This window comes from Devosia epidermidihirudinis, from assembly GCF_000971295.1.
Taxonomy (GTDB): domain Bacteria; phylum Pseudomonadota; class Alphaproteobacteria; order Rhizobiales; family Devosiaceae; genus Devosia; species Devosia epidermidihirudinis.
Map to the genome: position 1 here is coordinate 57,672 of NZ_LANJ01000044.1, position 113,139 is coordinate 170,810.

114 protein-coding genes, 2 tRNA genes, 1 pseudogene and 1 riboswitch (2 of these 118 running past the window's edge) are annotated in these 113,139 nt (G+C 61.2%); of the genes and pseudogenes, 46 read left to right on the forward strand and 71 right to left on the reverse strand.

Translation table 11 applies throughout. The annotated features are described in order from the left end of the window. Positions 1-286, forward strand: partial view of an HNH endonuclease gene (locus WH87_RS14685; RefSeq protein ID WP_046140822.1) — the 3' portion only. 272 nt of this gene lie to the left of the window's left edge; the window shows 286 of its 558 coding nt (coding positions 273-558); its start codon lies off the left edge, out of view; the stop codon is at positions 284-286. On the opposite strand, the gene WH87_RS14690 is transcribed toward WH87_RS14685, so the two are convergent. The 9 genes from WH87_RS14690 to WH87_RS14730 all read right to left on the reverse strand — a co-directional run bounded on the left by WH87_RS14690 (position 283) and on the right by WH87_RS14730 (position 6,494). Continuing rightward, the gene (locus WH87_RS14690; RefSeq protein WP_046140821.1) at positions 283-801 is read right to left on the reverse strand and encodes a disulfide bond formation protein B; all 519 of its coding nucleotides are present in this window, start codon (positions 799-801) and stop codon (positions 283-285) included. The genes WH87_RS14685 and WH87_RS14690 overlap by 4 nt on opposite strands. 79 nt (positions 802-880) lie before the next feature. Next, the gene (locus WH87_RS14695; protein ID WP_046140820.1) at positions 881-1,714 is read right to left on the reverse strand and encodes a DUF72 domain-containing protein; all 834 of its coding nucleotides are present in this window, start codon (positions 1,712-1,714) and stop codon (positions 881-883) included. Positions 1,715-1,779: 65 nt separating this feature from the next. Continuing rightward, complete coding sequence (locus tag WH87_RS14700; RefSeq protein ID WP_052726668.1) at positions 1,780-2,460, reverse strand: outer membrane protein; 681 nt, start codon at positions 2,458-2,460, stop codon at positions 1,780-1,782. Between the two features lie 138 nt (positions 2,461-2,598). Further along, positions 2,599-4,194, reverse strand: a complete 1,596-nt coding sequence (locus tag WH87_RS14705) for a copper resistance CopC/CopD family protein (protein WP_046140819.1) — start codon at positions 4,192-4,194, stop codon at positions 2,599-2,601. A 56-nt stretch (positions 4,195-4,250) separates the two neighbouring features. Beyond that, positions 4,251-4,775 carry a YcnI family copper-binding membrane protein gene (locus tag WH87_RS14710; protein WP_046140818.1) on the reverse strand — a complete coding sequence of 175 codons (525 nt, stop codon included), beginning with the start codon at positions 4,773-4,775 and terminating at the stop codon, positions 4,251-4,253. 49 nt (positions 4,776-4,824) lie between these two features. Beyond that, positions 4,825-5,208, reverse strand: coding sequence for a hypothetical protein (locus WH87_RS14715; protein ID WP_156458249.1), 384 nt, complete (start codon positions 5,206-5,208; stop codon positions 4,825-4,827). 124 nt (positions 5,209-5,332) lie between these two features. After that, positions 5,333-5,416: transfer RNA gene (locus WH87_RS14720), tRNA-Leu, on the reverse strand. Between the two features lie 57 nt (positions 5,417-5,473). After that, complete coding sequence (locus WH87_RS14725) at positions 5,474-5,782, reverse strand: AzlD family protein (RefSeq protein WP_046140880.1); 309 nt, start codon at positions 5,780-5,782, stop codon at positions 5,474-5,476. Then, positions 5,772-6,494: an AzlC family ABC transporter permease gene (locus WH87_RS14730; protein WP_046140879.1), complete on the reverse strand. Its 723-nt coding sequence runs from the start codon at positions 6,492-6,494 to the stop codon at positions 5,772-5,774. The genes WH87_RS14725 and WH87_RS14730 overlap by 11 nt, the downstream gene beginning before the upstream one ends. 304 nt (positions 6,495-6,798) lie before the next feature. On the opposite strand from WH87_RS14730, the gene WH87_RS14735 reads away from it, so the two are divergent. Beyond that, positions 6,799-8,157: an MATE family efflux transporter gene (locus tag WH87_RS14735; RefSeq protein WP_046140816.1), complete on the forward strand. Its 1,359-nt coding sequence runs from the start codon at positions 6,799-6,801 to the stop codon at positions 8,155-8,157. 48 nt (positions 8,158-8,205) lie between these two features. Here the strand turns inward: WH87_RS14735 and WH87_RS14740 are convergent, their stop codons facing one another. Next, a complete protein-coding gene (locus WH87_RS14740; RefSeq protein ID WP_046140815.1) occupies positions 8,206-9,150 on the reverse strand; it encodes an NAD-dependent epimerase/dehydratase family protein in 945 nt (314 codons plus the stop codon). Between the two features lie 87 nt (positions 9,151-9,237). On the opposite strand from WH87_RS14740, the gene WH87_RS14745 reads away from it, so the two are divergent. The 3 genes from WH87_RS14745 to WH87_RS14755 are packed head-to-tail and all read left to right on the forward strand — an operon-like array spanning position 9,238 to position 10,987. After that, positions 9,238-10,128, forward strand: a complete 891-nt coding sequence (locus WH87_RS14745) for a LysR family transcriptional regulator (RefSeq protein ID WP_046140878.1) — start codon at positions 9,238-9,240, stop codon at positions 10,126-10,128. 20 nt (positions 10,129-10,148) lie between these two features. Continuing rightward, a complete protein-coding gene (locus WH87_RS14750) occupies positions 10,149-10,349 on the forward strand; it encodes a twin transmembrane helix small protein (RefSeq protein WP_046140814.1) in 201 nt (66 codons plus the stop codon). Positions 10,350-10,393: 44 nt separating this feature from the next. After that, complete coding sequence (locus WH87_RS14755; RefSeq protein WP_046140813.1) at positions 10,394-10,987, forward strand: cob(I)yrinic acid a,c-diamide adenosyltransferase; 594 nt, start codon at positions 10,394-10,396, stop codon at positions 10,985-10,987. Between the two features lie 10 nt (positions 10,988-10,997). Here WH87_RS14755 and WH87_RS14760 read toward each other — a convergent pair whose 3' ends face one another. Further along, a complete protein-coding gene (locus WH87_RS14760; RefSeq protein ID WP_046140812.1) occupies positions 10,998-12,146 on the reverse strand; it encodes a GGDEF domain-containing protein in 1,149 nt (382 codons plus the stop codon). Positions 12,147-12,368: 222 nt separating this feature from the next. Between WH87_RS14760 and WH87_RS14770 the strand changes: the two genes are divergently transcribed. Together WH87_RS14770 and WH87_RS14775 are read left to right on the forward strand one after the other, a co-directional pair. Next, positions 12,369-12,551 carry a putative motility protein gene (locus WH87_RS14770; protein WP_046140810.1) on the forward strand — a complete coding sequence of 61 codons (183 nt, stop codon included), beginning with the start codon at positions 12,369-12,371 and terminating at the stop codon, positions 12,549-12,551. Positions 12,552-12,555: 4 nt separating this feature from the next. Then, complete coding sequence (locus WH87_RS14775) at positions 12,556-12,777, forward strand: hypothetical protein (RefSeq protein ID WP_046140809.1); 222 nt, start codon at positions 12,556-12,558, stop codon at positions 12,775-12,777. On the opposite strand, the gene WH87_RS14780 is transcribed toward WH87_RS14775, so the two are convergent. Next, positions 12,774-13,436, reverse strand: a complete 663-nt coding sequence (locus WH87_RS14780) for a TlpA family protein disulfide reductase (protein ID WP_046140808.1) — start codon at positions 13,434-13,436, stop codon at positions 12,774-12,776. The genes WH87_RS14775 and WH87_RS14780 overlap by 4 nt on opposite strands. 23 nt (positions 13,437-13,459) lie before the next feature. On the opposite strand from WH87_RS14780, the gene argH reads away from it, so the two are divergent. From argH to lysA, 3 genes are all read left to right on the forward strand, one after another. Further along, complete coding sequence (argH, locus tag WH87_RS14785; protein WP_046140807.1) at positions 13,460-14,908, forward strand: argininosuccinate lyase; 1,449 nt, start codon at positions 13,460-13,462, stop codon at positions 14,906-14,908. Positions 14,909-15,064: 156 nt separating this feature from the next. Then, entirely contained in the window at positions 15,065-15,784 is a 720-nt protein-coding gene (locus WH87_RS14790; protein ID WP_046140806.1) for a gamma-glutamylcyclotransferase, read from the forward strand. 191 nt (positions 15,785-15,975) lie between these two features. Next, on the forward strand, positions 15,976-17,235 hold the full coding sequence (lysA, locus tag WH87_RS14795) for a diaminopimelate decarboxylase (RefSeq protein ID WP_046140805.1): 1,260 nt from the start codon (positions 15,976-15,978) through the stop codon (positions 17,233-17,235). A 25-nt stretch (positions 17,236-17,260) separates the two neighbouring features. On the opposite strand, the gene WH87_RS14800 is transcribed toward lysA, so the two are convergent. Beyond that, positions 17,261-17,671, reverse strand: coding sequence for a response regulator (locus WH87_RS14800; protein ID WP_046140804.1), 411 nt, complete (start codon positions 17,669-17,671; stop codon positions 17,261-17,263). Then, the gene (locus WH87_RS14805; RefSeq protein WP_046140803.1) at positions 17,671-18,543 is read right to left on the reverse strand and encodes a zinc-ribbon domain-containing protein; all 873 of its coding nucleotides are present in this window, start codon (positions 18,541-18,543) and stop codon (positions 17,671-17,673) included. The genes WH87_RS14800 and WH87_RS14805 overlap by 1 nt, the downstream gene beginning before the upstream one ends. A gap of 233 nt (positions 18,544-18,776) precedes the next feature. On the opposite strand from WH87_RS14805, the gene ftsE reads away from it, so the two are divergent. From ftsE to WH87_RS14825, 4 genes are all read left to right on the forward strand, one after another. Beyond that, positions 18,777-19,439 carry a cell division ATP-binding protein FtsE gene (gene ftsE, locus WH87_RS14810; RefSeq protein WP_046140802.1) on the forward strand — a complete coding sequence of 221 codons (663 nt, stop codon included), beginning with the start codon at positions 18,777-18,779 and terminating at the stop codon, positions 19,437-19,439. Continuing rightward, on the forward strand, positions 19,432-20,361 hold the full coding sequence (locus WH87_RS14815) for a cell division protein FtsX (RefSeq protein ID WP_046140801.1): 930 nt from the start codon (positions 19,432-19,434) through the stop codon (positions 20,359-20,361). The genes ftsE and WH87_RS14815 overlap by 8 nt, the downstream gene beginning before the upstream one ends. Positions 20,362-20,437: 76 nt before the next feature. Continuing rightward, positions 20,438-21,250, forward strand: coding sequence for a lysophospholipid acyltransferase family protein (locus tag WH87_RS14820; protein WP_046140800.1), 813 nt, complete (start codon positions 20,438-20,440; stop codon positions 21,248-21,250). 125 nt (positions 21,251-21,375) lie between these two features. Continuing rightward, positions 21,376-21,708 (forward strand): hypothetical protein, encoded by a 333-nt coding sequence (locus tag WH87_RS14825; protein ID WP_046140799.1) that lies wholly within the window; start codon positions 21,376-21,378, stop codon positions 21,706-21,708. Here the strand turns inward: WH87_RS14825 and WH87_RS14830 are convergent. Further along, positions 21,705-22,265 (reverse strand): gamma-glutamylcyclotransferase, encoded by a 561-nt coding sequence (locus WH87_RS14830; RefSeq protein ID WP_046140798.1) that lies wholly within the window; start codon positions 22,263-22,265, stop codon positions 21,705-21,707. The two genes, WH87_RS14825 and WH87_RS14830, sit on opposite strands and share 4 nt — an antisense overlap. Before the next feature lie 140 nt (positions 22,266-22,405). Between WH87_RS14830 and WH87_RS14835 the strand changes: the two genes are divergently transcribed. Continuing rightward, positions 22,406-23,377: a DUF2125 domain-containing protein gene (locus WH87_RS14835; RefSeq protein ID WP_046140797.1), complete on the forward strand. Its 972-nt coding sequence runs from the start codon at positions 22,406-22,408 to the stop codon at positions 23,375-23,377. A gap of 66 nt (positions 23,378-23,443) precedes the next feature. On the opposite strand, the gene WH87_RS14840 is transcribed toward WH87_RS14835, so the two are convergent. The 3 genes from WH87_RS14840 to WH87_RS14850 all read right to left on the reverse strand — a co-directional run bounded on the left by WH87_RS14840 (position 23,444) and on the right by WH87_RS14850 (position 26,308). After that, positions 23,444-24,415, reverse strand: a complete 972-nt coding sequence (locus WH87_RS14840) for a prephenate/arogenate dehydrogenase family protein (RefSeq protein WP_046140796.1) — start codon at positions 24,413-24,415, stop codon at positions 23,444-23,446. Beyond that, positions 24,412-25,506, reverse strand: coding sequence for a histidinol-phosphate transaminase (gene hisC, locus WH87_RS14845; RefSeq protein ID WP_046140795.1), 1,095 nt, complete (start codon positions 25,504-25,506; stop codon positions 24,412-24,414). Before hisC ends, WH87_RS14840 begins: the two co-directional genes overlap by 4 nt. Positions 25,507-25,576: 70 nt before the next feature. Beyond that, the gene (locus WH87_RS14850; protein ID WP_046140794.1) at positions 25,577-26,308 is read right to left on the reverse strand and encodes a class I SAM-dependent methyltransferase; all 732 of its coding nucleotides are present in this window, start codon (positions 26,306-26,308) and stop codon (positions 25,577-25,579) included. A gap of 105 nt (positions 26,309-26,413) precedes the next feature. Between WH87_RS14850 and gloB the strand changes: the two genes are divergently transcribed. After that, positions 26,414-27,181 carry a hydroxyacylglutathione hydrolase gene (gene gloB, locus WH87_RS14855; protein ID WP_046140793.1) on the forward strand — a complete coding sequence of 256 codons (768 nt, stop codon included), beginning with the start codon at positions 26,414-26,416 and terminating at the stop codon, positions 27,179-27,181. Positions 27,182-27,332: 151 nt separating this feature from the next. Beyond that, positions 27,333-27,584, forward strand: coding sequence for a hypothetical protein (locus tag WH87_RS14860; protein ID WP_046140792.1), 252 nt, complete (start codon positions 27,333-27,335; stop codon positions 27,582-27,584). A gap of 65 nt (positions 27,585-27,649) precedes the next feature. On the opposite strand, the gene fumC is transcribed toward WH87_RS14860, so the two are convergent. The 3 genes from fumC to WH87_RS14875 form a co-directional block, all read right to left on the reverse strand. Further along, positions 27,650-29,050 (reverse strand): class II fumarate hydratase, encoded by a 1,401-nt coding sequence (gene fumC, locus WH87_RS14865; protein WP_046140791.1) that lies wholly within the window; start codon positions 29,048-29,050, stop codon positions 27,650-27,652. Positions 29,051-29,169: 119 nt separating this feature from the next. Next, a complete protein-coding gene (gene rpmF, locus WH87_RS14870) occupies positions 29,170-29,349 on the reverse strand; it encodes a 50S ribosomal protein L32 (RefSeq protein ID WP_046140877.1) in 180 nt (59 codons plus the stop codon). 158 nt (positions 29,350-29,507) lie between these two features. Then, positions 29,508-30,224 (reverse strand): transglycosylase domain-containing protein, encoded by a 717-nt coding sequence (locus tag WH87_RS14875; RefSeq protein ID WP_046140790.1) that lies wholly within the window; start codon positions 30,222-30,224, stop codon positions 29,508-29,510. Between the two features lie 419 nt (positions 30,225-30,643). Between WH87_RS14875 and WH87_RS14880 the strand changes: the two genes are divergently transcribed. The 4 genes from WH87_RS14880 to WH87_RS14895 are packed head-to-tail and all read left to right on the forward strand — an operon-like array spanning position 30,644 to position 33,066. Next, entirely contained in the window at positions 30,644-31,546 is a 903-nt protein-coding gene (locus tag WH87_RS14880) for a polyprenyl synthetase family protein (protein ID WP_046140789.1), read from the forward strand. Between the two features lies 1 nt (position 31,547). Next, positions 31,548-32,183, forward strand: coding sequence for an MOSC domain-containing protein (locus WH87_RS14885; protein ID WP_046140788.1), 636 nt, complete (start codon positions 31,548-31,550; stop codon positions 32,181-32,183). A 10-nt stretch (positions 32,184-32,193) separates the two neighbouring features. Further along, complete coding sequence (locus WH87_RS14890) at positions 32,194-32,676, forward strand: YbaK/EbsC family protein (RefSeq protein WP_046140787.1); 483 nt, start codon at positions 32,194-32,196, stop codon at positions 32,674-32,676. A gap of 30 nt (positions 32,677-32,706) precedes the next feature. Further along, positions 32,707-33,066, forward strand: coding sequence for a hypothetical protein (locus WH87_RS14895; protein ID WP_046140786.1), 360 nt, complete (start codon positions 32,707-32,709; stop codon positions 33,064-33,066). A gap of 4 nt (positions 33,067-33,070) precedes the next feature. Here WH87_RS14895 and WH87_RS14900 read toward each other — a convergent pair whose 3' ends face one another. After that, on the reverse strand, positions 33,071-34,138 hold the full coding sequence (locus WH87_RS14900; RefSeq protein ID WP_046140785.1) for a DUF4037 domain-containing protein: 1,068 nt from the start codon (positions 34,136-34,138) through the stop codon (positions 33,071-33,073). 7 nt (positions 34,139-34,145) lie between these two features. Next, positions 34,146-35,387, reverse strand: coding sequence for a flavodoxin-dependent (E)-4-hydroxy-3-methylbut-2-enyl-diphosphate synthase (gene ispG / locus WH87_RS14905; RefSeq protein ID WP_046140784.1), 1,242 nt, complete (start codon positions 35,385-35,387; stop codon positions 34,146-34,148). Positions 35,388-35,526: 139 nt separating this feature from the next. Between ispG and WH87_RS14910 the strand changes: the two genes are divergently transcribed. The 3 genes from WH87_RS14910 to WH87_RS14920 all read left to right on the forward strand — a co-directional run bounded on the left by WH87_RS14910 (position 35,527) and on the right by WH87_RS14920 (position 37,515). Beyond that, complete coding sequence (locus WH87_RS14910) at positions 35,527-35,739, forward strand: DUF4287 domain-containing protein (protein WP_046140876.1); 213 nt, start codon at positions 35,527-35,529, stop codon at positions 35,737-35,739. A gap of 176 nt (positions 35,740-35,915) precedes the next feature. Beyond that, the gene (locus tag WH87_RS14915) at positions 35,916-36,218 is read left to right on the forward strand and encodes a YkvA family protein (protein WP_046140783.1); all 303 of its coding nucleotides are present in this window, start codon (positions 35,916-35,918) and stop codon (positions 36,216-36,218) included. A gap of 85 nt (positions 36,219-36,303) precedes the next feature. Then, on the forward strand, positions 36,304-37,515 hold the full coding sequence (locus WH87_RS14920; protein ID WP_046140782.1) for a GGDEF domain-containing protein: 1,212 nt from the start codon (positions 36,304-36,306) through the stop codon (positions 37,513-37,515). A 6-nt stretch (positions 37,516-37,521) separates the two neighbouring features. Here WH87_RS14920 and pyc read toward each other — a convergent pair whose 3' ends face one another. From pyc to WH87_RS14935, 3 genes are all read right to left on the reverse strand, one after another. Then, on the reverse strand, positions 37,522-40,962 hold the full coding sequence (gene pyc / locus WH87_RS14925; protein ID WP_046140781.1) for a pyruvate carboxylase: 3,441 nt from the start codon (positions 40,960-40,962) through the stop codon (positions 37,522-37,524). 102 nt (positions 40,963-41,064) lie between these two features. Next, complete coding sequence (locus WH87_RS14930; protein WP_046140780.1) at positions 41,065-41,481, reverse strand: TIGR01244 family sulfur transferase; 417 nt, start codon at positions 41,479-41,481, stop codon at positions 41,065-41,067. A 99-nt stretch (positions 41,482-41,580) separates the two neighbouring features. Then, positions 41,581-42,618 (reverse strand): glycine betaine ABC transporter substrate-binding protein, encoded by a 1,038-nt coding sequence (locus tag WH87_RS14935; RefSeq protein WP_046140779.1) that lies wholly within the window; start codon positions 42,616-42,618, stop codon positions 41,581-41,583. Positions 42,619-42,844: 226 nt separating this feature from the next. Between WH87_RS14935 and WH87_RS14940 the strand changes: the two genes are divergently transcribed. Further along, a complete protein-coding gene (locus WH87_RS14940; RefSeq protein ID WP_046140778.1) occupies positions 42,845-44,053 on the forward strand; it encodes an ABC transporter substrate-binding protein in 1,209 nt (402 codons plus the stop codon). A 303-nt stretch (positions 44,054-44,356) separates the two neighbouring features. Here the strand turns inward: WH87_RS14940 and WH87_RS14945 are convergent, their stop codons facing one another. The 13 genes from WH87_RS14945 to WH87_RS15005 all read right to left on the reverse strand — a co-directional run bounded on the left by WH87_RS14945 (position 44,357) and on the right by WH87_RS15005 (position 59,533). After that, positions 44,357-45,682 carry a branched-chain amino acid ABC transporter permease gene (locus WH87_RS14945; RefSeq protein ID WP_046140777.1) on the reverse strand — a complete coding sequence of 442 codons (1,326 nt, stop codon included), beginning with the start codon at positions 45,680-45,682 and terminating at the stop codon, positions 44,357-44,359. Next, positions 45,679-46,677: a branched-chain amino acid ABC transporter permease gene (locus WH87_RS14950; protein ID WP_046140776.1), complete on the reverse strand. Its 999-nt coding sequence runs from the start codon at positions 46,675-46,677 to the stop codon at positions 45,679-45,681. Before WH87_RS14950 ends, WH87_RS14945 begins: the two co-directional genes overlap by 4 nt. 2 nt (positions 46,678-46,679) lie before the next feature. Continuing rightward, complete coding sequence (locus WH87_RS14955) at positions 46,680-47,384, reverse strand: ABC transporter ATP-binding protein (protein WP_046140775.1); 705 nt, start codon at positions 47,382-47,384, stop codon at positions 46,680-46,682. Then, positions 47,384-48,166, reverse strand: a complete 783-nt coding sequence (locus tag WH87_RS14960) for an ABC transporter ATP-binding protein (protein WP_046140875.1) — start codon at positions 48,164-48,166, stop codon at positions 47,384-47,386. Before WH87_RS14960 ends, WH87_RS14955 begins: the two co-directional genes overlap by 1 nt. A 105-nt stretch (positions 48,167-48,271) precedes the next feature. After that, positions 48,272-48,634 carry a methylglyoxal synthase gene (locus tag WH87_RS14965; RefSeq protein ID WP_046140774.1) on the reverse strand — a complete coding sequence of 121 codons (363 nt, stop codon included), beginning with the start codon at positions 48,632-48,634 and terminating at the stop codon, positions 48,272-48,274. A gap of 58 nt (positions 48,635-48,692) precedes the next feature. Then, positions 48,693-50,288: a methyl-accepting chemotaxis protein gene (locus WH87_RS14970; protein WP_046140773.1), complete on the reverse strand. Its 1,596-nt coding sequence runs from the start codon at positions 50,286-50,288 to the stop codon at positions 48,693-48,695. A gap of 171 nt (positions 50,289-50,459) precedes the next feature. After that, positions 50,460-52,235 (reverse strand): methyl-accepting chemotaxis protein, encoded by a 1,776-nt coding sequence (locus WH87_RS14975; protein ID WP_156458250.1) that lies wholly within the window; start codon positions 52,233-52,235, stop codon positions 50,460-50,462. Positions 52,236-52,611: 376 nt separating this feature from the next. Next, entirely contained in the window at positions 52,612-54,684 is a 2,073-nt protein-coding gene (locus WH87_RS14980) for a methyl-accepting chemotaxis protein (protein ID WP_082092721.1), read from the reverse strand. A gap of 191 nt (positions 54,685-54,875) precedes the next feature. After that, positions 54,876-55,265: a response regulator gene (locus WH87_RS14985; RefSeq protein ID WP_046140872.1), complete on the reverse strand. Its 390-nt coding sequence runs from the start codon at positions 55,263-55,265 to the stop codon at positions 54,876-54,878. 116 nt (positions 55,266-55,381) lie between these two features. Next, the gene (locus WH87_RS14990; protein WP_046140772.1) at positions 55,382-56,431 is read right to left on the reverse strand and encodes a protein-glutamate methylesterase/protein-glutamine glutaminase; all 1,050 of its coding nucleotides are present in this window, start codon (positions 56,429-56,431) and stop codon (positions 55,382-55,384) included. Continuing rightward, positions 56,428-57,273 carry a CheR family methyltransferase gene (locus tag WH87_RS14995; RefSeq protein ID WP_046140771.1) on the reverse strand — a complete coding sequence of 282 codons (846 nt, stop codon included), beginning with the start codon at positions 57,271-57,273 and terminating at the stop codon, positions 56,428-56,430. Before WH87_RS14995 ends, WH87_RS14990 begins: the two co-directional genes overlap by 4 nt. A gap of 44 nt (positions 57,274-57,317) precedes the next feature. Next, a complete protein-coding gene (locus WH87_RS15000) occupies positions 57,318-58,835 on the reverse strand; it encodes a methyl-accepting chemotaxis protein (protein WP_046140770.1) in 1,518 nt (505 codons plus the stop codon). Positions 58,836-58,990: 155 nt separating this feature from the next. Beyond that, positions 58,991-59,533 (reverse strand): hypothetical protein, encoded by a 543-nt coding sequence (locus tag WH87_RS15005; protein WP_052726661.1) that lies wholly within the window; start codon positions 59,531-59,533, stop codon positions 58,991-58,993. 207 nt (positions 59,534-59,740) lie between these two features. Between WH87_RS15005 and WH87_RS15010 the strand changes: the two genes are divergently transcribed. Then, on the forward strand, positions 59,741-60,094 hold the full coding sequence (locus WH87_RS15010; RefSeq protein ID WP_046140768.1) for a hypothetical protein: 354 nt from the start codon (positions 59,741-59,743) through the stop codon (positions 60,092-60,094). Positions 60,095-60,097: 3 nt separating this feature from the next. On the opposite strand, the gene WH87_RS15015 is transcribed toward WH87_RS15010, so the two are convergent. From WH87_RS15015 to WH87_RS15035, 5 genes are all read right to left on the reverse strand, one after another. Further along, positions 60,098-60,679 (reverse strand): TetR/AcrR family transcriptional regulator, encoded by a 582-nt coding sequence (locus tag WH87_RS15015; protein WP_046140767.1) that lies wholly within the window; start codon positions 60,677-60,679, stop codon positions 60,098-60,100. Between the two features lie 212 nt (positions 60,680-60,891). Next, complete coding sequence (locus WH87_RS15020; protein WP_052726660.1) at positions 60,892-61,380, reverse strand: chemotaxis protein CheW; 489 nt, start codon at positions 61,378-61,380, stop codon at positions 60,892-60,894. Positions 61,381-61,462: 82 nt separating this feature from the next. Next, a complete protein-coding gene (locus WH87_RS15025) occupies positions 61,463-63,784 on the reverse strand; it encodes a chemotaxis protein CheA (protein WP_046140765.1) in 2,322 nt (773 codons plus the stop codon). 36 nt (positions 63,785-63,820) lie between these two features. Further along, positions 63,821-64,189, reverse strand: a complete 369-nt coding sequence (locus WH87_RS15030; RefSeq protein WP_046140764.1) for a response regulator — start codon at positions 64,187-64,189, stop codon at positions 63,821-63,823. Continuing rightward, the gene (locus WH87_RS15035; protein WP_046173275.1) at positions 64,186-64,476 is read right to left on the reverse strand and encodes an STAS domain-containing protein; all 291 of its coding nucleotides are present in this window, start codon (positions 64,474-64,476) and stop codon (positions 64,186-64,188) included. Before WH87_RS15035 ends, WH87_RS15030 begins: the two co-directional genes overlap by 4 nt. Before the next feature lie 194 nt (positions 64,477-64,670). Between WH87_RS15035 and WH87_RS15040 the strand changes: the two genes are divergently transcribed. The 3 genes from WH87_RS15040 to WH87_RS15050 are packed head-to-tail and all read left to right on the forward strand — an operon-like array spanning position 64,671 to position 67,807. Beyond that, positions 64,671-65,990: an NAD(P)H-dependent oxidoreductase gene (locus WH87_RS15040; RefSeq protein ID WP_046140762.1), complete on the forward strand. Its 1,320-nt coding sequence runs from the start codon at positions 64,671-64,673 to the stop codon at positions 65,988-65,990. 58 nt (positions 65,991-66,048) lie between these two features. Next, on the forward strand, positions 66,049-66,948 hold the full coding sequence (locus WH87_RS15045) for a hypothetical protein (RefSeq protein WP_046140761.1): 900 nt from the start codon (positions 66,049-66,051) through the stop codon (positions 66,946-66,948). Positions 66,949-67,000: 52 nt separating this feature from the next. Next, positions 67,001-67,807 (forward strand): siderophore-interacting protein, encoded by an 807-nt coding sequence (locus WH87_RS15050; protein WP_046140760.1) that lies wholly within the window; start codon positions 67,001-67,003, stop codon positions 67,805-67,807. A 57-nt stretch (positions 67,808-67,864) separates the two neighbouring features. On the opposite strand, the gene WH87_RS15055 is transcribed toward WH87_RS15050, so the two are convergent. Next, on the reverse strand, positions 67,865-68,833 hold the full coding sequence (locus tag WH87_RS15055; protein WP_046140759.1) for a zinc-binding dehydrogenase: 969 nt from the start codon (positions 68,831-68,833) through the stop codon (positions 67,865-67,867). 106 nt (positions 68,834-68,939) lie between these two features. On the opposite strand from WH87_RS15055, the gene WH87_RS15060 reads away from it, so the two are divergent. The 3 genes from WH87_RS15060 to WH87_RS15070 all read left to right on the forward strand — a co-directional run bounded on the left by WH87_RS15060 (position 68,940) and on the right by WH87_RS15070 (position 71,138). Further along, complete coding sequence (locus WH87_RS15060; protein ID WP_046140758.1) at positions 68,940-69,944, forward strand: Gfo/Idh/MocA family protein; 1,005 nt, start codon at positions 68,940-68,942, stop codon at positions 69,942-69,944. 32 nt (positions 69,945-69,976) lie between these two features. Then, a complete protein-coding gene (locus WH87_RS15065) occupies positions 69,977-70,993 on the forward strand; it encodes an SDR family oxidoreductase (protein WP_046140757.1) in 1,017 nt (338 codons plus the stop codon). A 69-nt stretch (positions 70,994-71,062) separates the two neighbouring features. Next, positions 71,063-71,138: transfer RNA gene (locus WH87_RS15070), tRNA-Ala, on the forward strand. An 18-nt stretch (positions 71,139-71,156) separates the two neighbouring features. On the opposite strand, the gene WH87_RS15075 is transcribed toward WH87_RS15070, so the two are convergent. After that, entirely contained in the window at positions 71,157-71,933 is a 777-nt protein-coding gene (locus WH87_RS15075; RefSeq protein ID WP_046140756.1) for a FadR/GntR family transcriptional regulator, read from the reverse strand. A gap of 131 nt (positions 71,934-72,064) precedes the next feature. Here WH87_RS15075 and WH87_RS15080 point away from each other — a divergent pair, with 131 nt between their 5' ends. Further along, positions 72,065-73,471 carry a M20/M25/M40 family metallo-hydrolase gene (locus WH87_RS15080; protein ID WP_046140755.1) on the forward strand — a complete coding sequence of 469 codons (1,407 nt, stop codon included), beginning with the start codon at positions 72,065-72,067 and terminating at the stop codon, positions 73,469-73,471. Between the two features lie 40 nt (positions 73,472-73,511). Here WH87_RS15080 and WH87_RS15085 read toward each other — a convergent pair whose 3' ends face one another. The 3 genes from WH87_RS15085 to WH87_RS15095 form a co-directional block, all read right to left on the reverse strand. Then, positions 73,512-73,868 carry a DUF1304 domain-containing protein gene (locus tag WH87_RS15085; protein WP_197410828.1) on the reverse strand — a complete coding sequence of 119 codons (357 nt, stop codon included), beginning with the start codon at positions 73,866-73,868 and terminating at the stop codon, positions 73,512-73,514. Positions 73,869-74,014: 146 nt separating this feature from the next. Next, positions 74,015-74,896 carry a carbohydrate kinase family protein gene (locus WH87_RS15090; protein WP_046140753.1) on the reverse strand — a complete coding sequence of 294 codons (882 nt, stop codon included), beginning with the start codon at positions 74,894-74,896 and terminating at the stop codon, positions 74,015-74,017. After that, the gene (locus WH87_RS15095) at positions 74,893-75,843 is read right to left on the reverse strand and encodes a pseudouridine-5'-phosphate glycosidase (RefSeq protein WP_046140752.1); all 951 of its coding nucleotides are present in this window, start codon (positions 75,841-75,843) and stop codon (positions 74,893-74,895) included. The genes WH87_RS15090 and WH87_RS15095 overlap by 4 nt, the downstream gene beginning before the upstream one ends. A gap of 442 nt (positions 75,844-76,285) precedes the next feature. Between WH87_RS15095 and WH87_RS15100 the strand changes: the two genes are divergently transcribed. From WH87_RS15100 to purU, 5 genes are all read left to right on the forward strand, one after another. Next, positions 76,286-77,377: a polyamine ABC transporter substrate-binding protein gene (locus WH87_RS15100; RefSeq protein ID WP_046140751.1), complete on the forward strand. Its 1,092-nt coding sequence runs from the start codon at positions 76,286-76,288 to the stop codon at positions 77,375-77,377. Between the two features lie 129 nt (positions 77,378-77,506). Then, entirely contained in the window at positions 77,507-78,655 is a 1,149-nt protein-coding gene (locus WH87_RS15105) for an ABC transporter ATP-binding protein (RefSeq protein ID WP_046140750.1), read from the forward strand. A gap of 50 nt (positions 78,656-78,705) precedes the next feature. Next, complete coding sequence (locus tag WH87_RS15110; RefSeq protein WP_046173276.1) at positions 78,706-79,614, forward strand: ABC transporter permease subunit; 909 nt, start codon at positions 78,706-78,708, stop codon at positions 79,612-79,614. Beyond that, entirely contained in the window at positions 79,615-80,427 is an 813-nt protein-coding gene (locus WH87_RS15115) for an ABC transporter permease subunit (protein ID WP_046140748.1), read from the forward strand. It begins immediately after the preceding gene. A gap of 305 nt (positions 80,428-80,732) precedes the next feature. Continuing rightward, positions 80,733-81,587, forward strand: a complete 855-nt coding sequence (gene purU, locus WH87_RS15120; protein WP_046140747.1) for a formyltetrahydrofolate deformylase — start codon at positions 80,733-80,735, stop codon at positions 81,585-81,587. On the opposite strand, the gene WH87_RS15125 is transcribed toward purU, so the two are convergent. The 6 genes and pseudogenes from WH87_RS15125 to WH87_RS15150 form a co-directional block, all read right to left on the reverse strand. Next, positions 81,584-81,970 (reverse strand): GFA family protein, encoded by a 387-nt coding sequence (locus WH87_RS15125; protein WP_046140746.1) that lies wholly within the window; start codon positions 81,968-81,970, stop codon positions 81,584-81,586. The genes purU and WH87_RS15125 overlap by 4 nt on opposite strands. Continuing rightward, a complete protein-coding gene (locus WH87_RS15130; protein ID WP_046140745.1) occupies positions 81,967-82,395 on the reverse strand; it encodes an RrF2 family transcriptional regulator in 429 nt (142 codons plus the stop codon). The genes WH87_RS15125 and WH87_RS15130 overlap by 4 nt, the downstream gene beginning before the upstream one ends. A gap of 721 nt (positions 82,396-83,116) precedes the next feature. Further along, positions 83,117-84,904: pseudogene (locus WH87_RS15135) on the reverse strand (cation:proton antiporter domain-containing protein); the annotation flags it as partial. 204 nt (positions 84,905-85,108) lie between these two features. Further along, complete coding sequence (locus tag WH87_RS15140; RefSeq protein WP_245622431.1) at positions 85,109-86,161, reverse strand: ATP-dependent DNA helicase; 1,053 nt, start codon at positions 86,159-86,161, stop codon at positions 85,109-85,111. A 35-nt stretch (positions 86,162-86,196) separates the two neighbouring features. Beyond that, the gene (locus tag WH87_RS15145) at positions 86,197-86,880 is read right to left on the reverse strand and encodes a fumarylacetoacetate hydrolase family protein (RefSeq protein WP_046140743.1); all 684 of its coding nucleotides are present in this window, start codon (positions 86,878-86,880) and stop codon (positions 86,197-86,199) included. Continuing rightward, positions 86,873-87,934, reverse strand: coding sequence for an aldo/keto reductase (locus WH87_RS15150; protein WP_046140742.1), 1,062 nt, complete (start codon positions 87,932-87,934; stop codon positions 86,873-86,875). The genes WH87_RS15145 and WH87_RS15150 overlap by 8 nt, the downstream gene beginning before the upstream one ends. Positions 87,935-88,044: 110 nt before the next feature. On the opposite strand from WH87_RS15150, the gene WH87_RS15155 reads away from it, so the two are divergent. The 3 genes from WH87_RS15155 (at position 88,045) to WH87_RS15165 (ending at position 89,857) form a co-directional block, all read left to right on the forward strand. Further along, positions 88,045-88,926: an EamA family transporter gene (locus WH87_RS15155; protein ID WP_245622432.1), complete on the forward strand. Its 882-nt coding sequence runs from the start codon at positions 88,045-88,047 to the stop codon at positions 88,924-88,926. Positions 88,927-88,999: 73 nt separating this feature from the next. Continuing rightward, complete coding sequence (locus tag WH87_RS15160; RefSeq protein ID WP_046140740.1) at positions 89,000-89,374, forward strand: YciI family protein; 375 nt, start codon at positions 89,000-89,002, stop codon at positions 89,372-89,374. 84 nt (positions 89,375-89,458) lie between these two features. Continuing rightward, entirely contained in the window at positions 89,459-89,857 is a 399-nt protein-coding gene (locus tag WH87_RS15165; protein ID WP_046140739.1) for a VOC family protein, read from the forward strand. Positions 89,858-90,007: 150 nt separating this feature from the next. Here WH87_RS15165 and WH87_RS15170 read toward each other — a convergent pair whose 3' ends face one another. The 4 genes from WH87_RS15170 to WH87_RS15185 are packed head-to-tail and all read right to left on the reverse strand — an operon-like array spanning position 90,008 to position 93,414. Further along, a complete protein-coding gene (locus tag WH87_RS15170; protein ID WP_046140738.1) occupies positions 90,008-90,757 on the reverse strand; it encodes an ABC transporter ATP-binding protein in 750 nt (249 codons plus the stop codon). Further along, positions 90,747-91,763 carry a FecCD family ABC transporter permease gene (locus WH87_RS15175; RefSeq protein ID WP_046140737.1) on the reverse strand — a complete coding sequence of 339 codons (1,017 nt, stop codon included), beginning with the start codon at positions 91,761-91,763 and terminating at the stop codon, positions 90,747-90,749. Before WH87_RS15175 ends, WH87_RS15170 begins: the two co-directional genes overlap by 11 nt. Before the next feature lie 2 nt (positions 91,764-91,765). Next, positions 91,766-92,704, reverse strand: coding sequence for an ABC transporter substrate-binding protein (locus WH87_RS15180; RefSeq protein WP_046140736.1), 939 nt, complete (start codon positions 92,702-92,704; stop codon positions 91,766-91,768). Further along, positions 92,701-93,414: a (2Fe-2S) ferredoxin domain-containing protein gene (locus WH87_RS15185; RefSeq protein WP_046140735.1), complete on the reverse strand. Its 714-nt coding sequence runs from the start codon at positions 93,412-93,414 to the stop codon at positions 92,701-92,703. The genes WH87_RS15180 and WH87_RS15185 overlap by 4 nt, the downstream gene beginning before the upstream one ends. 97 nt (positions 93,415-93,511) lie before the next feature. Further along, a riboswitch (cobalamin riboswitch) is annotated at positions 93,512-93,723 on the reverse strand. A gap of 577 nt (positions 93,724-94,300) precedes the next feature. Here WH87_RS15185 and WH87_RS15190 point away from each other — a divergent pair. From WH87_RS15190 to WH87_RS15205, 4 genes are all read left to right on the forward strand, one after another. Further along, positions 94,301-94,843, forward strand: a complete 543-nt coding sequence (locus WH87_RS15190) for a c-type cytochrome (RefSeq protein WP_156458251.1) — start codon at positions 94,301-94,303, stop codon at positions 94,841-94,843. 87 nt (positions 94,844-94,930) lie between these two features. Next, positions 94,931-96,691 (forward strand): pyrroloquinoline quinone-dependent dehydrogenase, encoded by a 1,761-nt coding sequence (locus tag WH87_RS15195; RefSeq protein ID WP_046140734.1) that lies wholly within the window; start codon positions 94,931-94,933, stop codon positions 96,689-96,691. Positions 96,692-96,784: 93 nt separating this feature from the next. After that, the gene (locus WH87_RS15200) at positions 96,785-97,630 is read left to right on the forward strand and encodes a substrate-binding periplasmic protein (RefSeq protein ID WP_046140733.1); all 846 of its coding nucleotides are present in this window, start codon (positions 96,785-96,787) and stop codon (positions 97,628-97,630) included. Continuing rightward, entirely contained in the window at positions 97,627-98,238 is a 612-nt protein-coding gene (locus WH87_RS15205; protein ID WP_046140732.1) for a site-2 protease family protein, read from the forward strand. Before WH87_RS15200 ends, WH87_RS15205 begins: the two co-directional genes overlap by 4 nt. Positions 98,239-98,241: 3 nt before the next feature. Here the strand turns inward: WH87_RS15205 and WH87_RS15210 are convergent, their stop codons facing one another. From WH87_RS15210 to WH87_RS15260, 11 genes are all read right to left on the reverse strand, one after another. Then, positions 98,242-99,114, reverse strand: a complete 873-nt coding sequence (locus WH87_RS15210; protein WP_046140731.1) for a substrate-binding periplasmic protein — start codon at positions 99,112-99,114, stop codon at positions 98,242-98,244. 3 nt (positions 99,115-99,117) lie between these two features. Beyond that, positions 99,118-99,918 carry an ABC transporter permease gene (locus WH87_RS15215; protein WP_046140730.1) on the reverse strand — a complete coding sequence of 267 codons (801 nt, stop codon included), beginning with the start codon at positions 99,916-99,918 and terminating at the stop codon, positions 99,118-99,120. 22 nt (positions 99,919-99,940) lie between these two features. Then, positions 99,941-100,807, reverse strand: a complete 867-nt coding sequence (locus tag WH87_RS15220) for an ABC transporter ATP-binding protein (protein ID WP_082092724.1) — start codon at positions 100,805-100,807, stop codon at positions 99,941-99,943. Beyond that, on the reverse strand, positions 100,804-101,817 hold the full coding sequence (locus WH87_RS15225) for an ABC transporter substrate-binding protein (RefSeq protein WP_046140729.1): 1,014 nt from the start codon (positions 101,815-101,817) through the stop codon (positions 100,804-100,806). Before WH87_RS15225 ends, WH87_RS15220 begins: the two co-directional genes overlap by 4 nt. Before the next feature lie 36 nt (positions 101,818-101,853). Then, positions 101,854-102,606, reverse strand: coding sequence for an ABC transporter permease (locus WH87_RS15230; protein ID WP_046140728.1), 753 nt, complete (start codon positions 102,604-102,606; stop codon positions 101,854-101,856). Beyond that, positions 102,603-103,598: an ATP-binding cassette domain-containing protein gene (locus WH87_RS15235; RefSeq protein ID WP_046140727.1), complete on the reverse strand. Its 996-nt coding sequence runs from the start codon at positions 103,596-103,598 to the stop codon at positions 102,603-102,605. Before WH87_RS15235 ends, WH87_RS15230 begins: the two co-directional genes overlap by 4 nt. Next, complete coding sequence (locus WH87_RS15240; protein WP_052726658.1) at positions 103,595-104,419, reverse strand: DUF58 domain-containing protein; 825 nt, start codon at positions 104,417-104,419, stop codon at positions 103,595-103,597. The genes WH87_RS15235 and WH87_RS15240 overlap by 4 nt, the downstream gene beginning before the upstream one ends. 47 nt (positions 104,420-104,466) lie before the next feature. Next, on the reverse strand, positions 104,467-105,483 hold the full coding sequence (locus WH87_RS15245; protein WP_046140725.1) for an AAA family ATPase: 1,017 nt from the start codon (positions 105,481-105,483) through the stop codon (positions 104,467-104,469). Between the two features lie 20 nt (positions 105,484-105,503). Continuing rightward, a complete protein-coding gene (locus WH87_RS15250; protein WP_082092725.1) occupies positions 105,504-109,763 on the reverse strand; it encodes a VWA domain-containing protein in 4,260 nt (1,419 codons plus the stop codon). Continuing rightward, the gene (locus WH87_RS15255) at positions 109,760-111,175 is read right to left on the reverse strand and encodes a hypothetical protein (RefSeq protein ID WP_046140723.1); all 1,416 of its coding nucleotides are present in this window, start codon (positions 111,173-111,175) and stop codon (positions 109,760-109,762) included. The genes WH87_RS15250 and WH87_RS15255 overlap by 4 nt, the downstream gene beginning before the upstream one ends. A gap of 87 nt (positions 111,176-111,262) precedes the next feature. Next, positions 111,263-111,706, reverse strand: a complete 444-nt coding sequence (locus WH87_RS15260) for a pseudoazurin (RefSeq protein WP_046140868.1) — start codon at positions 111,704-111,706, stop codon at positions 111,263-111,265. Between the two features lie 401 nt (positions 111,707-112,107). Between WH87_RS15260 and WH87_RS15265 the strand changes: the two genes are divergently transcribed. Further along, complete coding sequence (locus WH87_RS15265; protein ID WP_052726657.1) at positions 112,108-113,034, forward strand: SMP-30/gluconolactonase/LRE family protein; 927 nt, start codon at positions 112,108-112,110, stop codon at positions 113,032-113,034. A gap of 38 nt (positions 113,035-113,072) precedes the next feature. Here the strand turns inward: WH87_RS15265 and WH87_RS15270 are convergent, their stop codons facing one another. Beyond that, positions 113,073-113,139, reverse strand: the end of a protein-coding gene (locus WH87_RS15270; protein ID WP_046140722.1) for a DUF779 domain-containing protein. 308 nt of this gene lie beyond the right edge of the window; only the last 67 of its 375 coding nucleotides appear in the window; its start codon lies off the right edge, out of view; it ends in the stop codon at positions 113,073-113,075.

The window sequence follows — 113,139 nt, forward strand, 5'->3', positions numbered from 1 at the left end:
TTTCCAGTGCCAGTATTGCGGATCCACGGACGATCTGACCTTCGATCACGTTATTCCGCGCTCAAAGGGTGGGCAGACCACCTGGGAAAATGTGGTGGCAGCCTGCGCGCCCTGCAATCTGCGCAAGGCCAATCGCATGCCCAGCGAAATCCGAATGTTCCCGCACCAGGCGCCATACCACCCGACGGTGCATGATCTGCACAATAATGGTCGGGCGTTTCCGCCCAACCATTTGCACCAAAGCTGGCTGGATTATCTCTACTGGGATATCGAGCTTGAGCCTTAGGCGGCGACAGGCTTCCGATTGTGGCGCAGTTGCGCCGCAATCGAGATGATCAGCAGCGCGACAATGGCAAGGCCTGCCAGAGCGTTGTAGCCAGCAAGAGAGATGCCGAACAGGCGGAACTGCACCACGTCACAACCGATGACGGGCCGCATGCTGTTAAGCTGAGAGAAGTCCATCGAATCGCCAACGCCGGTGCAGGCGGTCGGCCCAGGCCAGAAGCCCCATTCAACGCCCGCATGGAACGCGCCCATATAGGTGCCCCAGACGAAGATTGCGGCCACGATGATCATGGCCACATACCAGACATTGAGCGGCAGGCGGTTCCACAGGATCAACACCAGCGCCAGAAGCGGCAGGCCGTAATAATAGGCGAGGCGCTGCTCAAGGCAGAGCTCGCATGGCACAAGGCCACCGAACACCTGCGAGCTCAAAGCACCCAGAATGGCGACGAGGCCGATAAGGAATGCCAGACCAGCCGATTTCTTGTCGAGCGGATGAAAAATCGAGGATGCCATTAGAGGGTCTTTCGTGACGCTGTGATGCGGGTTGGTTAGTGGCCAATTGCGGATTTTTCCAGCCCACACGCCAATTTGATCAATCGCCCGGGAGCGCAATGCCCAGCGACTTGCGCAGCGCAATGGCATTGTCGGGTGCGTGCAATTTGTCCTCATGGACGAAATAGGCGAACACGTCGCGCCCTGCCCCGCTCCAACCTTTTGCTGTGCCGGCCCAGTCGGCGATGTCGGCGGGCTCATAACCAGCTGCATCCGGACGCGCTGGTCCCTGCAGGCGGCAATAGGCGAAATCGGCGGTCAGCGCGCGCGAGGGATTGTCGACCGTGTCAGCGATAACCTGCGCCACATTGTGTTCGGCCAATAGGTCGCGGACTTGGGGAACATCGAAGCTGGCATTGCGCGTTTCGATGGCGTGACGAATGGGGCCAACGCCGCTCGCGTCAAGGAAGGGCGTCGATTTCAGACGTTCGTCGGCCTTGCTCGCCAACGCCACATAGGCCTCTGCAGTCCGCGGCAGCAAGCCAAGGAAGGTCTTAAGAACATCTCGATCGTATGAAATATTGGGCGGCAATTGCCAGACAAACGGACCGAGCTTGGTGCCCAGCGCCAGGGGGCCGGAGGCGAAAAAATTGGCGAGTTCGATCTCGCAGTTTTTGAGCCGCTTGATGTGGGTCACCAATTGAGGACCCTTGATCGAAAACACAAAGCCGTCGCGCGCCTCGCCAGCCCATTTGGCAAAGCTTTCGGGCTTCTGGTTGGCGCGGAATGTGGCGTTGATTTCGATGGTGCCGAGACGCGAGCTGGCATACGCCAGCTCTTTTTTCTGCACCAGTCCCTCGGGAAAGAACGTACCGCGCCAGGGCTCATAAACCCAGCCAGCGGTTCCGGTGCGCACGGTGCCAATATCAGTCATAGCAAACTCCCACGCCGCAGCATTGCCCGCTGCGGCATGGGTTGGCAATGTTCTAGATCAGAAGACTAGAACTTGTAGTTCACGCCAGCGCGGATGACGCTGAAGCGCTGAGTGACGTCGCCGCCAGCAAGCGCGTAGTTCTGGGTGCCGAGGTCGACATACATGTATTCCGCCTTAACGGTGATGTTGTCGGTCGCCTTGGCTTCGATGCCCAGGCCAGCGGTCCAGCCGAGATGGGTCTGAGCCTCAGAGGTCTTGGAGCTGACGTTGTTGACGGTGGTCGAGTTGGTAACCGAACCACGGCCAGCAGCAAAACCTGCGGTCACGTAGGGCATAACCTGGCCGAAGGTCGCACCAGCACGGCCGCGGATGGTACCATAGAGGTCAATACCGGTCTTGCTCGTGCCGTTGGCGATGTCGTGTTCCACGCCAACATTTGCCCACTGCAGATCGGCTTCACCGCCGATTACGAGGCCGCCGAGATCAACGTTGTAACCAGCCTGACCGCCAACCTGCCAGCCATTGCTGTTGGTCTCGGTGCGTGGTGCCGCATTAGGCTGATTGGTCTGGGTTCCCCAGGCGTAGCCACCGTTCACACCGGCATAGAAGCCGGTCCAGTCGGTTGCGGGCGTGGACGAGTAAATGGTGCTCGCACCATTGCCACCGCTGTTCCAGTTCAGATCAGCAGCAAAAGCCGGAGTTGCAGACAGCACCGCGGCGGAAATCAGCAAAGCGAAACGCTTCATGGTAAACCTCTTCAGTCGAATTGACCGCAAAATGCGACTGAATGAATTAATAGGTCGGAAAGGAACAAGGTTAACGCCATGTCCTTTTGCATGGCAGCTGATCACGATTTTGGGGGCTCGCTGAATCTACCTGTAGATTCAAGGAATGAGCTCCTCGCCGCGCAATTTTTTGAGTAAAAACCGACTGACGCGAACGTCCATATCGATCAGCCAGGCACCCGCAAGAGGGATGGTGATGGCGTCGATCAGCCATCCGTCGTCCGTCTGAACGGCCTCGCGTTTGAAGGGCTCAATGCCGAGATCGGGCGCGGAGAGCGTCACAGTCATCGATTGCGCAGCAACCTCCTCGCCGTCAAAATCGGTCAGGGTTATGTCGAGCCGCACCGGGCCCGCACTGCCCGGCGAGATGGTGACCATGGCCATCATGGTGTCGTCCATCAGATGGGTCATGATGGGTTCTGCGGTGACAACAGGCTCGGAAATCTCTGCCAATGCGCGCGGCGGCGGGGTGAAACGCCACCCTGCGACCAGCCCGAGAATGACGAGCACTATCAAGGCCTCGGTGGCAATCGACCGGCGCAGTCCAAGCCGGGCGCGTGTCTCGCCCGCCAGTGCAGGCCTGGTGAGCCAGAGGCGATTTGCCAAGGCGAGCGCGAAGGGCGCGATCAACAGAGTGAGTTTGGCACCAAGGATGAAACCGTAGGGCGAAAGCCATTGCGGCCCCGGCGCGCCCATCTGGATGCCAGCGAGAACCAGACCTGACAGCATCAGCGGCGCGACGGCAAAAGGGATGACGCGCGAGAAACTGGCCAATGCCCGATCTGAAATATCGCTCTTCTCTCGCAGCAATATCCAGAGCGGCAACAATGCGCCGATCCAGATCAGAATGCCGGTGATGTGCAGGAACACGGCCGGTCGCGTTAACCATTGTGGCTCTGCCGCACTGGCGTGACCACTTAACGAAAGGGACAGCGCAGCGAGTGCGCCAGCTGCGAGACCTACGATACTGACATTCCGCCCCGAGCGGAGCAGCAAGGCTGGAAGCGACACGGCGAAGGCCAGTCCCGCGACAAAGGCCGTCGCGCCATAGCTCGTCGACCATCCGGCGCGCCACACATTAGAATCAAAGAGCGAGCTGAGTGTCAGCCCCAAGGCGTCGAGCCCCTGGAGGCCAAGGGTCGCCGGAACAAGCAGAACGCCCACAATGGAGAGGCCCACCGATACCCGCCGAGCCTGTCGCGGCACGTCAGCTATAGAGCGGAACACCGCGCCACCGACACCGACCAACAGAGCGACAAAGAACAGCGCCTTACTGGCCCAGAGCAGCCAGATAACCGTCGGATCGCTTGCCGGGATCAGGTCGGCCGAACCGGTTGCGTGCCCGATGGAAAAAACCAGCGAGCCACCGATGGGGTGACCGTCTGTCGAGACGACCCGCCAGCTGAGGACCTGCGTGCCCTCGCCGATTGTCTCAGGCAATGAGACGACGACACTCGCACCGCCCGAAGTCTGATCGAGCACGTCCAACGCCGTGCCATCAGCACCAATGAGTTTGACAGCGAGCGGCGTGACGGGCTCGTTGAACTCCAGCGACACGACGTTTGGCGCGCCATCGAGGACTGCGCCTTCAACAGGCGATGTGGCGAACAACTGGGCATGGGCCCACGCCTGTTGAGGCGCGCAGGCAAGCAGCAGCGTGCAGAGCAGGAGCCGCAAAAGGGCGAGCGGGTACATCCCGTTCTCCTTGACATGAGTGGAAGGGACGCAGCGCGCTGCGTCCCCAATCGCCATTAGTGGCCAGCGGCATCCGCCGGAAGCAGCTCAACGCTTGGCGCGGGCATTTCGGCATTGGCGTCGCCGGAGATGTCGATCCACGCCTCTTCGCCGCTGGCGCATTCCTGTACCACGGGGAAATAGAACGCGCCCGGCTGCAGGATGCCGGCAAAAGTGCCACGGAAAACGAACTCGTCGTAGAATTCGTTCGGCAGATTGCCGCCCGACCAGATGATTTCCTGAACGCCATCGGTGACGGTCGTGCCGTGATTGTCATAGCTGCCGCTATAGGCCCCGGTGACAGTTTCCAGCATCCAGCCCGCGTGAGGCATGGGCTTTACGTTGTAGAAACCCTCAGGGATCTGCACCCGCACCACATTGGTGGCTTCAGTGCCGCAGCCATGGGGCACGCGGACAACAGCCTTATAGGTCGAACCGATCTTGGCCGAGGCCGTCTCGAGAGTAACGTGCGCGAAGGACGGGGAAGCAAAGGCGAGCAGAGCGAGGGCAGCAAGAGCGCCGCGCGAAAACAGGGTGTTCATTGTCTATTCCAGTCATTGAGGTCTGAGATGCGGCTAGGCCGCATAAAGGTCAGACCAGAACTGGGGGCGCGCGTGGTTGCCCCGATAATTGATAGAGCGTCGAGCGCTCAATGATCGGCGCATCGGAATAGTGGACAGTCGCCGCGACGAGAACCACGGCAGCATCGAGAGCCACCGGTTCAAGCGGCGCCATCTCGTTTTTGCCAATGCCCGCGACGGCGCATTTGACGACGTCCGGCTTGCCGGCGTCATCGCTTTGAGCGATCTGCGCGCAGATGGACCAGTTGTCGAGGGCAGCAAAACCGAGCTCATTGAGGCTGCGTTGCAGACCGGCTGCCTGATGCAAAGGCGCGAGCAGAACCAGGACATAAATGCCCAGCACCGCAATTGCGGTGACTAATTCTCTGGCGATGTTCCGTCTGCGGAACGGCATACCGGCCCCCTTGTACGCGCGCCACATATAGCGGGACGTTGGTTACGCCGACAAGGTCGCCAATGTCACAGGCCAATGGCTCCGGGTCGCCCCAAAGCCGATCAGCTACAGATGTTTGGAAAAGTGGTGCCCCCCGCCGGACTCGAACCGGCACGCCTCGCAGCGGAGGATTTTGAGTCCTCTGCGTCTACCATTCCGCCAGAGGGGCACGGGAAAAGTCTCTAGCGCAGGTCGCGTTGCTCCGCAACACCACCGTAGCGCCAGATCACACCCCGAGTGCCATTCGTGCCAAGAAAACCGTCAACACACCCGCGGCCATGGCGGCGAGGAGGTTCCGGGTGGCGAAAAACACCACGCCGGTCACTGCCGCAGCAATGGCTTCGGCCGCGCTACCGGTGACCAGAGCGGGCGCCACCAGCGAGGCCATGACAGCACCGGGAATATGACGCAGCCAGGACGCCGCAAAGCCTTCGCGCGGCAGGCGATTGGCCAGCAAGAGGCCGCCAGCCTTGACCGCGAAAGTCACCAGCGCCATGCCCAAAATGGCAATGAGGGCTTCTGGACTAGTCAGCATGGCGCAGCCTTTCTGCAACGGCGCCTGCAAGACTGCCGACAATGCCGCCGATCAGAATGTACCAGCTGCCCGGAATGAGTTTGGCGGAGATGACGGCGACAACCGCCGCCACAAGCCACGGAATGAGATCGCTCTTGCCCTTCCACAGGCCCAGCAACAGCGCCAGGAACGTGGCGGTGAAGGCAAAGTCGAGACCATAACGGGTCGGATCATCAATGAACGATCCCAGCAAATGCCCCGCGACCGTCGTCGCCATCCAGCAGGTATAGGCAAGGACACCGCCGCCCAGCAGAAACGCCACCGTGCCGCGTCCCTTAGCCATTTCCGCGACAGTCATGGCCCAGGTTTCGTCCGAGACAATGCCCATGATCAAAGCGCCCTTGGCCTGCTCGTGCGGCCCAAACAAAGGTCGCAGTGTCGCCGTCAGCAGTAGATAGCGCAGGTTGACGATGAGCGCGGCCAGAATCAGGGGACCGATCGGCAGGGCCGAAGGAATCGGGCTCCAGAGATCCAGCGCCACAAACTGTGCAGACCCGGCGAACACCAGCCCACTCATCAAAATGACTTCGAGCACGCTGAGGCCAGCGCCACGCGCCAACACGCCCCAGACCACCCCATAGGCGGCAACAGAAATGATGACGGGAATGCAGGCGCGGGCACCAGCATAAAACTGATCTGAAAAGGTGGTGATGGGGGCGTTCGCGATACTCATGCCAGAATCAATAGCCGGGGAATGATTGGGGCGCATGAGGAATCGTCAGCTCTGTGATGGAAAGTATTGATGCCAACTATTCTGGCGCGTGATGGGCAACCAAAGTGGCGTTGACGCTTTTGTGAGGCAGGCGTAGACATTTCGCTGTGTCAGTTCCCTACCTCCAGCGCTCGTCCATGCAGCACCCGGTCTTAGGGTGTTTCGAGGCCCCCGCACTTTCCTGAACTATTGCTCGGAAGGCTGCGTTTGGAGCCCGAAATGTGATGTGCATTCCTTGGGTCAAGTCTTTCTGGAGCGTTCTCTTATGAACCCCCAATCTTCACCGCTCTGGCAGCGGTTCATGATCTTCCTCGTGCCGTTGATGGCCTCCAACATCCTTCAGGCGCTCTCGGGCACCGTGAACTCGGTCTATATTGGCCAGTTGATCGGCGTTGAGGCGCTAGCCGCTACCGCCACCTTCTTCCCCATCATGTTCTTCCTGATGAGCTTTATCATCGGGCTTTCGGCGGGCTCGACCGTGCTGATCGGGCAGGCCTGGGGCGCGCGCAATGTGGTCAAGGTCAAGCAGGTGGCAGGCACCACGCTGATCACCACCATTGTGCTGGGCGTGATCGTTGCCATTATCGGCGGCACCTTCACCGAACAATTGCTGGCCGTGCTCGGCGCACCGGATAATATTCGCGAGCTTTCCGTCGGCTATGCCCGCATCGTTTTGATCGGCATGCCCGGCTTTTTCGTGTTCCTCGTGGTGACCTCGGTCCTGCGCGGCGTGGGCGACACGGTAACCCCGCTGTTTTCGCTGATCCTGTCGCTCTGCGTGTCCATGCTGGTGACTCCTGCCCTGATCCTGGGCTGGTTCGGCCTGCCCCAGCTCGGCGTCAATGCTGCCGCCTGGGCGTTCATTGCGGGCTTTGTGTCGGTGCTGATCTTCCTCTTCGTCTACATGCGCGCTCGCAAGATGCCGCTGGCCCCCGACGCTGTCTTGCTTGGCGCGATGATGAAGCCGGATTTCAAGCTTCTGGGCCTGATCCTCAAGCTGGGCGTCCCGGCGGGACTTCAAATGGTCATTTCGTCCATCTCTGGCATCGTGATCATCGGCCTGGTCAATCGCTTCGGTTCCGACGCGACGGCCGCCTATGGCGCGCTGGGGCAGGTGATGAGCTATGTGCAGTTCCCCGCCATGTCGATCGGCATTGCCGCTTCGATCTTCGGGGCGCAGGCCATTGGTGCCGGTCAGGCCGGCAATCTGGGCGCGATTACCCGCACAGCGCTGATTCTCAACGGCATTATCACCGGTGGTCTCGTGCTGCTGGCCTATCTCTTCAGTGAGCATTTGGTGGCGCTGTTCATCACCGATCCGTCGGTCATTGCGCTCACCGAAACGCTGCTGCACGTGGTGTTGTGGTCGATCATCTGCTTTGGCTGGAGCGTCGTGTTCTCGGGCATCATGCGCTCGAGCGGTACAGTCTATGCGCCAATGGTGCTGTCGCTGGCCTGCATCCTGCTGATCGAACTGCCCGGCGCCGTGGTGTTGAGCCAGACCAGCCTTGGCCTCACCGGCATCTGGGTCGCCTACGCCGCCAGCTTCACCATGATGCTGGTGTTGCAGGGGTGCTGGTACCAGTTCGTCTGGAAAAAGAAGAAGATCGTCGCGCTGGTCTAACCAGTCCAATCCGTGTCATCCCCATCAGGGGATGACACCGCCTCTGGGCTACGCGCCTTTCTGCACCAGATAAGGTCGCACCGTTTCGGCCACCGCATCAGCAAACGGCGTGGCGAAGTCTGGACCCAACAGGTCGTCGAGGCGCGGATCGACCAGTTCCATCGGATTGTTCCAAAGATAGCGCATCTTGACGATCTCGCGAATGACGCCGTTGGCCAGACCCATAGCCTGCAGGAAAATCCATGGCAGCGCTGCTGCCTTGAGCGGACGGGGCGAGACCGCCTGGATCGCCGCCATCAGTGCGCCCTGCGTCTCATAGTGGCCTGCGAAGTGGAATGTCTCGAACGCCCCCAGAGCCCGACGCTGTTCGGCCACGGCGGCAAAGGCCCGTCCAAGATCGGGCAAATAAGCCCAGGCATGGCCCACGTCGAGGTTGGCCATATGATAAATCTTGTTCTTAGCGACCTCACTCATGATGGCGAGCGCATACCAGTCCCCGCCATTGTGCGGCGCATAGAAGTCACCCGCCCGGATGATGATGGTCTGGAAGCGCCCTGCCTTTGAAGCAGCGGCCAGCATTTCCTCCTGCCGCACGCGAATGGCGCCGCGCGGCGTCTGTGGACGCTGTGGGGTTTGGGGCGTGATGAAGCGGTCGGTCGCGGCGTAGTTGTAGATATTGCCGGGGAACATCAGCGTCTTGCCACTGTCGCCCATGGCCGCAATCACGGTCGCCAAGAGGGCCTCGGCGCGGCCCTTATCCCAGGCGTCATAGGGTAGGTTCAACGCGTTGACGACAATATCGGCATCGGCAATGGCGGCCTTGATATCGTCGAGACTGAGCGCATCGCCGGCAACGAAACTGACGCCGGGAAGTTTGTAGCGGTCGGTGCGGCCAAAGCCTTTGACCGTGAAACCGGCGGCGACGAATGCCGCTGCGGCATGTCGCCCGATATTGCCGTTAATGCCTAGAACTGTGACCTTACCCTTGCTCATCGACCCTCTCCATTCGCTGATGGACACACAGTCATCCATTCATTATCGTAATGACATCGGCCAAACATGCAGGGTGTCCATTCGATTATGAATAGAGAGCCAGATTGGGCCTTGTGGCGAAGCTTTTCTGCCGTGGTGGCCAATGGCTCGCTTTCGGCCGCAGCGCGCGAGCTGGGCATCAGCCAGCCGACTGTAGGCAGACATATCGAAACGCTGGAAGCCGATCTCGGGCTGACGCTGTTCGAGCGCACGCTCAGCGGGCTTAAGCCCAATGTGTCGGCCCTGCGCATTTACGAGCCGGTCGCCCAGGCACAGGCGTCGCTGGCCGAGGCCGCCATTCTCGCCGAGGGCGCACAGCTCGACTTTGGCGGCACAGTGCGGATCACGGCCAGCGCCGTCACCTCCAACTATGTGCTTCCACGGCTCCTCTTGCCGATCCGTGAACGATACCCTGCCATTGCGCTGGAGATCGTCCCAACCGATTCCTCGGAAAATCTGCTGCTGCGCGAGGCCGATATTGCCATCCGCATGTTTCGCCCCACCCAGCTCGAACTGGTCACCCGCCATCTTGGTGACATCCCCATCCTGCCCACCGCCCATGAACGCTATTTGGCGCGGCGCGGCACACCGCAGACTGTAGCAGACCTCGCCGGGCACGATCTGATCGGGCTTGATCGTTCCGACCTGATCATCGCCCACGCCCAATCGATGGGTTTCCCATTGCGTCGTGAAGATTTCATCCTGCGCACGGACGATCAGACCCATATGTGGGAATTGCTCAAGGCCGGGCTGGGCATTGGTTTTGGTCAAGCCAGCCTGATCGCGGAAACCCCCGGCATGGTGGCCTTGCCGCTCGATCTGGCTATTCCACCACTGCCTGTGTGGCTGACCACGCACAGGGAATTGTTCACCTCGCACCGGATACGTGCCATCTATGACGCACTGGCAGACGGTCTCGTTTCCTATATCAAGGGCTAGTTCGTTTTCGGTAGGTTATCATGCAGACCCTTCTCAACATCGCCATCGCACTCACGCTGCTTTTCGTCGTCGTCGTTCTGGGCATGGGGCTCTGGAACATGCTGCGCGCTGGTCCGGGCAACAAAAGCCAGCAGTTGATGCGCTTGCGTGTTATCGGCCAGGCCGTGGCGTTGGTGCTGTTGCTGGCTGCACTGTTCCTTTTTGGCGGCAATCGCGGCTAAACTGACGCACCGTCTCGGCCGGTTTGCAGAGGGAGATGCCAGCAATGGTCAAGCTCAACGTCATCTATACCAAAACCGGTGATGACGGCACGACCGGGCTGGTGCGTGGCCCGCGCCGGCCAAAGTTCGATCTGCGCATCGAGGCCTATGGCACGGTGGACGAAGCCAACGCCCAGATCGGCGTTGCGCGACTGCACACCGACACCCTGCCCGCAATCGATGCGCTGCTGGCACGCGTGCAAAACGATCTGTTCGATGTGGGGTCAGATCTGGCAACGCCCGGCGCCGATGATCCCGCTGCGCAATACCCAAGCCTGCGGGTGCGCCCGATCCAGACGCAATATCTCGAAGACCAGATCGATCTGTTCAACGCCGATCTTGCTCCCCTGCGCAGTTTCGTCCTGCCCGGCGGCTCGGCCCTTGCGGCAAACCTGCATGTTGCCCGCACCGTGACCCGGCGCGCCGAACGTATCGTGGTAGAACTGGCCAGCGCCGAGCCCGACACCAATCCCGAGGCGGTGCGCTATCTCAACCGCCTGTCTGACTTGCTATTCGTGCTGTCGCGCACGGCCAATGGCAATGGCGCAGCCGACGTCCTCTGGGTCCCGGGCAATCATGGCGATGTGAAAAAAGGCTAAGGAGAACGCCTCAGATGGCAGATTTGGGGACGCGCGCAACCACTGCTGCAAGCGCCGCCGCCTCGTCCTTGGGTTGCATCAGTGAGGCTCCCGAAAACACCACGCGATTGCGCCCGCCACGCTTGGCGGCATAGAGCGCGGAATCGGCCTGCTCGAACAGATCATCCGAGGACAGGTTCCCACTCGCCACAGCAACGCCGATGCTGATGGTGATCTTGATGATGTGGCCTTCCCACTCGATATCGAGGGCCTCGATCGAGCGCCGCAGGCGATTGGCGATCTGGCGCGCGCGGACATAGCCGGTGTCGGGCAGGAGGACGGCTAGTTCCTCACCACCGAGCCGCGACAGCAGATCGCGCCCACGCACATTGTGGCGCAGGGCTTCCGATATTTCCTGCAGCACGTGATCCCCTGCCGCGTGTCCATGGGTATCGTTGACCACCTTGAAATGATCGAGATCTGCAATCAGCAGGGCCGCCTCCGCATCGGGCTTTCGCAACCCCTGCATCCCACGCTCAAAGGCGCGCCGATTGGGCAGACCCGTCAATGGATCGGTGAGCGCGCGGGTTTTCCAGTGCTCTTCACGCGCGATCTGGTTGAGCTCGCGTTCAACGAACAGGCCTAACAATACCGACGAACCAACCGAGGCCATCACCATATAAGGCCCCACGGTGTTCAACAGCGTCATGGTGGTGGAATAGCCCATGGCCAGCGCCACCAGCAGGTAACACGACACGACCAGTCCTAGCACAACCAGATGCTGCGCGCGAACCCGGGTCTTCGGTCGCAGCCAGTACCGCCAGGCCAGCCCAAGGAGCGCCGCCGCCACAATGCCTGCCGCGCCGGGGACTGCACCGGCGCCGCCGAGAAACATGCGGTAGGTGGCGCCGATCACCACGGCCACCAGTGCCGCCGGCCAGCCGCCAAACGCCGCAGCAAAACCAACGATCAGCGCCCGCGCATCGACCAGAACCCCATCGCTCAGATGAGCCGGCGACATCATGGCGAGCACGGCACCCACGCCAAATACTGCCCCCTGCACGAGCGAACGGGCCATACGCGACCAATGCTGCCGCTCGATGGCACCAAAGGAAATTGCCAACAGAGCCAGCAAGCCGACGCCATTGACCAGAGCAAGGATGGGTTGTTGTAGCAGCATTCACCAGACCAGCGCCCAGAATGGGCCGCCAGCACATCTGGCGAAATAAACGTAAGATATTCATGAAGTTGGGTTTTTACGGCGCTTCAATTGCGGCTTTGTCGTTAATTCCAACTTACCAGAATGGGATCACGACAAATGTCAGAAAATTGCGCCGACATCCCAAGTTTTTGTTTACCGGCACGGCCTATTTTCAGGCGATGAACAGTCAAGGAGGCTGAAATGAACGCAGACCTCTCGATGCAGATGCTGGCGATGAGCTCGGCCAAGACGCAGTCCAGCGTCGAGATCGCCGTGTTCAAAAAGATGCACGACTTGCAGACCGCAACGCTTGAAACCCTGATGGAGACGGCCTTGTCGGCGCCGCCTCCCGGCCAAGGCCTCAAGATCGACAAGCTGGCATAGCGCCATGAGCAATGGCCTTGGTGTCAGCCCCGCTGTGATGATCAATCGACTGGTCGACCGCGCCGCGACACCGGCTGCCGCGCAGCTTGCGAAAGTGGCAGAGCTGACGATGAGCCTGCAGACTGCCGCCCAGAACGAACAGGCGAAAGCCGCGCTGCTCAGCCCGACGGGTCAGGCAGACGCGACCATTATCGATTCCGGCGCCGTCGTCGACCGGTTGATTTAGGTCCCGAGACCAATCAGGGCTTCGACAACGGCGTGCCCATCGGGTGTATCCCAATGGGCAGGCCCCTGCAACACACCCAATTCGCACCCGTTCTTGTCGAGCACCAGCGTTGCGGGCAGCCCCACTGCGACGGCCTGCTGCTTGAGGCGTTCAAACGCGGCAAAGGTATTGTCGGCATAGAGCGGCAGATCGGCGAAGTTGTTTTCGTCAAGGAACGCCTGCGCCTTGCCCAGCCCGTTCTGGCCGATATCGAGATTGATCGGCAGGACCTTGAACGTGTCCGAATTGTACTTGGTGGCCAAAGCATCCAGCGCCGGCATTTCCTCGCGGCACGGGACGCACCAACTGGCCCAGAAGTTGACCAGCAGCGCCGTTCCCTTGAAATCGGCAATGCTCATTGCCTTGCCGGATGCATCCTTGAACGCGAGCGTTGCATAGCCGCGCCCCTCGCCCGTGCCGTTGAGTGCGGCGAGTTCGCCCTTGGCGGCCGCATCGATCAATGCAGCAGCTTCTGCCTGCACCGGGCATTCCTTGGCCTCACTGGCATTGCCGAGCCAGAACCACGCAGCTATAGCTAGCGCCAATCCCGCCAAGCCCAGGATGATCGCCAGCCGGACGCGGCTCGTTGCTCCGGGGCGGGGCGCGTGCGTGTCGGTCATAAAAGCAATCTCCGAGGTAGACGATGAGCAACAAGATGTGGGGCGGACGGTTTGCAACCGGGCCCGACGCCATCATGGAAGAAATCAACGCATCGATCGGATTCGATCAGCGTCTCTTCCGCCAGGATATTGCCGGATCAATCGCCCATGCCACAATGCTCGCCGAGACGGGCATTCTGACGCAGGAAGACCGCGACGCCATTGTGGCCGGTCTAACTGAGGTGCTGGCTGAAATCGAGGGCGGCACCTTCACGTTCTCGCGCGCGCTCGAAGACATTCACATGAATGTGGAAAGCCGACTGCGCGAAAAGATCGGCGATGCCGCTGGACGCCTGCACACGGCGCGCTCGCGCAACGACCAGGTGGCGACCGATTTCAAACTCTATGTCCGCGACACCATCGATACACTGGTGATCCAGGTGCAGACGCTGCAACTGGCGCTGGTGACCAAGGCCGAAGACGAAGCCGAAACCATCATGCCTGGCTTCACCCATCTTCAAAGCGCCCAGCCGGTGACATTTGGCCATCACCTGCTCGCCTATGTCGAAATGTTGGGCCGTGATGCGGGCCGCCTGCTCGACGCGCGCAAGCGCCTCAATGAAAGCCCCTTGGGCTCTGCCGCGCTGGCGGGCACTCCCTACCCGATCAACCGCGAGTTGACCGCGGAAAAACTGGGCTTTGATCGTCCCACCGCCAATTCGCTCGACGCCGTGTCGGATCGCGATTTCATTCTCGAGACGCTGGCTGCGGCTTCGATCTGCGCCATGCATCTCAGCCGTTTCGCCGAAGAAATGGTGATCTGGAGCTCGGCGCAGTTTGGCTTTGTGCGCCTCAGCGACAAGTTCACCACCGGCAGCTCGATCATGCCGCAAAAGCGCAATCCGGATGCGGCCGAATTGGTGCGCGCCAAGATCGGTCGCATTCTCGGGGCACTGACCTCGCTGCTCGTGGTGATGAAGGGCTTGCCGCTGGCCTATTCCAAGGACATGCAGGAAGACAAGGAAGTCGCCTTTGACGCGCTCGACGCCCTGTCGCTGTCACTGGCCGCAATGACCGGCATGGTAGGCGACATGGTGCCGAACCGCGACCGTATGCGCGTATCGGCTGCTGCAGGTTTCTCCACCGCCACCGACATCGCCGACTGGCTGGTGCGCGAACTCAATATTCCGTTCCGCGACGCCCACCACATTACCGGGCAGATCGTGGCACTGGCCGAGCAGAAGAATACCGGCCTCGAAGGGCTGACCATCGAGGACTTCAAGTTCATCGATCAGCGCATCGATAGCCGCATCCACAAGGTGCTGACCGTCGAGGCCTCTGTCGCTGCGCGCAAATCCTACGGCGGCACCGCGCCATCTAACGTTCTGGCGCAGGCCGCACGCTGGAAATCAGCGCTGACCGGCGAGACCCATGAACCCAAGCCGCTGGGCAAAAAGAAACATGGCGGCCACGGTGACGGTGGGGTCGAATGACCTGCCGACACCGCGCTTGAGGTAAATCCTTCCGCTGGGACAGTTTTTTAGGTGAGAAGGCCATGGAAGCTATGCTCTCATGGCCTTCTTGTTGATTTGGCAGCCCCCCTGTCATCGCAACGCTCATTCGGCACCCCCGCCGCAGGAGACCGCTGCATGCCCAGACCATCCCGACAGATGCGCCTCACAGAGCGCCATGTCGGTTACCTGCAACCGAGCGTCATCGAAGACGCCATGCCGCCGCCACCAGAAGGGATGCATGCCGCGACCCCGGACGACCACAAGGCCATTATCGCCGACCTTCTGGCGCAGTTGGGCGAACAGGATGAGATCTGGATTTTCGCCTATGGCTCGCTGATCTGGAAGCCGGCCTGCAACTATGTCGAGATGCGCACCGGCGTGGTGCGGGGGTGGCACCGCTCATTCTGCCTCGGCTGGAACAATCGCTTTCGCGGCAATGACGAGAATCCGGGTCTGATGCTGGCACTGGATCGGGGCGGTGCCTGCAAGGGCGTGCTCTATCGCCTGCCACCCGACGAGATCGAAGCCAACCTCACCAAGCTGCTGGAACGCGAAATGAGCTGGCTGCCATCGGCCTTCCCGCCGCGTTGGGTCAACGCCAAAAGCGGCGAGCGCATCATTCGCTCCCTCACCTTCTGCATCGATCGCCATTCCGGTCGCTATGTCTCGGGCCTTTCGGTTGACGCGATTGCCGATGTCTTGTCCAAGGCGGTCGGCTCCCGCGGTTCGATGGCCGAATATCTGTTTGCCACAGTGCAGCATCTTGAGGAAATGGGCATTCACGACCCCCATCTCTGGCAATTGCAGTCGCTTGTCGCCGACCGCATTGACGCGGCTTATGGACCGGATCGGTAAGTCTTGCTTTCGTTTTGCGCGGCGTTGCACTAGGAAACGACAGACTTATTCCACACCCACGGTGTCATTCCGGCGTAGGCCGGAATCCATGCGCTGAGCCCACAGCATCTTCGATGCGAAAGGGATGCGGACCTGGATCCCGGCCTGCGCCGGGAGGACATTGGGGCTGACTAACCACCGGGAAAACGACCTTGGTCCACCACTTCAACCACCGCGACGAGACCCTCTACGCCGAGGAGGTCAATCTCAATGACCTCGCTACCAAGGTGGGTACGCCGTTCTACGTCTATTCAACGGCCACGCTCCGTCGCCATGTGCAGGTGGTCAAGGCTGCCTTTGAAGGCATTCCAACCCTGCTCGCCTATGCGATGAAGGCCAATTCCAACCAGGCCGTCCTCAAGCTGATGGCCTCGGAAGGCGCTGGCGCTGACGTGGTCTCGGGCGGCGAGCTCGAACGCGCGCTGGCCGCTGGCATCAAAGCCGACATGATCGTTTTTTCTGGGGTGGCCAAGACCATCGCCGAAATGCGTCGTGGGCTTGAAGCCGGCATCAAGTGCTTCAACGTCGAGAGCGAGCCCGAGCTCGAGCGCCTGTCCATGGTCGCTTCGGACATGGGCCTGACCGCTCGTGTCTCCGTCCGCATCAATCCGGACGTCGACGCCCGCACCCACGCCAAGATCTCCACGGGCAAGGCCGAGAACAAGTTCGGCATTCCCTATGCCCGCGCGCTTGAGGTCTATCGCCGCATCGCTGAGCTGCCAAACGTTGTCGCCGTGGGCGTCGACATGCATATCGGCAGCCAGATCACCGATCTTGAGCCCTTCGGCAACGCCTTTGGCCTGATGGCTGAACTGGTGACCGCGCTGCGCGCTGACGGCCATGACATCAAGCACGTCGATGTCGGCGGCGGCCTTGGCATTCCCTACAATGTCGATGAAGCCGCCCCGCCCCTGCCCAATGCCTATGCGGCCGTGGTGCGCGAAAAGATCGAAAAGCTCGGCGTCACGCTGGTGATCGAGCCGGGCCGCCTGCTCGTGGGCAATGCCGGTATCCTTGTCACCAAGGTCGAATATGTGAAGGAAGGCAGCACCAACTTCGTCATCGTCGATGCGGCGATGAACGATCTGATCCGCCCCACGCTTTATGAAGCGCACCACGACATTGTGCCGGTCAACCACTCCAACCTCGCCCCGATCACCGCCGATATCGTCGGCCCGGTCTGCGAAACAGGCGACTACCTGGCCAAGGCCCGCACCATGCCGGGCGTCAAGGAAGGCGATTTGCTTGCTGTGATGAGCGCAGGCGCCTATGGCGCGGTGATGGCCTCAACCTACAATTCGCGGGCGCTGATCCCCGAAGTGCTGGTGGACGGCCACAAGTTTCACGTCATCCGCCCGCGCAAATCGATCGACGAGCTGATCGCGCTCGATAGCGTTCCAGACTGGGTATGATTGCAGGGGGGCTCAGCCCCCCTTTTTACTGCTCAAGCGCCCGGCGTCCGAGCGACACGACTTCCACAGGCTTGCCTTCCAGCGCATCGTCGATCTTGGCCAGCAGATCGGCCAGTGTGAACGGCTTGACGATGACATCATAAATCAGCGCATCGAGCCCATGGGCGCGCTCGCGCTGATCGGCAAAGCCGGTCATCAGCACGATGATGATATCGGGATATTTGGCCGCCACATGCAGTGCCAAGGCGATGCCATCCATGATGGGCATCTTGATATCGCTCAGCATCAGGTCAAAGCGGCCATTTTCAGCGTCGGCGGTTTCGGCAGCGAGACCACCATCTTCTTCGGCCACAACCTCGTGGCCCTTCATCGTCAGCGCACTGACAACGAAGGCGCGGACCGAGGGATCATCTTCTGCAACAAGTATGCGGGCCATCAACGATGCTCCGGTAGGGTTTGGGCGGGCGCGGCAGGTGCCGGTGCAGGCTCGCGAGCGCTGCTGTCGGCACTGATGCTGCGAGCGGGCGCCATCGCGCCGAAATTGAGACGGACCCGCGCGGCGTCACCGGGCGGCAGGGCCAATTGGGTGTCGAACGTTGCCCGTTCACCCGCCATCAGGTCGCGCACGCTGGGCGTGACGCTCCACTGGTAGATGGGCGCGTTGTGGGCATCGATCAAGGTGATGACCACCGGCGGCACTTTGACCGGACCGGGCGCGACGCCAACGATCTGGGCGGAAACGCTGAGCATCTCCTTGCCGTCGCGCAGCGAACGCAGGGTGGACAGGTTTGAGAAATCGAGGCCGATCACATTCACCTTGAGGCCAGCAGCCTCATAGACCCCGGCCATCTGTGGAAAGCGTTCGACAACTTGCACGCGCCCAAAATAGGCGGTGGCCGCTATCGCTACGAGCGACAGCACGCCAAGAAACCGCGCAGTCCGCCGCAGCTTGGCCAGTGGACCCAGCGCCTCGATGGCGTTCTGGCGGCGCGAAAACGCCAACTGACGTTTGCGGATCACCGATGGATCGACTTTGCCGGCCTCCTGAGACCGCGTTTCTTCTTCGATGACGCGCTGCATCTGCTCGGCGACGGTGGCCGCTTCTTCGGCAGCCAGGGCCTCGTCGAGGCTATCTTCAGCGATGGCGTCGACGACTTCAACGATTCGCTCGGGCGCAGTCGACGGGCTGATCGGGTTTTGCTGCCAGGCCTGCTGGCAATGGGCGCATTGCACCTTACGACCAGCCGATCCGATGGCCTCGTAGGTCACCTGGTACTTGGTCTGGCAATGTGGACAGGTAATGATCATGCGGCCAGACTGAGGGTGATGGGCGTTGCGCCAGACCTGACCGTAGCGCGACGGGGGTTAAAACTCCTCAAACCCCGTGGACGAGACGGTTTACCCACCACATTTGTGTCGCTTTCGTCGGCGCATAGACCTGACCATGCGCATCGTGGGGGCACCGCTGTTATGATATCGCTACTGCCTGATTCGGGCCTGACCCTCAGGTCGACCCGTCCATCAACTGGGAGCCAGGTTTCTTGATCGAGTTTTCCGACGTAGGGCTGCGTTACGGCAACGGCCCGGAGATTCTCAGGGATCTGACCTTTTCCATTGAGCCTGGGTCATTCCATTTTCTGACAGGTCCATCGGGTGCGGGCAAAACCAGCCTGCTGCGGCTGTTGCTATTGTCGCTGAAGCCCTCCCGCGGCCGCGTCACCATGTTTGGTGAGGATGTAAGCGATCTGACTCAGGACCGTTTGCTGCAGATGCGACGTCATATCGGCATCGTGTTCCAGGAATTCCGCCTGCTCGACCACCTGACGACATTTGAAAACGTCGCCCTGCCGCTCCGCGTGCTCGGCCAGCCCGAGAGCGAATATCGGCCCAATGTGACCGAACTGCTCGAATGGGTTGGCCTGGGTGAGCGCATGAACGCGCTGCCTTCCCTGCTTTCAGGCGGTGAAAAGCAGCGCGCAGCCATTGCCCGCGCCGTCATCGCCCGACCCAAGGTTTTGCTGGCCGACGAGCCTACCGGCAATGTCGATCCCGAGCTGTCGAGCCGACTGGTACATCTGTTTGCCGAGCTCAATCGGACGCTGGGCATGACCATTATTCTGGCAACGCACGAGCTGCCCTTGCTCGACCAGTTCAACTATCCGCGCATGTTGCTCAGCAAAGGCGAGTTGGTGATCCATGATTGAGCGCCTGCTTTCGATTTTGCCGCATCGCCGCGGCCCCGCCTCCATTGTCCCCGAAAAGAGCGTGGCCGGCCGCACCCTGCTGTTGATGATCACCATCATGAGCTTTCTCTCGGCGGTGACGCTGGGCGGTGTAGTGCTGGTGCAAAAATCCGCCATCGCCTGGTCGGCCGACGTTGGCCGCGAAGTGACCATTCAGATCCGCCCTGTCGCGGGCGAAGTGATGGAATCCAATCTGCGCACTGCGGTGTCGCTGGCGCAATCAACGCCCGGGGTCGCTGCGGCACGCGCCCTCACCATCGAGGAAAGCCAGAAGCTGCTTGAGCCATGGCTCGGTACCGGGCTTGATCTAACCGCCATCGAAATTCCGCGCCTTGTCGTCGTGCAGCTGACCGATCCAGCCGACGCCGATATTGAAGGGTTGACGCGGAACCTGCAGGCGATCAAGGGCGCAAGCCTTGATACCCATGCCGTTTGGCGGCAACAGCTCAACACCATGGCTGGCGCCATCGTCTTTTCAGGCCTGATGGTTCTGGCGCTCATTGGCGTCGCCACGGTGCTTGCCATTATTTTTGCGACGCGTGGAGCGATGTCAACCAACCGCGAAATTGTCGATGTGCTGCACTATATCGGCGCCTCCAACAAGTTCATTGCTGGAGAGTTCCAGGGGCGTTTCCTGTCGATAGGCCTGCAGGGCGGATTGCTTGGTGCGCTGGCTGCCCTGCTGTTTTTCGCCCTGATCGGTGCTGCTGCCGGCAATATGCTGTCGAGCGAGGCCGGCGCGCAGGTTGGCGTGCTGTTTGGGCGCTTTGCGCTGGGGATCGATGGCTTGATTGGCATTGCCGCCGTCGTGCCCGTGATCGCCGCACTGACCGCAATTACCTCTAGAGTGACAGTCCGTCGGTTCCTCGCAGAGACCTCGTAAGCGTTCGCCCCTCGCCAAGCCGACCATAGGTCGTTATGAGGGGCGAAATGGCGTATCGCCGGGAGCAAGACTAGGCATGAAAGTCGTCCAGGCAATCCGCAGCGCGGTGTTCTATTTCCTGTTCATCGGGCAGACGGCGATCGTTGCCATCACCATCGGCACCATCGCGCTGATCACCGGCGGACGCACGGCGTTCAGCTGGTCTTTTGCCAAATACTGGTGCCGGTCCAACCTGTTCATGCTGCGCTGGATCGCGGGCGTCGACACCATCGTGACCGGCGAGGAAAACATTCCGGCCGGTGGCTGCATCATCGCCTCCAAGCATCAGAGCGACTGGGATGTGTTCTCGATCTTCCCGCATACCGGTCGCCCCGCCTATATCGTCAAAAAAGAGCTGATGCGCATTCCCTTCTTCGGGTGGGCCGCCCGCTCGCTCGACTGCATCGAAGTCGATCGGAAGAAAGGCGCCGAGGCCGTGCCGGCAATGATGCGCCAGGCCCATGCCGCTGTTGAGCGCGGCTGCCGCATCGTGATCTTCCCAGAAGGCACCCGCAAGGCGCCGCTTGCCGCGCCCGACTACCGTCAGGGTATTGCTCGCCTCTATGCCGAGCTCAATGTGCCCGTGGTGCCCGTGGCGCTCAACTCCGGCCTTTTCTGGGGGCGTAACAGCCTTGTCATCTGGCCCGGCATTGCCCGCGCCCGGTTTCTGCCCGCCATCGAAGCTGGGCTTGCTCCTGACGTTTTCATGGATCGACTCAAAAAAGCCATCGAAGGCGATTCCAATGATCTGATTCTCGACGCGGCAGCGGAAGGCCTTTCCCGCCCCGTCGATCCCACCTTTGCCGCCAAGCTCGACGCTCTCAAGCTATCGCGTGCCGCAGGCCAATAAGCACAACATATTGACACAATTTACGCCTAATCCCATAGATGTAGGGACACGGGCGAATTGCGCTTGACTATTTTGCAATTTGTTCTATTTTTGTTCTTCTTCTAGCGAATGCAGAGGACGGGCCGATGGACAGCAGGATCGTGACGCATGGCTTCGGTCGCCAGACCAATTGGTTGGGCCGCTCAGGGCGTGCCTATGATCTGATTGCCGAAAACCTCGAACGCTTCGCGATGGGGGATACCGAGCTCTACATGATCGCCAAGGGCAGCCACGTTCTCTGGGTTGGCTCGACGGGCGAGCTGGTCACTGACCCGATGAGCCGCACCCGCTTCCGTCTGGCGCTGGATTGCGCCGACCGCGTTTTCCGCCTGATCTCCCCTCGCACCGAAGCAGAACGCCTGTCTACAATCTGGGACCTCGAAGGCGCCGAGCCGGTGAGCAGCGCACAGGCCGCCTAGGCCACTGCAATGTCCTCGGCAGCAAGTAAATCCGCCAGGGCCTGCAACTGACGGTCGCGAATGCCCAGGCTTTTGAGATGACTGGCGGTGTTGAGCACGTAATCAATGTTGCGACCGGACAATCCAACTCCCTGCCGCACCATGGTTAATTGCTGCTCCAGCGTCAGCCGCCCGGCAAATTGCTCGTGCCGCTCATCGACCAGAAATGCCAGTGCCTGCACGGTCCGACCGTCGGCCAGATGCACGGGGCGCATCACGTCGCGATAAACCATCGTCACCTGCTCGCGCTCTTGCAGATATGCACGCACGCTTTCCCAGTCCGCCTCTGCTACCTCAAAGGCCATCCCCCGGCACGAGCCCCCGCGCGTCAGGCCGAATACCAGCCCGGGTCGTTCTTCGGTGCCCCGATGATGGTGGGATATGATCGAAAGACTACGGTGCGCCCCCTTGAGCAGCCCCTGCTGCGCAGAAGCGTGCACAAATCCCGGATTCCAGATCAGGGATCCGTAGCCAAAGACCCAATGGGTCGCTGTGATGGGCGTGTTGGTGTGCATCATCAATACCTCAGCCGAATCTAGTGAACGTCGCCGCAACAGGCAATCGCTGGCGGGCGATGGGAGCCATGCGGGCTTGGGGCCGCCGGGCGCGGCGTCGCTACGCTTTAGTCGGCGCGCGGACACAGGTATGAGTGTCAGCCATGAAAAAACGAATCATCATTCTTGGCCTTGTCGTCCTGGTCGTCATCGTCGCCTGGAGCGGCGCCTGGCTGTTTTTGTCCGGTTTGGTCAAACAGAACATCGAGGCGCTGGCTGACGCCGATGGCAACACAACGCCACGCATCGCCTGCGAAACGCTCAACGTCGGCGGCTACCCATTCCGCTTCGACGCCGATTGCGTCAATGCCGAGATCGTCAGTGGCGATGTGACCATCACGGTCCCCGGCATTCGCGCCAGCATCCGCGTCTATGCGCCCAACCATGCGCTGGCCTCCGCGCTCGGGCCGCTGGAGCTGGTTGATGCCTTTACCGGCACCCGCAACACCGTCGCCTGGTCGGGCCTGCAGGCCAGCCTGAACATCAGCGATTGGCGCATTTCGCGCCTCTCGCTGGTGGCCGACAAGCTCGTCTGGTCCGATACGGTATTGGGCGAGACATTGATCGCGCAAAGCCCGCGGGCCGAGCTGCACCTGATGGACATTCCCGAGCAGCATGACAGCGCGCGGCATCTCGCCGCCCTCGCCGGTTACGTCTCGATCAAGGACCTCGCCTATCCCGGCATGACGCTGACCAATACCAATGCCGAACTGCAGGTGGAGCTTTCCGGCCTGCCAGACGACGTGCGCAACTGGGGTGAGCCGACCATGTTGCAAGCCATGCAGCAGGCTGGTGGTGCGCTCAAGATCGTTTCGATCCACGGCACCGACGGCCCATCCACGCTCGATGCCAATGGCACCATCAGCCTGGATGACAAGGGCATGCTCGATGGTCAGATCGCCATCAAATCCATTGGCGTGGCCGATCGCATCGGACCATTTTTGCAGGAGCCCGCGCGTACGCTGGTCCTCGGTGTGCCTGCCGCCGATGGCTCCCATTCCAACCTGATCGCATTCCGGGCCGGCGCCGTGTTCTCAGGCCTCGTTCCGGTTGCGGCGCTATCGCCGCTGTTCTAGGCGCGACGCCGCCACAAACAAGAAAGCCCCCGGATCGCGTCCGGGGGCTTTTTCGTAGTCGGGGTATTAGGCGTCGTCGCCACCACCATGCTCGCGCACATAGGGGACGTCAGGCACTGGCGCCGCCTCGTGCGGGCGGCCAAAGTCGGGCGCAGCGGTTTCCTGACCGGCCGAAATGATCGAACGGCGAATGGCGCGAGTACGGGTGAAGATCGCCTCGAGCGCCGGGCCATCGCCGATATCGACAGCATGCTGCAGCGTCGACAAGTCAGAAAGAAACCGCCCCAGCATTTCCAACACGGCTTCGCGGTTGGTCAAAAACACGTCGCGCCACATCACAGGATCGGATGCGGCAATACGCGTGAAATCGCGGAAACCACCAGCGGAGAACTTGATAACTTCGGACTTGGTCACCGTTTCCAGATCATCGGCCGTGCCCACGATATTGTAGGCGATCAAGTGTGGAATATGGCTGGTAATGGCCAGCACCATGTCATGGTGCCCTGCCTCCATGATCTCGACATTGCTGCCCATGCCTTCCCAGAAGGCCACCAGCTTATCGGTCTGGCCCTGCGCCACATCAGGCTGCGGCGTCAGAATGCACCAGCGGCCGGCAAAGAGCTCAGCAAAGCCCGCTGACGGGCCGGAATGCTCCGTACCGGCAATCGGGTGCCCAGGGATGAAACTGACGTCTGCGGGGACGTGTGGCCCCACCACCTTGACCACGTGTGCCTTGACCGACCCCACATCCGAAAGGATCGCGCCGGGCTGCAGCGCTGGCGCAATGGCGCGCGCGATCGCTTCATAGGCCCCCACAGGTGCGCAGAGGATCACAAGATCCGCGCCACGCACAGCTTCAGCGGCATCGAGGGTGTAAATGTCGCCTAGTCCCAGCTCGCGCGCTTCATCAAGCGTCGTCTGGCTGCGGGTGGAAATGGCAATCACATCAGCCAGCCCCTGCCGACGCGCAGCAAGGGCAATGGAGGAGCCAATCAGGCCGATGCCGATCAGGGCGAGTTTGCGGAAATGGACGCTCATGCGATTTTGACCAATGCCTTGAGAATGCCGACCACGCCAATCATGGCTTGCTCGCTGCCGATGGAAATGCGCAGACCATCGGGAATGCCATAAGATTTGCCGACTTCGCGTACGATGAGCCCGCGCTGCATCAGCGTTTCAAACGCCAGTGCGGCGTGGTCCGCATCGGGGAACAGCACCAGGACGAAATTGGCCTGGCTGGGCACCACATGCATATGGTTGCCCGTCAATTCTTCCGTGATGTAGTCGCGCCACTTGGCATTGTGCGCCTTGAGTTGAGCGGTGAATTCCACGTCGCGCGTTGCTGCAGCACCGGCTAGCTGTGCTGGCAGGTTGACGTTGAAGGGACCACGAATGCGGTTGATGACATCAACCACTTCTGCGGGGCCAACCATCCAGCCAATGCGCGCGGCAGCAAGACCCATCTTCGAGAAGGTGCGCACCATCACGACATTGCTGGCTTCCGCCACAAGGTCCAGCCCGACCGAGTAGTCGGCCGCTGTCACATATTCGGCATAGGCGCTGTCGATGACGAGCAGGATATCCTTGCGCAACCCGGCATGCAGGCGCCGCACTTCAGCATCGGTGAGATAGGTCCCGGTCGGATTGTTCGGATTGGCCAGCCAGACGATCTTGGTCTTGGGTGTGACCGCCGCGAGCAGACCGTCGACGTCAGCGGTGTAGCCATCATCATCCACCATGACGATGGCCGCGCCAGCTGCCTTGGTAATGATGGGATAGACCGAGAAGCCATATTGGCTCATCACGGCTTCATCGCCATCGCCGAGATAGCACTGCGCCAGAAGGTGCAGCAGGTCGTCCGAACCATTGCCGCAGACGATCAGCTCGGGATCAATGCCATGCACCTCGCCCAGTGCTTCGCGCAGGATTTTCGAGCTGCCCTCGGGATAGATATCGAGGCGATCAGCCACCGAGCGGAACGCCTCGATCGCCTTGGGGCTCGCGCCCAGCGGCGACTCGTTGGACGACAGCTTGACGACCTTGCTCCCCGGAGCGCCGGACTTGCCGGGCACATAGGGCGAAATGTCGAGAATACCGGGCTGCGGCTTGGGGCGAAGATCGTCGGACATGATGCTGCTTATCGGGGGTCAAAACCGCGCGGACCATAGTCAAACTCAGGCCTTATGGCAAAGGAAAGCCTCAGAGCTGCCGTGCTGTAGCGGTCTTCAGCTCCGGCACGCGCACGAAACGTTCCTCGCGTTTGCGACGCGGCACAGCGGGAAAGGCCTCCTTGCGGGCACGCACGCAAATCACACCACTCATGGCCGGGCCAAACAGGCGCCCTACCCGCTCGAAGACGCGCGTTGACTTGAGCACCAGCGAGGATTGCGAGGGCGGCAGGAACAGCCCATCACGCCAGGCCTGGGGGATGAAGCTGTGATCCCGCAGCAAGTTGTCCAGCTGGCCGCCGGAATAGGGATTGCCCTGCCCAAAGGGCGTGTTATCGCGCTGTGCCCAGATCCCGCGGCGGCGGGGCACGACGATGATGATTTGGCCATTGGGCGCGGTAATGCGCCAGAGCTCACGCATGAGTTCTTCGGCGTCGGCAACGTGTTCGAGCGCGTGAATAGCAATCGTCAGATCGATAGCGGCGTCGTTGAGCGGCATTTCGAGGGGATCACACAAGACAGTGTGGGATGGCCCCTCGCGCGGCCAAGCGGACGCCCCCTGACGCGCCGGCATGAAGGCCAGCACACGCTCCGCCTTATCGAGCGTGAAGCGCAGATAGGGCGTGGCAAAGCCCAGACCCAGCACCCGCTGACCTTTGACGTCACCAGCCAGCCCGACGACCTGCTCGCGCACCAGCGCACGCGAAATCCGCCCCAGAGGAGATTTATAATAGGCAATCAAGCGTTTGACGTCGCTGGTCATGGGGGCAACTGTGCCGCACTCCGGCAAACTTGTCTAATGGGCGGTTGTCATGTCAGGTCTGCCTCCCTAGCTTTCAAGCAGTTTGCAGATTTAAGGAGTGGCGTAATGAGTGTGATCGTCGATGTCTTCGGAGCGCGGAGCGACAATTTCGGCTATCTGGTGCACGACACCGCCACGGGCCGCACAGCGGCCATCGACGCGCCGGAAGCGGCGGCGATTCGTACCGCATTGCAGCATCGTGGCTGGAAGCTGACCGACATTTTCATCACCCATCACCACCTCGACCATGTCGAAGCTATTCCCGAGCTCAAGGCTGAGTTTGGCGCGCGCGTGGTCGGGCCACGCCGCGAAGCCGACAAGATTGCTGATCTCGACGAGCTAGTGGGCGGCGGGGATAAGGTGACGCTGGGCGAGACCGTTTTCGACGTCTACGACGCGCCCGGGCATACGCTTGGCCACATCGTGTTCCACGACAAGGCTGGCAAACACCTGTTTACGGCCGACGCGCTGTTCTCGCTGGGCGTTGGCCGCATGTTCGAAGGCACGCCCGGCCCGATGTGGGAAGGCGTCAAGGCCCTGCGCGAACTGCCTGACGATACACTGGTTTATTGCGGCCACGAATATACCGAGAGCAACGCCAAGTTCGCGCTCTCGATCGATCCGGACAATGCGGCCCTGCAGGCGCGCGCCGCAGAGGTCACGGCACTCCGCGCAGCGGGCAAGGCGACCATTCCGTTCAATCTGGGCGAGGATAAAGCGGCCAACCCGTTCCTGCGCGCTGATGATCCAGGCCTTGCAAAGCACTTCGGGCTTGAGGGTGCCGACGCAGCGGAGGTGTTCGCCGCTATCCGCAAGGGCAAGGATAATTTCTGAGAAATTTTCTCATTTGGTTAATTTTTCATACCACAAATCGTTAACACACGGTTAACATCTGGCACGCCAATTGCCCCTATTGGGTGAGAGGCGGGCCAGACTGTCTTATTTCGAGACAAAATGGCCCGCCTTGAGACAAGGCGAGGCCCAAATGAGCGATTTTGAGACAGAACGCGCCGGACTGCCCGTATTGATCGGGGAAGCACGCCCACGTCCCTCGCTCAAACGCAGCGAAACCACCGCAGCCTTCATCAGCCAGCTCATCATCGGTCGGGAACGCACGGCAGGCCAGCGCGAGCGCCGTCGCGGGCCATCCGAAGGCGCCATCGGGGCCTATGCGCGCAGCGCGCGCAATAGCGAGCGCCGCCTGCCCCCCGGCTACCGCACCACGATCCTCGCCTGACACTCAAAACAAAACCGCCCCCGGACGGATCCGAGGGCGGCAGGATTGAGCGATGAAGCGGACGCCTACTTCTTCAGCTTGAGCGGACCGACCATCTGCTCTGGCTTGACCTCGGCGTCGAACTCTTCGCCGGTGAGCAGGCCCAGATTGATGGCCTCTTCGCGCAGGGTGGTGCCGTTCTTGTGCGCGGTCTTGGCAATCTTGGCGGCATTGTCATAGCCAATCTTGCGGTTGAGCGCGGTGACCAGCATCAGCGACTTGTCGACCAGCTCCTTGATGCGGGCGCGATCTGGCTGAATGCCGATGGCGCAGTTGTCGTTGAACGAGCGGGCCGAGTCAGCCAGCAGACGCACCGACTGCAGGAAGTTGTAGGCGATGACAGGCTTGAAGACGTTGAGCTCGAAATTGCCCTGGCTGGCGGCAAAGCCGATGGCCGCGTCATTGCCCATCACCTGCGCCACAACCATGGTCATGGCTTCGGACTGGGTCGGATTGACCTTGCCTGGCATGATCGAGGAGCCGGGTTCGTTTTCCGGAATGATGATTTCGCCAAGGCCCGAACGGGGACCGGAGGCGAGCCAACGCACGTCATTGGCAATCTTCATGAAGGCGACAGCCAGCTGCTTGATGGCGCCCGATGTGCCGACAAAGGCGTCATGGCCAGCCAGCAGGGCGAACTTGTTGGGACCGGTGACGAAGTCATGCCCGGTGAGATCAGCGATCTCCTTGGCCACGGCCACGGCATAATCGGGATGGGCATTGAGGCCCGTGCCGACGGCGGTGCCGCCCAGCGCCAGTTCCTTGAGCTGGGGCAGCGTCGCCTTGATGGCGGCGACGGCATAGTCGATCTGCGCTACCCAGCCCGAGATTTCCTGGCCGAGGGTGAGCGGGGTCGCGTCCTGCAGGTGGGTGCGGCCGATCTTGACCACATCCATGAACTCTTCGGACTTGGCATGCAGCGTCTCGCGCAGCAGGGCGACATTGGGGAACAGGTAGTTTTCCAGCGCTTCGACAGCCGCAATATGCATGGCAGTTGGGTAGGTGTCGTTGGAGGACTGGCTCATATTGACGTGATCATTGGGGTGCACGGGCTTTTTCGTACCCATGGTGCCACCGGCCATTTCGATGGCGCGGTTGGAGATGACCTCGTTGACGTTCATGTTGGACTGGGTGCCCGAACCGGTCTGCCAGACGACGAGCGGGAAGTGGTCGGCCAGCTTGCCAGCAATCACTTCATCGGCCGCAGCGACGATCAGGTCGCGCGTTGCTTCATCGAGCAGGCCCAGCTTGGTATTGGCCAGCGCCGCTGCCTTTTTCAGCACGCCAAAAGCGGTCACGATCTCGGTTGGCATCTTCTCGCCGCCAATGTCGAAATTGGCCAGGCTGCGAGCCGTCTGCGCGCCATAATACTTGTCGGTCGGCACATTGATGGTGCCCATGGTGTCCGATTCAACGCGCGTGGTCATGGCTAACTCCGATTATTGGCCGCTCTTTCCGGCGGCAGGCAAAGCAAAACGGCCGACCCCGTGAGGGATCGGCCGTCGGCATAACAGAAACGAGCGCAAGGCGCGCCTCGTCTTTTCGTTTATTTCTTGACGTCGAGGATCTGGCGACCGCGGTACATGCCGGTCTTCAGGTCGACGTGGTGCGGACGACGCAGCTCGCCGGAATCCTTGTCTTCAACATAGGACGGCGCCGCAAGAGCGTCGGCCGAGCGGCGGAAGCCGCGCTTCATCGGCGAGGTCTTTCGTTTTGGCACTGCCATGGTCGTAACTCCGAATTCAATATCGTTCGTGCCGCATGGCGGCCCAGAGACGCTGCTCTGATGGGATTGGCGGTTCCTATAGATCAAGACGGAACGCTTGGCTAGAGGATTGTCAGATTCAACCGACGAATCCGACACTGGCTCCACAGCCATGTGTCTTACAGCGCCAATTGACCGTTTTCAGCCACACAATTGGCGCGCTGTCCATACTGTTTGACGCGGTTCTCGATGATCCGTGCAATGCGCTGCATCCCCGCAGAGGGCCGGGCTGGCTGGCGCAGCATGGGATTGGGCAGTGCCGTGACCAAGAGCGTCGCGGTGCGCCAGTCCAGATTCTGCGGGGCAATGCCAAAGGCACGTTGGGCTCCCGCCGCCACGCCAAACTGCCCCTCAGGGCCCCACTCGGCGATATTGAGATAGATTTCCATGATGCGTTTTTTCGGCATCACGAAGTCAACGTAGTAAGCCAGTGGCACTTCGAGGGCTTTGCGGATGACGTTTGGATTGTTCCAAAGAAAGAGATTGCGCGCCACCTGCATGGTGATGGTGGAGGCGCCGCGCGCAGATTCGCCGGCCATATAGCGTTCGACCTCTTCGCGCAGCGCGCCGAGATCAACGCCCCAATGGCGGCAGAACTGCCCATCTTCCGACAGGATCACCGAAGCTTTGAGCCGATCTGAAATCTGGTCGATATCGCGCCACTGTCGATCGACCGGCTGGCCGGCGACATAGCGCTGCAGCATCGGCACCGAAACAGGATCGACGATCAGATACAGCGGGGTCAGCAGCAGGGGAATGGCGACCAACACAGCGATGATGCCGCCCAGCCAGCGCAATGCGCGCCAGATGCTCTTCGATTTCGATCCCCTTGCCATGCGCCATCCATAGCGAGGGGGACTTGGGCGCGAAAGCGTCAATTGTACAGAGATTGGGGAAAGGTGATTGTTGGGGGCGTGTGGTTGCTTTGTGCGTTGCCTCGGCCCTGCCCCCTCACCCTAGCCCTCTCCCCGGAGGGGCGAGGGGCCGTCTGGTGTTTGGGGAGGCAACGAGCGCGTCTACTACAGTGCTGATCATTCAGTCGTCTCCCTCCCCCTTGCGAGGAGGGATCAAGGGTCGGGGCTGCCATGAGCCGAGCGTGGGGAGACATACGCCCATCCTGCTCGATGACGGACTTGGCTTGGCCAAGCCCTATCTCGCTTCCCTCCCCGCGAGGGGGAGGGATGTCGACTGATGGTTTGGCGCTTTCACCCACATCCCCTTGCCCGCCCGGCCCCAAACCGGCTAGCAACGGGCCATGTATGATTTTGCTGCTGACAGTGCCGAGAGTGCCCGCGCCGTGGAAACGGCGATGGAACGGCTGATAACCGCCAACCAGCTTTCGGGGCCCGGCCCAGCAGCCGACCGGCTGATTGCGGCCATGCGGCATGGCACCCTTGGCGGCGGCAAGCGATTGCGCCCATTGCTGGTGCGCCAGGCGGCCAATATCTTCAACATACCCGCGCCACAGGCCATTGTGCCCGGCCTCGCCGTCGAAATGATCCATTGCTACTCGCTGATCCACGACGACCTACCCGCCATGGACGACGACGACCTACGCCGAGGCCGTCCAACGGTTCACAAGGCCTATGATGACGCCACCGCGATCCTTGCGGGCGATGCCCTGCTGACCCACGCCTTTGGCCTGCTGGCAGGCGCGGACTGCCACGCCGACCCCGCCGTGCGCATTGCACTGGTGACCGAACTGGTGGCCGGCAGCGGCGCTGGCGGCATGGTGGGCGGGCAGATGCGCGATATCGAAGGCGAAAAGGGCGGCTTTTCGGGCGACGATATTTCGGTGATGCATTCCATGAAAACCGGCGCCCTGATCCGCGCCAGCGTGCGCATGGGCGCAATCCTCGGCGGTGCCGATGCGCGGGCGCTGTCGGCACTGACCGCCTATGCCGAAGCGGCCGGGCGGGCCTTCCAGCTGGCCGACGATATTCTGGACGTAACCGCGACGCCCGAGAGCATGGGCAAGGCGACGGGCAAGGACGCCGCCGCAGGCAAGCAGACCCTTGTCAGCCAGCTTGGCGTTGAGGGCGCGCGGGCGCGGCTTACCGAGATCGTCAATCATGCGCTGGGGTGCCTGCGCACTTTTGGTCCCAAGGCCGATGGTCTGCGCGCCACTGCCCGCTACTTCGCCAGTCGAGAGCACTAGTATGGCCCGGCTTCTCAGCGTCAATCGCGGGAAGGCAGAACCAATCCCGGCCAAATCGGCGCTGACTGGCATCTACAAACGCGCCGTCTATGGTCCGGTGCAGATCGACGCGCAGGGTCTGGAGCATGACGCCATCCTCGACCGTCGCCACCATGGCGGGGTGGATCAGGCCATCTACGTCTATTGCGCCGATGATTATCTGTGGTGGGCAAATGAACTGGGCCAGCGCATCGAGCCCGGCACCTTTGGCGAAAACCTCACCCTTTCGGGCATAGAAGGGACCAGCCTTGCCGTGGGCGACCGTCTGGCCATTGGCACGGTGGAACTCGAGGTGACCTCGCACCGCACGCCTTGCATGGTGTTTGCCGCGCGCATGGGCGACCCCAGATTTGTCAAACGCTTCCATCGCGCCGGCCGGCCCGGTGCCTATTGCCGCGTGCTGAAGGAAGGAAGCCTTGAAGTCGGCATGGCCGTGACGCTGACGCCCTATCAGGGCGAGCGCATCACCGTGGCCGAGCTGATGGCGCAGGATGGGGTCCGCGAGATCGACCCCAATTTTATGCGCCGTGCGCTGACCGCCCCTGTCCACTACAAGATGCGGGCCGATTACGAACATCGCCTCGCCCGCCTGTTTTGAGAGACCGTTTATGAGCCTTCAATCCGTTCAAGCCGACCTCGCCGCCCGCGCCCCAGACCTTGTCGTAGAGGTCACCGAGGCCTCCACCGCCACCGTACAGCTGGCCGCCGACGTGCATGGCGTCGAGCCCGGCCAGATCGCCAAGACCTTGTGCATTCGCGTCAAAGATGAGGAATTCCTGCTGGTGACGCGGGGCGATGCCCGGCTCGACAACGCCAAGTCGAAGGCCGCTCTGGGTGGCCGCCCGCGCATGCTCGGTGCCGAGGATGTGCTGCGGCTGACCAGCCACCAGGTGGGCGGGGTTTGCCCCTTCGGCCTGCCCGCGCCGCTGCCGATCTATCTCGATGTCTCGCTCAAGATTTATGATCTGGTGATCCCGGCTGGTGGCGACACTCACGCCTCGGTGCGGCTGAGCGTCGACCGGCTTGCCGAACTCTGCGGCAGTAGATGGGTCGATGCCTGCCAGCAACCAGCAGACGTCGAAACGGTTTAACTGACACTCACGCGTCACAAGGAGGCCAGTATGCTCGCAGTGCTGATCGTTGTCACCGCCATCAACGCGCTCGTCTCGACGGGCTTTTCCGTTGCGGCCGTGTTCTTCCCCGCCTTCATCGTGCGCGGTGGTGAGCGATCGCATACGGCGCGGGTGCTGGCCTATTACGGCCTCGCCCGCTCGGTTTCGCTGCTGCTGATCGTGCTTTGGGCCGCCTTCCGCATCGACACAACGGCCCTGCTCTGGCTGGGCACCCTGGCCGGCCTGATCCAGCTCGGCGACGCCGCCATCGGCACGCAAACCGGCGACCAGTTCAAGATCTGGGGACCACTGGGCCTGGGCGTGGTGCAGCTGGCCGTGGTGTTGCTGGCGTTTCTGTTTGGGGCCTAGCCGATCAGGCCATAAGCGCTGCCATCATCCTCTGCGCTGCAGCAGGGTCTTCGAGGACGGGCGTCAGGTCGGTGACTTGATCCAGCGCACCGGTGACTGGCAGGGCTTTGATCGTGGGATCTTCAATGCCCGCCAGACTTGCGGCTACAAGATCATCGGCGTTTATCGTGGTGAAGGGGCGCTCGTGATAGGGTCCCAGAACCGGCTCAGACGAGGCGCCTATGCCATCAGCAAGCTGTCGCCTGGCGAGGAGCATGTAGGCCGCTGCCAGTGCGTTGCCGCGCTCTTCCCAAGCTTGCGCCGAAAGGGCCTGCTCTAGAAGCGGCGAGAGACTTGCCGCGAGGGGGAGCTTGCTGAAGGCGCTGCCGAACCATTTGGAATAGGGCGCATAGCGGCGTTCCAGCAGGAAGCTCATCCGCATGATATCCCGCACCAGCCGGGCGGCGATGACGCGTGAGCCGAGATCGTCACCCACCTGGCCGGCGCGACCAACAAACGCCTGTTCCTCGGCAATCCGCCGCCATTGGCAGGCGATTTTGTAGAGCCAGATATCGTTGGGGAAATACGCCAGCGCCTCGCGCAACTGGGTCAGCCGCTTGTCGTCATCATGAAACACCGCGCCGCTGGTGAACGCCAGAAGCCGCTGCTCGGGTAGGCCAAGCCACTGCAATGAGTTGAGGTTGACGCCGTCGATGGCCAGCATCCGGCGCAGCGTGGCTTCAGTCGTGTGGATTTCGAGCCCATGCTCGATTGCTCCGACCGCACCGTCGCCACTCGCCGCCGGGTGGGGTCGATTGCGCCATCCAATCGGCTCACCCAAAAACTCTGTTGGGGCTATCGCGGTGAAGTCGCGGACCAGACGGTGCCCATATGTGCCAAAGGCATCGCGGGTGACAAAGATATGCACCCGCGGGCCCCAATTGTGGTCCCGCGAGGTCTCGTCATCAAAACCCAAAAGCTCTGATCCGTAGCCGATCAGCGCAGCAGCATGGGACAGTTCCGGGGCAACCGCATTCAACCAGGGCCGAACTATCTCACCGTAGAAGCGACGCGATAGCTCGATGCCCTGCATGCCCGTTTCACTCCGCTGCGGTCTTTTGCCCGGTGCCGAATTTGCGCTCGATATAGTCGGCCACCATCACCTTGAACTGGTCGGCCACATCGGCGCCGCGCAGGGTGGTGGCTTTTTCACCGTCGATGAAGACGGGGGCGGCGGGGGTTTCGCCGGTGCCGGGGAGCGAGATGCCGATATTGGCGTGCTTGCTTTCGCCGGGACCATTGACGATGCAGCCCATAACAGCGACCGAGAGTGTCTCAACGCCTGGATAGCGCTCTTTCCAGTCAGGCATCGAGGCCGTCAGGTGATCCTGAATATCCTTGGCCAGATGCTGGAAGGTGTTCGAGGTAGTGCGGCCACAGCCGGGGCATGCGGCAACCACGGGCAGGAACTGCCGAAAGCCCATGGTCTGCAGCAATTCCTGCGCGACCTTGACCTCGGTGGTGCGATCGCCGCCCGGCTCGGGCGTCAGCGAGATGCGGATGGTGTCGCCAATGCCCTGCTGCATCAGAATGCCCAAAGCCGCCGAGGACGCGACGACACCCTTGGTGCCCATGCCCGCTTCGGTCAGCCCCAGATGGAGCGCGTAATCGCAGCGCGCCGCCAGGTCCTGATAGACCGCGATCAGATGCTGAACGTCGGAGACTTTGGTGGAGAGGATGATCCGGTCGCGTCCCATGCCGAGTTCTTCGGCGCGGGCTGCACTGAGCAGGGCCGACTGGATGATCGCCTCGCGCTGCACGGCGGACGCAGAGATTGGCGCGGCAGACGCGGCGTTTTCGTCCATCAGCTTGGTCAGCAATTCCTCGTCGAGCGAACCCCAGTTCACCCCGATACGGACCGGCTTGTTGTATTTGTTGGCAATCTCGATCAGCGTCGAAAACTGCGTATCGCGCTTGGCCTTAAAGCCCACATTGCCCGGATTGATGCGATACTTGGCCAAGGCTTCGGCGCAGGCCGGGTGATCGGTGAGCAGCTTGTGGCCGATATAGTGGAAATCACCCACCAGCGGCACGTCATAGCCCATGAAGGCCAGCCGGTCGCGAATGATCGGGACGGCGGCGGCAGATTCGTCGCGATCCACGGTAATGCGGACAATTTCAGAGCCCGCCCGGGCAAGCTGCATGACCTGTTTGACCGTCGCGTCAATGTCGGCCGTATCGGTATTGGTCATCGATTGGACGACAACGGGCGCCCCGCCACCGACGCGTACGCCGCCAACATCCACACCCACCGATTGCCTGCGCGTCGCCGGACCCGACATGAAACACCTCTGTTGCTGACGCAGAAATAGGCCGCCGAGCCTATCGGCGCAATGTTTCTGATTGATGATAGCGCAAAGGTGTCGTTTGGGCGCAGGCTCACCCGTCGTATGGTACAAACCACCATCACGGAGCGCAGCGATGTCTTTCCAGGCCTATCTCGACAATATCGAAAAGCAGACCGGCGTTACGCCCGACCAGTTCATCGCCCTGGCCACCGAGAAGGGCTTTACCAAATCTGGCACCAAGGCCACCCCGATCACCGATTGGCTGAAGGCCGATTATGGGCTGGGGCACGGCCATGCCATGGCGATCGTAAAGCTATTGCGCGAGCGCGGCGGGTTGGTGAGTTAGGTTTTTAGCCCAGGCGGCGGGTGGGGTGAGAAGGAAGCATACCCTCTCCTGGCCTCCCCCTCCAAAGGGGGAGTAACAGAGCTGTGGGCTGGCGAGGCATCGGGCCAAAACAACCATCCCCAACAATGTGATCGCCCCCACCTTGAACCGAAACCGGGCGGGACCATTTATCAGTCATGATGAAAATGCTCCTCCCCCGCCTCGTCCTCTTCCGCAAAGAAGTCGTCCAGCTCTGGAAGGCCTTTTTCGCGCGCGAGACCCCGCTCTACCTCAAGGCAGCAACGCTGTTTGCGGCGTTCTATCTGATCAACCCGATGGACATCATTCCCGATGTGCTGCCGGTGATTGGTTGGGTGGATGATTTGATCCTGGTGCCGTTGATGGTCAGCTGGATCGTGAGCCGCCTGCCCATTCCGGTGAGGGCCGATATGCGCGAGCGCAATGGCCAGACCATTGATGGCAGCGCGCGCCGCCTCTGACAAAGCTGGGTAAAGTGTTCAGACCGCTAAAATTTTATCCAGTGATGAACTGATCTTTAGCGCCTGACGTCCTAAGGCTTCCCCCATGGACGACACGCTGCCCAGAATTGCTCTCAACCTGATTGGTCCCGGCCTGATTGCAGTGCTGGGGCTTGGCTTTTTGTGGGCCTGGCTGCTGGAGCGTAAGCGGCATTATTTACTGGCACTAACGGCGGCTTGCCTGTTGTTCGGCGTCGGCATTGCGAGCCAGGTTTTGGCCGTGCCGCGTGACAATGGCTATAACTCCTTTGTTTCCAATATTTTCTATACCTCTGCCGTGCTGGCAGTTGGCTGGGGTCTGTTGCGCCGGTCCGGGCGCACCCCCAATCCATTGATTGGGCTGGCCATTTTGCTCCTGTCGAGCGGGATGATCTGGTTTTTCTACTATGTCGACCCCAACCTGAGCGCGCGCGTCTATGTCCAGAATTTCGGCTTCGGCGCCATTCTGTTGCTGACTGCGATAAACCTGCGCGAACTTGCAATGGGACGCCTGGTCGACCGCGTCCTGTTTTGGGCGCTGTTAGTCTTTTCGGTCCACTTTTTCCCCCGCACCATCTTGACCGTCACGCCCTCAACCATGGTCGATGGACGGGCGTTTGGCGCGAGCCTGTTCTGGCAGGTGATGCAATTGTCATTGGCCGTTCTCGGCGCGGCTTTGGTGCTGTCCATGCTGATGGCGGCTCTATCTGACATCATCGAGGACATGCGCAGCGAGCGCGATACGGACGTGCTGACGGGGCTGCGCAATCGCCGCAGCTTTGACGACGATATGCGCGCCCTGCCCATACGCGCCGGTGCGCCCCTGCCCACCCTGATCCTCTGCGACCTCGACTACTTCAAGCAGGTCAACGACCAACACGGTCATGGCGTGGGCGACGCGGTGCTGCGCGACTTTGGAACGCTGCTCACGGCCAATATGCGCGGGGCTGACAAGGTGTATCGCATTGGCGGCGAAGAGTTCGCCACGATCGTGCCCGGCGACGTCAGTGACGCCCGCAGACTCGTCGAACGGCTGCAAGGCGCTTTGACCGACGCCAATTTCCCCCTGCCCGACGACATGCCGATCACCGCCAGCTTTGGTGGCGCCACCCGCCTGGAGCGCGAAGGCTTTCAGGCCTGGTTCGATCGCGCTGATGCGGCCCTCTACGCGTCCAAACAACAGGGCCGCGACCGCGCCGTGTTTGCTGAAGATCAGGCCACAAAAACAAAAACCCAGGATGACGATGATCACCCTGGGCTGATTGTTGCGCGAGCTTAACAGCTCCTATTCGAAGCGGACCAGCAAGTCCTTGGCGTCGATCTGGTCGCCCGGCTTGATCAGGAGCTCGGCGACGACGCCGTCCGCCTCCGCATGAATGGCCGTTTCCATCTTCATGGCTTCAATCGAGCACAGCACGTCACCGGCCATAACTTTCTGGCCTTCCTTGACGTTGAGCGTGGAAATCACACCCGGCATTGGGGCGCCAACCTGCTTGGTATCACCCAGCACCGCCTTGGCGCGAACCTTGACCTCGCCGACCTTGAGACGATCGGGAACCTGAATGGTGCGTGGCTGACCGTTGAGGTCGAAGAAAACGCGCACTTCGCCCTTATCGTTGGTTGGCGCGCGACCGAGATATTGCAGAACCAGCGTCTTGCCCTTCTCGATGTCGATGAACAGCTCGTCGCCTTCATCAAGACCGTAGAAATAGACCGGCGTTGGCAGCACTTCGGTGGGGCCGTAGCGATCCTGGGTCTTTTCGAAATCCGAGAAGACCTTTGGATACATGAGGTAGGACGCGAGGCGGAAATCGTCGATCTCGTGACCGACTTCTTCTTCGACCTTCTTGCGCTCGGCTTCGAGGTCGACATCCTTCAGGTAGGAGCCCGGACGTTCGGTAAGGGCAGTCTTGCCCTTGAGCACCTTCTTTTGCAGCGCCTGCGGGAAACCGCCGGGGGGCTGGCCGAGATCGCCGGCAAAGAAGCCGACAACCGAATCCGGGAAGGCGATGTCGCGGTTGGGATCTTCCACGTCGGAACGAGTGAGACCGGCCGAGACCATGGCCAAGGCCATGTCGCCGACAACCTTGGAGCTTGGCGTGACCTTGACGATATCGCCGAACATCTGGTTGACGTCGGCATAGGTCTGAGCGACCTCGTGCCAGCGGGTTTCAAGACCCAGCGAGCGGGCCTGTTCCTTGAGATTGGTGAATTGGCCACCGGGCATTTCGTGCAGATAGACTTCCGAAGCGCCGCCCTTGAGATCGCTCTCAAAGGCGCGGTACTGCGTGCGCACGGCCTCCCAATAGAAGGACAGCTGGCGGATTGCCTTGGCGTCGAGCTGGGGATCGCGATCGCCATCGGCGAGGGCCGCAACGAGCGACCCGAGAGTTGGCTGGCTGGTGGTGCCGGAAAGGGCATCCATGGCCGCATCGACCGCGTCGACACCGGCTTCGACAGCCGCGAGAACGGTGGCCGAGGCCACGCCCGAGGTATCATGGGTGTGGAGGTGGATCGGCAGGCCGATTTCCTCTTTCAGCGTCGCGATGAGCTTTTTGGCAGCAGCAGGCTTGAGCAGGCCCGCCATGTCCTTGAGCCCCAGTACGTGTGCGCCAGCGGCTTCTAGTTCCTTGGCCAAGGCCACGTAGTATTTCAGGTCATACTTGGCGCGATCAGGATCGAGCAGATCGCCGGTGTAGCAAACCACACCCTCGGCAACCTTGCCCTCTTCGATGACCGCGTCGAGCGAGACGCGCATGTTCTCGACCCAGTTGAGGCAATCGAAGACGCGGAAAATGTCGACGCCGCCCTTGGCCGCTTGGCTGACGAAGAACTTGACCACATTGTCCGGATAATTGGTGTAGCCAACGCCGTTCGAGCCGCGCAGCAACATCTGGGTCAGAATATTCGGCGCGCCTTCGCGCACTTTGGCCAGACGTTCCCACGGATCTTCATTGAGGAAGCGCATCGACACGTCGAACGTCGCCCCGCCCCAGCATTCAAGGCTGAACAGGTTCGGCAATCCGCGCGAATAGGCCTCGGCAATGCGGGTGATGTCGAAGCTGCGCATACGCGTCGCCAGCAGCGACTGGTGCGCATCGCGCATCGTCGTGTCGGTGAACAGCACGCGCTTTTGCGCCTTCATCCAGTCGGCAAGCGCCTTGGGGCCATCACGATCGAGAATCTGGCGGCTGCCATTGATGTCGGCAAGCACGGGGAATTCCGGAACGATGGGCGCGGCGGCATCTGCCGGTGGCTTTGGCCGGTCGCGCACTTCGGGGTGCCCGTTGACGGTGACGTCGGCGATGTAGCTAAGGAGCTTCGTCGCGCGATCCTTGCGCGGCTTGAAGTTGAACAGCTCCGGCGTCGTATCGATGAAGCGCGTCGTATAGCGGTTCTCAACAAAATCGGGGTGCGTGATGATGTTCTCAAGGAACGCCAGATTGGTCGAGACGCCGCGAATACGGAACTCGCGCAGGGCGCGGTGCATACGGGCAATCGCTTCCTCGGCGGTCGGAGCCCAGCAGGTGACTTTTTCCAGCAGCGGATCATAAAAGCGGGTGATGACTGCGCCTGCATAGGCCGTGCCACCATCAAGACGCACACCGAAACCGGTCGCGCCGCGATAGGCGGTGATGCGGCCGTAATCGGGAATGAAGTTGTGCTCGGGATCTTCGGTGGTGACGCGGCACTGGATCGCGTTGCCGTTGAGGTGGATATCCTGCTGCAACGGAACCCCGGACTCTGGCGTACCTATCACGGCGCCGTCGAGCAGATGGATCTGCGCCTTGACGATGTCGATCCCCGTCACCTCTTCAGTGACGGTATGCTCGACCTGAATGCGCGGGTTCACCTCGATGAAGTAGAACTTGTCAGTGTCGGCATCCATCAGGAATTCGACGGTGCCCGCGCCACGATAATTGGCGGCATTACCGAGGCGGACGGCTGCGTCGGTCAGGTCCTTGCGGACGGCGTCGCTGAGATAGGGCGCGGGGGCGCGCTCGACGACCTTCTGATTGCGGCGCTGCACCGAGCAATCGCGCTCGTACAGATGCACCAGATTGCCATGATCGTCGCCGATCAGCTGCACTTCGACGTGGCGGGCGCGCTCGACCAGCTTTTCGAGATACATCTCGTCCTTGCCGAAGGCCGCCTTGGCTTCGCGCTTGCCTTCGGACACTTCCGACAGCAGGCTCTTTTCATTCATGATGCGGCGCATGCCGCGACCGCCGCCGCCCCAGGAGGCCTTGAGCATCAAGGGATAGCCGATCTCAGCAGCAAGCTTTTTGATCAGCTCGGGATCATCGGGCAGCGCCTCCGTGGCGGGCACGACAGGCACATTGGAGGCGATCGCCATGTTGCGCGCCGCGACCTTGTTGCCGAGATCGCGCATGGTCTGGGCGCGTGGACCGATAAAGATGATCCCTGCTGCTTCGCAGGCATCCACAAATTCGGGGCTTTCCGAGAGCAGGCCATAGCCGGGATGGATCGCGTCAGCACCGGAAAGCTTGGCGACGCGGATATATTCGTCGATCTGCAGATAGGCTTCGACCGGGCCCTTACCCTTGCCGATCAGATAGGCCTCGTCGGCCTTGAACCGGTGCAGCGCCAGCTTGTCTTCTTCGGCATAAGCCGCAACCGTCTTCAGACCAAGTTCATTGGCGGCGCGAAACACGCGGATGGCGATTTCGCTGCGATTGGCGACGAGGATTTTCTTGATTGGCATCGTTTCAGTATCCGAGCAAAAGGGGTTTAGGGCCCGCAAAGGGTCCGGCTCAGGTCAGTCAAAACGATTGGAACGGTTGCCCGTCCAACCGTTAGAAACTGTTTATGTACGGCTCAAATGGCCTGCGAGATGGCTCATGTCGTAGCCGGCCTCTGCCGCCTGCGAAATGATCTCGCCTGCATCCATTTCTCCAGCCTGGCTGAGCGCCCACAGCGTGGTGGAACGCGTGCCCGAACGGCAGAAACAGAAGACCGGACCATTGCTCCCCTCGAGCGCGGCCTTGGTCTGTTCAACCATGTCGGCGTTAACGCCTTCACGGCCCAGTGGGATGGCGTAATAGGCAAGGCCAGCGGCTTTTGCAGCAGCTTCGATCTCAACGCCTGCCGGTTGATCGGGCGATTCCCCGTCCGGCCTATTATTGATGATGGCGACGAAACCTGCGGTTTTGAGCGCAGCAATATCCTCAGGTTGAATCTGCCCTGAGACGCTGACGTGATCGTTGATCCGCTTCAAATCCAAGTCTTTACTCCCGCTGCCACCAAAGGCTTCCCGCGCACGTTATATCCGTGCGCCTGCGTTTGATGCAACTGCAACAAAAGGCTTGCTGTCATGAAGCTGTCACGGCGTAGATGCGCCGACCCAGTTTCGCCAGATATCGGGCCGCTCAACAATAAAGCGATCCGCTACACCTTCAACCGTCGCCCCGGGCTCATTGAGCTGGGCCAGCATCGTGTTCATATCGGCCAGCTTCATGGTGGTGCGCTGGAAATACCCCGCAATGGTGGGGATGTCAGTGAACACCCATTCGGCCACCGCCACCACCACGGTCTCCGGCGCAAAAGCGCTGGGCTTGGGGGCCTCGCACACAGCTTGCGCCAGACACTTGGCGGCGTCGGCATCATAGGCGCCCATATCGAGGGCTGCAAAATCGACCTGCGCCAAAACCGCATTGGGCTGCCAATAGTAAAACAGAATGGCTTCCGTGCGGCTGACAGCATCGGCGATCAGCCGATCCATCTCAAAGCGATTGGCGGGCTCGACGATCTCCAGCAGTCCATTCAGGCCAAGGGCAGTGATCAGATTTCGATTGATGATAGAGCAGGCCCAGTCGATCGGGCAGGAAATGAACCGCACCTTGCGTCCGGCATAGAACGTTGGCAGCGATACCCTAAGGGCGGCAACTCCGGTCAGTTCGGGATGGGCGGCTTTGACATAGCCGGGAGTGAACCAGCCTTCGAACCCGGTTTCGGCATAACTGATGGCGGCAGGCCGCAAAGTCTGCGCCTCAACGCCCTTGTTCCACACATCCGCAATGCGGGTGACCCAGATTTCGGGCGCTACAGCAGGCTGACCACTTGTGCCCATAGACGACGCCGTGGCCGCCGGATCGCCCGGTATGGTGCGCGCATCGCAGCCGAATTCGCGCGCCAAAAGACGGGCGTGAATTTCCGCCAGCAGCGCTGCCGAGGGCCAGCTCATGCGGGCAATGGCGATGGGCTGAGTGCCACAGACCGGCTTTGGAGCAGCGGGCGCGGCAGGCGTGGCGATCTGAGGCCGACCAGCATTATCCTGCGCCTGATCGAGCACAGTGATCTGCGCCTGCGCGGGAGTGGCCCAGGCCAGCAACAACGCCATGCCGATGAAACGCCAGTTCATAGTTATCTCCTTAGCACGCGTGCGCCGCGATCTAAATCACAGGCCCGTTAAGCAACTCTGGCAACGTGCTGGTTTGACAATCAATACCCGGTGACTCGTCTACAATAAATGTGCAACAGTCTGGCTTAGCGGGGCGCGGGTTGCGCCCCCTTATCGCGTCGTTCCGTGCCGCAAGACTGGCCCGCGCAAGGGCAGCTCGGCGGAACGACCCAAGAGAGGGACGTCTATGCTGAATTTCAAGAACACTCTTGCCCTGGCTGTCGCTGCCTCGGCGCTCGCCGTTGCAGCGCCATCGATGGCTGCTGACGTCAAGCTCGGCTTTCTGGCCGACGTGACCGGCCCGATCGCGGGCTTCGCTGGTGGTATGGTATCGGCCGGTAACCTGGCTGTCGACAACGTCAATGCCCAGGGCGGCATCCTCAACGGCGAAAAGCTGGTTTCGATCCTTGCTGACGGCGCCTGCTCGGCTGACACCGCCGGCCCAGCCGCTGACCGTCTGGTGAACACCGAGAACGTGACTGCCGTGTTCGGCGCATATTGCACTGGCGCAACCCTGGCTGCGTTCAACACTGCTGGCCTGCCCGGCAATGTCGTGTTCATTTCGCCATCGGCTTCCGCACCCGTGCTGACCACCACCGAAGACAACGACCTGCTGTATCGCACCGTGGTGTCGGACGCTTTCCAGGGCGCCAAGGGCGCTGAGCTGCTGCTCTCCCAGGGCATCAAGGAAGTTGGCGTCACCTATGTGAACAACGACTACGGCAAAGGCCTGGCTGATCAGTTCGCATCGACCTTCACCGCTGGTGGCGGCAAGATCCTGTCTAACGTCGCGCACGAAGACGGCAAGGCAGACTACCGTCCAGAAATCGGCCAGATCGAATCCTCGGGCGCAACCACGCTCGTGATCTACGGCTACGAAAATGCTGGCGGCGGCGCGATCCTCAACCAGGCTCTCGAGGCCGGTAGTTTCACCCAGTTCCTCGGCGGCGACGGCATGGCCGGTGACGCTCTGCTGGCGAGCCGTGATGCGTCGACCCTGGAAGGTCTGATCCTGACCCAGGCGGCTGCCGCTTCGGGCGAAGCCTATGACGTCTATGCCAAGCTCGCGACCGATGCGGGTCTGGTTCCAGACACCACCTATGGCCCACAGTCCTACGACGCGGTCTTTGCGCTGGCTCTCGCCATCGAAAAGAACGGCAATGCCGACCGCGCCAACCTGTCGACCGCTCTGCGTGACGTGACCTCCGCTCCCGGCGAGAAGATCCTGCCCGGCGAATGGAGCAAGGCTGTCGAGCTGATCAAGGCCGGCACCGACATCGACTATGAAGGCGCTTCGAGCAACCTCGACTTCGACGCAGCAGGCGACATCGCCGGCGGCATCGACTACTTCGTCATCGAAGGCGGCAAGATCGTCAACAAGGGCCTGATCCAGTAATCAGCCTCTTCGCCACGAATTAGGAAAGGCCCGGGAGCGATCCCGGGTCTTTTTGTTTGGGAATGGCGCCCCCCAACCCCCGCGTCATCCCGGCCTTGAGCCGGGGATCCATCCTGAGATGATCCATTGAGCCACCTGGCGGCGGCTGCACCATGTCGAGATGGGCCCCCGCTCAAGGCCGGGGTGACGCGGTGGGTGGGAAGACATTGTGGCAAAGGCGCGGCCGGAGGGAAGGCGCTTCGCGAACAACAAGGCCCGGGATTGCTCCCGGGCCCTAGTGGAGCGGACTGCCGGTTGGCGTCCCTATTTCTGCTTCTGCACTACTTCGGGGAGCAGGCCCTTGGGCGCGTAGCGCAGGGCGATGGTGATGATCACGCCCAGCACAAAGACGCGCATCTGCAGGGCTCGCGAGTCGATTTCGGGGATCACGCCCCAGCCAACCGACTGGCTCCACGCCGACAGGTTCTTGAAAATGGCCTGTGCCAGAGGATCGGAAATGACCCAGGCGATGTAGATGAGGAACGTGCCCAGCAGCACGCCCAGATTATTGCCCGCACCACCCACGATCACCATCACCCAGACCATGAAGGTGTGGTTGATCGGCTGATAGCTGGAGGGGTCGAAAATCTGGTTGAAGCTGGTGAGCATGGCGCCACCAATGCCGATCAGCACCGAACCCATGACGAAGAGCTCAAGCTGCCGCCCCTTGATATCCTTGCCCATCGAGCCGGCGGCGATGTGGTTGTCGCGAATGGCGCGCATCATGCGCCCCCACGGACCGCCATAGGCACGCTGGATGAAGAGGAACACCACAACCAGAATGACCAGCGCCAGTGCCAGGAACCCGAGGCGGGCAAACACGAACGAGTCCGCAATCGACACGCCGTCAGCCTGATATTGCTGCGGCAGGGGCACAGGCCAGGGCATGGGCGACACCGTCTGGGTGCCACGCGTCCACCAGTCCATGTTCTTGACGAATGCGCGCAGGATTTCCGAGATGCCGATGGTGGCAATGGCCAGATAGTCGCTGCGCAGGCCAAGGCTGATCTTGCCCACGATAAAGGCCATGATTGCGGCCAGCACGCCGCCGATCAACCAGCCCAGCATCGGATTGAGCCCGAGACCACCGATGTATCCAGCCGTGGATTCGATATAGGCCGCGGCGGGATCGATCTGGCTACGATAGGCCACATAGGACACAAACCACGCCAGAACGATCAGCGCCGTCTTCCAGCCGCCCTTGATGCCAATGCGATGGGACTGACGCGCCGCCAGAACGACCAGCGCACCCACGAGGAACATAGCCAGAGCTTTGCCCAAAAGGAGCGGGCCTTCACTGTCCCAGAACAAGGGATTGATCGGCGCTGAAATGGTGACGGTCGCCGCGCCACCCAGCATCATGAAGCCCATGACGGCGAAGTTGAACAAGCCGCCATAGCCCCACTGGATATTGAGCCCCAGCGCGATCAGCGCATAGGCAATCGCCTGCGTCAGCAGCAGGGTGGTGTTAGCCGCGCCCTGTACATAGCCGACGATCAGGACGATGACGAACATCGCTGCGAACAGCACGATCGAGCGCATCTTAGGATCGTTGAGATCAAGACCTCGACGAATAGCGGTATCGCTCATGACGAAATCCCCTTGAAGATACCCGTCGGGCGCGCCAGCAGCGTGATGACCAGAATAACGAAAGCCACGGTGAGCTTATATTCGGTCGGCACCAGCGCCAGATTGGCGGGCAGATCAAACGGCAACCAGGTCGTCAGCGGCCGCAGGATACTGGTCCAGTTGAACACAGCGAGCGTTTCGGCAAAGGCGATGAGGAAGCCGCCAACGATGGCGCCATAGACATGGCCCAGACCACCCACGATGGCCGCCGCAAAGATGGGCAGCACGATATTGAAGGCAAGATCGGGCATAAGTGCCACGTCGAGCGCCAGCATAGTGCCAGCCACGCAGGCGAGCGAACCGGCAATGATCCAGGTGACGCGCACGACAAGTGCCGTATTGATCCCCGAAACCTGTGCCAGCGCTGCGTTATCGGACATGGCCCGCATCGCCTTGCCCAACCGCGAGCGGGTGAGGAAGAAGTGCAGCGCCAGAACGAGAACGACCGTCACCGCAATCATCAGAACCTGTGGTTCGGTGATCGAAATCGGCCGCGACCCACCAAAGGCGCTCATGTCGATGCGGAAGATCTCCTTGGTCTCGTTGATATAAAGCGAGCGCGTGCCCGAGCCGAAGAACAAGCGGATCAGCCCCTGCATCATCAGCGTCACGCCAATGGACGCGATCAGCAGCGTCACCGACGGCACGCCACGACGCCGCAGCGGCGCATAAAACCCCTTGTCGATCCCCAGAGCGATGGCGGCGGTCACCACCATGGCCAGCGGCAGTACGACAAAAGCAATCGGAATGGGCGTTGCAATGCCCATGCCGGCCAAAATGCTGGCGATGCAGAAGCCGATAAAGGCGCCCATGGTCATCATGTCGCCATGCGCGAAGTGCGCGAACCGCAAGATACCGAACACCAGCGTGATGCCGATGGCGCCCAGCGCATAGATCGAGCCGAGCACGGTGCCCGAAATCAACACACGGTTGATAAAGAAAATCAGTTCGTCCACTCCTAGCCCCCCAGGAAACTTTTGGCGACTTCGGGATCAGCGATGAGCTCGGGCCCAGTGCCGGTGAAGCGGTTTTGACCGCTGGCGAGGACGAACCCCTTGGATGCAAACGCCAGTGCCTGGCGCGCATTCTGCTCAACCATCAGGATGCCAACGCCCTCCTTGTTGACGCGCACGATGGTCTCGAAGATCTCGATGACATAGCGTGGCGACAGGCCCGCAGACGGCTCGTCGAGCATGAGCAGCTTTGGCTTGCTCATCAGGGCACGGCCCATGGCCACCATCTGACGCTGACCGCCAGACAGTTCGCCCGCAGGCTGACGCCGTTTTTCGGCCAGCACGGGGAACATGTCGTAGACCCAGCGCATGGTGTCGCGGAAATCGTCGGTGCGGGTAAAAGCCCCCATTTCGAGGTTTTCCTCGACCGTCATCGAAGTGAAGACGTTCTTTTCCTGCGGCACGAAGCTGAGGCCCTTGGGCACCAGCTTGTCGGGTAGGGAATTGGCGACGTCCTCGCCCCCAAATTCGATGGTGCCGCCCGTGACCTTGAGCAGGCCGAAAATGGCTTTGAGCGTGGTGGATTTGCCGGCGCCATTGGGGCCGACGATGACGCCGATATCGGATTGTTCGATGGCGATGTTGACGCCATTGAGGATTGGCGCGCCGCCGTACCCGCCGACGACGTGCTTGAGTTCGATGAGAGCCATTACGCCACCTCTACCGGGGAGCCGAAATAGGCTTCAACGATTGCTGGATTGGCACGGATATCGGCCATCGGGCCTTCGGCGATCTTTTCGCCCTGCGCCATAACGATGACCGGATCACAGAGCCGCGCGATCAGGTCCATGTCATGCTCGATGACAAAGAAGGTGTAGCCCAGCTCCTTGTTCATCCGCTCGATATTGGAGGCGAGATCATTGAGGAGGGTCTTGTTGACGCCCGCCGCGACTTCGTCGAGCAGCACCACCTTGGCATCGACCATCATGGTGCGACCCAGCTCGAGCAGCTTTTTCTGGCCACCCGAAAGGTTGCCCGCAAGCTCGTTGCGCACATGGCCAAGCTTGAGGAAATCGATGACGTCGAGGGCTTTCTTGCGCACTTCGGTCTCGCGCGACTTCACCAGCCCCGGCCGGAACCAGGCCTTAGTGATGTGCTCACCTGGCTGATCGCCGGGCACCATCATCAGGTTTTCCAACGCCGTCATATTGGAAAACTCATGCGCTATCTGGAAGGTTCGCAACATGCCGGTGCGAAACAACTCATGCGGCTTGAGGCCGGTGACATCGTTGCCATCGAAAATGATCTGTCCGCTATCGGGCACGATATTGCCCGCCACGATGTTGAACAGCGTTGATTTGCCCGCGCCATTGGGACCGATCAGCCCCGTAACCGAGCCACGGCGTACCGACAGCGAACAATTATTGACGGCCGTGAGGCCGCCGAAGCGTTTGCTGACGTTGCGAACGTCAATAACTACGTCTGAGGGCACACAAATCCGTCCCGTTACCTGATTGCCTGATTGGCCCTGCTTGTTGCGGGCCATTACCGGTCATCTGTTCACAAGGACGAAAGGTGGTCAACAGAGGTAGGGGCCTCAGATCGCTGCCAATACTGCCTCAGCTGTGGATTTATTATTGGCGAACGGCACGTCGTAGAGTGTAGCCAGCCGAGTTAATGCTTTGACATCAACATCATGCGGCTGCGCAGAGAGCGGATCGATGAAAAAGATCAGCATGTCCAGCTGGCCTTCTGCGATCATCGCACCAAGCTGTTGATCACCGCCCAGCGGGCCGCTTTTGAGCAGGGTTACGCTGAGCCCCGTCTCGGCCATGACTCGCCCGCCGGTCGTCCCGGTGCCCCACAGTTCATGCTGGCTCAGCTTTGCCTTGTGGCGCAGGGCCCAGGCGCAGATGTCATCTTTTTTCTCGTCGTGAGCGACAAGCCCAATGCGTGCCATGCCATGGTCTCCTATTGCCGAATTTCAAACACGCCTGCCGCAATGGGGCAATGGCCGATCAAAACTCGGTCCAATCCGCATCGATGGCCGCATTGCCACTGATGCGATAGGCCGGGGCGCGCGGTGACCGCACTGGTGTTTCGTCAGCAAGCGCGTCGAGCCGGAACACGTCAACGATCCGGTCCAGCTCCACCGCCTGCCCTTCGGTCTGCTCGATTGCCGCATTGGTTTCCTCGACCAGCGCCGCATTGTGCTGGGTCATCTCATCCATGGCGCGCACAGCGACCGAGATTTCGGCCAGCGAGGACGCCTGGCTGCGATTGGCCTGGGCGATGGTGTCGATCAGGTTGGCGCTTTCCTCGGCGCCCGAGAGGATATCGAGTAGAGTCTCGGAGGCCTGCCCAACCAGATGGGAGCCCGTACGCACCTCATTGGCGCTGGAATCGATCAGCTTTTTGATATCGGACGACGCCGCGGCGGCAGACTGGGCCAGACGGCGCACTTCCACTGCAACCACTGCAAAGCCCTTGCCAGCATCGCCCGCGCGCGCCGCTTCCACCGAGGCATTGAGCGCCAGAAGGTTGGTCTGGAAGGCAATGTCGTCGATCAGCCCGATGATGTTGGAGATCTTGGCCGAGGACGCTTCGATCGCCGCCATAGCTGCATTGGCCTTCTCCATCACCTTGCCGCCGCCCGTGGCGCTGACAGAAACCGCCTTGGCCTTTTCGGCAGCGGTGGAGGCGCGACCGGCATTGTCGGCAACCGCCTGGGTGAGGTGTTCGACCGAGGCGCTGGTCTGCTCGATAGTTGCAGCCTGCCGCGTGGTGCGGTCGGCCAGATCATTGGCGCCGCTCAGGATTTCCCCTGTCGCGGTCTTGAGCGAACGCGAGGTCTGGCGCAACTGGGTGACGATTTCGCTCAACCGGTCGGCCACAGCATTGGTGTCATCCTTGATCTGAGCAAACTCGGAATCAAAATCGGCGGTGATGCGGCTGGTGAGATCGCCTTCGGCAAGATCTTTGAGCACATCGCCGGTCAGCGACACGGCACGGCTGATCTTGTTGCGAGCAGCGTCTTCGGCGGCCTTGGTGTCTTCGGTCAGCTTGTCAAAATATGCGGACACGCCAATGTCGATGTCGAGCAGCATGGATTTGAGCACGGCAGAAAGCGCCAGCGCCATGGCATCGGCTGAGGCCTGGATTGCCTCTGGCTTGGGCTGCACCTTGCGGCCGAACTTGCCCTTCACCGGCTGCAGCGCCTCGGCCATCATGTCGTGGATCATGCCGGTCATCAGCGTTTCGACGATCAGGCCATAGCCGCCGATATGCCAGCGCGGCTCCAGGCCGATCTGGGCATGACGCAGGCCGACGCGTGTGCTGGCGTCGAAATAGGCATCGTCGAACTCGCCGGCGGCAATGGCTTTCCAATGCCCCACCTGCTTGCCCTGGGCGCGGTTCATGTGCTGCTTGCCATCAAAAAACTTGGTCACCGCCGGAACGGTAGAGAGCTTGGCATAGAACTGGTCGAGCGCCAGGGGCAGATGCTTGTCCACATGGGTCTGCACCGTCGCGAGGCGCGCGCGCGCCGTATCGTCGAGCCCGACGAAATCGAGGCGGCTCTGAAGGACATCTTTGGGCTGGGACGAAGAGGACATATGCGGACTCGGCGCTACTGGAAACCTGGAGTTTCCCCGATCCGGACCGCCAGATCCGTGACCTGGATCAACTGGTCTCTCAACTATCGCCCGATGGTAAAGGCATAGTAAAATAACGCGATTTTGCACCGCCCCAAACTGGGGCGGCACAAGATATCGGCTCAGACAGCCTTAGAACTCAGCCCAGTCGGCATCCACCGCCAGATTGCCTACAGATTTGGGCGCACGCCGGGTCTTCGGCACCGCCTCAAGGCGCGGCGTGGACAACATCGCGCCAGACGGGTCGACCTTGAACACATCGACAATGCTGTCGAGTTCGTTGGCTTGCGCCTCGGTCTGCTCGATCGCCGCATTGGTTTCTTCCACCAGCGCAGCATTGTGCTGAGTCATTTCGTCCATGGTGCGAATGGCAATCGTCACTTCTTCGAGCGAGGACGACTGTTCCTTGTTCTGCTGCGCGATGGAGTCGATCAGGCTGGAGCTTTCCTGCGCTCCGGCCAGAATATCGAGCAGCTTTTCGGCTGCCTGTCCAACAAGTCGCGAGCCATTGCGCACTTCACCGGCGCTCGCTTCGATCAAAACCTTGATCTCGCTTGATGCCTGCGCGGCGGACTGCGCCAGGCGCCGCACTTCCACCGCGACCACCGCAAAGCCCTTGCCAGCGTCGCCGGCACGGGCGGCTTCTACCGAAGCATTGAGCGCCAGCAGATTGGTCTGGAAGGCAATGTCGTCGATCAGCCCGATAATATTGGAGATCTTGGACGAGCTGGCCTCGATGGCTGCCATGGCCGCATTGGCCGAAGTCATGACATTGCCACCCTCGGTGGCGTTCGAGGACAGCATCTGCGCCTTCTGGCTGGCAGTTGCCGCGCGTCGGGCATTTTCGACCACTGCGGTCGAGAGCTGTTCCACAGCGGCGGTTGTCTGCTCAACGGTGGCGGCCTGCTTGGTCGTGCGCTCACTGAGGTCATTGGCTCCGGTGAGGATTTCCGCCGTAGCTGTCTTGAGCGAGCGCGAGGTTTTGCGCAGGCCGGTAACAATATCGAGGATGCGGCCCAGCGATTCATTGAAGGCCTGACGCAACTGCTCGTACTGACCGGTAAACTCGGTATCGATCCGACCGGTCAGGTCCCCTTCGGCCATCTTACCCAGCGAAGAGGTCAGCGCGGCAATGATGCCCTCGGCCCGCTTGCGCTCGGTGATGTCGGTGGCAAACTTGACCACCTTGACCGCCCGCCCCTGAGAATCCAACACTGGGTTATAGGAGGCCTGAATCCAGATCTCGTCACCGCTCTTACCGAAGCGCTGAAACTCGGCGGCGACATATTCGCCCGAGCGCAGCCGGTCCCAAAACTGGGCATAGTCCTGACTACTGGCATAGCCGGGATCACAGAACATGCGGTGGTGCTTGCCCACGATTTCGTCGAGCCGGTAGCCCAGCGTGGCAAGGAAGTTTTCATTGGCCGTGCGGACAGTGCCATCGAGGTTGAACTCGATGACGGCCTGCGCCCGCGAAATCGCGGCAATCTGCGCCTCGTGATCGGCGCTGCGATTTCTCTGTTCGGTGATGTCCGTGGCAAATTTGATCACCTTGACCGGCTTGCCAGCCTTGTCGAACACCGGATTATAGGTGGCCTGGATCCAGATTTCGCGGCCACCCTTGGCCAGCCGCTTATAGGCCGCGGCCTGGTATTTTCCGGCCTGCAAGTCAGCCCAGAACTGGCGGTATTCCGAGGACTGCGCCAACTCGGGCGTTACAAACAGGCTATGATGCTTGCCGACAATCTCTTCGAGACTGTAGCCGATGGCGGCAAGGAAATTGTCATTCGCTGTGAGGATAGTTCCATCCAGCTTGAATTCGATCACGGCCTGACTGCGCATGATCGCGTCCACTTTGGCACGATCATCGGCAGCACTGCTACGTCCGAACAGAGTAAAGCCACTCATCGATAAGGCCCCCCAGCCTGAGCACAAGCCGATCCTCGGCTGCGCCAACTGTATAAATATTACGGTAAAAGGAGATTGCGGGCTCGGCAGCGGAAAGTGCGTAGCGTGGTACGCGTAACTCCGCAGACAAGGCGGCAAAGAATGGCTTGATCGAACAAGCCGGTGGCGGGTGGGACGTCAGTAGTGTCGCTTGGCGCACGGCAAATCCTTAAGGGTTTGGCGTCAACCCCCACGGTCGACCCCAACAATAAGATTTGCGTTCCCGAATCCAGACTACGCGCGCTCGGTTAAACCGTCGTTAAGGCAGGCGCGACAAGGCAACAAGGCCACCCAAGAGGCGGCCTTGTGCACAGCGATGAGATAGGTCGGCGAAGGGCTAGAACTGGTCCCAGTCTTTGCTGAGAGCTGCGGTGCCCTGGGTGTCAAAGCGCGATGACGCAGCCGCCAGGCGGCGTTGCAGGCCCCTTGCACCCTCGTTCCGGCTCGGTTGCTGCCGCTGCGATCCGTCCAATGCCTCTGGCAGGTGGAAGATATCGACAATGCGATCAAGCTCGCGCGCCTGAGCTTCGGTCTGCTCCAGTGCCGCATTGGTTTCTTCCACCAGGGCGGCATTGTGCTGGGTCATCTCATCCATCATGCGCACGGCCGAATTGACCTCGGCAATGGCGGCCGCCTGTTCGCGGCTGTCATTGGCAATGGATTCCAGCAGACCATTATTGCCGCGCACGGCATCGAGCATGGTCCTGAGTTTACCGGCAGCATCACCCACCAGTCGGGAGCCGGTTTTCACCTCGCCTGCACTCTGCTCGATCAACAGCTTGACCTCGCTGGACGCCTGCGCCGCGGACTGCGCCAGCCGGCGCACTTCGACTGCCACCACCGCAAAGCCCTTGCCCGCATCCCCCGCCCGCGCCGCCTCAACCGAAGCATTGAGCGCCAGAAGATTGGTCTGGAAGGCAATATCGTCGATCATGCCGATGATGTTGGAGATCTTCGCCGATGACGCGGTGATCCGCTCCATGGCAGCGGTGGCATCTTCCATCACTTTACCGCCCTCCTCGGCGGTGCGGGTGACCGAAGAGGCATTGTTGCTGACATCGTGGGCGCGCTGGGCGTTCTGCTGGACCGTGACAGCCAGCTGATCCATCGCGGCAGAGGTTTCCTGAATGGTCGAAGCCTGCTTGGTGGTGCGCGCCGAAAGGTCGGTGGCACCCGACAGGATTTCGCCCGTCGCCGAACGCAGCGACCCGGATGTGTGGCGCAACTGCCCAACCACTTCGGTTAGCTTGTCGGCCACCGCATTGATATCGGACTTGAGGACAAGGAAAGCGCCCTCGTAATCGCCGTCCATCCGCTCGGTCAGGTCGGTATTGGCCATGGCCGCGAGGACCTGGCCCATTTCAGACACGCCGCGATTGAACGTGGACACCAGGTTGTTGACACTGGCGGCCAAGGCATTGAGTTCGGCATCCGGAAATTCGGTGCGCACGCGCTGGCTGAAATCGCCAGCCGTGGCAGCATCGACCACTTCGCCAAAGGAGCGCTGCAACTGGTGCATCATCTCCTGGCGCGCCTCCTGATCGGCGATAATCCGGGCTGCTTCGGCCTCGGTCATCTGGCTGACGCGCAACCCGTTCTGGCGGAACACTTCCACAGCGCGAGCCATGCCGCCCACCTCATTGCCAAAGCCGGTATAGGGCACCTCGGTCTCGTAATTGCCCTCGGCAATCGCATTCATCGCGGCGGCAAGACGCGGGATGGGCCGCGAGAGCTGACGCGACAGCACAAGGCCTACCAGCCCCAGCGCCAGAGTGACAGCGCCACCCACTGTCAGGATAACACTGAGCACGTCATTGGCCGTTGCCTCGACGCGGGCCAGGGGCGTGCCAACAAAGATCGCGCCCAGAATGCCGCCGTTCATCTTTGTGATGGGCTGCATGGCGGCGAGATAACTGACGCCCCCTATTTGCAGGTCGCCAACAAAGTTTTCGCCGGCCATCAGTGCGGCATAGGCAGGCGAGTCGGTTCCCAACGACAGGTCTGACATGCGCGCGCCATCGGCGGCGGCGAGGCTGGTGGTCTTGCCGATGAAGGTTTCGGTGGCCTGATCCAGCACATAGATGCTGGCATCCTGCTTGGTGACACGTGTCACCGAGTCGATGATCTCGTTGGTCACGATGGGCGGGATCGCCCACGTCTGGAACGCGGCGAGCGAACCGTCTTCGGCAAATTCAACTGTGGAGCCGGTGATCCGGCGTTCAAGAATCGTCGCCGCGACGCCGACATTGGTCTGCTGCTGCGTCTGGCTTTCCGCCAGCGAGGTCGCATGCAGGTTCAAATAAATTGCGCCGGATACTGCGGCAATCGAGCCGATAATGGCAAACACGACCAAGGCGGCAATGGCCGTGGTCAGCCGTATATTGCCCAATATACTCATGAGCTTACGCATTCATTCATGTCCCCCAGAAGCAGCCGCCGGACCATGACGAGAGACATGAAGGCGCACTGTTACGGCCGAGACACTAATGGACAGCCGTTAACCATCCGTTCTCCATGAATGACTGCGATCAACTTGCAGCGTCCAAAAACACAAAGGCCACCCCGAAGGATGGCCCCAGCAATACCGTAATGTCGCGCCAATCAGCTCAGCGCGCCGATAACCGCCTCGATCCGCTTCTTCATGGTCGAAGCGTCAAATGGCTTGATGATGTAGTTGTTGACGCCAAAGGAAATGGCCTCCTTCACCTGCTCCTTGTCGGAACGGCCCGTCGCCATGATGAAGGGCATTGCCTGCGTGCGCGGATGCTTGCGGATCACCTTGAGCAGGGTGAGCCCGTCAATATCTTCCATATTCCAGTCGGAAATGATGAGGTCGACATTGGCCTTTTCAAGTTTGCCCAATGCATCGCGGCCACTCTTGGCCTCGATAATGTCCTTAAAGCCGAGCTGGGTCAGAATATACTTACAAATCCCCCGCATGGACTGCTGGTCATCCACGATCAGGACGCTGACAGCGCTAGCTTTTGGCATGGTCGAGCTCACCTTCTGCGTGCCGCAGGCATTCTGCCCCAGCACTTGTGCTAAAATTCTAGGCAACAAGCGTTACAAATGTCTCAATCCGCGCCACCGCATTGCAACCGCCCCTGTCAGGCAGCGGCGCGCAACTTGCTCAAGGCGTTGGCGAGACGGTCGGCGATGGCCTCGATTGGGGCCTGTTCGACCACGGCGCCTTCCTCAAACGCAACCCGCGGCATACCATAAACCAGTGACGACGCCTGGCTTTGGCCAACGGTATAGGCACCGGCTTCGCGCATTAGCTTGAGGCCGCGCGCACCATCACGCCCCATGCCGGTGAGGATCGCGCCAACGGCAAGGGGGCCGACCGTCCGGGCCACTGACTCAAACAGCACGTCAACGCTCGGTCGATGTCCACTTGCCAGCTCATCCTGCGACAGGCGGGTCTTAAGCTGGCCGGAGCTGCGTTCAACCCGCAGATGATAGTCGCCACGGGCGATATAGGCGTGGCCAACCTGCAGCGGCTGACGATCCTGGGCCTCAACCACTGTGAGGGCGCAGAGCTCATCGAGCCGGGCAGCAAACCGGGTGGTAAAGCCGGGGGGCATATGCTGGGTGATCAGGACCGGTGGGCAATCCGCCGGCAGCGCGGTCAGTACGGCCCGGATGGCTTCCACGCCGCCCGTCGAGGCACCAATCGCAATGACGGAACCGGCAGGCGCGGCCGCTGTCTTGAGCGTGACCTTTGGAACCTCGGCGCGGCTGGCGGACCGCCCACGCACATCGGACTTAGCTGCGGCCCGGATCTTGTCGCGCAGGCCCACGCCAAAAGCGTCGAGACCGCCTTCATAATCGGCACTGGGTTTGGCCACAAAGTCGACGGCACCCAATTCAAGCGCCAGCAGCGTTTCGCTCGCCCCCTTCTTGGTCAGCGTCGAAACCATGACCACCGGCGTCGGCCGCAGCCGCATCAACCGGTCGAGGAACTGCAGCCCGTTCATGTTGGGCATCTCGATGTCGAGCGTTACGACATCGGGATTGAGGTCCTTGATCTTGGTGCGCGCATCGATGGGGTCGGTTGCGGTACCAACCACCTTGATATCGCCATCACGCATCAGCATGCGCGACAGGATGTCCCGGATCAGTGCGGAATCGTCGACGATGAGGACTGAGATTGTCATGCCGCGACCTGCTTCCCCGATTTCTGACGTGTCTGATAGATCGTCTTGCCGACCAGCCGGAATCCTTCACCCCCAGAGCCAAGGTTTTCCGAGTGCCCGATATAGAGGTAGCCCTCAGGCGCGATCAGCTTGCCGAAGCGACCGAACAATTCCCCCTGGGTCGGCTTGTCGAAATAAATCGCGACATTGCGACAGAAAATGGCGTCGAATGGCCCCCGCATCGGCCAGGCACCGATCAGGTTCAGCTGCTTGAAGGAGCAGATTTCGCGCACCGCAGGGTCGATGGCGATCGTACCATCGCCAACACGGACAAAGCGTCGGGCCCGCTCGGGCGAGAGCCCGTTGAGTTCGTTTTCCGGATAGATGCCGCGCGACGCCTTTGCGATTACCGCAGTATCAATGTCGGTGGCGAGAATCTTGAAATCCCAGCGGCGCAGCTCGGGAAAGGTGGCCAGCAAATCCATGGCCATCGTATAGGGCTCCTGCCCTGTCGAGCAGCCAGCCGACCAGATCCGCAGGCGTGAGCCACGCGGCTTTTGTGCAACCAGCGTCGCCACATGGGTGCGCAGGTGATCAAAGTGATGATCTTCGCGGTAAAACCGCGTGAGGTTGGTGGTCAGCGCGTTGACGAAGTCCTGGCCGTCGGCGTTGGAACCACCGCGCTCCAGATGGTCGACATAGGCGTCGAAACTCGACAGTCCCAGTGACCGTACAATCTTGGAGAGGCGAGAAATCACCAGCGTCCGCTTGGCGTCACTCAACGCAATTCCGGCAACTTCATAGACCCGCGTCTTGATGCGCGAAAACTCGCGATCACTGAGGGAGAATTCTCCCTGTTCCATGCGTATCGCCCCCGGTATCTCGGCCCCAAAGGCCGAGAGTTTAGCTAGGCACTGGCACGCCGCAGTGGCGCTTCGCTGGTGCGCGGAGCTTCGTCCGCCTGCGTCATCCGGGCAGTCAGTCGCTTCAGCGCCTGCTCGCCATCGGTCAGTGTCGCAACGATTGTGTCAGTCTCACTACCAAGATTGTGTAAATGCGCTTCCAGCGCACCAATCATTTTTTGCAGGGAGCTGGCCTCTGCCACCCCGGTTTCTGCCTGTGCACGACCGCGGCTGACCACGGCACGAATGTCTTTCGCAGACCGATTGGTCAGTTGCGCCAGCTGGCGCACTTCGTCTGCCACAACCGCAAACCCGGCCCCCTTCTCGCCAGCGCGCGCCGCTTCAACGGCAGCATTCAGAGCCAGCAGATTGGTGCGGAAAGAGACGTCTTCGATCGCCGTCACCAGCGCATCAATGTCATGGGTCATCCGATCGATATCGCCGACCACCGCATTGGTCCGCCTTGCCGCAAGGTCGGCTTCTCCAGCCAGGTCGCGCGCCGCCCGGCTGATCGTGCGGGTCTGCTGAAGGCGCCCGAAGCCGTCGAGCAGGGCCTTGCCGGTCACACCCACATCGTCGTGGTTCTCGGCGCTCATCGCCCCAAGAGATGCCGCCCGGGTTTCAAACCCATCCAGCAGCCGCGCAACGGCCGCCAGACGCTTCTCAAGGCTGGCGCGCAATTCCTGTTCTTCGCTGAGCTGCTCCATCACGGCCCGTGCAAAGTCATCGATGCGACGCGCCAGGCCGCCGAGTGGCCCATCAAGTGCATCCGGCATTTCGCCGCTGCCGGCGACCAGGTTGTCGAGCTGGCGCAGGCCGGTGTCGAGGAGCTCGAGCGCCGCGTTGAGGGTCGCGAGCGCGGGGCTCTCCGTCATAACGCTCGCTTCAAAACGGAAGCTTGTCTGTCCAGACGCCAAGGCACCTGCCAGAGCATCAAGATCGTCATCTTCAAGATAGCTGCCAGCCGGAACCAGTTCGAGTAGATAGCGCGAGGCAACGATCGGCCGGCACAGCACGGTAAACCGGCGCCCAGCCAGCATGACCATAGTCTCTGCCGCGGCACCGCCGCCAGCATTGAGATAGCCATCGCCAAACAGGGCATCGAGCGTCGCGCCTTCGATGGCGTCACGCGCCAAAGCCGTAATGCCAGTGCTGGCTGTCAGGATACGCCCGGTATCATCGATCACGGCAACTGGACGATCGAGATGGGCAATGGCGCTTTTGAAGTGATGGGCTCGTTCAAGGCGCTTGCCCATTCGCGCAACAATATCGGTGATGGTGAGCGGCGCACCGGCCTCTTCGCACAGCCCCGCCGCCAACGCGACGGACACCAGGGTCTGAGCCTGTTGCCGATCAAACCACATCGCCGCAGCAACGGTGCCGGCAAGGGAGAGAACCAGAAGGGTGACGGATGCGACCAGCCAGCCAGCCCCCATGCCCAGACCAATCAATAGCCCAAGGGCCAGCGCCCAGGCGGTCAGCCAGATTGCACAAATTACCAGCGCTAGGCGCAGATTGGGCATAGAGCGCAAATCAACCGGAGTGGTTCAACATTGCCGGACCTTACGTCGGGAATGGTTAACCAACTCTATAAGGGCCCTGTCCGACGTAACACTTCGCTAAGCGACCTTGCCGGGAGATGAAGCAGGTGTCCCGTTCCGGGGCAACCAGTTGCGGGCTAGAACAGCTCTATATCGTCTGTTCTTGGCAGGACGCGGCGCGCCGCTAGCGCGATTTCCTCGCGGGCCACATTGGCGCCGGTCGAGCTGTCCAGTCGTTTGACGAAGGCGCGCCCGGAATGCGGCTTGAACAGCACGCGTCGCGCATAGTTACCGCCAAGGTCTTCGCTGATTGCTGCGAAGCCTTCCGCCGCCAGATAGTCGCGCAGGAAGTCGATGTTTTTGGCGCCCACATCGTCGAGCGCCACATTCATCTTGCCACCACCAAAAACCTTGATCTCAAGGTTGGCTTTGATGCCCGTGCCGAGGGTGAGAACCCGGTTGATCAGCTGTTCCATGGCAAAGGCGCCATAACGCGCCGAGGCACCATGGCGGGTGCGAGCAGAAGTCGACTGCTCGCCAAGCAGAAAGTGGTTCATGCCGCCAACATGGGCGACGCGATCACGAATGCAGGCAGAAATGCATGACCCTAGGACCGTGGAAAATGTGAGATCGGTGTCGCCCGAGACATGGTACTCGCCCTGATGGACGGTCGTGACCATCCCGCGATCGAATTCGGGTGGTAGTGAATTCGATAGTCCCATCGCGCTTCCGGCACCTCTGCATGCACTATGTCGGACAACCTAGTCCACACTCGTTAGCCAATCGCTAACCAAGCAGATCAACCGCTGCCCGGCATTTGATACCAGAAAGAAGAGATTCAGGAATACCGGGATAGACTGCAATGGCTGGGGTCCGGGATTCGACATATGTCACTGCAGAAACTTGCAAGAGAACTCGACGAGACGGCGCGTCAAACCGCCTCGATGCTTGAGGGTATTACTGAGGCTCTTGAGCTGTTGGCTGACCGTGACTTGGCAAACAATCCATCGATCAAACAGGCCATGCAGATGATCATTACGGCCTTGCAAGGCCAGGATCGCATTGAGCAACGGTGTCACAACATGGCTCTTGCCGTTCGCCAGTTCGCCCTGCTGCCCGCCAGCGCGCCGGACAGCGTCTATGACGAGATCTGGGCCAGCCTGACGCTGGACGAGCTACGTATTCCCGCCCTATCGGGCAGCGCCGTGAACCAAAGCCACGGCGACGCGGAGCTGTTCTAGACGCTAAGCCTCAGCTGGCACGAACTGCGCGCGCAATCCATCAAATCCCAAGCGCAGAACCTTGTCGCGCAAGGCGTCGTCCTCAAAATTGACGCCCGAAATTCCCCAGACCAGCCACAGCACTTCGTAAATCGTCACGTCGGGCCGGGCCACGGCATGATCCTGCGCGCGCTTGAGCAGCGGCTCCCCCGCTATGGTCAGTGCCTCGCGCGACAGCTGATAGGCGCTGGACTGCTGGTTGAGCCCCTCGATCAGCGCCCGCTTGGTGCCGAGATAGTCTACCAGACGCTCGATCCAAGCGATGAAGGCGTCCCAGGGCCCGAGCTGGCCGAAGGTTTCGGCTGCCCGGCAGACGCTGTCGAGCTCTACAAGATAAACGCTCTCGATCAGGTCTTCGCGGGTCGGGAAGTTGCGGTAGAGCGTAGCGATCCCGACATCGGCGCGACGCGCAATTTCCTCAAGCGGCGCGCGCGCGCCCAGCTCGGCAAATGCCGTCCGAGCAGCGTGAACCAGGGCATCATAATTGCGGCGCGCATCGGCGCGCGCAGGCCGTCTCTGATCGAGATCGAGGAGTGTCGTCATCATTGGGCTTCTCCCCGACAAGAATTCGGCACCAACAGGGCCGCAGAACGGCACCGGCGGTTTTTGACTGCATCCGGCCTAGCCGTCCTTGCCGCACTGCAATCGCCGGTCGGCCCGATCCTGTCAACGTCCGAACGCGAACTTGATGGCCAGCAAGGGCTAAAACGCCAAAGGGCGCCAATGGCGCCCTCATTATCATCTCATCGGCAACACGATCAGACTTCGACGCGTGCGCCGCTGACAACGGCGTGCAGATCGATCAGGCCGACCATGCGGCTGTCGTGAGTCACGATGCCATTGAGCAGTTCGGTGTCGATCGAATTGCCCTCAGGCACGGTGTGAATATCGTCGCGCGAGACAGTGAGAATGTCCGACACGGCATCGACCAGAATGCCGACCCACTTGTCGCCAACGCTCATCACCACCACGACGTGGTTCTTGGTGGGCGAGGTCTTGCCGTCGCCAAAACGGGCGCGCAGATCAAAGATCGGCACGATGGTGCCGCGCAAGTTGATCACACCACGTACGAACTCACGGGTATTGGGCAATGGCGTAGCACCATTCCAGGCGCGGATTTCGCGCACTGTCGTGATTTCGACGCCATAGGTCTGATCGCCGATCGAAAAGGCGATGAGCTGCAAAGTATTGTGGGCGGCAACAGCTGAATTGTCACCCAGATCGTCTCGCAAACTAAGCGCTTCCATGTCTTCTGCCTTTCTGCCACCCATTCTAGGTAGCGACGCTTTTACTCTCGGCCCTGGGCCGACACTCTATACTACGCCGCCTTCAGGCAGCACTTTTGTGTACGATCGTGGTTTTCAAACCCTGCACGTCGACGATCAGCGCGACATTGCCGTCGCCCAGGATCGTGCCGCCGGCAATGCCCTCAACCCGCTCGAAATTCTCTTCCAGCGACTTGATGACCACCTGCTGCTGGCCAATGATGTCGTCCACCACCAAGGCCACCTTGGATGACCCTTCAGCCTCGCACAGCACCACGAAGCGATTGTCGGCCTCGACCTCGGTCTGCATGTCGAAGCGTTGCACCAGATCGATGACCTGCACGTATTCGCCGCGCACCTGCAGCACCTGGCCACCGCTCGGCACCCGCTCGAAGCTGGCACGCGCGCACTGAATGGTTTCCACGATGGAGGACAGCGGCACCACATAGGGCGAGCCACCGACCTTCACGAGCATGACATCGAGAACCGCGAGCGTCAGCGGCAGACGCAAGGTCATGCGCGTGCCCTTGCCCGTCCATGAACGAACATGCACCGAGCCGCCGATCTTCTTGATGTTGGACAGCACCACGTCCATGCCGACACCACGCCCGGAAATGTCGCTCACCTCGGAGGCGGTGGAGAAGCCCGGCGCAAAGATCAGCTGGTCAATCTGCTCGTCGGTCGGCTGGACATCGGGCGCCACAATGCCCTTGTCGCGCGCCAGTTGCAGCACGCGCTCGCGATTGATGCCTGCACCATCATCTTCGACGACGATGAGGATATTGCCGCCGGCCTGCTCGGCCGACAGGCGCACGGTGCCGAACTCGGTCTTGCCGGCGGCCAGACGCTTCTCGGGGCTTTCGATGCCATGATCTGCCGAGTTGCGTATCATATGGGTCAAAGGATCGCTGAGCTGTTCGATGACCGTCTTGTCGATTTCGGTGTTCTCACCGATGGTCTCAAGGCGGATCTTCTTGCCCGTTTTGGTGGCCAGTTCGCGCACCAGGCGCGGCATGCGGCTGAACACCGATTTGACCGGCTGGGCCCGAATGGCCATGACCGAGTCCTGCAGGCTGCGCGCCGTCTGCGCCAGCACTTCAAGACCACGCACCAGCTCGGTATAGCGGGTGCGCAGATGTTCATCCATCTGCTGTGTCAGCATGGACTGGGTGATCACCAGCTCGCCAACCATGTTAACGACGCGATCAACCTTGTCGAGGTCGACGCGAATGGATTGCACGCCAACCGCGCGCCGCTCGCCATCCTCACTCTCGCCACCCGAAGGCGGCGCAGTGCGCAGGGCCGCTGGAGGCGCGACGGGCTTGGGCGGGGACGGCTGAATGGTGTCAATCAGCTCGGCAAAGCTCAGGCCTGGCGCTTCTTCGAACGTATCCTGTTCGGTGCTGGCGGCAGGAGGCGGCTCGGGCGCAAAGTTCAGGACATCGGCGACTTCATCGTCTGCCAGTTCCAGGAAATTGGCGAGGTCGCGATCCTCGGCACTAACTTTACCGGCCGGCTCCGTGGGCTCTGGCACGTCAAAACGCAGATTGCCCGCGCCCAACTGGCTCACCGCAATGTCGCAGTCGCCTTCGACGAACTCGAAGACCTCGCGGATCATCGTTTCGGTGACCGTTGCCGACACCAGGGTGATTTCCCAACGGCAATAGACGGCGAAGGGCTCGAAATCGGCCAAAGCCGGAATGTCGTCGATGATCGCCCGCACATGCATGTCGCCAAGAACAGCAAGCTCGCGGAACAGCAGGAGAGGATCGTTGGCGCGCGCATAAAGAGCGCGATGCGGCGTGAAGTGGATTTCCCAGTGCCCGGCTTCGGCTTGCAGCGGCACAAAATCGAAAGTGTCTTCTGCATCAGGAGCGGCGAGATCGGCGAGCGGTGGCTCATCGTCCGCGCTGTCGCCGCCCAGATTGACCATGACGGGGACAAAATCGATGTCGAATTCTTCGAGAACTTCGCCACCCAGTTCGTCATCCGAACCATCCTGGCCCCGGGCCAGAAGATCGAAACGGCGCTGTTCATCCATGCCGTAATCGGCAGGCAGGGCTTCGCCCGTCTGAACCGCCTTGACGTGGTCGGCGACAATGTCGTTGGCACGGATACACAGCGTCACAACATCGTCGCTGAGCTCGATACGGCCATCCCGCACATAGTCGAGCAGGGTTTCATAGGCATGCGCAAAACCGACCAGCGCCGAGAAGCCAAAAGCCCCGGCGCCGCCCTTGATCGAATGAATGGCACGAAACACTGCGTTGAGCCGATCTGCATCGCGTTCACCGGCCTCGATGGCGGCGAACTGCTCTTCGAGCTCTGTCAGAAGCTCGGAGCACTCATCGAAATAGGTTGCCTTGAAGTCGTCGAGCTCGCTCATGCAGAAACGTCCAACCCTTCTGGGTCCAAGTCGCGCTTAGTGCACGACACGATGAATGACGGAAATCAGCTTCTCCGGATCGAATGGCTTGACGATCCAACCTGTGCCACCGGCGGCCTTGCCCTGCTCGCGCTTGTCCTGACTGGTCTCTGTCGTCAGGATCAGGATCGGCAGGCTCTGGTGCAGACCGGTTGCCCGGACCTGCTTAATGAACTCGATGCCATCCATCACCGGCATGTTGATGTCAGTGATCACCACGTCGACGGCCTCATTGCGCAAGACGTCGAGCCCCTGCTGGCCGTCCTCAGCCTGCAACACCTCGAACCCAGCATTGCTGAGTGTGTGGTGCAGCATGGCCAGGATCGTCCTGGAGTCGTCAACAGTGAGCACCCGCAAGGCCGTCATGCTTTTATCATCCCTGAGAACTGGGTCTTCAGGCCCAGTCGTTCGATCGCGGAGAACAGTGCCGCGCTCGGTTGTTCGATCTGAAACTCGTAGTGATTGCGTCGGGCCGTTTCAGCCGCGCTAATCAGGATCAACAGTGCATTGGTTGACACCCGCTCGACGGCGTCGCCCCTCACACAGACCGGGCCGGCCTCAAGCGCATCCAGCATGCCATCTCGCACGCCATCCAGCGAGTCGAGATCCATGATCGCCGGTAAAGCGATGGATTGCGTGCTTTCATTGCCCATGATGCGTGACTGCCCCCCGGAGCGCTGTCTGACGGCCAGTTTCCCTTGGAACGGTTTAAGAAGTGCTAACCCTAGTGCCGGGAGGTTTGCCGCCCGCTTTGGCGCGGGTTAATCGCCGACCGGGGCACCATTTCCCTTGCCTGCACCCGCGCACGGGGGGTAACCCAAGGGCAAATGAATGCCGGGATCCGCTCATGACCACCAATATCGCTTTGACCGGGCTTGCCCGTGACCTCGCCGCTCGCGCCGACGCAGGCAAGCCGATCCGCGTCGGTGTGATCGGGTCTGGCGAGATGGGCACCGATCTTGTCACCCAGATGAGCCTGATGACCGGCATCGAAATGGCAGCCATTGCCACGCGCCGCCCGCACACCGCACTCGACGCCATGAAGATTGCCTATGGCGATGACAGCCACGGCCGCGAAGCCGAGACCGTGGCCAAGGCCACGGCGGCGATCGAAGCGGGCAAGATTGCCATCACCTCGGCCGAAACGCTGGTCACCACACCCAATATCGACGTCGTCATCGACGCCACCGGCAAGCCCGGCGTGGCCGCCGACTACTGCCTGACCGCGATGGAACACGGCAAGCATCTGGTGATGATGAATGTGGAAGCCGACGTCACCATCGGGCCCTATCTCAAGGCCCAGGCCGACCGCCTGGGTGTGGTCTATTCAGTTGGTGCGGGCGACGAACCCAGTTCCTGCATGGAGCTGATCGAGTTCGTCTCGGCGCTGGGTCTGCCCATCGTTGCCGCCGGCAAGGGCAAGAACAATCCGCTCAAGCATGATGCCGTGCCCGACGACTACCGCGAGGAAGCGCTGCGCCGGAACATGAACCCGCGCATGCTGGTGGAGTTCATCGACGGCTCCAAGACCATGGTGGAAATGTGCGCGATTGCCAATGCCACCGGCCTCGTGCCGGACGTGCCGGGCATGCACGGCCCCAAGGCCGACCGTGATGACATGGCCAGGACCTTGATCCCCAAGGCCGATGGCGGCATCCTGAACAAGGCGGGCGTCGTCGACTTCACCGTAGGCAAGGGCGTGGCACCCGGCGTCTTCGTCATCGTCAAGGCCGAGCATCCGCGCATCATCGAGCGGATGGATGACCTCCATATCGGCCATGGTCCTTATTACAGCTTCTTCCGGCCCTATCACCTGACCAGCCTGGAAGTACCGTTGACCTGTGCGCGCATCATGCTGCATGGCAAGGCCGACATGGTGCCCCTGCCCAATCCGGTGGCCGAAGTCTGCGCCGTCGCCAAGCGCGACCTCAAGGCCGGTGAGACCTTCGATGCGATCGGGGAAACCTGCTACCGCTCCTATGCGATGACCGTGACCGACAGCCGCGCCGCCAGCGCCGTTCCGGTTGGCCTGCTCGAAGGCGGCAAGGTCACTGCAGATGTCAAAAAGGGCGAGCTGTTGACCACCGCCAACAGCCAGCCCGACGCCACGACCCGGCTCTATGCACTCCGCCGCGAGCAGGACAAAATGCTCGGCCTTCTGCACTAGGCTCCCATTCCTGCCGCGTGATTGGCAAGTGTGTCGTTGTCCAACATCCGGAGCTTACATGCGCTTTCTCGCAATCTTCGCGGCTGCCGTTGTGCTGACGCCTCTCGCCGCTCTTGCGCAGACTGACCGGGAAGATGTCGACCGGGCCGCTTGCGCCGAGCTGGTCAAAAGCTTCAGCCTAATCGAGACGACCGCAGACAGCACGATCGAGGATATCGATGCGGGATGCCGAGTGACCAATGTGTTTGCCGGAACGAGCAGCTACAATCGCTATCGCATCGGCAGCGCGACGCTGACCGCACCGGATCTGTTCACCCGCGATCTCAAAGACGCCCTGCCTTCAGAACTCGACCTGGCCATCACCGGCTTTCAAATCGCGCCCGATACCGGCAGCCTGCTCAACAACTACATCATCGAAAACCAGAGCGAACCACTGAACATCCACCTGTCCTATCGCTGGGACAAGGCGGCCCAAACGGCTGAGTTGACCGATCTCAGCGTTACCTCGCCCGGCTATGGCTCATTTCGAATAGAGGGCCGCCTGTCCGAGATCGACCTCGACCGGTTTGTCGATGCCGCAGCCGACTTTCCCGGCGCCATCGACGCGGTCACGGTCGAAATCGTCAATGCCCGGTTTTTCTCGGCTATGACCGTTCCCGCTCTGCTGGGTCTACTCCCCTATGACAGTGACCCGCGCCCGCTGGTTGCCGATTACAAGAAGGCCGCCATTGCCTTCATCGCCGCGCTGCCGACAGACAATATGGCAGACGAGAGCAAGGCCGCACTCGGCGCTCTTGTTGAATCTTTCCCCCGCATGGAAGGGGACTATGTCGTGCAGATGCGCGCCGATCCGCCCTTGGCGCTGACGACACTAACCGGGGGAAACCCCGCCGAGATTACTGGCCTTATCGCCCGTATGCAGATCAGTGCAGAGCACACACCGGCTGTTCAGCCTTGATCATTCGGTCCAAGCGGCTTAATTTCTGAGTAGTTTATTCAGGAATTAGCTAATGTCAGAGACAATCGATCCAAGGGCCTCCATTCGCGTTCGCCACGACACCCGCATGCGTCTGCTCGAAGTCACGGCGGTCACTGATATCACCCCGTTGATGCGTCGCATCAGCCTCAAGGGCGACATGGAGGGCTTCGCCTCTCCCGGCCATGCCGATCACATCAAGGCGTTCTTCTTCCCCGAAGGCGTCGAGCCCAAGATCGTGCCAATCGGCCAGCGCGGCGCCGAATTCGCCGAAGGCGAGCGCCCTGAAATGCGCGATTATACACCCCGCTATTGGGACATCGCCGCCGGGACCATTGACCTCGATTTCGTGCTGCACGGCGATGGCCCTGCATCGACTTGGGCGGCCCAGGCCGAAGCTGGCCAGAAGCTGGTCATCGGCGGACCGCGCGGCTCTCTCGTCACCCCGGCGGCTTTCGACTGGTATCTGCTGGCGGGCGACGAAACTGCCCTGCCCGCCCTTGGCCGCCGCATTGAAGAACTGCCCGCGGGGTCCCGCGTCATCGCCGTTATAGAGGTCGACAGCGCCGCCGAAGAGCAGCGTTTTGAAACCAAGACCGAGCTGACGCTGATCTATGTGCACCGCAACGGCCAGCCTGCCGGCACCACCGACCTCTTGCTGAATGCGATCAAAGCGCAAGCTTTCCCTGGGGGCGAAGCCTACGCCTATATTGCCGGCGAAAGCACGATCAGCAAATCGATCAGGGCCTATCTGGAAACCGAACGCGGCTTTAACCCTGAATATATCAAAGCAGCCGGCTACTGGCTGCTGGGCGTCGCCGACGCACAGGAACCGCACTAAGCGATAGCCTCCCCTGACCTCCCTCCGAACCGGGGGAGATCAGGGCGAGCTTCAGGCCTATCCCTTGAGCGCGACCTTGCCCTTGCGGCCGGGCTCGCCACTGGCGCGGGCTGCTTCTGCCGCGTCGGCCAGTTCGTAAACAGCCGCCACGGGCAGCTTGAGCTTGCCGCTTGCAGCGGCCGTCACCAGCTCACCGATCATCTTGCCGACGAGCTCTTGCCCAATACGGGCTCGAGCCCCCCAGAACCCACGCACCGTTGTTTGCTTGAACAGGATGGCGGCCGACGACAGGGTGATCGGCTTGCCAGTAAGATTGCCGAAAGCAACGACTTCAGCATGCTCTGCTGCCACACTGAGCAGCGCCTCAGGACCATCGCCACCCAAGGAATCCAGCCCACGCACGATCGGCGCACCGCCGGTAATCGCCTTGACCTGATCACGCCAATCGGCGGCTTCGGTCGAGACCGCGTTGCCGATCCCCTGCGCCTTGAGCTCGGCCACGCCCGCATCGCGGCGCACCAGATTAATCACGTTCACCCCGGCTTCGGCGGCGAAGTGATTGATCAGCTTACCGACTGCGCCATTGGCAGCGTTCTGGATCATCCAGTCACCCGGTTTCACTCCGAGATCCGACAGGATCATCTTGGCGCTCAGCGGCATGGAAATCAGCTGACAGGCCGTTGCGTCGTCAACACTGTCCGGCACTGGAATCTGCCGCGTGGCATCGCCGAGATAATACTCTGCCCAGGCCTCGCTCGCGCCGCCCATAACTCGCTGGCCGACGGCCAGATGCGTGACACCCTCGCCCAGGGCATCAACGACGCCCACGGCTTCTGTGCCCGGCACCGCCGGCAGCGCTGGTTTGACGCCATAGACGCCCTCAATGGTCGACAGATCGTGATTGTGGATGGGCGATAGCAGCAGCTTGATCCGAACCTGTCCTTTACCCGGCCGCGGCAGCTCGCGCTCGGCAAGTTTGAGAACCTTGGTGGGATCGCCGAATTCGGAAAAGCTGACACTGCGCATGATGGTTTTGGCCCTTTGTTGCTGTGCCTGCCATGTGGGCGCTCGCAGGGGCCTTTGCAACCGCCGCCCGCCCCGCTAAACCTCCGCGCACTATGGGAGATCACGCATGAGCACGAAGAAAGTCCGCTGGGGCATCCTTTCCACCGCTAATATCGGCATGGAGAAAGTAACGCCGGGCATCCAGAAATCGGCCCATTCCGAAGTCGTCGCCATCGCTTCGCGTGACCTGGGCAAGGCGCAGCAGGCTGCCACCGAGCTCGGCATCCCCAAGGCTTATGGCTCCTATGAGGAGCTCTTCGCCGATCCCGATATCGACGCCATCTACAATCCACTCCCCAACCACTTGCACGTGCCCATGACGGTCGCGGCCGCCAAAGCGGGTAAGCATGTGCTGTGCGAAAAACCCATCGCCCTCAACGCCGCCGATGCCGAGGCGCTGCGCGAATGCCCGCCCGACCGCATCGTGCTCGAAGCCTTCATGATCCGCTTCCACCCGCAATGGGAGCGCGCCCGCGAGATCATCCGCTCGGGCGAGCTGGGCGATGTCCGCGCCATCAATGCTGTTTTCACCTATTTCAACGACGACCCGGCCAATGTGCGCAATCAAGCCGATATTGGCGGCGGCGGCATCATGGATATCGGCTGTTACCCCATCACAGCGGCCCGTTTTCTGTTTGAAAACGAACCCAAGCGCGTCGTCTCCCTCGTCGAACGCGACGACCGCTTTGGCACTGATCGCCTCGCCAGCGTGCTGGCTGATTTCGGCGCAGGTCGCCAGCTCAACTTCATCTGCTCCACCCAGACCACGCCGCATCAGCGCGTGCAGGTGCTCGGCAGTAAGGCCAAGCTCGAGATCACCATCCCCTTCAACGCCCCGCCCGACCAGCATACCGCAATCACCATTGATAGTGGCGCATCACTGGATGGCTCGCTGGCGCGTCGCGAAATCCTGCCCGCCTGCGACCAATATACTGAACAGGCCGAAGCCTTCGCGCTGGCCGTGCTCGGCGAGAAGCCGTTGCCCTGGGGCATCGAAGACGCCATTGCCTCGATGAAGGTACTGGACGCCATTTATGCCAGCGAGAAAGCTGGCGGCTGGGTCAGCGTCTAGGCACCATACCTGAGAGAGCGGGGCGAAATCGAATGTCTGATCGCGTCCTGCTCACCGGGATTTCTGGCTATCTCGGCGGCCACATTGCACTGCAATTGCTGAATGCTGGCTACACCGTGCGCGGCAGCCTGCGCGATCTGGCGCGCGCCGACAGGGTGCGCGAAACGCTGTCCCGCGCAGGTGTCTCCACCTCGGGCCTTGAATTCGTCGCGCTCGATTTGTCCAAGAACGAGGGATGGTCGGCAGCAGCGCGTGACTGCCGCTTCGTGCTGCACACCGCCTCGCCTCTCGTGCTGCGCATGCCTAAAAACAGGATGGAGCTTATTGGCCCGGCGGTCGCCGGAACCGAGCGCGCCCTGACGGCAGCGCTCGATGCCGATGTAGAGCGCGTCGTGCTGACGAGCTCCATGGCCGCCATTGCCTATGGCCACGAGACCCCGCATCCCGAGCCCTACACCGCCGATGAATGGACCAATCTTAGTGGACGCGGCATCAACGCCTACCAACGCTCCAAGACCCTTGCCGAACAGCGCGCTTGGGAGATCATGGATCGCGCCGGTCGACACCATGCGCTTGCAGCAATCAATCCCGCCGTCATTCTCGGCCCAGTTCTGGATCATGACGCGGGCACCTCGGCGCAACTGGTGCTGCGGCTGCTGAACGGCTCTGTGCCGGGACTTCCCCGCATTCCCATCACTGCCGTCGATATCAGAGACGTCGCGGCCGCCCATGTCGCCGCCATGACCAGTCCCGAGGCCGGGGGGCAACGTTTTCCCATGGGCGAAGAGGTTATCCAGTTGCGCGACGCAGCCCAGATCCTGCGCCAAAACTTTCCCAAGCGCCCCGTTCCGCAGCTCAACATTCCAGACTGGGTGGTCCGTCTCTACGCTCTGTTCGACAGCGACGTGCGCTCCAGCATCACCGAGCTCGGCACTCCCAAACACCTCGACAGCAGCGCTGCCATTGCCCTGCTCGGTCACCCCCTGATCGCACTGGAAGCCTCGCTGCTGGCAACCGCCGAAAGCCTCATTGCCCAGGGCCTCGTCTAGCCAAGCCGAATTCAGCGCAACGCCTCTTGCCGCGCGCTCAGATGATGTCAATATCAGCCCCATCGGAACGGGGCTGTAGCTCAGTTGGGAGAGCGCGTCGTTCGCAATGACGAGGTCAGCGGTTCGATCCCGCTCAGCTCCACCATTCCGATCGGTTCACCAGTTATTTCACTTTTCCATCTGCCGCCAAACGTGCGGCTGATCGTTCGAAGCCTTCCGTGATGGCAATCTTCATGGCGGCGCGGGCGGCGTCGGGGTCCTTGTTGGCAATGGCCTCGGCGATGCGGCGATGGGTGAGGACCGCAATCCGCAGCAGGTTCGCGTCTTCCACCGGGGAGCTGATGGTGAAGGATGCGGTCAGAGCCAGCTCCACCAGCGCACTGATTGATGCCATGAAGGGATTGCCCGACGCCTGCGCTACCGCGTGGTGGAAGGCCAGATCGGTGCGGGCGAAATCTTCGGCGGTGCGCGCTTCGCCCATGCGGTCGGCCCAGGCGAGCAATTGCTCGGCCTGTGCATCGCTACGGCGTTGAGCGGCGAGCGCCGAGGCTTCGAGCTCAATGCCGATGCGCACTTCGGCAAGACTCTGCAGGAACTCGACATCGGGCCCGATTTCAAAGTGCCATGCCAGCACATCAGCATCGAACAGGTTCCAGCGCTGGCGCGGCAGCACGCGGGTGCCGATACGAGCGCGGGCTTCGATCATGCCCTTGGCCGACAAGGTCTTGAGCGCCTCGCGGAGCACGGTGCGCGACACGGAAAACTGCTGCAGCAGATCGCTGTCTGCCGGCAGGATCGAGCCCTCGGGATAATCCCCTCGCACGATCGAGACGCCCAATTGCCACAGCACCTGCGAATGCAGATTGCGCAATGGCGCGCGCCCCGAAATGACGGCGATCAATTCCCCCGTCGTCCGCACACGTCCTTCAAGTCTGGCCATATCGCTCCCCAACCCAAGGCGCACCTAAACATGGGCGCATTAGTCGTACAATTGATTTTAGCGGCGTGCTGTGGACAGCGCGGGACCGGCTGCGCCATTGTGCCCCCGACTTTCTCAAGGATTCGATAGCCATGACAGCCGCTACCTCCGTTCAAACTTCTCTCGACCGAGTTCTCGCCGAAGTCGATGCAGGTCTCGAACAGAGCCTTGAGCGGCTTTATACGCTGCTGCGCATCAAATCCATATCGACCGACCCGGCCTACGCCGCCGAATGTCAGCGCGCAGCCGACTGGATCGCGGCAGAACTGAACGGCCTTGGCTTTGAAGCTGCGGCGCGCCCAACGCCTGGTCACCCGGTTGTGGTTGCACATGGCCCCAAACAGGACGGCACCCATGTGCTGTTTTATGCGCACTACGATGTGCAGCCCGTCGACCCCCTCAATCTCTGGCACACCGATCCGTTTGAGCCTGTGCTCAAGACCGACGCCAATGGCCGCCAGGTCATCGTGGCGCGCGGCGCTTCGGACGACAAGGGTCAGATGATGACCTTCATCGAAGCCTGCCGCGCCTGGAAGAAAGCGACGGGATCGCTGCCCGTGCAGATCTCGCTAATGCTGGAAGGCGAAGAGGAAAGCGGTGGCAAAAACCTGCCCCCATTCATGGAGGCCAATCGCGCAGAACTCGGCGCAGCCGATATCGCGCTCGTCTGCGACACTGATATGTGGGATCGCCAGACCCCCTCGATCACCACCATGCTGCGCGGCCTCGTCGCCGAGGAAATCGAGATCTCCTGCGCCTCGCTGGACCTTCATTCCGGTATGTTCGGCAATGCTGCACGCAACCCCAATCAGCTACTGGCCGAGATTATCTCCAGCCTGCGCAACCCCGATGGCAGCGTCGCCATCGAGGGCTTTTATGACGATGTCGCTGAAATCAGCCCCGAGCTGAAAGCCCAATGGCAGGGCCTCGGCTTTGATCAGGCTGGGTTCCTCGGCGATGTGGGGCTGTCGGTTCCAGCTGGCGAGCAGGGCCGCTCGGTCCTCGAAACCATCTGGGCGCGCCCAACCTGCGAAATCAACGGAATGAGCGGCGGCTATACCGGCGACGGCTTCAAAACCGTCATTCCGGCCAAGGCCAGCGCCAAGATTTCCTTCCGTCTGGTCTCGGGCATGCAACCAGAAAAAATCCGCGCTGCGTTCCGCAAACATGTTCAGGACCGCTTGCCTGCCGATTGCACGGTGAGCTTTAGCAATCACGGTGGCTCGCCCGCCATTACCGTTCCCGACGATGGCATCTATCTGCGTCAGGCGCTCGACGGGCTGTCCGGGGAATGGGACAAGAAGGCCGTCATCACCGGATCGGGCGGTTCCATCCCGGTGGTTGGTGAGTTCAAGAACATCCTGGGTCTCGATAGCCTGCTGATCGGCTTCGCCCATGTCGACGACGCCATCCACAGCCCCAACGAGAAATACGATCTCGAAAGCTATCACCGCGGCATCCGCGCATGGGTGCGCGTACTGGCTGCATTTGCCAGCTAGGCTCAGATGTCCCCGGATCACCTCCGGGGACTTTTTTCATTCAGGCAAAGATTACGGCCACCAGCGCAATTAAAGCGGGCACGGTCTGGACGAGGAGGATTTTGCGGGTGGATGTTGCCGCGCCGTAAATCCCGGCGATCGCCACGCAGGCGAGAAAGAAAATGCAGATCTGCCAGCCAAATTCACGGTCGGGATGCAAGACACCCCAGATCAACCCGGCGGCCAGAAACCCATTATAGAGCCCCTGATTGGCCGCCAGCACCTTGGTGTCACGCGCGAATTCAGGCGTCAGGCCGAACGCCTTCTGCCCGCGCGGGCTCGACCACTGGAACATCTCCAAAAACAGAATGTAGATATGGATCAGCGCGACAAGGGCCACGAGAACGGCAGCAACAATCATCATTTGCTTTGATCTTTCCACGTTGGTCGCGGCGGCGTCCCCATGAGTGCCGGCGCAAAACCAAGGCTCACTGTGCCTGTCAGACAAGGGCCCGGCAAGGTCTTCCCCCAGACCGCGCCGGAGCCCATTTTCAGATCGACAGCTTAGGCTGGTTGCCCACCGATGGACTGGACGGCCTTGGCACCGGCTGCAATGCCGGCACCAAGAGCAGCCTCTTCGGCCTGTCCCGCCAGATGGGCGGCAATGAACCCCGCAGCGAAGGCATCGCCGGCGCCAGTTGAATCCAGCACGGTGACAATGGGCGCAGGCAGTGACAGACGCACGCCGTCCTTACCGCCAAGCGCTGCACCATAACGACCGCGCTTGATCACGACATTGCCGAAGCGCTGCCCTAGCGCGCTCATCTGCGCTTCAAACTCAGCCTCGGCACAAAGCGTTTCCGCTTCACTCTCATTGGCAAAGAGCCAATCAGCACCTTCGGTCCATTCGAGGAAATTGGCGGCGCCAACCTCCTCAAGGAAACCGACCGACGCAGGATCGATGGCAACGGCAATGCCGCGCGCCTTGGCCTCTGCCAGAAGGGCGCGGACTGCGAGCCGGGGCTTGGGCGCAAAAAAGCTATAGCCTGAGACCATGACCATGCTGATGCCTTCGAGCAAATCGACGGTCAGATCAGCCGAGCACAGATTGAGATTGGCACCGCGGTCCGTAAGGAAGCTGCGCTCGCCGTCCGGATCCACGATGGTCACCAGCGCACCGGAGGCCTGCTCGGCGTCGCCGATCAGCGCGGGAGAAACGTGGCGCTGGCGGAAAAAGCCCTCGTAATACTCCAGATCGTCGGCTCCGACGCGCGCTGCAAAGCGCACGTCGGCACCCATGGCCCCCAACCAGACGGCCTGGTTAGCGCCCGAGCCACCAGGGCGCGACCGCACCCTGGCGCGGCGGTCGCTACCCTTGACGATTGGTCCCTCAGGCACCGCGATGATATCCGTCATCACGTCGCCGACGACGAGGATGCGGCTCATGCGCGACGAACAGCAGGCTTTGGCGCATCGTTGCGGGCAGCCAGTGCAACGGCGATGCCAGCAGCAACCTTGGCGTTGTTTTCCACCAGCGCGATATTGGCGACCAGCGACTTGCCGTCGGTGAGCTCGAAAATACGCTTGAGCAGGAATGGCGTCAGCGCCTTGCGCGACACGCCTTCAGTTTCCGCGCCCTTGATGGCTTCGGCAATGCGCGCTTCGATGGCTGCGGGATCCAGCGCATCAGCTTCGGGGATCGGGTTGGCAACGAGCACGCCGCCCATGCCCAGATCGGTTTGCATGGCGACAACCTTGGCAATGTCGGCGACGTCGTCAAAACGATGGTCGACCTTGTGGCCGCTCTGGCGCGCCCAGAAAGCCGGGAAATCTTCAGTGCCATAGCCGAGCACGGGAACACCGTTGGTCTCGAGCACTTCGAGGGTCTTGGCGATATCAAGGATCGACTTGGCGCCAGCACAAACGACGCAAACGGGCGTGCGGCTCAACTCCTGCAAGTCGGCCGAGATATCGAACGTGTCTTCGGCGCCACGGTGCACGCCGCCAATGCCGCCGGTGGCGAACACATGGATGCCAGCGAGCGCGGCGATCTGCATGGTGGTGGCAACGGTGGTACCGGCGATTTCGCCCTTAACCAGAAGCGAAGCGACATCGCGACGGCTAGCCTTGGCAGCCTTGCCACCGGTCTGGGCCAGACGCTCAAGATCTTCACCCGATACGCCAACGCAGAAACGACCATCCATGATCGCGATCGTGGCAGGAACCGCGCCGTTCTGGCGGATCACATTTTCCACATTCTGCGCCATTTCCAGGTTCTGCGGATAAGGCATGCCATGGGTAATAATGGTGGATTCCAGCGCCACGACAGGCTTGCCGGCAGCGAGTGCCTGCTTGACCTCGGGGCTGATCGACAAATAGGCCTTGGCGCTCATGGGATAGGACTCCGGTATGTCTCAAAATACGGGCATGAAATGCCCTTGTTAGCGCGGGTTTTGGGCCCTAATGCCACAGGGCGTCAAGCCCCGCAAAAACATGCCCCCAAATCCCTTGTCCCTCTGAAGTTTTGGCTCTAGGTTGCCATTATAAACACCACAGGAAAGGGCACTTCGCTGAAGACGACCATTGTTGATCGCGCAATCTGCGCTGATCGATACGCGCCCCGCTCCGGGCTCAGTACAGCGACGTGTTCCAGCGCTTTCGAGCGCTCTTTTTTCGTAGCGCCTTTGCAGTCGACCCACGTTTCACGGGGCACTCCAAGATGAGCGCCCACGCCTGATATCGTCCGCGCTTTTGCGCAGTCGCCCCTTTGCCGCGCCAAGTAGCGCCGCTCACTCACAAAAGACCAACCTTTTCCGCACAGGAGCTCATTTCCAGATGAACAAGTCGCTCGCACTTGCCCTCGGCGCCCTCATGGTCGCCAGCCCGGCACTGGCCCAGGAAGAAGCCGTTCTCAACGTCTATAACTGGTCCGATTATATCGCCGCCGACACCATCGCCAATTTTGAAGCCGAAACCGGCATCAAGGTGAACTACGACGTTTACGACAATAACGAGATCGTTGACGCCAAGCTGCTGGCCGGCAATTCGGGCTATGACATCGTTGTGCCAAGCGGCAATTTCCTTGAACGCCAGATCAAGGCAGGCCTGCTGCTCGCGCTCGACAAGTCCAAGCTGCCGAACCTTGCCAACCTCGATCCGGCCGTGATGACTACCGCTGCCAGCCAGGATCCAGGCAACGATCATGGCGTGCCCTACATGATCAACACCATCGGCTATGGCTACAATGTCGAAAAGGTGAAGGCAGCGCTGGGCGATGACGCGCCGACCGATAGCTGGGACCTGCTGTTCAAGCCCGAATATGCTGAAAAGCTCGCATCCTGCGGCATCGCCTTGCTGGACAGCCCGTCCGAAGTCACCGGCATCATGCTGAACTATCTCGGCCTTGATCCAAACTCGGAAAATGACGAGGACTTGGCCAAGGCGGAAACCGCGCTTGCCGCCATCAAGCCCTATGTACGCTACTTCAACTCGTCCAAGTACATTGACGATCTGGGCAACGGCGAAATTTGCGTGGCGCTTGGCTATTCGGGTGACGTGTTCATCGCCGCCGACGCCGCTTCTGCCGCCAACCACGGCGTTGAAGTCCAGTATGTCATTCCAAAGGAAGGCGCTGCGACGCTGTTCGACTTCTTGGCTATTCCCGCCGATGCGCCGCATCCGGACAATGCCCACAAGTTCATCAACTACATCCTCGAGCCCGAGGTTGTCGCGGCGATCACCAATTACGTGTTCTACGCAAACCCCAATCTGAAGGCGACCGAGTTCGTGGACGACGAGGTCAAGAACAATCCGGGCATCTACCCGCCCGCTGAGACCATCGCGAAGGCCTTTGTGCTCAATGCCCACAGCCCAGACTATGAAGAGGTCTTGACCCGCACCTGGACCCGCATCAAAACCGGCCAGTAATCAACCAAGGGGCGGCGCCAGCCGCCCCTTCCGACTTTAGCCACCTTCAAGGCGCCGGGATCATCGCCAACGGCGACCCTGACGCAGGACTTACGGCCTTTCGCCGCCAGAGTAGAGTTTACAGAGCCCATGGCTAAAAAGCCCCAGCTTGCAATCGACACCCGTCCCTGGCGCGACCCTGCAGCCAAGCCGTTTGTCCGCATCAAGAATGTCACCAAGAAATTCGGCGACGTCTTTGCAGTGAGCGATGTGTCGCTCGATATCTACAAGTCCGAGCTGTTCTGCTTGCTGGGCGGCTCGGGCTCGGGCAAGTCGACGCTGCTGCGCATGTTGGCTGGCTTTGAAGAACCCACCAGCGGCAGCATCGAAATCGATGGTCAGGACATGACGTCGGTGGCGCCCTATAACCGCCCCGTCAACATGATGTTCCAGTCCTATGCGCTGTTCCCGCATATGAATGTCGAGCAGAACATTGCCTATGGCCTCAAGCGCGATGGCCTACCCAAGGGGGAAATCGCCGACCGCGTCGCCGAGCTTTTGACCCTGGTCAAGCTGCAGGACTATGGCCAGCGCAAGCCCCATCAGCTTTCCGGCGGTCAGCGCCAGCGCGTGGCGCTCGCCCGGGCACTCGCCAAGCGTCCCAAACTGCTACTCCTCGACGAGCCCCTCGGCGCGCTCGACAAGAAGCTGCGCGAAGAGACCCAGTTCGAGCTGGTCAAGATTCAGGAAACGCTGGGCGTGACCTTCATCGTGGTGACCCACGATCAGGAAGAGGCAATGAGCCTTGCCACCCGTATCGGTGTGATGAACCAAGGTGAAATCGCCATGATTGGCGAACCCACCGACATTTATGAATTCCCCAACTCCAAATTCGTTGCGGGCTTCATCGGCTCGGTCAACATGGCCGAAGGCATCGTCATCGAAGACGAACCCGACCATGTCCGCATCCGCTCGGCCGAGCTGGGCTGCGATATCTATGTCGGCCATGGCGTCGATTGCGCGCCCGACCAGCTGTTGTGGTGGGCTATCCGCCCCGAGAAGATCCAGCTGAGCCGTGAGAAGCCAGAGAGCCCGTTCGATGCCAATGTCACCAAGGGCATGGTCGAGGAAATCGGCTATCTGGGCGATATGAGCGTCTATCAGATCCTGCTCGAAAGCGGCAAACGCCTGCGCGTCACCCAGACCAATACGGTGCGTGGCAACCCAGATTCCATCACCTGGGATGAAGAAGTCTATCTCACCTGGGGCGACAGCTCCGGATCGGTGCTGACGGTATGAGCTCGTTCGATAGCGAACTGCCACCCCCACCCCGCCGCCGGCCATGGACTATGGTCGAGCGTGGGCTTGCGGCTGTCGGCATCTCGGGCAAGGCACTGGTTATCGCGGCGCCAGCCATCTGGCTCACCGTATTCTTTCTGGTGCCGCTGCTGGTGGTGTTCGGCATCTCGTTGTCGGTCAAACAGTTCGGCCGTCCACCCTACACGCCGCTTCTGACGACCGAAGGCGGCACGGTGCAGCTGACGCTGCATCTGTCGAACTATCTGCGCCTGTTCACCGACAACCTCTATGTTGCGGCCTATCTCAGCTCGATCAAGATCGCTTTCATCTCGACAGTGATCACCCTGATCATCGGCTATCCGATGGCCTATGCCATCGCCCGTGCCCCCGATCAGTGGCGCAATATCCTGCTCATGCTGGTGATCCTGCCATTCTGGAGCTCATTCTTGCTGCGCGTTTATGCGCTGAGCGGCTTCATGAGCGGCAATGGCGTCATCAATCAGCTGCTCGGCGTGTTCGGCATTCCGCCCGTGGTGATGATGCAGACCGACTTCGCCGTCTATGTCGGCATCGTCTATACCTACCTGCCCTTCATGATCTTGCCGCTCTACACCAATCTGGTGAAGCTCGATGGCGCACTGCTGGAGGCGTCGGCTGATCTCGGCGCCCGCCCGCTCCGCACGTTCCTCTCGATCACGCTGCCGCTATCCATGCCCGGCATCATCGCCGGGTCCATGCTGGTGTTCATTCCGGCGATTGGAGAATTCGTTATTCCATCGCTCCTCGGTGGACCAAGCACGCTGATGATCGGCCGCGTCCTGTGGGACGAATTCTTTGCCAATACCAACTGGCCCCGCGCCGCCGCCGTTGCCATTGCCATGCTGGTGGCCGTGGTCATTCCCATCATGCTCTTGCAGCGCGCTCAGGACGCGGTGCAGGACAATGAGATGAGCAAGTAGATGTTCCGTCGCGGCTGGTTTCTTCCCATCGCAGCAAGCCTGGGTTTCGTGTTCCTCTACGCGCCCATCATCTCGCTGGTGGTGTTCTCGTTTAACGAAAACCGACTGGTCACCATTTGGTCGGGCTTTTCGACCAAATGGTACGGTGCGCTCTTTGCGGACCCACAGATGCTGGGCGCGGCCTGGCTGAGCCTGCAGATCGCTTTCTTCAGCGCCACCATTGCGCTGGTGCTGGGCACGCTGTGCGCTGTGGCCCTTGTGCGGTTCCGCAAGTTTCGGGGCCGCACCGTGCTGGCTGGTACCGTTTCGGCGCCTCTGGTCATGCCAGACGTCATCACCGGCCTTGCACTGCTGCTGTTGTTCGTTGCGATGGAAAGCACGCTGGGCTGGCCCGCTGGACGCGGCATCGTCACCATTATCATCGCGCACTCCACCTTCTGCATGGCCTATGTCTGCGTCGTCGTGCAGTCGCGTCTTGCCGATTTCGACATGAGCCTTGAAGAAGCAGCCATGGATCTGGGCGCAAGCCCGGTGCGGGTGTTCTTCGATATCACCTTGCCCATCATCGCCCCGGCGCTGGTCTCGGGATGGCTTTTGGCCTTCACGCTCTCGCTCGACGATCTGGTTATTGCCAGCTTTGTCTCGGGCCCGGGCTCGTCCACCCTGCCTATGGTCATCTTCTCCAAGGTCAAGCTGGGCGTATCACCCGACGTCAACGCGCTAGCCACCATCATTATCGGCATCGTGGCGCTCGGCGTCTTTGCCGCCACAATTCTGCAGCTCCGCTCGCGCCCAAAAAAGGCGCGGGCCTGAGGCCAGAACCGATCGCTAGCGTGACAAGAGTGTGACACTAGACAGATCGAAAAAATCGGCGCACCATTCTTGCATGTTCAACCAACGTGAAGGAGGTGATCCAATGTCTTATGAGATTACGGCGCTCGAAGAAGGTCTTGGATTTGTAGTGCTGGCGCGGGAGGTTCTCGGCTAGCACTAAACCTCCAGGCCCTCGAGGCCGAAACTCAGGAAGGGCTGCCCTCAAGGGCAGCCCTTTTTTATTGCGCGCTTGACGTCAGCGCCCAACCCATTGATACCGCTGCCGAGACTACTGGAGACGCCTCATGTCCTCGGCCAATTTCGTGCTGACCCTGTCCTGCGCCGATCGCCCCGGCATCGTTGCTGCAGTGACCACCGAGCTTGCCGCGCTCGACGCCAATATCGCTGAATCCAACCAGTTCTGGGATCGCGAGACCGGTCGCTTTTTCATGCGCCTGGCTTTCGCCGCGCCCGCTGGCGTGACCAGCGAGACCATTGAGCGCGCGCTGAAATCCCCCATCGAACGCTTCTCGATGAAGACCACCCTGGTCGCCGAGAGCCGTCGCAAGCGCATCGTCATTCTCGTCAGCAAGTTCGACCACACCTTGCTGCATCTGCTCTATCAGATCCGCGTCGGCTGGCTCGATGCCGATGTTGCGGCGATCATCTCCAACCACCCCGATGCCGAAAAGATCGCGCGCGATGCCGGTATTCCGTTCCACCTGCTGCCGGTGACCAAGGACACCAAGGCCGCGCAGGAAGAACAGGTGCTGGCCATCGTCAAGCAGTCCGAAGCCGATATCGTGGTGCTGGCACGTTACATGCAGGTGCTGTCTGATAACCTCTCCACTCGTCTGTTCGGTCAGGTCATCAACATCCACCACTCGTTCCTGCCGAGCTTCAAGGGCGCAAAGCCCTATCATCAGGCCCATGAGCGCGGCGTCAAGATCATCGGCGCGACTGCGCACTATGTGACGCCAGACCTCGACGAAGGCCCGATCATTGAGCAGGAAACAGCGCGCGTGACCCATGCCATGAGCCCGGATGATCTGGTGGCCGCAGGCCGCGATATCGAAAGTCGTGTGCTGGCGCGCGCCGTCAAGCTGCACCTTGAAAGCCGTGTCATGCTCAATGGCAAAAAGACCGTGGTGTTCGGCTAGTCCAGAAGAACCCGGGGCTGCCACCAGCGCGGGCAGCCATCCTCAAAGGAATGGCTCAGGGGCTTTAGTGCCTCTGCGCCCGGCTCGTCAAATGAGCCCACCAGCAAGGCAATGGTCGGCGCATCATCAATCGCGCCGATCGAGCTGCCACAAGCTGGGCAAAACGCCCGGCTGGAATAGTCCGACGAGCGAAAGATGGACGGCTTGCCCCCAGCGCTCAACCATTTCACCTGATCGCTGGGAAACTCCACCCAGGCCACCGTTAGCGCGCCACTATGCTGCTGGCAGAACCGGCATGAGCAGCTGTGCGGATTGCCCGGTTCGCCCCGAGCTTCAAAACGAATGCCGCCACACAGGCAGCCGCCGGAATAGATTTCAGTCAAACAGGCAATTCCTCAAGGCGGAGCGAGTCAGCAAGGCTGGTCTGGTCGAGCACCTCGCGCGTCGCCAGCGTCACCCGCTCAAACACGTGACGGACCTCGCAGGAGGCTTCCTCGCGACAGTCTTCGCACTTGCGATAGGCGATTTTGGAAAGGCATGGCAAGGGGGCGATCGGCCCGTCGATCAGGCGCAGCACATCGCCATACATGATGCGCTCGGGCGCCATCAGCAGCTCATAGCCGCCTGCCCGGCCACGGCGGCTGGCAACGTAGCCAGCACGCTTGAGTTCCAGCAGGATCTGCTCGAGGAACTTCTTGGGGATCGACTGTTCTTTGGAGATCTCGCCGATCATCATGGTCTCACCGCGCCCGGTGCGGGCCAGTGACACCAGGGCGCGCAGCGCATATTTGGCTTTTTGCGAGATCATTTGCCTAACTCCCCAAGGCCATTTCCAGCCTCTGGACTCACGTCAAGCGGACAATAGCAACCCGCCTGAACTTGGCGCTGACCCAATCCTTTGACAAGAGCTAGTTTTTCGGCTCTGGCGTCACCGGGGGCACAATATTCTCAGGCTTTTGCTCTGGATGGACTGTCGCTTCATCTTCCCCAGTTTCGGGTATTTCTGTGGCTTCAGCGTCCTCAGGGGGCGGCAGGATAATCACCTCTGGCAGAGCCGCCGCAGATGGTGCCTCCGGCTTGTCCTCTTCAGGCTTTACAGCCACATCAATATCGGACGCGGCCACCGCCTGAGTGGGCTCTTCTGACCCGACAAATTCGTCAATCTCCGCTGGCGCCTCGCCGAAGGTGGGCGGCGGTTCGACCACCTCGAGTGTGGCAGCAGGCGGAACTTCTGCCTCAGCCGGCGGCGGCAATGGGATCACTGTTTCGCTGACAGGCGCATCGAGCACCACGATCTCCGTCGGTTCCTCAGCGAGAGGTATGGAGGCGTCCTCTAGCACAGTGACCACCGGTTCGGGCTCAACCGCCAGGTCTTCCAGCACGGCTTCGACGTCCACCGGCAAGACGACCGGCGCTGTAGCTGCGGTGGCGGCGACCTTTTCAAGCAGGTTTTCGCTCGACTGGAAGACCGGCTCAACGGGAACGGGCTTGAGCTTTTCATCCTCAGTGCGCTCACCCCGCAGCCAGGCCAGCATGCCAAGACCGATCTCGCGCTCGCCGCGAATGACCGTGTCGGCGCCGAGACCGCGCAGATGCGCTTCCTCATCTTCGGAATAGGCACGGGTGACGATGCGGATGCCCGGATTGTATTTCCTGCCAGACTCGCAAACCGTGCCAGCCTCAAAACCGTTGGAAATGGCGATCAGCAGTGTCTTGGCCGCCTCAAGATTGGCGAGCTTGAGCACATCGGCGCTTGCCGCGTTGCCAAACACAACTTCAATGCCCAATGCGCGCGCAGCAGCGACGTCATGGTCGGAGTCCTCGATGACCACGAGGGGTGATCCTGCCGCCACAAGGCCCTCGGCGACAACGCGTCCGACCTGACCATAGCCAACGATGATCGTGTGATTGGTTTGCCGCGATGGCTCGGGCGTATCGTCATCGGCACCCGGCGCACCGCGATCCACCGCAGGCTCGCTCGGTGCATCGGTGGTGATCGGTCCGACGGCGGCTTCGACGCGGTCTGTCGGCTCGATACGCACATCCGAGCCCGGCTCGACCCTGCCTGCCTTGCGGCGCGCGGCGCCGGCCTCGAGCCGTGGCTTCATCAGATCAACGCCCCAAAACACAATCGGATTGAGCACAATGGAAATCAACGCGCCCGCAAGTATCAAGTCCTGCCCTTCCTGGGGCAGGATGGCCAAGGCGACGCCCATGCTGGCCAGGATGAAGGAGAATTCGCCGATCTGCGCCAATGACGCGGAAATTGTCAGTGCGGTGGCCACCGGTCGCTTGAACAACAGCACAATGCCGAACGCTGCCGCGGACTTGCCGATGACGATGATGAACACCGTGGCCAGCACGGGCAGCGGATTGGTGACGATGATCATCGGATCAAACAGCATGCCAACCGACACAAAGAACAGCACCGAGAAGGCGTCACGCAGCGGCAGGGTTTCCTGCGCGGCCCGATGGCTGAGTTCGCTCTCACTCAGGATCATGCCCGCAAAGAACGCACCAAGCGCCAGCGAGACGCCAAACAGCACCGCAGAGCCCAGTGCCACGCCGAGCGCGATGGCAAGAACGGCGAGCCGGAACAGCTCACGACTGCCGGTATGGGCGGTACCGTGCAGCGCCCAGGGAATAACGCGACGCCCCACGATCAGCATGAAGCCGACAAAGGCCGCGACCTTGACGACGGTGAGCGCCAGCACGCCCCAGATTCCAACCGAGCCACCGACAATGCGCTCGACGAAGGACACGAACGGGTCATGCACGCCGCTGTCGATACCGTTGAGGCTTGCAATGGCCGGGATCAACACCAGCGCCAGCACCATGGCCAGGTCTTCAACGATGAGCCATCCCACCGCGATACGGCCGCGTTCAGTCTCAATCAGCCTCCGGTCCTGCAGCGCCTTGAGCAGCACCACGGTCGAGGCCACAGACAGCGCCAGACCAAACAAGAGCCCCGCACCAACACCCCAGCCCAACAGCATGGCAAGGCCCAGCCCGAGCAGAGTCGCAAAGGCGATCTGCACCAGCGCCCCAGGAATAGCGAGCGCCCGAACGCTCATCAAATCCTTGAGGGAGAAATGCAGACCCACGCCGAACATCAGCAGAATGACGCCGAGTTCTGCCAACTCAGCGCCAAGCGCCTGATCGGCAACGAAACCGGGGGTATGGGGGCCGACGAGAATGCCAGCAAAAAGGTAGCCGACCAGAGGGGGCAGTCGGAAGCGGTTGGCAATCATGCCAAAAATGTACGCAAGGACGAGACCCGCGACGATCGTGGTGATCAGGGGCGTGTCATGGTGCATGCGATACCTCCGCAGCTATGTGCGACCAACAAAACAAGGAAACCTCACTTGCAAGATGGGCGATGAACCCATTCTGAACAAGCGGGTTGCCCGCAAAACGCGAGCAACGGATCGGTGCGGCTGCACGGCATTTCACCATGTCATGCGCACGATCAGTTTGTCTTTGTTGTGGCCACGCAGGGACATCCGCGCGCAGCGGCCCCGCTAGGAAACCACCGTGATCTTTTCGGCGGCACGGGTAATGCCGGTATAGAGCCAGCGCGCGCGTTCCTCGCGGAACACGAAGCTTTCGTCGAACAGATAGACATTATCCCACTGACTGCCCTGCGCCTTGTGGACGGTGAGGCAATAGCCAAAGGTGAACTCGTCAAACTGGCGGCGCTCCGGCCAGCTCATCGCATCCTCTTCGCCTGAGAAGAACGCCTTGTGCGTCAGAACCTTGGCCTCGCCCTTGCCTTCATCCGCGCCCAAAAGAAGCGACCACTTGCCATTGGTGCGGCGCGTCGCTTCGGTGACGATCCAGATCTGCCCATTGAGCAACTTCTTGCGCGGATTGTTGCGCAGGCACACCATCCGGTCGCCCAGCACCGGCTCGTGAAACGGTAGGCCCTTGAGCTCGCGCAGGCGGTCGTTATAGGTCAGGCGGGTCTTGTTGCGACCAACCAGCACCTGATCGGCTTCCAGCACCGCATTGCGATCAACCTGCTCGCGCCCGACGACGATGGAATCTCCATAGGTGCCGCGTTCGAGGAACCCACCCTCGCGCACCTGCATCGATAGATGAATGATGGGGTTATCCGCCGCCTGGCGGTGAATCTCGGTCAACATAATGTCGGGTTCGACAGAAGTGAAATAGCCCGCGCCCTGCACTGGCGGCAGCTGGAACGGATCGCCCAGCACCAAAACCTTGACGCCAAAGCTGAGCAGGTCTGCACCCAGTTGTTCATCGACCATCGAGACTTCGTCGATGACGATGAGGTCAGCGTCTGCCGCCGGGGATTCTGGATCGAGCACGAAGCGGGGCTCGCCGTCCTTTTCGCTGACCAGGCTGTAGATCAGCGAATGGATGGTCTGGGCACCCTTGCAACCGCGCTTGCGCATGACCAGCGCGGCCTTGCCGGTGAAAGCCGCGTATTTGACGTTGCGCACGTCCTGCGCCAGATGCACGGCAAGCGTCGACTTGCCGGTGCCGGCCCAGCCGAACAGGCGAAACACCTGCGGCCCATCGCGATCCTTGAGCCATCTGGATACGGACATCAGCGCCGCATCCTGCTGGGGCGACCATTCAACCATCAGATAATCTTCGTCCTGACCGTGCCCACGCCTTCGATGCTGCCTTCGAGCACATCGCCCTGCACCACGGCACTAACACCAGCGGGCGTTCCCGTCATGATGATATCGCCGGCCTTCAGCGTTACAAAACCGCTGAGATAGGCAATGGATTCAGCAACGCTCCAGATCTGCTCGGCGAGATCGCCAGTCTGTCGCACCGCACCATTGACCGAAAAGCTGATCGCGCCCTTGGTCGGGTGACCAATGACGCTGGCGGGCTCGATGGTGCCAATCGGAGCGGAATAATCGAACGCCTTGGCCATTTCCCAGGGCCGGCCGGCCTTTTTGGCAGAAGCCTGAATGTCGCGGCGCGTCATATCGAGCCCGGCGGCATAGCCATAGACATGATCCAGTGCATCCTCGACCGAGATATCAGCGCCGTCTTTGCCAATGGCAACAACCAGCTCGATTTCGTGCTGCAGGTCCTGCGTCTGCGGCGGGTAGGGCAAAGGTGCACCGCCCACGACCACAGCATCGGCGGGCTTGGCAAAAAAGAACGGCGGATCGCGCTCGTCATTGCCCATCTCACGGATGTGCTCGGCATAGTTGCGGCCGACGCAATAGACGCGGCGCACCGCGAACAACCCACCCCGCGCGATTGGAATGGAAACCGGCGCATGCGGCTCGAAGAGGAAGTCAGCCACGGTTCAATTCCTCTGCATAGGGTTCGATCAGGTTTCGATCGACAGGGCCTAACCGGTCCTGCGCCGTAAACGTCTGATGCCAATAAGGATAGAGCAGCGGTGGACGGCTGACCGCGTCAAGTCGCGCGCGCTCTTCCGCCGTCAGCTTCAACTCGGCTGCCGCCAGATTGTCTTTGAACTGGGCATCATTGCGGCCACCGATGATCACCGAGGTTACACCCGGCCGCCCCAGCGACCATGCCAGCGCAACCTGTGCACCCGACACGCCGCGGTCATCAGCAATATCCACGATCACATCGACGATGTCGTAGAGCTTCTCCCAGTCATAAACCGGCGGCTCGCGGAAGCCGCCGACATGGCGCCCGCTGTCAGGGCCACCGTTGCGACGGTATTTGCCCGAGAGCAAACCACCGGCCAGCGGCGACCAGATGAGGACGCCAAGGCCTTGATCCCCAGTGATCGGGATCAGTTCATATTCGGCTTCGCGCGAATGCAGCGTGTAGTGGATCTGCTGGCTGATGAAGCGCTGGCCGTGGTTTTTGTCGGCGGCCTGCAGCGCCTTCATGATATGCCAGCCCGAATAATTTGAGCAGCCGATATAGCGGACTTTGCCCTGCTTGATCAGGGTATCGAGCGCTTCCATCGTCTCCTCGATGGGCGTCATGCCGTCCCATTCGTGGACCTGATAGAGATCAATAACGTCTGTTTTCAAGCGCTTAAGGCTGGCTTCGGCCTGGGCAATAATATGGTGACGGCTGAGGCCGATCTCGTTGGGCCCATCGCCCATCTTGAAGCGGACCTTGGTGGCTACGAGTGCTTTCTGGCGGCGACCATTCTCGGCCAGCGCCACGCCAATCATTTCCTCGGAGACCCCGGCATTGTAGACATTGGCCGTGTCGAGCAGATTGATCCCTGCATCGAGGCACAGGTCGATCTGGCGCGTCGCATCGTCTTGCGCCGTCGCCCCAACCTTTTCCGAGCCGCCAAAGGTCATGGTGCCCATGGTCAATGTCGACACCTTCAAGCCTGAGCGGCCGAGATAGCGGTATTCCATGCCATTCCTCCTTTGTTCCGCCTGTAGGGCTAATGGGCATTCAGAGTCGGGTCAATCGCTGTCGGTGGCCGTGACGCCATGCCCAAAGGCTGCTAAATGGTGGTAACACCTTGAAAGTACCTGCATTGCGGCCTCAGTCAGCTCTTCTGCCCGTCTCCCTCATTACGCTCGGCATGGTCTTTACCCAGATCGGCGCCTCGTTTGCCAAGGGTCTGTTTCCACTTGTGGGGGCCGCTGGCGCCACCACATTGCGCCTCACACTTGCGGCCATCGTGTTAGTCACAGTGTTTCGCCCATGGCGCCAAACGGTGACTATTTTGCAGTGGCGGGCTGTTTTGCTCTACGGCATCGCCATGGGCGCGATGAACATGTTCTTTTATGCCGCCCTCGAGACCATTCCGCTGGGCGTGGCCGTGGCGCTGGAGTTCACCGGCCCGCTGGCAGTTGCCCTGGCCGGATCACGCAAGCCGCTCGACTTCGTCTGGATTTTGTTCGCCGTGGGTGGCCTTGCCATGCTCCTGCCACTCGGTCAGGCCGCAGGCGGGCTCGACCCCATCGGCGTCGTGCTGGCGCTGTGTGCCGGCGCGTGCTGGGCAGGCTACATTGTGTTCGGCCAGCGGGCGGGTACGGGCGGAGGCGCTCATATCGCAGCTTTGGGCGTGGCGCTGGCAGCAATCATCGCCATGCCGTTCGGCATTGCCAGCGCGGGCAGCAAACTGCTCGATCCGACGATCCTGCCAATTGCGCTTGGCGTGGCGCTGCTTTCCAGCGCCATTCCCTATGCGCTCGACATGGTCTCACTGCCCCATATCCCGGCGCGCACCTTCGGCATTCTGATGAGTGCACAGCCGGCTCTCGCCGCGCTCTCGGGACTGGTGATTCTGCATGAGACGCTGCACCCCTGGCAGATCGCCGGGATCGTCGCGATCATCTTTGCCTCGCTGGGCAGCACAGCCACCATCATGCGCAAAACCAACCCGCCTGTCGCATAGCGATTTCTGCGCAAACCCTCTTCACCAGCGGCAGGTTTGGGGCGTAGCCTCTCTCCGTCCGAGGAGGGAAAAGATGCTCTACGCCATCCTGTGTTACAATGATGAAAAGGCTGTCTCCACCTGGAGCAAGGAGGAAGACGACGCCTGCATGATGCGCCTGGCGCAGGTCGAAGACGGCATGGCGCAGAAAGGCAAACTCGGCCCTGTGGTCCGCCTGCAAAATACAACTGCCGCCACCACACTGCGCAAAACCAGCGGCGCGCCGCTGATCCTTGATGGCCCCTTTGCCGAAACCAAGGAACAGTTTCTCGGTTTCTTCGTCGCCGATTGCGACACTCTGGACGAGGCCATTGCCTTCGCCAAAGATCTGGCCGTCGCCAATCCCGGCGCGGGCGCCTATGAAATCCGCCCGCTCTCGATCTTCAAGCCGGGCACGATTGGTCTTTGAACCAAATCTCAGCGGGCCGTGTCTGAGCCGACCCACCCTGAACGTCGTGATTGCATAGACAACTAACCGAAGGGAACCAGCACCATGTCTGACACACCAGCCACCAGTGGGCTTACCCCCTATATCAATGTCGACGGCGCCGCCGAAGCGATGGACTTTTACATTCGTGCCTTTGGCGCTATTGAGCGCGGCCGCAATACGATGGGCGATGACAAGCGCATCATTCACGGCCATGTCGAGGTCAATGGCGCCCCGCTCTACCTGTCGGACTTCTTCCCCGATCACGGTTTTGCGGCGGTCGCGGCACAGGGCTATAATCTACATCTGCAGGTGGACGACGCCCAGCAATGGTGGGACCGCGCGGTTGCGGCCGGTTGCACCATCGTGCAGCCGCTCAAGCTCGAGTTCTGGGGCGACACCTATGGCCAGCTCAAGGATCCTTTTGGGGTGACCTGGGCGATTGGGCAGTCGAAAGCGCATTAACCCCACTCACCGGGTCACCCCGGCCTTGAGCCGGGGCCCATCTCGAGATCTCTCCGCTGCCGCTCTGGGGCCGACCAACTCAGGATGGATCCCGGCTCAAGGCCGGGATGACACCGCGTTTGGGGACGGCTTAGGGAACCAATGCACTGCCTAAACCGCCCCGCGCACCTCAAGTCGGCCATCCACAAAGGCGCCATCGACGCGATAGGTCTCGGCCAGGCGTTCGCGGCTGAGCACGTTTGCGATGGGGCCCTGCCCGACGATGCGACCATGATCGACCAGCAGCACCTCATCGCAATAGCGGGCGGCCAAACCCATGTCGTGGAACGAGGCGAGGATGGTCGCGCCGCGCTGGCGGACTAGGTCGAGCAGGCGATATTGGAAGTGCAGATCGAGATGGTTGTGCGGCTCGTCGAGCAGATAGAGATCGGGCGCCAGTGCCAGAATCTGCGCGAAGAACAGACGCTGCTGCTCACCGCCCGAGAGGTGGGTCGCGTCGTCGTCGGCACGATGGCTGAGGCCGACATCGTCCAGCGCCGCGCGGCTGCGGGTGTCGATTTCAGCGGGATCAAGCCGTCGCGGCAGGAGACCCAGCCGCACCACTTCGAGCAGGCTTAGGCCCGATAGGCTCACCGACTCCTGCACCAACGCACCAACGCGTGACGCATAGGCGCGGCGGGGAATTGTCGCGAGTTCTTGGCCAGAGAGCTTGATGCTGCCCGAGCTGGCTTTGTCTGCGCGATAAAGGATTTTGAGGAGGCTGGATTTGCCGGCGCCATTGGGCCCGAGCAGGCCATAGAAGCGCCCCGGCTGTAGCACAAAGCTGACATCATCCAGCAGGAGCGCCTGTCCCTTGCGCAGGGACACATTGGAGACGGCGAGAATGGGTTCAGACGCCACGGCGCACCCTCCGCAAGATCAGGACAAAGGGCGGCGCTGCCAAGAGTGCCAGCAGCACGCCAAGCGGCAATTCCTTGGGCGCCAGAACAATGCGGCACATCAGGTCCACAACCACCAAGACGATAGCCCCGAGCAGCGCCGACAATGGAATTAGACGCTTGTGCGCAGCACCGATCAACAGCCGCGCCATATGCGGCACGATGAGACCGACAAAACCAACAATGCCCGCTGCCGCCACCGACAAGCCGGTGAGCAGGGCCGCTGCCGAGAAGAACCCCATGCGCAGAACATTGACCGGAATGCCAAGCGCCGTTGCCCGTTCGTCGCCGAGTAGGATGGCGTCGAGCATAGGCGCAAAAGCATAAGCCACAACGATCAGGATCGGCACGGTGATGGCTAGCGGCCAGAGATCGACCCATTTGGTGCCTGCTGCCGACCCCATCAACCATTGTAGAGCCTGTTGCGTGACGTGCGGATCGGCGATGTGGAGGAAAAAGGCCGTGATCGACTGGAAGAACAGCGACACTGCAATGCCGGCGAGGATCAGCACCAACCGATCCAGCCCGCGACCCGGACTGAACGAGAGGCCCAGCGTAATGAGAAACGCGCTCATTGCCCCGGCAAACGCCAGCACAGGCAAGCTAACCGTCGCCACAAAGGCAGCGGGCAGCCAGACAATGGCGGCGGCGGCAGCGGCCGATGCACCCGAGGACAGGCCCAAAAGATAGGGGTCGGCCAGAGGATTGCGCAGCAGGGCTTGCATCAACACACCCGCCAGCGCGAGCCCCGCGCCCACAAGCGCCACCAGAATGACGCGCGGCAGGCGCCATTCCCAGATGATCAATTCAAGATGGCGTTCGGCATCGGGCAGGCGCAACAGCGCCTTGAGCCGCGCGTCCCATGCCAGGTCCGCCGTGCCCCAATAAACACCGGCCAAGCTGACCGCCACCAAGGTGACGACCGCCAGCGTAAACAGCGTTGCTGTCCTGCCCTTTGCCTTTTCCATGCTTACTTCAGCGCCGCCAGATCTGCGCCAAGCTGTTCGACGCCTTCAACAAAGCGCACGCCAAGCAGGGTTGCCGAGAAGGGGATGACCACGAAACGCTCATTCTTGACCGCGTCGAGCTCGGACAGGACCGGATCGGCCTTGAGAAATTCGATCTTTTCAGCGGATGAGGACCATGCTGCCTCGATCAGCACGATCACCTCTGGCTTTGCCGTGGCCACGGCTTCCCAGGCGAGATCGGCCCACCGTCCTTCGACACCATCCGAAATGTTCTTGAGGCCCACCGCCTCCATCAGCAGCGCCGGAGCGCCGCAGCAGCCAGCCGAGAAGGCGGTTTCCGTGCCCGAGTCAAACAGGAATGCGGTGCGGCCTGCGCCCGGATTGGCACCGGCGACGGCGTCGAGGCGGGTGTGGATGTCGTCGGCAATCACCTCGGCGCGGTCTTCAACGCTGAACAGGGCGCCGAGACGCTCCAGATCGGTGAACAGTGGCGCTGTGGTCAGCTTGACGGTCGGGGGATGCTGATCGCGGCATTCGGCTTTGACCAGATAGGTCGGGATACCCAGAGCATTCCACTCGGCCTGTGGGCCCGTGGCCTTTTCGCCGAACGCCGAAGCAAAACCGGCGAACAGCAGGTCTGGGTTTTCGGCCAGCACAACTTCACGCGCCGGATAACGATCCGAGATCACCTTGACGCCGTCATAGGCTGCCTGCCAGCGCTCTGGAATGGTGTCGTCCATATACGCCGTCCCAATCAGATTACCCTCGAGGCCAAGCGCCAGCATCAGCTCGGTGGCCTGCTGGTTGAGCGTGATGACACGCGTCGGGATCGCCTCAAAGGTCGAGACCGTGCCGCAGCTATCGATGCTGCGATCCACAGCGAGAGCGGGTGTTGCCAGAACGGCAAGGCTGGAGACGAGCAGCAGAGATTTCAGCGTCATGAGTGGACCTCGTGGATGATGAGTTGGGGAACGGGCGCGCCATTGGCGAGGCCCTGGGCAAATTGAGTGACGTCGTTACCAGTCTCGAGCCGGTACCAATGACCCGCCGGGTAGACGGCGACGATCGGCCCCTGATTGCAGGGATAAAGGCAGCCCGTCAGCGCGATGAGACAGTCGTCGTAGACACTGGCGGCTTTGAGCGCATCGACCAGCGCAGCCTTGACCGAACCGGCCTCGCGGAAGGTGCAGCGCGGGCCCGCGCACACCAGCACGTGGTGCTTGAACGGAGGCGGATCCTGCCAGCCGGGATTATCGAGCGCAGCCTTGCTGACATCCACCGCGCGGGCCTTGTCCGCATTGGCGATCGTCTGCTGGGCGACACTGGCGAGCACGGCCGTGTCGTCGACCTGATCGCCGGCCAGCCACAGGGTGACGCCGTCTTGATCGGCGAGCCAATGGGCCAGCGCGCCGGGCAACCAGGCGGCAAGGCTATCGGAAAAAGGCAAGCCCACCGGCTGCACCAGAATGGCGCGATAGCCATCGGCCACCAGCGCATCGAGCGCCGTGGTGGGGCCAATGCCCACCCCTTCCATCCGCGCTATTTTCGCCGGCAAAGCTGAGGCCGCAACAAGGCCGTCGCTCAAGGCGCGCAGGCGTCTGGCGCTCAGATAGGGCTGGGAAACGAGATAAAGGATGGCATCATGAGCCATGGTCGCCGCTCCAAAATGGAGACGGCAAAAAACGACAATGCGGCACGATAGACGTGCAAAGACCCATTTCTGCCCCCTGTCGGAACACCTCGTCCGACGTCATGGTTGTGAAACGGCAGGTCTCCTGGCTCGCGGCTCGATCGCTCCTCCCTCACCTTCCCGGTCCTTGGGACCAGTGGCTTATCGAAGGCGGAGCTCGCCGCTTACAGTTGCGAGGGCAGCCGCGGTTTTGGCCCCTGATGGGTAATCCTCACCGCGTTCCCTTTTAATCCGCCGTGGCTTGGCGGAACCGTTAGGCTTGTTTCATAGCGATGTGCGGCGCCGCGCTCAAGCGGCAATCGCGCGGCCCGGCATTGGGCCCATCGAGCGCGGGTAGTCCTGCAGGAGCCCATCACCTGTGGATATTTGCCGCAGAGCGGACGTCGATTGGGAAAATAAGCGGCAACGCCTCAATTCTGTTGAAAGCGCAATGACGAAGGCCCTGTTGCATGCAGTGGCAAAACCAACTGCCTCGTCGGATTGTCGTACAAGCGTAAAACCGAAGGGAGCCTCCGTAACGCCATCCAGAAATACAGGGGAAATAAATATAATACTAATGAACGACGCACGCCAACTTCAGTCAATTCTCAAAATTGACGCCAACGACCAACAATACTGCGAAAGATTAAATACAAATCAATTACAGTATTCGCCGCCAAGGCGGGTCGCACTTTCGTATCATACTAAGTAACTAGATCGCGATTGCCCGATTTAGTATGGAAGCAAGGATGATACCCTTGCGGCAGTGCGTCGCAGGCGCTTAAGCTGAGCGCAAAGGGCAAACCAGAGCTTGGGCAACTCCTCCCTTGGTATTCCCACGCTTGAAGTGCTTGAAGAGGATTAAGTCTTGATTTCAAAGTATGTTTTAGCGGCGGCCACATTCGCCGCGCTGGCATTTTCCGCACCGGTTTATGCTCAGCACTCCATGACCCCGGAACAAAAAGCCGCAGCAGCAGCCGCCAAGGCCGAAGCTGATGCCGCAGTGCCTGTCGAGGCATCCGAGCCTGTCAATTCCGCTGATATCGACACGTCCGAGCGCACCATCTGGGATGGCGTCTTCACCGCAACCCAGGCTGAAGCCGGCTCCACGCTCTACACCAAGAACTGCGCTGGTTGCCACGGCAAGACCGGTCGCGGCAGCCCAGGCGGCCCCGGCATTACCGGCGCGAACCTGAACAAGAAGTGGGAAGATATCTCCCTGTTCGACTTCTACACCTTCGCTCACACGCAGATGCCTCCCGGCAAGGCTGGCACCATCGGCAACGAGCAGGACTACGTGAACATCGTCGCCTATGTGCTCCAGCTGCACGGCGCCGAGCCAGGCACGTCCGAACTGGTCTACAATGAAGACCAGCTCTCCAACATCTATATCGTGCGGAAGCCTAAGTAAGGCCCCGCGCGACGTCGACGCATACTCAATTTCTGCAAAGAAAAAATCGCCCGACTGAATGGGCGATCCTTGGTAAGGGAAGAGACCATGAAGAAACGTACTTCAATCCTGCTCGCATCCGTTGCGATGCTGGGCATGGGTAGCACTGCCTTTGCACAGGTTGACATCAATGCACTGCCTGCAGTGACTGATGCCATCCTGGCAAATCCAGACGCTGGTGACTGGCCATCCTATGGCCGTGACATCACCAACTATCGCTTCAGCCCGCTCGATCAGGTCAATAAAGACAACGTCGGCCAGCTGACCCTGGCTTGGGCCCGCGCCCTTGAGCCCGGCAACCTGCAGTCCGCACCACTCGAGTTCGGTGGCGTGCTGTTCACCGCCGCTCCAGGCGACGTCGTGCAGGCCATGGACGCTGCGACCGGCCAGCTGATCTGGGAATACCGTCGTCAGTTGCCAGACCGCGCAACGCTCAACTCGCTCGGCGAGAACAAGCGCGGTATCGCTCTGTATGAAGACAAGATCTACGTCGCGACCTGGGACAACTTCATCGTTGCCCTCGACGCCAAGACCGGTCAGGTCGCTTGGGAAAGCGATCGTGGCGGCGGTGCCGACCTCATCTCCAACACCACCGGTCCAATCGTGGCCAATGGCGTTGTGGTTGCCGGTTCCACCTGCCAGTTCTCCGAGTTCGGTTGCTATGTAACCGGCCACGACGCTGCGACCGGTGAAGAACTCTGGCGCAACAACTTCATCCCCAAGAAGGGTGAAGAAGGCGACGACACCTGGGGTGACTCGACTGAAGACCAGCGCTGGATGACCGGCGCATGGGGTCAGATGACCTATGATCCAGAACTCGACCTGGTGTACTACGGCTCGACCGGTGCTGGCCCAGCTGCTGAATTCCAGCGCAACACCGTTGGCGGCACCCTGTTCGGTTCCAACACCCGCTTTGCTGTGAAGCCAAAGACCGGTGAAATCGTCTGGCGCCACCAGGTTCTGCCACGCGACAACTGGGATCAGGAATGCACCTATGAAATGGTGCCAGTGGATATCGACTCCGCTCCTGCTGCCGACATGGAAGGCCTGCTGGCCCTCGGCACCGCCGCTCCAGGCAAGAAGCGCGTCCTCACCGGCGTGCCTTGCAAGACCGGCGTGATGTGGCAGTTCGACGCCCAGACCGGCGAGTTCATCTATGCTCGTGACACCGTTCAGCAGACGCTGATCGAAAGCGTCGACAACACCGGCCTCGTGACCGTCAACGAAGCGGCCATCCCGACCGAAGTCGACGTCGCAACGCCAATGTGCCCGACCTACCTCGGTGGTCGTGACTGGTCGCCAACCGCGTTCAACCCAACCAGCAAGGTGATGTTCGTCCCACTGACCAACATGTGCGCCGACGTGACCGTGCTGGACCAGGAGCCAACCGGCCTCGACGTCTACAACACCGAACTCACCTACAAGATGCCAGAAGGCGTGACCGACGCTGGCCGTATCGACGCAATCAATGTCGAAACCGGCAAGACCCTGTGGAGCTGGACGCAGCAGACCCCACAGTACGCTTCGATCACCGCAACCGCAGGCGGCCTGATCTTCACCGGTGGTGCTGATCGTCGCTTCAAGGCAATCGACCAGGAAACCGGCGAGCTGGTTTGGTCCGTTACCCTTGGTTCGCGCGCTACCGGCCACCCAATCAGCTACGAAGTTGATGGTCGCCAGTACATCGCGATCCCAGCTGGTGGCCCAGGCTACGCAACCGACCTGATCACCGCTTCGGGCTCGACCGTTGACGTCGTCTCCGGCAGCAACATGCTCTACGTCTTCGCTCTGCCAGAGCAGAAGAAGTAATCAGGGTCTAACCCAGATCAACGGGGCCCGGCGGAGCAACAGCTTTGCCGGGCCTTTCTACATCTCGGTCCGGTACGCATAGCGGAGATTGCGTTGAACAAATTTTTGGTTTCCCTGGTCATGGGGCTCGTGCTGACCAGCACAGCCGTTCAGGCCCAACCCCTCATCGATGTGGTGCCACGCGACCTCTATAGCGACCAGCTTCGCCAGAACGGCAACAGCATCACCTTTTGCTACAACCCCGATGGGATGATGGCCGAGTTCGAGCAGGAACTGGCAGAGACCATCAGTTCGGTGCTGCTGGTGGAGCCTGTGCTGGTGGCAACGCCCAATGGCCGCATGCCAACCAATCCGCTCGATTATCGCCTGCCCTATCTGCCTGATGCCATTTTCATCCTGCTCGCCGAAGACTGCGACGTGATGATGGGCTATGTGCTGTCGCGCTCCGCCCCAAGCTGGGTGCTGATCACACGGCCATACCTGTCCACCGGCAATCTGCTGATCAGTCGCAATCCCGATCTCAAGAGCATCGAAGACCTGCCACTGGACCAGCGCATCGGTTCGCGCAGCCTGTCAGTCTCCGACAATCGCCTGCAGAGTTTCATCGCCGCCCGCCCCGCCGACAAACGCTGGAAGCGCGCGACACTCTATCACAACGAACGCATTCTTGAGCAGCTCAACAGCGGCGAGATCGGTGCTGCGGTGATCTGGGAGCCGGCACTGTACTTTGCCACCGATGGTGACCCTGCGGCTGCCGGCTACAATATCCTGCCGCTCCCCTTTGTGGACCGCCGCACCGATATCGGCATGGCCACGCGCTCGAACAACACCTATCTCAACTCGATCCTGGGTGAGGCCATTGGTGAATTGATCAGTGATGGTACGCTGGACGCCATGATCCAGCGCTACAATCTCGGGCCCACGAGCCTTCCGCAATGACCTTTGATCTGTCTCTGCAGCAAATCCTGCTGCGGATCGTCGCGCTGCTGGTGGTGGGTGCCGTGCATGGCCTGGTTCTGGCCGGGCTGGCGGCAGCCTTCGGAGACCGTGGACCGCGCTTTGACGGTCGCCTGACGGCCAATCCGTTTTCCCATGTCGATCCGCTCGGCATGGTCGTTGCAGTCGCATCGCTGGGCGGGTGGATCCGCCCGATCAACATCGATCCTGCCCAGATGCGCCGGGGCCGCCTGGGTCTGGTGATCGCAGTGCTGCTCAGCCTTGTCGCCGTCATCGTCGTCGGCCAGGCCGTGCAGCCGCTGCGGGCACTGACCGTAGCCACACTGCCACCGTCGGCATCGAACCTGATCAACATCTGGCTACAGCTGTTCGCCCAGATGAGCGTCGTCTTCGCGCTGATGAACCTGATCCCACTGCCCCCCTTTTCCGGCGGACACCTGCTGCAAGCCATCGCGCCCGCGATCTACGAGAAGGTCAATGCACGCGTCACCATCATCGCTGTGGTGATTGCGGCGCTCGCCCTGATCGACCGGGGCGTGATGGTGCGGGCGGTTCTGGGACCGCTGGTGCACGCCATCACCGGCTACTGACGGCTATTCCAGGGCAGGCGCCACTTCGTTGGCCGTGCCCTGGATAAAGTCGATATCGGCCAGGTCGTACTTGGCCTTCAGCTTGGCGACCGAGCCGTCAGCTTCCAGCGCATCGAGCGCAGCAACCACCTGGCGCTTGAGCGTGAGATCACCCTTCCACAGCCCAATGCCGATCGGGTAGCGCTCCTCATTGCCGGCGACCCATTCCACCGTCCAGTCATTGGCGCCAGCGATCTGGCGGGCCGTAAGCGCCTCGCTGATGCCCGCATCGTAGGTGCCGTCGCGCAGCCCTTCTGCGAGTGCCGCAGACGTGTTGACGATGCGCGCCTTGACGCCTGAGGCGCGCAGGGAGCGGCTGAGGGCGACACGGTCAAGCCCGGTCAGCCCGGCAAAGAAACCGACCGTCTTGCCTTCCAGCGTGTCAAGGGGCTGGGGCGAGACCACCGCCCAGCCAGTCGACAGATAGGCGTCGGTCGCATCGAGATAGGACAGCACGGGTCGTGTCAGCGCAATGCCACCGGCCACCAACTGGCATTGGGCGCGGGTAATGCGCCAGCTGCGCGGATTAAAGTCCTTGGCCATGGCGGCATTGGGCACCACATTCAGCGTCACATGCAGCTTCTGGGCAATCAGCGCCAATAATTCCTTGTCGAAGCCGGGATGAGCAGGGTCATCGGTCACCAATGGCGGATAGAGCGTGGGCATGCAGACGTTCAACCGTCCCGACCGCTCCAGCTCGGAAAACGAGCTATCGGTGGGCAACAGATAGACCGAGCCCAAAAGACCAAAGATGACCACAAGCGTGCCCACGTCGCCAAGCCAGCGCGGCCGCACCCGCTTTTTGGGACCACTCGATTGCACAGCGCCGGTTGCCATGGATCAGGCCTTCCGGAAATCAAACAGCGCCCAGGTGAAAAACACCACGGCGATCACAGCCAGAACAATGGGGCCCAGAGACGGATTGAACTGGTTGAAGTTGATAAAGGTTCCGCGCAGGGCATCCACCGCATAGGTGATGGGGTTCCACTCAACGATGGTCACCAGCCATTCGGGATAGACCACCAGCGTCTGGGCGCGCGTGAGCGCCGGATCGAGCGGAAACACCGAACTTGAGGTGAAGTAGAGCGGCAGGATGACAGCATTGGAGAAAACCCCGAAGCCTTCAAAGCTGCGAATATGATTGGCGATGACGACGCCGAACGAGGTCAGCCCGAACGCCAGAAGGAACATATAGACCAGCCCCAGCGCCAGCTGCTCGAAGGTGAACGTCACATCGGCAAAGCGCGCCAGCACAAGCACGAGGCATCCATGGAATACCGCAATAGTGGTACCGCCCAGGATCTTGCCGAGCAGTGCTGCCCAGCGCGGCAAGGGCGAGACCAGCACTTCGCGCAGGAACCCGAACTCGCGATCCCAGATCACCGACACCGCCGATTGCACGGAGGTGTACATGATGTTGAGAACAACGATGGCCGGGAAGATGAACTGGATATAGGTGTAGGGGATGGCAAAACGCACTTCGCCAAACACCTCACCCCGGAAATAGGGGTTGAGGCCGATACCCATGATCAGCACCCACATCAGCGGACGGCTGACGCCACCAATCAACTGGCCACGATCGCGCAGGGCGCGTTTTACTTCGCGCAGCCAGATCGCATAAATTCCGCCAAGCAGACCCAAAGCCGGTCCTCCCCAAAAAACCTCAGACCGCGGACCCGAGGTCGCGACCGTAAAAATCAGATTCCGGATCGGTTAGCACCAGAGTGCGGATCCGATCCCACAAATAGGCGCGCAGCTCGATGAAGCGCGGCTCGGCGCGCACGTCGTAACTCCAGCGCGGCCGCTCCAGCCCCACATCGATGACCTCGAGAATGCGCCCGGGGCGCGGCCCCATCAGCACCACCTGATCAGCGAGCAAAATGGCTTCATCGACGCTATGGGTGACGAACAGCGCCACCGAGCGTCGCACGGTCCAAAGCCGCATCAGTTCGATCTGCATCAGCTCGCGCGTCTGCGCGTCGATGCTGGCAAAGGGCTCGTCCATGAGGAGGATTTTCGGCTCTGTCGCCAGGGCGCGGGCCAGCGCCACGCGCTGACGCATGCCGCCCGACAGCTCGCTGGGATAGGCATCGCCGAAGCGCTTGAGCCCGACCAGCTCGATATAGCGATCAGCCCGCTCGCGGCGCTCGGCCTTATCGGGCAACAGATCGGCCAGCGCGAACTCGACATTGCCGCGCACGCTCGACCACGGAATGAGCCGGAACGACTGGAACACAAAGCCCATGTCAGGGCCCGGCTCGGGCACCTTGCCCGAAACCAGCACGGAGCCGCTATCGGGCTTGATCAGGCCGTTGACCATGCGCAACACCGTGGTCTTGCCGCAGCCCGAAGGCCCCAGCAGGGACACAAAAGCCCCGTCGCGCACGGACAGATCAACGTCCTTGAGCGCAACGGTGCCGCTGCCCTTGTTGGAGCTGAAGGTTTTGGAGACGCCCTGCAGCACGATGCGCGGCGCATTAGCCTTCACATCGCTCGCACTTGCTTGCGTCAGGGCGTCTGGTGCGATCATCGCGACACGACATCCTGATTGGCATCGGTGCCCAGCTCGGCCAGCACTTCATCGAGCACGGTGAAGTCGGCCCACTCGGTGAGCGCCACCGGACGGGTCGAGGCGAAGTCTTCGCCCTCGTACATCGAGCTCACACTGTAATCGAGTTCGGCCTTGTTGAGGCCGCCATTGACGCTCCAGCTTTTGGCAAAGCTGGTGCCCAGAGTCTCGAGCGTCGCCTTGTCGATATCGGGCCGGGCTTTTTCCATAGCCGCAACCCAGACCGAGGGATCGGCCGCAAAATCGCGCGAGGCCTTTACCAGCGCGGTGATGACCTTTTTGACGTCGTCATGGCGCTCGTCGAGCACCTTGGCGGTGACGATGTTGACCTTGCTGACCAAAGGCGCGGCTGCGTAATAGGCATCCTGATCGATCAGGACATGCAGGCCCGTCGTATCGGGAATGGAGCTCCACACGCCGATCGAGACGGTGGTTGCATCCACCTGCCCGGCCACCAGCGCCTGGGCGCGCACATTGGGCTGGCCGAGAGCGACAAATTCAATGCCGCTGGTGTCAACGCCACTGGCCTCCATGACGTGGGTGCTGAGGGACTGATCAAGGCTGCCGGGGCGACCAATGCCGAAGCTCTTGCCAGCAAGATCAGCAGGCGTTGCAATGGCGTCTTTGGCGGCGATCAGGAAGGGCAGCGACTTGTTGGGCGAGACGACGGCGCGCAGATCATCGGCGCCACCGGCGACCAGTAGCAACAGCGCATCGACGCCGATATTGGCCATCTCGCCTTCACCGGCCTGAATGGCGGCCAAGGCGGATGGCGTCTGCTGCACGCGGACCAGCTCCACCTCGACGCCTTCGCGCTCGAAATAGCCTTCCTGCAGGGCCAGATCCATCACCGAATTGGGCACCAATGGGGTTTCAAGATCGGTGACAATCAGCCGGAACGGCTCGGCTTGCGCGGGCGCAGTGGCCAGCATCAGCGCGGCGATCAATGTGCCAACAATTCCAGTTTTCATTTTAGCCCTCCAGTTTTTGCAAGTGATGAAAATCGATCAGACAATGACTTCGCTTCGCCGCCAGCGGCCAAGACGGACTTCGAGGAAACGCAGCGCCTCGGTGACGATCACCCCGATCAGGGCCAGCGTCAGCACGATGACGAAATACTCCGCCATACGGAACGTGTTGCCATAAATGGCCAGCAGGCCACCGAGGCCTTTGACGGCAGTATAGAGCTCGGCAACCACGGTGTTGATCAAACCAATCGTGGCGCCGACACGCAAGCCAACCAGAATGAACGGCACCGCACCCGGCAGCATGATCTGAGTGAAAATGCGCGACTTCTTGGCGCCCACCGAGCGCGCCATTTCGATCAGCTCCTGATCGGAATTCAGCGCACCGGCATAGGTGTTGATCAGGATCGGCATGACGGCGCCGAGGAAAATGATGAGGATCTTGGCCTGCGGTCCCAGCCCCAGAAACACGATGATCAGCGGAATGAAGGCAACGCGCGGGGTGGCGGACAGCGCATAGACGAAGATTTCCAGCGTCTTGCCAATCGGGCGAATGGTGCCCATCACCAGCCCGGCGGGGATGCCGACCAGAATGGCGACGCCATAGCCGCCCAGATAGATCGACAGGCTTTCGCCCAGCGCCGACATCAGACGGCCTTCCGCGATCAGGCGCTGCGCCGCCAGCACCGTCGCCCATGGTGACGGCACAAGATTGCGCGCCACCATGGTGGATGCCAGCCACCATAGCCCGATCAGTGCAGCGAGAAAGGCCAGCCGATAGGCCGCTATCTTCATGAGCGGCGGCCTCGCCTGCCAGCAGCGCCACGCTTTTCGTGTTCATCTGCGCCCCGGTCGCGAAGCTCGCGCCCGGTCAGGGTCAGGAAGACGCTTTCAAGGCTGGGCACATCGAACGAGACCTGCTTGATGCGGCTACCGAACTCGCCCAGGAACGCGTCGGCAAAGCCGGGCGCGCTGGCATCGATGATAAGGCTCCCATCCTTGCTGGTCTGGACAATGCCGAACTTCGCAGTGATCGCGGTTGCGGTCTCCGGATCGCGCGGGGTGACGCGGGCGGTCTCCTTGCCATGGGCATGCTTGAGTTGGCTGGGCGACCCATCGGCAATGATCTTGCCGTGATCGATGATCGAGACCTGATCGCAGTTCTCCACTTCCTCAATGTAGTGGGTGGTGACAACGACGGTCAGATCGCGCTGCTTGCGGAGCGTGTCGAGATAGCTCCAGATGCCAGCGCGCGACTGCGCATCAAGGCCAACCGTGGGCTCGTCGAGGAACAAAATACGGGGTTTGTGCAAGAGCGCGCGGGCAATTTCGAGCCGTCGTTTCATGCCCGACGAGAAGGTCCGCACCACGGCGTGGCGCCAGTCCTCAAGCTCAACCAGGGCGAGCAGCTCGTCGATACCCTGCTTCCGGTCTGCCGCCTTCACATTGTAGACGCGGCCATGGAAGTCGAGGTTTTCATATGCCGTCAGCCGATCATCAAGGCTGGGTTCCTGGAACACGACGCCAATGTTCTGCCGAGCCTGCAGCGGCTGACGGGCAATGTCAGAGCCAGCCAGAAACGCCTGCCCACCATCGGCGCGCAAAATGGTGCAGAGGATGTGGATCAGCGTGGTCTTGCCCGCGCCGTTTGGCCCGAGCAGGGCGAACATGGTGTTGTTGGGCACGGTGAGGTTGACCGCATCGAGCGCCACCATGCGGCCATAACGTTTGGTGAGGTCAGTGACGACGATGGCGTTCTCTGCCGGATTGGACGTGTGTTCAGTCAAAGCAGTACCCCCGCGGCACGAAGATCGCGCAGAAAAAACCGTTTCATGTCGATGGCCGACGATAGCGCAAAAAACTGCCCGCCGCGGCGCACCAGGCGTTGGCGCAGATCGCGCTGGAACTCCGCCAATGCCGTGCGGTAGTCGGCCAGTACGGCCTCATCCAGCACGGTTTCTAGTTCGTCGCCGGTCTCGTCATCGACCAGTAGCATGCTGCCGGTACCGACGCTGGATGGATCAATCTCTTCGGGCGCAGCGATCTGAACGCCAATCACTTCATGGCCCTGCCCGTCGAGCTGCTCGAGCGCGCGGACAATACCCTCGTCCCACCAGTCACTGACCACAATGACATAGGCAGCCTTGCCCATGTCGCGCGCGGCGCGTTCGATATCGCGACCGAAATCCGCCTGCCCGCCCGGCTTGAGACCGTCAAACCAGCTAAACAGCAGATCCGAGCGTGCGGGACCCTGCAGCGGCTGCGACCAGCGGAAGGCGCCGTCCCCGGAGAAACCGACCTGCACGCGATCCCCGGCGGCGAGGCCAATAAAACCCATCACTTGGGCAACTTGCGCCGCCACTTCGTATTTCTGCGGCGAGCCCGCCAGCATGGAGCGGCTACCATCGAGCAGCACATAGACGGGCAATTGCCGATCGACGAAATACTGCCGCACATAGGATTCCCCCAACCGCGCCAGCACACGCGGATCCAAGTGCCGCACGTCATCACCAGTGCGATAGGGCCGGTGTTCAGCAAATTCGATACCCACGCCCTTGCTCGACGAGCGGCGCTCGCCAATGCCAACCGATGGCGCCGCACGGTTCATCGTGAACCGCGCGGTCGACAACTGTTCCAGAAGGAGTGGGGATGGCCTCACAGCACGCCCTTTATGCTGGCGTCGAGCAGCTTGCCCAGCAGCGCTTCAAGCGAAACGCCATCGGCCTTGCCTTCGAAATTGAGGTGGACGCGGTGGCGCGTGGTGGGCTGCAGCATGGCTTTGACGTCGTCAAAGCTCACATTGAAACGACCATTGAGCAGGGCATGGCCCTTGGCCGCCAGCACCAGCGCCTGCGCGCCGCGCGGGCTGAGACCAAAGCGCAGATAGCGTCGGACCTCTTCGGTGGCATCCGCCGCGCCGGGCTGTGTCGAGATGGCGAAGTTGGCGATGGCCTGGCGCACATGGTTGGCCATGGGCACGCTGCGCACCAGAGCCTGCAGCGCGATGATATCTTCTGGAGTCAGCAATTGCTGCGCGACAGCATCGGTATTGCCCGTGGTGCTATCGAGAATGGCGGCCAGCGTTTCGGCGGTCGGCAGGGGCACGTCGAGCTGAAGCAGGAAGCGGTCAATCTGCGCTTCGGGCAGAATGTAGGTGCCGTCCATTTCGAGCGGATTTTGCGTGGCCAGAACGAAGAACGGCGATGGCAATTGCATGGTGGTGCCGGCGGCGCTGACAGTGCGCTCCTGCATGGCTTCTAGCAGGGCCGACTGCGTGCGCGGCGTCGCGCGGTTGATTTCGTCGGCCAGCAGAAGCTGCGTGAAAATCGCGCCGCGCTGGAATTCCAACGTATTGCGGCCATTGGTGTCGGGCACCAGAACCATAGAGCCGGTAATGTCGGCCGGCATCAGATCTGGCGTGAACTGAACGCGGGCAAACGACAGACCGGCGGCCGTCGCAATCGTGCGCACCAGCAGCGTCTTGCCGACACCCGGAGGGCCTTCGAGCAGCACGTGACCACCGGCGATCAGGCCGATCAGCAGATCTTCGATGACCCGGTCCTGACCGAGCACAACCTTGCTGATCTCGCCCTTCGCAGCCGCCAGAATGGTCAGCAAACGGGTCATTTCAGCATCGGCAATTTTGTCGGCAGCGATGGCGGGTGATGACATATCAGACGATCTTTCGTGCACTAGAGCGCGTGAGCGGGTTCGGAAACGATGGGGCGAGACGAGGACGCCTTGCGCCCCGACGGTGATTTGGGCTGGAGCTGGCGCGGCTTGATCAGGCTGGTGTAGCGCACGGCAAGTTCGAGCATGAACAGCGCCAGCGCGATGGCCAGCCAGAATGGCCAGACCGAGTGCAACGTCCAGCGATCAACGCTCGGGGGTGGTGACACTGACGCGGCCTCGAACTGACCGCCTGTTGCGGCGACCAGCTGGCGCAGGCCGACATCTGCCACAGGTTGACCCAGATTGGCCGAATAGCCCAACGCCAGTGTTTTGCTATTGGATACGCTGCCCGCCGTAGCGTCAAAGCGATAATGGCCTTCGACGGACGGCGTGACCTCGGCGCCATAGCGGTTAGCGCCGAGAGGGCGGAGCGTGATGGGCTGCGCAACAGCATCGGTCCCGGTGACTGTGAGCGTCGGAACAGTGCCAAGGCTCGTGCCCTGCACATTGACCTCAACGACGAAGCTGTCGCCGCGCTGGGCAATGTTGACGACGACATCGCTGCGGTCGACCGGCGGCAGGAACTGACGGATAGCCTGCGCCCAGAGCGCTGGATAGCTGTCGAGCTGCTGCCATTGTGCGGACCATGGACCAACGGCTTCGGTGGTCAGCGCCAGCACCTGTCCGGCGCCATAGCGCCATGAGGCAAGCAGCGGCATCGGCTCGCCCTTGGTGTCGGGCACAACCATGGATAGAGATGCCTCGGGCTTAGCCGTGGTCAAAACAAACCCATCAATGGTCGGCATCTGTGGGGGTAGGCCACGCAGGAACGCTTCGTCGCGTGCAGCCCAGAGCGGCTGGGTGGTGCCCTGCTCGATGGGCGAGCCAGACAGCAGCATCGCCTCTTGTGACAGAATCGAGGGCAGAGCCGCGAAGTCATCGGTGGCATGGAAGGTGCCGCCGCCGAGGCGGGCGATCTGCTCGATCAGCGTGCGTTCGGCGCCCTTGCCGATGGACACGGAAGAGACCGTGATGCCGGCATTGCGAATTTCGGTAAGCAGGCCAGGGAAATCGGCGGGCTGGCTCAAACCATCGGTCATGACGATGATGTGACGCGCAGGCGTGTCGGTGCTGCGCAGCATCTCATAGGCCGCTTCCAGACCCGGATAGACCGATGTCCCGCCGCCGGGATCGACATTGCTGAGCGCGGTGGCGACCACTTGCGGATCGTCGATGCGCTGCAGGGGCAGAACCGCCGTGGCTTCAGAGTCAAAGACGATAACGCCGACTTCGCTATTGCGATTGAGCAGCCGCACGGCGGCCAAAGTCGCCTGCTTGGCAATATCGAGGCGCGTGCCATTGCCCACGGGCTGCTGCATGCTACCTGAGCGGTCGAGCACAAACACCAGCGTCGCTTCAGGCGCATCGCGTGGCACGCGACTCGACAACGGCGAGGCGCGTTCAAGCGGGGTTTCAAGATAACCGCCAGGGCCAAAGCTGTTGGGGCCGCCAAGGATCAACAGGCCCAATCCCTGCTCGGCCACAGCGCTTTCGAGCTGCTCCTGCTGCTGGGTAGTGAGAGCAATAGCCGGCACATCGAGCAGGGCCGCGCCATCATAGGCTTTCCACTCTTCGATGCGATAGGGCGCAGCCTTGGGCTCAAGCGCAACGCTGGTGATCCCCTGACTGTCAAGCCAAGCCGAGAATGCCGCGCCGCGTTCAGGATCATTGGCGATGACGGCGATCTGCCCGGCACCCTTGGCGTCGACAATGGTTGTGAGCGTGTTGTTGGCGGCAATCGTGTCGCCGGTCGCGGTGACGGTCAGCGCGTAGGCGGCGCTGCCCTGAGTGACGTCGGCGATGATGGTTTCAACGCGATTATCGCCGGCGACCAGCGCCACCTGCTGCTCGACCAGCGGCTCGCCGTCTCGCGTGAAGCGCAGCGTTGCGGCTGTATCGCGTGTGGCGTGAACGAAACCAACCAATGCAAACGTGTCGCCGCCAAAGACCGGCATGGGCGCGTCAAGCGACGTGACGGACACCAGATCATCGAGAGGCGTTGGGGCGAGGCTATCGAGTGTGACTTGACGAGTAGCAAGGCTATCAGCAAGAGCGATCATCCCCGAAGGATCGGACTGCGCTGCGCCGGAAACAACGATCTGGGCGGGCTCGCCAAAGGGGACCGTCGCGGCGGCGAGTTGGATGCTCGCAGCCAGATCGGCAGAACGGGTTGGCGCTGTGGTGGTCTCGCCAAGCGTGGGTGGCGATGCGGCCAGGATGGTGGTGTCAGCGCCGGCGATCTCGGCTCCGCCGGGCGCAATCACACCCACCCGATGCGCATCGCTTTGGTGCAGCGGGAAGGCGACATCGAACAGGGCCAGTGTGGCGAAACCCAGCGACAGCAGGCGCAGGCCCGCCACCACCCGGCGGCGCGTGCTGAGGGGATTGTCCGACCGCAGCGCAGCAAGGTGAAGGAAGCGCTCGCCACCGCGACCCGACAGGATGGCCTCCGCAATCAGGATAACCAGCACCAGGGCGATGAAAACGGGCCAGAGCGGGATCGGGAAATCCGTTGTGGCTGTGTTCGTTTCAAGCGCGGGCGTGGCTGTTTCCGCGACAGGATTGATCGCCAGCACTTGGCGATGGACGCCATGAGCGAGGGTGTAGAGACCTGCGCTGGTCGGCGTGAAGGACGCGCTGCGCAAAGTGGTTGGCGTCACACCCGACACATCGGTTCGGGTGATCGTGCCACCAGCAAACCGCGCATCGAGCGTACAGGCCTGACCGACGAGGCATGAGGGACGCAGCACCGGCTGGGGCGCAATGCCGAGCCATTGTACGAGGTTTGCGGCAAAGACCGGCAGGCTTGGCTGCTGGGGCCAGTTTGACTGGCGTGGATCAAACGCCAGCGTCACCTCGCGACCGTAGTCGGTCTGGGCAGCGGCAATGAGTGGCGTCGTGCCCGCGCGCAGCAGAACTTCGCTGTTGGCAGATGGCGTGATAGCAAATGACGCGCTGGCGGAGAGCCCGGTCCAAGCGATGGTGCGCATCAGGGGGTGGGCCATGTCGGCCGCGGTCGGCGATGCCTTGCCTGCGCTTGGTAGGGACGTGGTGCCGACGCCTGCATCGCCAATCCACAACACATTCGTTTCCGCCTGACGTGTCAGATGGGCATTGTCCGCAACAACCAGCGCGAACTGGCCGACATCTTCGGGCAGGCCGGCTGCCTGATAGATCGCCGCGCCATCGATGGCCTTGAGCGCCGCCAGCATCGGCTGGTCGCCTGCACCAATGTACAAAATATCGAGGGGGGATGGACCTGCACCGGCGACGAACCAGGCATGATTGTCATGCGCGTTGGCATCTTCAGCGAGAGACACCGAGATAATGCCTGGTCCCGGCAGATCGAGCGGGAAGCTGAAGGTCTTGTCGGACGCCGGCGCATTGGTTTCGAGCGGATTGCCAATGGTGCGGCGGGACCATTCGAGGGGTTGCTCGGCAGCATTGGCAGCGTAGCCAATGATGATTTGGGTGCCGCCAATACCAGCGCCAAAATGCACGCTACCGGTCAGCGTCCAGGCGTTTGGCGTGTCGGGCTTGGCGACCAGTTGCGCGGTCAGGCCAGTATTGGGCCGCGCGATGGCGGGAACGACGCTTTCCTGCGCGATGGTTTCGGCGCTGGCCGATAGATCAATGGTCTGCGCACGGTCGGAATAGACGACAACCTGAGTGTGCCCACCCTTGTGCACCAGCGACTGGATCACCGAGGCAACACCGGACCAATCGGCCGGCGCGTCCTCGGCCGATACGGACGCAACGGCAGCAGCCAGACCGCTTTCACCCAGCGGACGCGCAGCAACGATGGGCACGCTGTCGATACCGACCGCGATCAGCGAGAAGTCACCGCCAGCGGAGGCGGTTTCGAGGCGCTCGGCGATCTGGCGTTTGGCGACATCGAGCACGGTGCCGTCATCGGTGTCGGCCTGCATGGCGCCAGAGCGATCAAGCACAAAGATCCAGTGATCAACCGCCTCGCCGCGCGTCCACAAGGGCTGCGAGAGGGCTGCGGTGATGCCAAGGACGGCGAGCAATTGCAGGAACAGCGCCCAGCTCGGCTTGGGCCATTGCAACACGCGATTGCGCCGCAACTGGCCGCTATTGAGCTTGCGCCAGATGACGAGGCTGGGCACCGCGACGGTGCGCCGCCGCCGAATGTGGAACACCAGCACCAACACACACAGCGCCGCCAGGGCCAATGCAAGGGGTGCTAACGCGATCATTGTGCGGTGTCCGTTTTGGCCGGACGATTGAAGTAGCGCGCAACGACAGCATTGGCATCAGGACTGATTGCCTGGCGGCTGACGATCTGCGCGTTCTGGCGCGCCCAGTCGCCACTTCTGTCACCACCCAGATCGGTCGACGCGCTAGGGACGGCGGAGGTGGGTACATGCATGCGAATGCTGCTGCCCTCTTGCGTGTCATCGGCAGAAATCGACATGGTTTCGGTTGGATCGGCCATGGTTTCGAGGAAACCTTTGCTCTCGGCCAAAGCCTGCGACCCACCGCCAGCGATATTGCTTTCGCCCTTGCCCGATTGGGAAGCTGCGCCCACGGGGAGCGACCCGGCGCTTTCAAAGGCCTCGTCTTCCATCGGCACAGCGGAGAACTCGCCACCGGCCAGACTGGAGTTTTCGAGCGAGCCTTCGCGCTGCGCGGCCGCATTGTCCATCTGCTTGCCCGAGGGTGGGGTTGGCGTGGCGCCTTGTGACATACGGTCTTCGGGCAGGTTGTACATATCCGCAGACGAGACGCGCGGACGGTTGGCTTCACTAGGCATTTTCGCGCGTTCCGCAGCGGCCTGCTGACGGGCGTCGCTGAAGGCACGCGCGCTTTGCAGCACCGCCCCTGGATCGCCCGGCTCATTGGCCAGCCAATTGGGCAGACGCCCGTCATAACCAGCCGAGGCGTGATTGATCAGTGCTTCAAGCTGCGCCCGCAATTCAGTTGGCGGCGTGGTGCCGGAGCGCGCAGTTTCAGCCAGCTCCTTGAGGGAATTGGCGACGGCCTTGAGGTAGTCGCTGCTGCGCCGATCCGCATCCTCAGCCAGCAACTGCGCCAGCACTTCGATGTCATCAGCCGAATAATCTGGTTCTGCGGGTGGGACTTCTGCCACGGCGGGCGCGGCAGGCGCAGCGGCATTGCCACCGACATAGACATGGGCTGCCGCCGCACCACAGGCAGCGAACACCAACACCGCCAGGCTGACAGCCAGCAAGCGTGAAAAAATCGGAATGGCCTGGGGCACGCGGATGCCAGCGGCGATCTGCTCGGCCTGTCCACGCAGCGAGCGCGCCACGGCATTGTCCTGTGTGCCCAAAGGCGACACATCAATGGCGGTCGACAGCGCTTCGGACAAGTGAAGTTTGAAATCGGCCCGACGGGCGGTCTGCGCCAGGGAAGCGCGCTGCAGCAACAACAGCGCAACGACCGCGAAAATGGCAAATCCGGTAATCAGCGCGATGGGAAGCGCCATGCTGCGGCCAGTCTGACCGAGCGTCAGCAGAGCAATGATATAGGCTACGCAACCAATCGCGGCGACCAGCGCCAGAGTGGGCAACATACGGGCCAGTGCCGATCGCCAACTGATGGCAACCAGAACCTTGTCGATGTGCGACGTGCCGACGCGCTCCATGCTGTGTGTATCCCCGCACACTTGGCGCTGTCCGAGCCCGGCCGCAATGCGACCGGGATCGGATACGTTATGTATGCGTCTGTAAGTTTACTTGCCGACGAGCGCGGCCAGTTCAGCGAACGCGTCCTTGACCTTGGCAGGACCGCGAGCGCCTTCGATGTCAGCCAGGTTGGCTGGGTCTTCGCCGACAACGATCAGACCGACCATCGCCATGGCGAAGTGCGGAGCGCACTTGTAGCCATACGCGCCGGGAACGTCGAAAGTGACGCTGAATTCTTCGTTGATCTTGCTCTTGAACTCATTGCCGCCCTCAGGGAACATGCCCTTGATGGTCTCGGCATTGTGGCCCTTGTCGGTCGGGATGAACTTCACAGTGTCACCGACAGCGATCTGCAGGAAGGCTGGCTCAAAAACCATGGTCTTGCCATCAGCGCCCTTGTTCAGCATGTGAACTTCGAACTCAGCGGCGGACAGGGACAGCGTGGTCGCAAGTACCAAAGCGGCAGCCGTCAAAATGCTACGAAACTTCAACTCAAACTCCTGATAGTGCAAATGGTATGAAGGGACATTCGCCCCCGCATGGCAGAGCGCCATCCGTAAACGAAGTGCGCAAGGGTTGACACCCTTTCACGCAATATTGCCATACAATTTGAAGTCCTCCGCTAGCCACGATACGGCCTCCCCCAAGCGCTATCAAGACCAAATGCCTTGCTTTGGCGGCTTTGGTCGTACGCATTTCGTCCAATACGAGGAAGCCTCCGTTTTGCTCAAAGGCCCGGAATCCGGGCGATTTGTCGCATCCGGGTTTTGTCCCCTCAGCGGCCAACACAAACGCGCATGGAAGTGTGGGTTGCAGCGGGTCCAAGTTTCGCGTTGAGTTTGCCCGGGCCGATCCGCCCCAAATTTCAAGCAATTGCTGAGGGAGAAGACGCATGAACAAAACCGCAATTTTCGCGGTTCTGGCTGTTTCGACACTGATGACTTCGAGCACGTTCGCACAAGCACCGCAGAAGGTTCAGGTGGGCAACAGCCAGCAGGAATTTCCCGAAAGCGTGACCTCAACGTCGGACGGCACGCTGTTTGCCGGTAGCGTGGCGCATGGCACGATTTTCCGCGCGGCACCGGGCGCCACCAATGCCGACGTATTCATCGCCGCACCAGCCGAGGGCCCATCAGCCGTGCTCGGCGTTTATGCCGATGAAGCCAATGGCAGTCTCTGGGCGTGCTACGCAGATATGGCCGCATTCGGTGGTGGGGAATCCCTGCCGTCCGTGTTGCGCAGCTATGACCTGACCACAGGCGCACTCAAGGCCAGCGCCAGCTTCGACGGCACCAGCCTGTGCAACGACATCGCCACAACGGCTGACGGAACTGCCTATGCTGCCGACACCTACGCTGCACGGATCGTGCGCGTAACGCCCGGTAGCGAAGCTGCCGAAGACTGGGCGGCTGACGAAATCCTGGCTGGCGCAGACGGGCTGTCCTTCGGGCCCGACGGCCACCTCTACGTCAACAGCGTCACCACCGGAAAGTTGGTGCGGATCAATGTTGGCAGCGATGGCGCAGCCGGTGACATCACCGATCTAACCCTGTCGGAGGAATTGCTGGGACCAGACGGCATGCGCTTTGGCGATGATGGCCTGCTCTACATCGCCGAAAACGCCAATGGCCGCGTTGTTGCCGGCAAGATTGACGGCGACAATGTCACCATCACGCCAGTGCCCGGCGATGTCTATGACTTCCCCGCCTCGCTGACCAAGGTTGGCGATACGCTCTGGGTGTTGGAAAGCAAGCTGGGCAAGATGGGCGGTGCCGAAGATCCAGGCGCGTTCTTCATCTATCCCGTAACGCTGCAGTAAAGCGTTTTGTCGGTGGCGGGTTGCCTCGCCACCGACCATTACGACGCAATCGGCGCGCGGCGCTCGTGTTCCTCGTCGGTGAACATTCTTGAGCGCGTCAGAAAC

Coding starts and splice junctions, on each gene's coding strand:
- WH87_RS14975 (WP_156458250.1), bottom strand. CDS start 52,235: ATGAGTGGCTTTACTCTGTTCGGACGTAGCAGTGCTGCCGATGATCGT.
- WH87_RS14825 (WP_046140799.1), top strand. CDS start 21,376: ATGGACAGCAGGATCGTGACGCATGGCTTCGGTCGCCAGACCAATTGG.
- WH87_RS15010 (WP_046140768.1), top strand. CDS start 59,741: ATGTCACTGCAGAAACTTGCAAGAGAACTCGACGAGACGGCGCGTCAA.
- WH87_RS15020 (WP_052726660.1), bottom strand. CDS start 61,380: ATGGAAGCGCTTAGTTTGCGAGACGATCTGGGTGACAATTCAGCTGTT.
- WH87_RS15180 (WP_046140736.1), bottom strand. CDS start 92,704: ATGACGCTGAAATCTCTGCTGCTCGTCTCCAGCCTTGCCGTTCTGGCA.
- WH87_RS15230 (WP_046140728.1), bottom strand. CDS start 102,606: ATGAAGATAGCGGCCTATCGGCTGGCCTTTCTCGCTGCACTGATCGGG.
- WH87_RS14955 (WP_046140775.1), bottom strand. CDS start 47,384: ATGGCTCTCATCGAACTCAAGCACGTCGTCGGCGGGTACGGCGGCGCG.
- WH87_RS14700 (WP_052726668.1), bottom strand. CDS start 2,460: ATGAAGCGTTTCGCTTTGCTGATTTCCGCCGCGGTGCTGTCTGCAACT.
- WH87_RS15060 (WP_046140758.1), top strand. CDS start 68,940: ATGAGCACGAAGAAAGTCCGCTGGGGCATCCTTTCCACCGCTAATATC.
- WH87_RS14945 (WP_046140777.1), bottom strand. CDS start 45,682: ATGAGCGATACCGCTATTCGTCGAGGTCTTGATCTCAACGATCCTAAG.
- WH87_RS15265 (WP_052726657.1), top strand. CDS start 112,108: ATGAACAAAACCGCAATTTTCGCGGTTCTGGCTGTTTCGACACTGATG.
- WH87_RS14790 (WP_046140806.1), top strand. CDS start 15,065: ATGCCCAGACCATCCCGACAGATGCGCCTCACAGAGCGCCATGTCGGT.
- WH87_RS15195 (WP_046140734.1), top strand. CDS start 94,931: ATGAAGAAACGTACTTCAATCCTGCTCGCATCCGTTGCGATGCTGGGC.
- WH87_RS14750 (WP_046140814.1), top strand. CDS start 10,149: ATGCAGACCCTTCTCAACATCGCCATCGCACTCACGCTGCTTTTCGTC.
- WH87_RS15105 (WP_046140750.1), top strand. CDS start 77,507: ATGGCTAAAAAGCCCCAGCTTGCAATCGACACCCGTCCCTGGCGCGAC.
- WH87_RS14970 (WP_046140773.1), bottom strand. CDS start 50,288: ATGTCCTCTTCGTCCCAGCCCAAAGATGTCCTTCAGAGCCGCCTCGAT.
- WH87_RS14805 (WP_046140803.1), bottom strand. CDS start 18,543: ATGATCATTACCTGTCCACATTGCCAGACCAAGTACCAGGTGACCTAC.
- WH87_RS14740 (WP_046140815.1), bottom strand. CDS start 9,150: ATGAGCAAGGGTAAGGTCACAGTTCTAGGCATTAACGGCAATATCGGG.
- WH87_RS15205 (WP_046140732.1), top strand. CDS start 97,627: ATGACCTTTGATCTGTCTCTGCAGCAAATCCTGCTGCGGATCGTCGCG.
- WH87_RS14715 (WP_156458249.1), bottom strand. CDS start 5,208: ATGCCGTTCCGCAGACGGAACATCGCCAGAGAATTAGTCACCGCAATT.
- WH87_RS15030 (WP_046140764.1), bottom strand. CDS start 64,189: ATGACGGCCTTGCGGGTGCTCACTGTTGACGACTCCAGGACGATCCTG.
- WH87_RS15175 (WP_046140737.1), bottom strand. CDS start 91,763: ATGGAAAAGGCAAAGGGCAGGACAGCAACGCTGTTTACGCTGGCGGTC.
- hisC (WP_046140795.1), bottom strand. CDS start 25,506: ATGTCCGACGATCTTCGCCCCAAGCCGCAGCCCGGTATTCTCGACATT.
- WH87_RS14735 (WP_046140816.1), top strand. CDS start 6,799: ATGAACCCCCAATCTTCACCGCTCTGGCAGCGGTTCATGATCTTCCTC.
- WH87_RS15165 (WP_046140739.1), top strand. CDS start 89,459: ATGTCTGACACACCAGCCACCAGTGGGCTTACCCCCTATATCAATGTC.
- WH87_RS15015 (WP_046140767.1), bottom strand. CDS start 60,679: ATGATGACGACACTCCTCGATCTCGATCAGAGACGGCCTGCGCGCGCC.
- WH87_RS14860 (WP_046140792.1), top strand. CDS start 27,333: ATGAGCGATTTTGAGACAGAACGCGCCGGACTGCCCGTATTGATCGGG.
- WH87_RS15220 (WP_082092724.1), bottom strand. CDS start 100,807: ATGATCGCACCAGACGCCCTGACGCAAGCAAGTGCGAGCGATGTGAAG.
- WH87_RS14850 (WP_046140794.1), bottom strand. CDS start 26,308: ATGACCAGCGACGTCAAACGCTTGATTGCCTATTATAAATCTCCTCTG.
- WH87_RS14915 (WP_046140783.1), top strand. CDS start 35,916: ATGATGAAAATGCTCCTCCCCCGCCTCGTCCTCTTCCGCAAAGAAGTC.
- WH87_RS14800 (WP_046140804.1), bottom strand. CDS start 17,671: ATGGCCCGCATACTTGTTGCAGAAGATGATCCCTCGGTCCGCGCCTTC.
- WH87_RS14745 (WP_046140878.1), top strand. CDS start 9,238: ATGAATAGAGAGCCAGATTGGGCCTTGTGGCGAAGCTTTTCTGCCGTG.
- purU (WP_046140747.1), top strand. CDS start 80,733: ATGTCCTCGGCCAATTTCGTGCTGACCCTGTCCTGCGCCGATCGCCCC.
- WH87_RS15110 (WP_046173276.1), top strand. CDS start 78,706: ATGGTCGAGCGTGGGCTTGCGGCTGTCGGCATCTCGGGCAAGGCACTG.
- WH87_RS14995 (WP_046140771.1), bottom strand. CDS start 57,273: ATGGAACAGGGAGAATTCTCCCTCAGTGATCGCGAGTTTTCGCGCATC.
- gloB (WP_046140793.1), top strand. CDS start 26,414: ATGAGTGTGATCGTCGATGTCTTCGGAGCGCGGAGCGACAATTTCGGC.
- rpmF (WP_046140877.1), bottom strand. CDS start 29,349: ATGGCAGTGCCAAAACGAAAGACCTCGCCGATGAAGCGCGGCTTCCGC.
- WH87_RS14780 (WP_046140808.1), bottom strand. CDS start 13,436: ATGACCGACACGCACGCGCCCCGCCCCGGAGCAACGAGCCGCGTCCGG.
- WH87_RS15035 (WP_046173275.1), bottom strand. CDS start 64,476: ATGGGCAATGAAAGCACGCAATCCATCGCTTTACCGGCGATCATGGAT.
- WH87_RS15210 (WP_046140731.1), bottom strand. CDS start 99,114: ATGGCAACCGGCGCTGTGCAATCGAGTGGTCCCAAAAAGCGGGTGCGG.
- WH87_RS15065 (WP_046140757.1), top strand. CDS start 69,977: ATGTCTGATCGCGTCCTGCTCACCGGGATTTCTGGCTATCTCGGCGGC.
- WH87_RS14775 (WP_046140809.1), top strand. CDS start 12,556: ATGAGCAATGGCCTTGGTGTCAGCCCCGCTGTGATGATCAATCGACTG.
- WH87_RS15055 (WP_046140759.1), bottom strand. CDS start 68,833: ATGCGCAGTGTCAGCTTTTCCGAATTCGGCGATCCCACCAAGGTTCTC.
- WH87_RS14815 (WP_046140801.1), top strand. CDS start 19,432: ATGATTGAGCGCCTGCTTTCGATTTTGCCGCATCGCCGCGGCCCCGCC.
- WH87_RS15080 (WP_046140755.1), top strand. CDS start 72,065: ATGACAGCCGCTACCTCCGTTCAAACTTCTCTCGACCGAGTTCTCGCC.
- WH87_RS14990 (WP_046140772.1), bottom strand. CDS start 56,431: ATGACAATCTCAGTCCTCATCGTCGACGATTCCGCACTGATCCGGGAC.
- WH87_RS14705 (WP_046140819.1), bottom strand. CDS start 4,194: ATGTACCCGCTCGCCCTTTTGCGGCTCCTGCTCTGCACGCTGCTGCTT.
- WH87_RS14890 (WP_046140787.1), top strand. CDS start 32,194: ATGAGCCTTCAATCCGTTCAAGCCGACCTCGCCGCCCGCGCCCCAGAC.
- WH87_RS15240 (WP_052726658.1), bottom strand. CDS start 104,419: ATGAACCGTGCGGCGCCATCGGTTGGCATTGGCGAGCGCCGCTCGTCG.
- WH87_RS15130 (WP_046140745.1), bottom strand. CDS start 82,395: ATGATCTCGCAAAAAGCCAAATATGCGCTGCGCGCCCTGGTGTCACTG.
- WH87_RS14835 (WP_046140797.1), top strand. CDS start 22,406: ATGAAAAAACGAATCATCATTCTTGGCCTTGTCGTCCTGGTCGTCATC.
- WH87_RS14965 (WP_046140774.1), bottom strand. CDS start 48,634: ATGGCACGCATTGGGCTTGTCGCTCACGACGAGAAAAAAGATGACATC.
- WH87_RS15045 (WP_046140761.1), top strand. CDS start 66,049: ATGCGCTTTCTCGCAATCTTCGCGGCTGCCGTTGTGCTGACGCCTCTC.
- WH87_RS14840 (WP_046140796.1), bottom strand. CDS start 24,415: ATGAGCGTCCATTTCCGCAAACTCGCCCTGATCGGCATCGGCCTGATT.
- WH87_RS15100 (WP_046140751.1), top strand. CDS start 76,286: ATGAACAAGTCGCTCGCACTTGCCCTCGGCGCCCTCATGGTCGCCAGC.
- fumC (WP_046140791.1), bottom strand. CDS start 29,050: ATGACCACGCGCGTTGAATCGGACACCATGGGCACCATCAATGTGCCG.
- WH87_RS15115 (WP_046140748.1), top strand. CDS start 79,615: ATGTTCCGTCGCGGCTGGTTTCTTCCCATCGCAGCAAGCCTGGGTTTC.
- WH87_RS15050 (WP_046140760.1), top strand. CDS start 67,001: ATGTCAGAGACAATCGATCCAAGGGCCTCCATTCGCGTTCGCCACGAC.
- WH87_RS14695 (WP_046140820.1), bottom strand. CDS start 1,714: ATGACTGATATTGGCACCGTGCGCACCGGAACCGCTGGCTGGGTTTAT.
- WH87_RS14725 (WP_046140880.1), bottom strand. CDS start 5,782: ATGCTGACTAGTCCAGAAGCCCTCATTGCCATTTTGGGCATGGCGCTG.
- WH87_RS14690 (WP_046140821.1), bottom strand. CDS start 801: ATGGCATCCTCGATTTTTCATCCGCTCGACAAGAAATCGGCTGGTCTG.
- WH87_RS14760 (WP_046140812.1), bottom strand. CDS start 12,146: ATGCTGCTACAACAACCCATCCTTGCTCTGGTCAATGGCGTCGGCTTG.
- WH87_RS15005 (WP_052726661.1), bottom strand. CDS start 59,533: ATGGTCACGACCGTCCATCAGGGCGAGTACCATGTCTCGGGCGACACC.
- WH87_RS15140 (WP_245622431.1), bottom strand. CDS start 86,161: ATGTCCGTATCCAGATGGCTCAAGGATCGCGATGGGCCGCAGGTGTTT.
- WH87_RS15025 (WP_046140765.1), bottom strand. CDS start 63,784: ATGAGCGAGCTCGACGACTTCAAGGCAACCTATTTCGATGAGTGCTCC.
- WH87_RS14895 (WP_046140786.1), top strand. CDS start 32,707: ATGCTCGCAGTGCTGATCGTTGTCACCGCCATCAACGCGCTCGTCTCG.
- WH87_RS15255 (WP_046140723.1), bottom strand. CDS start 111,175: ATGGAGCGCGTCGGCACGTCGCACATCGACAAGGTTCTGGTTGCCATC.
- WH87_RS14880 (WP_046140789.1), top strand. CDS start 30,644: ATGTATGATTTTGCTGCTGACAGTGCCGAGAGTGCCCGCGCCGTGGAA.
- WH87_RS15090 (WP_046140753.1), bottom strand. CDS start 74,896: ATGAGCCGCATCCTCGTCGTCGGCGACGTGATGACGGATATCATCGCG.
- WH87_RS15245 (WP_046140725.1), bottom strand. CDS start 105,483: ATGTCATCACCCGCCATCGCTGCCGACAAAATTGCCGATGCTGAAATG.
- WH87_RS14710 (WP_046140818.1), bottom strand. CDS start 4,775: ATGAACACCCTGTTTTCGCGCGGCGCTCTTGCTGCCCTCGCTCTGCTC.
- WH87_RS14900 (WP_046140785.1), bottom strand. CDS start 34,138: ATGCAGGGCATCGAGCTATCGCGTCGCTTCTACGGTGAGATAGTTCGG.
- pyc (WP_046140781.1), bottom strand. CDS start 40,962: ATGCCAATCAAGAAAATCCTCGTCGCCAATCGCAGCGAAATCGCCATC.
- WH87_RS14910 (WP_046140876.1), top strand. CDS start 35,527: ATGTCTTTCCAGGCCTATCTCGACAATATCGAAAAGCAGACCGGCGTT.
- WH87_RS14985 (WP_046140872.1), bottom strand. CDS start 55,265: ATGCCAAAAGCTAGCGCTGTCAGCGTCCTGATCGTGGATGACCAGCAG.
- WH87_RS15185 (WP_046140735.1), bottom strand. CDS start 93,414: ATGGCTCATGATGCCATCCTTTATCTCGTTTCCCAGCCCTATCTGAGC.
- WH87_RS14830 (WP_046140798.1), bottom strand. CDS start 22,265: ATGATGCACACCAACACGCCCATCACAGCGACCCATTGGGTCTTTGGC.
- WH87_RS15000 (WP_046140770.1), bottom strand. CDS start 58,835: ATGCCCAATCTGCGCCTAGCGCTGGTAATTTGTGCAATCTGGCTGACC.
- WH87_RS14770 (WP_046140810.1), top strand. CDS start 12,369: ATGAACGCAGACCTCTCGATGCAGATGCTGGCGATGAGCTCGGCCAAG.
- WH87_RS14885 (WP_046140788.1), top strand. CDS start 31,548: ATGGCCCGGCTTCTCAGCGTCAATCGCGGGAAGGCAGAACCAATCCCG.
- WH87_RS14730 (WP_046140879.1), bottom strand. CDS start 6,494: ATGAGTATCGCGAACGCCCCCATCACCACCTTTTCAGATCAGTTTTAT.
- WH87_RS15095 (WP_046140752.1), bottom strand. CDS start 75,843: ATGAGCGCCAAGGCCTATTTGTCGATCAGCCCCGAGGTCAAGCAGGCA.
- WH87_RS15160 (WP_046140740.1), top strand. CDS start 89,000: ATGCTCTACGCCATCCTGTGTTACAATGATGAAAAGGCTGTCTCCACC.
- WH87_RS14935 (WP_046140779.1), bottom strand. CDS start 42,618: ATGAACTGGCGTTTCATCGGCATGGCGTTGTTGCTGGCCTGGGCCACT.
- WH87_RS14755 (WP_046140813.1), top strand. CDS start 10,394: ATGGTCAAGCTCAACGTCATCTATACCAAAACCGGTGATGACGGCACG.
- WH87_RS14980 (WP_082092721.1), bottom strand. CDS start 54,684: ATGCGTAAGCTCATGAGTATATTGGGCAATATACGGCTGACCACGGCC.
- WH87_RS14820 (WP_046140800.1), top strand. CDS start 20,438: ATGAAAGTCGTCCAGGCAATCCGCAGCGCGGTGTTCTATTTCCTGTTC.
- WH87_RS15150 (WP_046140742.1), bottom strand. CDS start 87,934: ATGGAATACCGCTATCTCGGCCGCTCAGGCTTGAAGGTGTCGACATTG.
- WH87_RS15250 (WP_082092725.1), bottom strand. CDS start 109,763: ATGATCGCGTTAGCACCCCTTGCATTGGCCCTGGCGGCGCTGTGTGTG.
- WH87_RS14875 (WP_046140790.1), bottom strand. CDS start 30,224: ATGGCAAGGGGATCGAAATCGAAGAGCATCTGGCGCGCATTGCGCTGG.
- WH87_RS14940 (WP_046140778.1), top strand. CDS start 42,845: ATGCTGAATTTCAAGAACACTCTTGCCCTGGCTGTCGCTGCCTCGGCG.
- WH87_RS15075 (WP_046140756.1), bottom strand. CDS start 71,933: ATGGCCAGACTTGAAGGACGTGTGCGGACGACGGGGGAATTGATCGCC.
- WH87_RS15040 (WP_046140762.1), top strand. CDS start 64,671: ATGACCACCAATATCGCTTTGACCGGGCTTGCCCGTGACCTCGCCGCT.
- WH87_RS14920 (WP_046140782.1), top strand. CDS start 36,304: ATGGACGACACGCTGCCCAGAATTGCTCTCAACCTGATTGGTCCCGGC.
- ispG (WP_046140784.1), bottom strand. CDS start 35,387: ATGTCGGGTCCGGCGACGCGCAGGCAATCGGTGGGTGTGGATGTTGGC.
- argH (WP_046140807.1), top strand. CDS start 13,460: ATGAGCAACAAGATGTGGGGCGGACGGTTTGCAACCGGGCCCGACGCC.
- WH87_RS15225 (WP_046140729.1), bottom strand. CDS start 101,817: ATGAAAACTGGAATTGTTGGCACATTGATCGCCGCGCTGATGCTGGCC.